The organism is Paraburkholderia sp. SEWSISQ10-3 4 (assembly GCF_030464785.1).
Classification (GTDB): Bacteria; Pseudomonadota; Gammaproteobacteria; order Burkholderiales; family Burkholderiaceae; genus Paraburkholderia; species Paraburkholderia aspalathi.
Window position 1 is genome coordinate 112,915 of record NZ_JALPRI010000013.1, and the last position, 83,048, is coordinate 195,962.

The 83,048-nt window shown below is 61.2% G+C and carries 76 protein-coding genes, 1 tRNA gene and 1 pseudogene; 35 read left to right on the top strand and 43 right to left on the bottom strand.

What is annotated here, in order from left to right; all coding sequences use genetic code 11:
* Window positions 1-198 precede the first annotated feature (198 nt).
* Window positions 199-1,182: pseudogene (locus M0D68_RS23000) on the bottom strand (2-isopropylmalate synthase); the annotation flags it as partial.
* Window positions 1,183-1,536: 354 nt separating this feature from the next.
* Window positions 1,537-2,508, bottom strand: coding sequence for a DNA-binding protein YbiB (gene ybiB / locus M0D68_RS23005; RefSeq protein WP_093643708.1), 972 nt, complete (start codon window positions 2,506-2,508; stop codon window positions 1,537-1,539).
* A 249-nt stretch (window positions 2,509-2,757) separates the two neighbouring features.
* On the opposite strand from ybiB, the gene M0D68_RS23010 reads away from it, so the two are divergent.
* Both M0D68_RS23010 and maiA read left to right on the top strand, forming a co-directional pair.
* Window positions 2,758-3,456 carry a fumarylacetoacetate hydrolase family protein gene (locus M0D68_RS23010; RefSeq protein ID WP_211702887.1) on the top strand — a complete coding sequence of 233 codons (699 nt, stop codon included), beginning with the start codon at window positions 2,758-2,760 and terminating at the stop codon, window positions 3,454-3,456.
* A gap of 25 nt (window positions 3,457-3,481) precedes the next feature.
* Window positions 3,482-4,126: a maleylacetoacetate isomerase gene (gene maiA / locus M0D68_RS23015; protein WP_175052015.1), complete on the top strand. Its 645-nt coding sequence runs from the start codon at window positions 3,482-3,484 to the stop codon at window positions 4,124-4,126.
* 76 nt (window positions 4,127-4,202) lie between these two features.
* On the opposite strand, the gene ftsY is transcribed toward maiA, so the two are convergent.
* Complete coding sequence (ftsY, locus tag M0D68_RS23020; RefSeq protein ID WP_266225429.1) at window positions 4,203-5,369, bottom strand: signal recognition particle-docking protein FtsY; 1,167 nt, start codon at window positions 5,367-5,369, stop codon at window positions 4,203-4,205.
* Between the two features lie 240 nt (window positions 5,370-5,609).
* Here ftsY and rsmD point away from each other — a divergent pair, with 240 nt between their 5' ends.
* From rsmD to M0D68_RS23035, 3 genes are all read left to right on the top strand, one after another.
* Window positions 5,610-6,224, top strand: a complete 615-nt coding sequence (gene rsmD / locus M0D68_RS23025) for a 16S rRNA (guanine(966)-N(2))-methyltransferase RsmD (protein ID WP_154564550.1) — start codon at window positions 5,610-5,612, stop codon at window positions 6,222-6,224.
* Window positions 6,225-6,335: 111 nt separating this feature from the next.
* Window positions 6,336-6,851 (top strand): pantetheine-phosphate adenylyltransferase, encoded by a 516-nt coding sequence (gene coaD, locus M0D68_RS23030; protein WP_028199075.1) that lies wholly within the window; start codon window positions 6,336-6,338, stop codon window positions 6,849-6,851.
* A 63-nt stretch (window positions 6,852-6,914) separates the two neighbouring features.
* Window positions 6,915-7,172: a YfhL family 4Fe-4S dicluster ferredoxin gene (locus M0D68_RS23035; RefSeq protein WP_093643699.1), complete on the top strand. Its 258-nt coding sequence runs from the start codon at window positions 6,915-6,917 to the stop codon at window positions 7,170-7,172.
* Window positions 7,173-7,280: 108 nt separating this feature from the next.
* Here the strand turns inward: M0D68_RS23035 and hisC are convergent, their stop codons facing one another.
* From hisC to M0D68_RS23075, 8 genes are all read right to left on the bottom strand, one after another.
* A complete protein-coding gene (gene hisC, locus M0D68_RS23040; RefSeq protein ID WP_211706570.1) occupies window positions 7,281-8,360 on the bottom strand; it encodes a histidinol-phosphate transaminase in 1,080 nt (359 codons plus the stop codon).
* 48 nt (window positions 8,361-8,408) lie between these two features.
* On the bottom strand, window positions 8,409-9,011 hold the full coding sequence (pth, locus tag M0D68_RS23045; protein ID WP_054035803.1) for an aminoacyl-tRNA hydrolase: 603 nt from the start codon (window positions 9,009-9,011) through the stop codon (window positions 8,409-8,411).
* A gap of 150 nt (window positions 9,012-9,161) precedes the next feature.
* A complete protein-coding gene (locus M0D68_RS23050; protein WP_093643696.1) occupies window positions 9,162-9,785 on the bottom strand; it encodes a 50S ribosomal protein L25/general stress protein Ctc in 624 nt (207 codons plus the stop codon).
* Window positions 9,786-9,949: 164 nt separating this feature from the next.
* The gene (locus M0D68_RS23055; protein WP_006048037.1) at window positions 9,950-10,906 is read right to left on the bottom strand and encodes a ribose-phosphate pyrophosphokinase; all 957 of its coding nucleotides are present in this window, start codon (window positions 10,904-10,906) and stop codon (window positions 9,950-9,952) included.
* A 45-nt stretch (window positions 10,907-10,951) separates the two neighbouring features.
* Window positions 10,952-11,028: transfer RNA gene (locus M0D68_RS23060), tRNA-Gln, on the bottom strand.
* 50 nt (window positions 11,029-11,078) lie between these two features.
* Window positions 11,079-11,960 carry a 4-(cytidine 5'-diphospho)-2-C-methyl-D-erythritol kinase gene (gene ispE, locus M0D68_RS23065; RefSeq protein WP_266225433.1) on the bottom strand — a complete coding sequence of 294 codons (882 nt, stop codon included), beginning with the start codon at window positions 11,958-11,960 and terminating at the stop codon, window positions 11,079-11,081.
* 73 nt (window positions 11,961-12,033) lie between these two features.
* Window positions 12,034-12,666 carry a lipoprotein insertase outer membrane protein LolB gene (lolB, locus tag M0D68_RS23070; RefSeq protein ID WP_093643692.1) on the bottom strand — a complete coding sequence of 211 codons (633 nt, stop codon included), beginning with the start codon at window positions 12,664-12,666 and terminating at the stop codon, window positions 12,034-12,036.
* The gene (locus M0D68_RS23075; protein ID WP_093643690.1) at window positions 12,666-14,507 is read right to left on the bottom strand and encodes a tetratricopeptide repeat protein; all 1,842 of its coding nucleotides are present in this window, start codon (window positions 14,505-14,507) and stop codon (window positions 12,666-12,668) included. The genes lolB and M0D68_RS23075 overlap by 1 nt, the downstream gene beginning before the upstream one ends.
* An 87-nt stretch (window positions 14,508-14,594) precedes the next feature.
* Between M0D68_RS23075 and mutM the strand changes: the two genes are divergently transcribed.
* Both mutM and mutY read left to right on the top strand, forming a co-directional pair.
* Window positions 14,595-15,425, top strand: a complete 831-nt coding sequence (mutM, locus tag M0D68_RS23080) for a bifunctional DNA-formamidopyrimidine glycosylase/DNA-(apurinic or apyrimidinic site) lyase (RefSeq protein WP_054035812.1) — start codon at window positions 14,595-14,597, stop codon at window positions 15,423-15,425.
* A 7-nt stretch (window positions 15,426-15,432) separates the two neighbouring features.
* Complete coding sequence (gene mutY, locus M0D68_RS23085) at window positions 15,433-16,548, top strand: A/G-specific adenine glycosylase (protein ID WP_266225436.1); 1,116 nt, start codon at window positions 15,433-15,435, stop codon at window positions 16,546-16,548.
* Window positions 16,549-16,584: 36 nt separating this feature from the next.
* Here mutY and M0D68_RS23090 read toward each other — a convergent pair whose 3' ends face one another.
* The 11 genes from M0D68_RS23090 to kdsD form a co-directional block, all read right to left on the bottom strand.
* A complete protein-coding gene (locus M0D68_RS23090) occupies window positions 16,585-17,217 on the bottom strand; it encodes an LON peptidase substrate-binding domain-containing protein (RefSeq protein ID WP_054035816.1) in 633 nt (210 codons plus the stop codon).
* A 39-nt stretch (window positions 17,218-17,256) separates the two neighbouring features.
* Window positions 17,257-18,150, bottom strand: a complete 894-nt coding sequence (rapZ, locus tag M0D68_RS23095; protein WP_093643686.1) for an RNase adapter RapZ — start codon at window positions 18,148-18,150, stop codon at window positions 17,257-17,259.
* 109 nt (window positions 18,151-18,259) lie between these two features.
* Entirely contained in the window at window positions 18,260-19,228 is a 969-nt protein-coding gene (gene hprK / locus M0D68_RS23100) for an HPr(Ser) kinase/phosphatase (RefSeq protein ID WP_012431656.1), read from the bottom strand.
* Between the two features lie 140 nt (window positions 19,229-19,368).
* The gene (locus tag M0D68_RS23105; protein ID WP_074285509.1) at window positions 19,369-19,884 is read right to left on the bottom strand and encodes a PTS sugar transporter subunit IIA; all 516 of its coding nucleotides are present in this window, start codon (window positions 19,882-19,884) and stop codon (window positions 19,369-19,371) included.
* Between the two features lie 317 nt (window positions 19,885-20,201).
* A complete protein-coding gene (gene raiA, locus M0D68_RS23110) occupies window positions 20,202-20,558 on the bottom strand; it encodes a ribosome-associated translation inhibitor RaiA (RefSeq protein ID WP_054035819.1) in 357 nt (118 codons plus the stop codon).
* Window positions 20,559-20,728: 170 nt separating this feature from the next.
* Window positions 20,729-22,246, bottom strand: a complete 1,518-nt coding sequence (locus tag M0D68_RS23115; protein WP_256455576.1) for an RNA polymerase factor sigma-54 — start codon at window positions 22,244-22,246, stop codon at window positions 20,729-20,731.
* A gap of 185 nt (window positions 22,247-22,431) precedes the next feature.
* Entirely contained in the window at window positions 22,432-23,217 is a 786-nt protein-coding gene (lptB, locus tag M0D68_RS23120) for an LPS export ABC transporter ATP-binding protein (protein WP_093643681.1), read from the bottom strand.
* Window positions 23,214-23,885: a lipopolysaccharide transport periplasmic protein LptA gene (gene lptA / locus M0D68_RS23125; protein ID WP_093643679.1), complete on the bottom strand. Its 672-nt coding sequence runs from the start codon at window positions 23,883-23,885 to the stop codon at window positions 23,214-23,216. Before lptA ends, lptB begins: the two co-directional genes overlap by 4 nt.
* A gap of 20 nt (window positions 23,886-23,905) precedes the next feature.
* Window positions 23,906-24,514: an LPS export ABC transporter periplasmic protein LptC gene (gene lptC, locus M0D68_RS23130; protein ID WP_266210998.1), complete on the bottom strand. Its 609-nt coding sequence runs from the start codon at window positions 24,512-24,514 to the stop codon at window positions 23,906-23,908.
* A complete protein-coding gene (locus tag M0D68_RS23135; RefSeq protein ID WP_093643675.1) occupies window positions 24,511-25,071 on the bottom strand; it encodes an HAD family hydrolase in 561 nt (186 codons plus the stop codon). Before M0D68_RS23135 ends, lptC begins: the two co-directional genes overlap by 4 nt.
* Complete coding sequence (gene kdsD, locus M0D68_RS23140) at window positions 25,071-26,054, bottom strand: arabinose 5-phosphate isomerase KdsD (RefSeq protein ID WP_054035827.1); 984 nt, start codon at window positions 26,052-26,054, stop codon at window positions 25,071-25,073. Before kdsD ends, M0D68_RS23135 begins: the two co-directional genes overlap by 1 nt.
* Window positions 26,055-26,215: 161 nt before the next feature.
* On the opposite strand from kdsD, the gene M0D68_RS23145 reads away from it, so the two are divergent.
* The 5 genes from M0D68_RS23145 (at window position 26,216) to purU (ending at window position 31,493) form a co-directional block, all read left to right on the top strand.
* On the top strand, window positions 26,216-28,219 hold the full coding sequence (locus M0D68_RS23145) for a monovalent cation:proton antiporter family protein (protein WP_093643673.1): 2,004 nt from the start codon (window positions 26,216-26,218) through the stop codon (window positions 28,217-28,219).
* Window positions 28,220-28,364: 145 nt separating this feature from the next.
* Window positions 28,365-28,931, top strand: a complete 567-nt coding sequence (locus M0D68_RS23150; protein ID WP_093643671.1) for an adenine phosphoribosyltransferase — start codon at window positions 28,365-28,367, stop codon at window positions 28,929-28,931.
* 46 nt (window positions 28,932-28,977) lie between these two features.
* Window positions 28,978-29,592: a LysE family translocator gene (locus M0D68_RS23155; RefSeq protein WP_171925180.1), complete on the top strand. Its 615-nt coding sequence runs from the start codon at window positions 28,978-28,980 to the stop codon at window positions 29,590-29,592.
* Window positions 29,593-29,658: 66 nt separating this feature from the next.
* Window positions 29,659-30,507, top strand: a complete 849-nt coding sequence (locus tag M0D68_RS23160) for a DUF4743 domain-containing protein (RefSeq protein WP_266225437.1) — start codon at window positions 29,659-29,661, stop codon at window positions 30,505-30,507.
* Window positions 30,508-30,623: 116 nt separating this feature from the next.
* Window positions 30,624-31,493, top strand: a complete 870-nt coding sequence (purU, locus tag M0D68_RS23165; RefSeq protein ID WP_054035832.1) for a formyltetrahydrofolate deformylase — start codon at window positions 30,624-30,626, stop codon at window positions 31,491-31,493.
* 94 nt (window positions 31,494-31,587) lie between these two features.
* On the opposite strand, the gene M0D68_RS23170 is transcribed toward purU, so the two are convergent.
* Window positions 31,588-32,823, bottom strand: a complete 1,236-nt coding sequence (locus M0D68_RS23170; RefSeq protein WP_266225438.1) for a PepSY domain-containing protein — start codon at window positions 32,821-32,823, stop codon at window positions 31,588-31,590.
* Window positions 32,824-33,150: 327 nt separating this feature from the next.
* Here M0D68_RS23170 and M0D68_RS23175 point away from each other — a divergent pair, with 327 nt between their 5' ends.
* The gene (locus tag M0D68_RS23175) at window positions 33,151-35,319 is read left to right on the top strand and encodes a TonB-dependent siderophore receptor (protein WP_266225440.1); all 2,169 of its coding nucleotides are present in this window, start codon (window positions 33,151-33,153) and stop codon (window positions 35,317-35,319) included.
* Window positions 35,320-35,374: 55 nt separating this feature from the next.
* Here the strand turns inward: M0D68_RS23175 and M0D68_RS23180 are convergent, their stop codons facing one another.
* Entirely contained in the window at window positions 35,375-36,460 is a 1,086-nt protein-coding gene (locus M0D68_RS23180) for an AI-2E family transporter (RefSeq protein WP_093643661.1), read from the bottom strand.
* A 34-nt stretch (window positions 36,461-36,494) separates the two neighbouring features.
* A complete protein-coding gene (gene uvrA / locus M0D68_RS23185; RefSeq protein ID WP_093643659.1) occupies window positions 36,495-39,368 on the bottom strand; it encodes an excinuclease ABC subunit UvrA in 2,874 nt (957 codons plus the stop codon).
* A 283-nt stretch (window positions 39,369-39,651) separates the two neighbouring features.
* Between uvrA and M0D68_RS23190 the strand changes: the two genes are divergently transcribed.
* Together M0D68_RS23190 and M0D68_RS23195 are read left to right on the top strand one after the other, a co-directional pair.
* Window positions 39,652-40,839 (top strand): MFS transporter, encoded by a 1,188-nt coding sequence (locus tag M0D68_RS23190; protein ID WP_211706581.1) that lies wholly within the window; start codon window positions 39,652-39,654, stop codon window positions 40,837-40,839.
* A gap of 123 nt (window positions 40,840-40,962) precedes the next feature.
* Window positions 40,963-41,496: a single-stranded DNA-binding protein gene (locus M0D68_RS23195; RefSeq protein ID WP_266225441.1), complete on the top strand. Its 534-nt coding sequence runs from the start codon at window positions 40,963-40,965 to the stop codon at window positions 41,494-41,496.
* A 391-nt stretch (window positions 41,497-41,887) separates the two neighbouring features.
* Here M0D68_RS23195 and M0D68_RS23200 read toward each other — a convergent pair whose 3' ends face one another.
* Genes M0D68_RS23200 through M0D68_RS23220 form a run of 5 tightly spaced genes read right to left on the bottom strand, consistent with a single transcriptional unit; the run spans window position 41,888 to window position 45,359 of the window.
* Entirely contained in the window at window positions 41,888-43,033 is a 1,146-nt protein-coding gene (locus M0D68_RS23200) for a PIN domain-containing protein (protein ID WP_266225442.1), read from the bottom strand.
* A gap of 60 nt (window positions 43,034-43,093) precedes the next feature.
* Window positions 43,094-43,987 carry an ImmA/IrrE family metallo-endopeptidase gene (locus M0D68_RS23205; RefSeq protein WP_266225444.1) on the bottom strand — a complete coding sequence of 298 codons (894 nt, stop codon included), beginning with the start codon at window positions 43,985-43,987 and terminating at the stop codon, window positions 43,094-43,096.
* An 8-nt stretch (window positions 43,988-43,995) separates the two neighbouring features.
* On the bottom strand, window positions 43,996-44,472 hold the full coding sequence (locus M0D68_RS23210) for a helix-turn-helix transcriptional regulator (protein ID WP_266225446.1): 477 nt from the start codon (window positions 44,470-44,472) through the stop codon (window positions 43,996-43,998).
* A 25-nt stretch (window positions 44,473-44,497) separates the two neighbouring features.
* Entirely contained in the window at window positions 44,498-45,115 is a 618-nt protein-coding gene (locus M0D68_RS23215; RefSeq protein WP_266225448.1) for a GNAT family N-acetyltransferase, read from the bottom strand.
* Between the two features lie 7 nt (window positions 45,116-45,122).
* Window positions 45,123-45,359, bottom strand: a complete 237-nt coding sequence (locus tag M0D68_RS23220) for a transcriptional regulator (protein ID WP_266225450.1) — start codon at window positions 45,357-45,359, stop codon at window positions 45,123-45,125.
* Between the two features lie 204 nt (window positions 45,360-45,563).
* On the opposite strand from M0D68_RS23220, the gene M0D68_RS23225 reads away from it, so the two are divergent.
* The 5 genes from M0D68_RS23225 to M0D68_RS23245 all read left to right on the top strand — a co-directional run bounded on the left by M0D68_RS23225 (window position 45,564) and on the right by M0D68_RS23245 (window position 50,642).
* Window positions 45,564-46,712 (top strand): multiubiquitin domain-containing protein, encoded by a 1,149-nt coding sequence (locus M0D68_RS23225; protein ID WP_266225451.1) that lies wholly within the window; start codon window positions 45,564-45,566, stop codon window positions 46,710-46,712.
* The gene (locus M0D68_RS23230) at window positions 46,709-48,091 is read left to right on the top strand and encodes a ThiF family adenylyltransferase (protein ID WP_266225452.1); all 1,383 of its coding nucleotides are present in this window, start codon (window positions 46,709-46,711) and stop codon (window positions 48,089-48,091) included. The genes M0D68_RS23225 and M0D68_RS23230 overlap by 4 nt, the downstream gene beginning before the upstream one ends.
* Window positions 48,091-48,426, top strand: coding sequence for a DUF6527 family protein (locus M0D68_RS23235; RefSeq protein WP_266225480.1), 336 nt, complete (start codon window positions 48,091-48,093; stop codon window positions 48,424-48,426). Before M0D68_RS23230 ends, M0D68_RS23235 begins: the two co-directional genes overlap by 1 nt.
* A gap of 50 nt (window positions 48,427-48,476) precedes the next feature.
* Window positions 48,477-49,151 carry a hypothetical protein gene (locus M0D68_RS23240; RefSeq protein WP_266225454.1) on the top strand — a complete coding sequence of 225 codons (675 nt, stop codon included), beginning with the start codon at window positions 48,477-48,479 and terminating at the stop codon, window positions 49,149-49,151.
* A gap of 570 nt (window positions 49,152-49,721) precedes the next feature.
* Window positions 49,722-50,642 carry a LysR family transcriptional regulator gene (locus M0D68_RS23245; RefSeq protein ID WP_266225456.1) on the top strand — a complete coding sequence of 307 codons (921 nt, stop codon included), beginning with the start codon at window positions 49,722-49,724 and terminating at the stop codon, window positions 50,640-50,642.
* Between the two features lie 78 nt (window positions 50,643-50,720).
* Here the strand turns inward: M0D68_RS23245 and M0D68_RS23250 are convergent, their stop codons facing one another.
* From M0D68_RS23250 to M0D68_RS23265, 4 genes are all read right to left on the bottom strand, one after another.
* Window positions 50,721-51,596 (bottom strand): MBL fold metallo-hydrolase, encoded by an 876-nt coding sequence (locus tag M0D68_RS23250; protein ID WP_093643631.1) that lies wholly within the window; start codon window positions 51,594-51,596, stop codon window positions 50,721-50,723.
* The gene (locus tag M0D68_RS23255) at window positions 51,589-52,911 is read right to left on the bottom strand and encodes an MFS transporter (RefSeq protein WP_266225457.1); all 1,323 of its coding nucleotides are present in this window, start codon (window positions 52,909-52,911) and stop codon (window positions 51,589-51,591) included. Before M0D68_RS23255 ends, M0D68_RS23250 begins: the two co-directional genes overlap by 8 nt.
* A gap of 14 nt (window positions 52,912-52,925) precedes the next feature.
* On the bottom strand, window positions 52,926-53,939 hold the full coding sequence (locus M0D68_RS23260; RefSeq protein WP_266225459.1) for a succinylglutamate desuccinylase/aspartoacylase family protein: 1,014 nt from the start codon (window positions 53,937-53,939) through the stop codon (window positions 52,926-52,928).
* Window positions 53,940-54,254: 315 nt separating this feature from the next.
* Entirely contained in the window at window positions 54,255-55,055 is an 801-nt protein-coding gene (locus M0D68_RS23265) for a hypothetical protein (protein WP_266225460.1), read from the bottom strand.
* 305 nt (window positions 55,056-55,360) lie between these two features.
* Here M0D68_RS23265 and M0D68_RS23270 point away from each other — a divergent pair, with 305 nt between their 5' ends.
* Both M0D68_RS23270 and M0D68_RS23275 read left to right on the top strand, forming a co-directional pair.
* Entirely contained in the window at window positions 55,361-57,001 is a 1,641-nt protein-coding gene (locus M0D68_RS23270) for a methyl-accepting chemotaxis protein (protein WP_266225462.1), read from the top strand.
* Between the two features lie 399 nt (window positions 57,002-57,400).
* Window positions 57,401-57,871, top strand: coding sequence for a hypothetical protein (locus M0D68_RS23275; protein WP_093643620.1), 471 nt, complete (start codon window positions 57,401-57,403; stop codon window positions 57,869-57,871).
* 147 nt (window positions 57,872-58,018) lie between these two features.
* On the opposite strand, the gene M0D68_RS23280 is transcribed toward M0D68_RS23275, so the two are convergent.
* From M0D68_RS23280 to M0D68_RS23310, 7 genes are all read right to left on the bottom strand, one after another.
* Window positions 58,019-58,828, bottom strand: a complete 810-nt coding sequence (locus tag M0D68_RS23280) for a c-type cytochrome (RefSeq protein ID WP_266225464.1) — start codon at window positions 58,826-58,828, stop codon at window positions 58,019-58,021.
* Complete coding sequence (locus M0D68_RS23285) at window positions 58,825-60,450, bottom strand: b(o/a)3-type cytochrome-c oxidase subunit 1 (protein WP_266225466.1); 1,626 nt, start codon at window positions 60,448-60,450, stop codon at window positions 58,825-58,827. Before M0D68_RS23285 ends, M0D68_RS23280 begins: the two co-directional genes overlap by 4 nt.
* On the bottom strand, window positions 60,437-61,009 hold the full coding sequence (locus M0D68_RS23290; RefSeq protein ID WP_266225467.1) for a cytochrome C oxidase subunit II: 573 nt from the start codon (window positions 61,007-61,009) through the stop codon (window positions 60,437-60,439). Before M0D68_RS23290 ends, M0D68_RS23285 begins: the two co-directional genes overlap by 14 nt.
* A 2-nt stretch (window positions 61,010-61,011) precedes the next feature.
* Window positions 61,012-61,188, bottom strand: a complete 177-nt coding sequence (locus M0D68_RS23295) for a hypothetical protein (RefSeq protein WP_167378501.1) — start codon at window positions 61,186-61,188, stop codon at window positions 61,012-61,014.
* A 30-nt stretch (window positions 61,189-61,218) separates the two neighbouring features.
* On the bottom strand, window positions 61,219-62,601 hold the full coding sequence (locus tag M0D68_RS23300; RefSeq protein WP_266225468.1) for a cytochrome c: 1,383 nt from the start codon (window positions 62,599-62,601) through the stop codon (window positions 61,219-61,221).
* Window positions 62,598-63,314, bottom strand: coding sequence for a c-type cytochrome (locus tag M0D68_RS23305; RefSeq protein ID WP_211702902.1), 717 nt, complete (start codon window positions 63,312-63,314; stop codon window positions 62,598-62,600). Before M0D68_RS23305 ends, M0D68_RS23300 begins: the two co-directional genes overlap by 4 nt.
* Window positions 63,315-63,802: 488 nt before the next feature.
* Window positions 63,803-64,690: a LysR family transcriptional regulator gene (locus M0D68_RS23310; RefSeq protein WP_266225470.1), complete on the bottom strand. Its 888-nt coding sequence runs from the start codon at window positions 64,688-64,690 to the stop codon at window positions 63,803-63,805.
* Between the two features lie 98 nt (window positions 64,691-64,788).
* Here M0D68_RS23310 and M0D68_RS23315 point away from each other — a divergent pair, with 98 nt between their 5' ends.
* The 8 genes from M0D68_RS23315 to M0D68_RS23350 all read left to right on the top strand — a co-directional run bounded on the left by M0D68_RS23315 (window position 64,789) and on the right by M0D68_RS23350 (window position 75,470).
* Window positions 64,789-66,111: an MFS transporter gene (locus M0D68_RS23315; protein ID WP_266225472.1), complete on the top strand. Its 1,323-nt coding sequence runs from the start codon at window positions 64,789-64,791 to the stop codon at window positions 66,109-66,111.
* Window positions 66,112-66,466: 355 nt separating this feature from the next.
* On the top strand, window positions 66,467-67,114 hold the full coding sequence (locus M0D68_RS23320) for a response regulator transcription factor (RefSeq protein WP_266225473.1): 648 nt from the start codon (window positions 66,467-66,469) through the stop codon (window positions 67,112-67,114).
* A 159-nt stretch (window positions 67,115-67,273) separates the two neighbouring features.
* Entirely contained in the window at window positions 67,274-67,966 is a 693-nt protein-coding gene (locus M0D68_RS23325; protein WP_093643604.1) for a response regulator transcription factor, read from the top strand.
* 111 nt (window positions 67,967-68,077) lie between these two features.
* On the top strand, window positions 68,078-68,722 hold the full coding sequence (locus M0D68_RS23330; protein ID WP_093643602.1) for a response regulator transcription factor: 645 nt from the start codon (window positions 68,078-68,080) through the stop codon (window positions 68,720-68,722).
* A gap of 245 nt (window positions 68,723-68,967) precedes the next feature.
* Entirely contained in the window at window positions 68,968-69,714 is a 747-nt protein-coding gene (gene aqpZ, locus M0D68_RS23335; protein WP_266225474.1) for an aquaporin Z, read from the top strand.
* Window positions 69,715-69,836: 122 nt separating this feature from the next.
* Complete coding sequence (locus tag M0D68_RS23340; RefSeq protein ID WP_234488016.1) at window positions 69,837-73,547, top strand: ATP-binding protein; 3,711 nt, start codon at window positions 69,837-69,839, stop codon at window positions 73,545-73,547.
* 382 nt (window positions 73,548-73,929) lie between these two features.
* A complete protein-coding gene (locus tag M0D68_RS23345; protein WP_093643597.1) occupies window positions 73,930-74,364 on the top strand; it encodes a CHRD domain-containing protein in 435 nt (144 codons plus the stop codon).
* Between the two features lie 128 nt (window positions 74,365-74,492).
* Window positions 74,493-75,470, top strand: coding sequence for an alpha/beta hydrolase (locus M0D68_RS23350; protein WP_200653943.1), 978 nt, complete (start codon window positions 74,493-74,495; stop codon window positions 75,468-75,470).
* Here M0D68_RS23350 and M0D68_RS23355 read toward each other — a convergent pair.
* The gene (locus tag M0D68_RS23355) at window positions 75,440-76,282 is read right to left on the bottom strand and encodes an EcsC family protein (RefSeq protein ID WP_200653944.1); all 843 of its coding nucleotides are present in this window, start codon (window positions 76,280-76,282) and stop codon (window positions 75,440-75,442) included. The genes M0D68_RS23350 and M0D68_RS23355 overlap by 31 nt on opposite strands.
* A gap of 140 nt (window positions 76,283-76,422) precedes the next feature.
* Here M0D68_RS23355 and M0D68_RS23360 point away from each other — a divergent pair, with 140 nt between their 5' ends.
* A complete protein-coding gene (locus tag M0D68_RS23360; protein WP_093643591.1) occupies window positions 76,423-78,018 on the top strand; it encodes an MDR family MFS transporter in 1,596 nt (531 codons plus the stop codon).
* Window positions 78,019-78,049: 31 nt separating this feature from the next.
* Complete coding sequence (locus tag M0D68_RS23365) at window positions 78,050-78,547, top strand: MarR family winged helix-turn-helix transcriptional regulator (RefSeq protein ID WP_200653945.1); 498 nt, start codon at window positions 78,050-78,052, stop codon at window positions 78,545-78,547.
* A gap of 89 nt (window positions 78,548-78,636) precedes the next feature.
* Here the strand turns inward: M0D68_RS23365 and M0D68_RS23370 are convergent, their stop codons facing one another.
* On the bottom strand, window positions 78,637-79,914 hold the full coding sequence (locus tag M0D68_RS23370) for an amino acid deaminase (RefSeq protein WP_097391271.1): 1,278 nt from the start codon (window positions 79,912-79,914) through the stop codon (window positions 78,637-78,639).
* 146 nt (window positions 79,915-80,060) lie between these two features.
* On the opposite strand from M0D68_RS23370, the gene M0D68_RS23375 reads away from it, so the two are divergent.
* The 3 genes from M0D68_RS23375 (at window position 80,061) to M0D68_RS23385 (ending at window position 82,902) form a co-directional block, all read left to right on the top strand.
* Window positions 80,061-80,951: a MurR/RpiR family transcriptional regulator gene (locus M0D68_RS23375; RefSeq protein WP_200653946.1), complete on the top strand. Its 891-nt coding sequence runs from the start codon at window positions 80,061-80,063 to the stop codon at window positions 80,949-80,951.
* Window positions 80,952-80,954: 3 nt separating this feature from the next.
* The gene (locus M0D68_RS23380; RefSeq protein ID WP_211702910.1) at window positions 80,955-82,436 is read left to right on the top strand and encodes an amidohydrolase family protein; all 1,482 of its coding nucleotides are present in this window, start codon (window positions 80,955-80,957) and stop codon (window positions 82,434-82,436) included.
* 79 nt (window positions 82,437-82,515) lie between these two features.
* Entirely contained in the window at window positions 82,516-82,902 is a 387-nt protein-coding gene (locus M0D68_RS23385; RefSeq protein WP_266225483.1) for a RidA family protein, read from the top strand.
* Window positions 82,903-83,048: the final 146 nt, after the last annotated feature.

The following is an 83,048-nucleotide window of genomic DNA, read 5'->3' on the forward strand; positions in this document are numbered from 1 at the left end:
GCGCTCGAACGGCAAGAGCAGGCGGGTTGCACCGCTCATGCTGAATTGGCCGCCTGGTGGGTCGGTCAGGCGGGTTTTGATGCAGTTGCGCCGCCGCTAATGCGGTCCAAACGGGGAGGGCGGCTCCGCCCCGTCTCAAGTCACTCAGGCAGCTACGCGCTGCAGATCCTCATCGCTCCACACCGGCCGCTTTGCGGCATCACCCGCATACGGATGCCGCGGATGCACCGGAATCTGATTGCAGCGCTCGACCACGCGCCGCACCGCATCGATGTCTGAAAAATCGAGGCCCGGGTCGACGCCCTGCGCGTGAAGGTTCATCGCGAGCGTAACGAGGTCCATGTTGCCGGTGCGCTCGCCATTGCCGAACAGACACCCTTCGACGCGATCCGCGCCCGCCAGCAGCGCCAGTTCCGTAGCGGCCACGGCGGTGCCGCGATCGTTATGCGGATGCACCGACAGCACGATGCTGTCGCGATAGCTGAGATTGCGGTCCATCCATTCGATCTGATCGGCGAACACGTTCGGTGTCGCGGCCTCGACGCTCGCGGGCAGGTTGACGATCATCTTGTGGTCGCGCGTGGGCCGCCAGGTCTGCGCGACTGCGTCGCATACTTCGCGCGCGTAGGGGAGTTCGGTCGCGTTGAAGGTTTCGGGCGAATACTGGAACGTCCAGTGCGTGTCGGGCCGCGCCTGCGCATGTTCCTTGATGAGGCGTGTGCCTTCCACCGCCAGTGCCTTGATCTGCTCCTTCGACTGGTTGAAGACGATCTTGCGAAACGACGGGCAGATTGCGTTGTACAGGTGCACGATGGCGCGCGGCGCGCCCTCCAGCGATTCGAACGTGCGCGCAATCAGTTCGGCGCGTGAGGGCACGAACACTTCAATCGTCACGTCGTCGGGAATGCGTTTTTCTTCGATCAGCTTGCGCACGAAATCGAAGTCGGTTTGCGAGGCCGACGGGAAACCGACTTCGATCTCCTTGAAGCCGATCGCCACCAGCATCTCGAAGAATTCGAGCTTTTGCGCGGCATTCATCGGCTCGATGAGCGCCTGATTGCCGTCACGCAGATCGGTGCTCATCCAGATCGGCGCCTGGTTGATCGTGCGGCTCGGCCATTTGCGCCCGGTGAGGCGCACTGCGGGAAAGGGGCGGTATTTTTCAGCGGGATTGCGCAACATGAAATTGACCCTCGCGCCTCGTCCGAAGGGTAAACGGACGAACGCAAACGACTACAGGTTGTGAAGAACTACGGTCGGGGGTGAGACAGTAACTGCGGGGAGCTGCTTTGAAGACCGCGCTTTGGGCAACTAATCTGGATGATTCAGGCTGCCAACGCGCGGCGCTACGTCTGACTTACGCTAGACGTAGCGATAGGGGCCGCGCTAGGCGGCCGGAGGTAATTCGGAGGGTGTTCGGAAGGGAACGCATGCGTCTAATGTATGACGGCTCGCCGCGGCGTGTCAACCCGCGGCCGTCATCATGGCGCGTGCGGGCTATGCCGCAAGCACTTTGTTGCACTCACGCCGCGCACGTCACACGGGTATTTTCGCGACGTCGACGATCAGCTCCACTTGCCGTTCGATCGCGCTCGGGACAGGCGCTTCGCCGCGCAACACGGCGTCGATCCAGGCGGCTGTGGTCGCGGCGTCGCGAGCTTCGGGCAAGTCGACTTCAGGCGCGTCGGGCGACGAGCGCTCGTGCGGCACACGCGTTTCGCAGATGCCGTCGTGCAGCCAATCCACTTGCACCTGGCGGCGCGTGTCGGCCACCGCTTCGCCTTCGGTGCCGCGCGCGAGCAGGGCGCCGCCCTCCGCGGCGGCCGGGTGCGTGTTGAACAGTTGGGTGAGACTGTCGCGATATGGCGGATGCGTATAGTTCACGAGCCGCAGCCCGGCGGGCGCGAACGGCTGCAGAATTTTCACGAGCGTGTGCGTTGAATTGCGTACGCCCATCCGCCGGCGCAGCGAGAGAAGGTGCGCGAGCTTCGGCGCGAGTACCTCGATCGGTGCGAATGCGAGACGGCGCTCGGCGAGACCGTCTTCGATGTCGGCGTGCGATCGCGCGTGCGGAATCTGCAGATGTGTGAAGATTTCAGCGCTCGTCACGCGGCCCGGATCTTCCGTGACGCCATGCACCAGCACCGGCACACCTTCGCGCGCCAGCAGCAGCGCGAGCAGCGGCACCAGGTTGGGCTGCTTGCGCGCGCCGTTGTACGTGGGTATCGACACGGGCCGGAATGCCGCGTGCGGCAGATGAAGCGGTTCGAACGACGCCTGCGCGCCGGCCAGCATGGCGGCGAGTTCGTCGGCCGTTTCGCCTTTCACGCGATACGCTAGCAGCACGGCGCCGAGTTCGAGATCGGCCACGCGGCCGTCGAGCATCGCGGTGTAAAGCGTGCGCGTATCTTCGGCAGTCAGCGCGCGGGCGCCGTTCGGGCCGCGGCCGATTTCCTTGATATAGCGGGCGCAGGGAAAAAAATTGGCGGTGTCGGCGGAGTCGGTCATCGGGCGCAGTGGGACGAGGGCGTGCCGCCTTGGGCGGTCGGCCAGGGAATTCAAAGGACGCTATCCAGTGTGAGTATCGCATCTATAGCGACGAGGCGGTCCGGCGGGCCGGCGATCCCGTGAGACGATGCGGCGGAATCGCCGGTCCGCGCGTGCCGGTGCCGATCCGCTGCGCGGCGCTTTGCCGCGCGTTACACTCGATGTTTTATCGCCGCGCGGGCGCGGCACAATCCAGAAACGGAGAACGGGATGAGTTACGTATTTGCACCCGCACCGGTCGTTGCGGTGCCGGTCGTGGGGTCCAGCGAGCAGTTCGCGGTGCGTCGCATCTACTGTGTGGGCCGCAACTACGAGGCGCACGCGCGCGAGATGGGGCACGATCCTGACCGCGAACCGCCGTTCTTCTTTGCCAAACCGGCCGATGCCGTGCTGTATGTCGCGCCGGGTGCGACCGGCGAATTCCCCTATCCCTCACAATCGAAGAACGTCCACTTCGAGATGGAACTGGTGGCGGCGATCGGCAAAGGCGGCAAGAACATTCCGGCCGAAAGCGCGCTCGACCACGTGTACGGTTATGCGCTCGGTCTCGACATGACACGCCGCGATCTGCAGGCCGAAGCGAAGAAGCTGGGCCGTCCCTGGGATACCGCGAAGGGCTTCGATCACTCGGCGCCGCTCGGTCCAGTCCATCCAGTCACGACAGTCGGCCATGTCGGCAAGGGCGCGATCTGGTTGTCGGTGAACGGCGAGGAAAAACAGAATTCGGATGTGTCGCAACTGATCTGGTCGGTGGCCGAGACGATTGCCTATCTGTCGACGCTGTTCGAACTGCAACCGGGCGATCTGATTTTCACCGGCACGCCCGAAGGCGTCGGCGCGGTGGTGCAGGGCGACCTCATGAAGGGCGGTGTGGACGGGCTCGGCGAGCTCAGCGTACGCGTCGTCTGAAGCGCGGTGGGAGGAGACACATAACATGAAGCTCTACAGCTATTTCCGAAGCTCGGCGTCCTATCGCGTGCGCATCGCGCTGAACCTGAAGGGCCTGCCGTACGACTATGTGCCGGTGCACCTCGTGCGCGACGGCGGCGAGCAGCTGAAGCCGGAGTATCGCAAGGTGAATGCGGACGGCATCGTACCCACGTTCGTCGATGGCAACGAAGTGATGCCGCAATCGCTCGCGATCATCGAGTATCTGGAGGAAACGCATCCGGAGCCGCCGCTGTTGCCCGGCACGCCGGCCGAGCGCGCCTATGTGCGTTCGGTGGCGCTGCAGGTGGCGTGCGAGATCCATCCGCTGAACAATCTGCGCGTTTTGAAATACCTGAAACACACGCTGTGTGTCGACGACGACGCGAAAGACGCGTGGTACAAGCATTGGGTCGAAGCAGGCTTTGCGACGCTCGATGCACATCTGGCGGGCGATTCGCGCACCGGCAAGCTGTGTTTCGGCGACACGCCGACACTGGCTGACGCCTGTCTGATTCCCCAGGTGTTCAACGCTCAGCGCTTCAAGGTGGATACGGCGAAGTTTCCGACGATTCAGCGAATCTACGAACACGCGATGCAGATCGACGCGTTCGCTCGCGCAGCGCCTGGTGTTCAGCCCGACGCGGAATGATGCTGTGGCTTGAATGAAAAAAAGGGCGCTCGGAAGAGCGCCCTTTTTGCTTGTTTTGCGACGAACGTCGCTGTGTTCAACCGCCCAGTAACGCGTCCGAAAACTCTTCCGCGCTGAACGGCTGCAAGTCCTCTACCTTTTCACCGACGCCGATAAAGTACACCGGAATCGGACGCTGACGCGCAATCGCGGCGAGAATGCCGCCCTTCGCGGTGCCGTCGAGCTTGGTGACGATCAGGCCGGTGAGGCCGAGCGCGTCGTCGAAGGCTTTTACTTGCGCGAGGGCGTTCTGGCCGGTGTTCGCATCGATTACCAGCAACACTTCATGCGGCGCGCCGTCTTGCGCCTTGCCGATCACGCGCTTCACCTTGCGCAGTTCTTCCATCAGATGAAGTTGCGTCGGCAGACGGCCGGCCGTGTCCGCCATCATGACGTCGATCTTGCGCGCACGCGCGGCGCCAACCGCGTCGAAAATCACGGCGGCCGGATCGCCGCTTTCCTGCGACACGACCGTCACGTTGTTGCGCTGGCCCCAGATTGCGAGCTGCTCGCGCGCGGCGGCGCGAAAGGTGTCGCCGGCAGCCAGCAGCACCGACTGCTCGAAGCTTTGCAGATGCTTGGCGAGCTTGCCGATGCTGGTGGTCTTGCCCGCACCGTTGACGCCCGCGATCATCATGACCAGCGGTTGCGCGCGGCCGAGCATCAACGATTTTTCCAGCGGCTTGAGCAGGTCGATCAGCAGCGTGCGCAGCGCTGTTTTCACCTGCTGAGGATCGGTGAGGCGTTCGGCGCGCACTTTTTCGCGCAACGATTCGAGCAGAAATTCGGTGGCTTCGACGCCCGCATCCGACATCAGCAGCGCGGTTTCGAGCTCTTCGTACAGATCCTCGTCGATCTTCGTGCCGACGAAAATACCGGTCAGGCTCGAACTCGTTTTCGACAGACCGGTCTTCAGACGCGTGAGCCACGAGCGCTTTGCGTTCGCGTCCTGCATAGGCGGCGGGACGATTTCGACGGTTTCGAGCGCGGGTGCTTCGGCTTCGGGCTCATTGGCGGACGTCGCGGCAGCCGGCTGCGTATCGACGCGAACCGGAGCCACCGGCTGCGGCGCTGACGGCGCGACGGGCGCTTGCGGCGCCTCTACGGCGGGTTCGGGCGCTAGGGCTTCCGGCGCTGTCTGCGATTCTTCTGGCGCGTTATCGGACTCTTTCGAACCCTTGAATCGTTTGAAAAAGCTGAACATGATCTGGCGTGGTGAGAGCGCGCGCCGATGCGCGCAGCCGGGACGGGCCCGTGGGAGCGGCAGGCAGCGTTGCGATGCGGGATGCAAGGCGCTGGAAGCCGCACATTTTATCAGGCGCGCCGCCACCCGTCGTATTGGCCGAACGGCCAGGCTGGACGCCAGGCGCCCCTGTGGTAACGTTGGCGCTCCAGTCCGCACGCATCGGCGTCGCGGGCGCCCTAATAACGTAATCGAAACTGCATGCCCCGTTCTGCTCCTTCACGCGCCCACGGCGCTTCGTCCAAAGGCGGCAAGCCGCACGCCATCCGTATCATCGGCGGCGACTGGAAGCGCACACCGCTGCCCGTGCTCGACCTCGACGGCCTGCGCCCCACGCCCGACCGCGTACGCGAGACGCTCTTCAACTGGCTCGGCCAACGGCTGGACGGCCAGCGTTGCCTCGATCTGTTTGCCGGCAGCGGTGCGCTTGGCTTCGAAGCTGCCTCGCGCGGCGCCGCGCGGGTGTTGATGGTCGAGCGCAATGCGCGGGCCGCAAGCCAGCTGCGCGCGAACCAGGAGCGCCTCGCGGCGCGTACGATCGAAATCGCGGAAGCCGACGGCTTGCGCCTCGCGGCGAGTCTCGCCCCCGGATCGTTCGACGTGGTTTTCCTCGATCCGCCGTTCGACGGCGATCTGCTCGATAAGGCGCTCGCGCTGGCCGTGCCGCTGCTGAGCCCGGAAGGTTTTCTGTACGTGGAAGCCGGCGACGCGCTCGAACTCGATGGGAACGAGACGCTCGCCGGTTGGGAAATCGTGCGGCAAGGCAAAGCGGGCGCTGTCCACTTTCATTTGCTGCAGCGCGAAAATAAGGAATAATGCGCGTTCCAAAACAAGCCGCGGACGGTTACCGTCACGCGTGCGGTCGGTGCCAAATGCGTCACGCGGACGCTTTGACGTGCCCATTTGTCTGAAGAGAGGAGAAGTCTCATGGTAGTCGCCGTGTACCCGGGCACATTTGACCCGCTGACGCGCGGTCACGAAGACCTCGTTCGGCGCGCGTCGAGCATTTTCGACACGCTGGTGGTGGGCGTTGCCGACAGCCGCAACAAGAAGCCGTTCTTCACGTTGAAAGAGCGTCTCGACATCGCTCACGAAGTGCTCGGGCACTACCCGAACGTTCAGGTGATGAGCTTTAAAGGGCTATTGAAGGACTTTGTCCGCAGCAATAACGCCCGGGTGATCGTGCGTGGCCTGCGAGCCGTCTCGGACTTCGAATATGAGTTCCAGATGGCCGGCATGAACCGCTATCTGCTGCCGGACGTCGAAACCATGTTCATGACGCCGTCCGATCAGTACCAGTTCATCTCCGGCACCATCGTGCGTGAAATCGCGCAACTGGGCGGCGACGTCAGCAAGTTCGTGTTCCCGTCGGTCGAAAAATGGCTGAAGGAAAAGGTTGCCGCGCTGGATCCGAATGACGGCGTCTCGGCGGGACAACCGTAACCGGCGTAAACTGTCGGATTGACGGATCAAAGCTGGCTTCGGCCGGCGCGAAGTGAGAGAAGTATGGCCTTGATGATTACCGACGAGTGCATCAATTGCGACGTGTGCGAGCCCGAGTGCCCGAACGACGCAATTTCGATGGGCCCGGAAATCTACGTGATCGACCCGAAGAAATGCACCGAGTGTGTCGGCCATTTCGACGAACCCCAGTGTATTCAGGTGTGCCCAGTCGAGTGCATTCCGCGCGACCCCGAGCATCTGGAATCGGCGGAAGGTCTGATGGCGAAGTACCACGCGCTGCAGGCAGCGAAGGGCGCGTGAGCATTGGATGATGGAGAACGGCGAGGCGGCTGCCTCGCCGTTTTCTTTTGTGGCAACGCTCTATGTCTGTCGCTCGCGAGCTTGTCCCGATCGCTCGCTATCCCATCGTTACCCGACGTAAGCGCTGAAAATGTCGCGCAGTGCGTCCAGCAGAATGTCGCATTCGGCGTCAGTGCCGACCGAGATTCGCAGATGTTGGTCGATTCGTGCCGCCTTGAAATGGCGCACGAAAATTTCCTTTTCCCTTAGCCGTGCCACGAGCGTCGCTGCGTCGTAGCCTTCGTGACGCGCGAACAGCAGATTCGCCGCCGACGGCACCACCTCGAAGCCCAGTGCCGTCAAGCCTGCCGCCAACCGCTCACGGCTCGCAATCACTTTGGCGCAGGTGTCTCGGAACCATGCATCGTCCTCGTATGCAGCGATGGCCGCGACTTGCGCCAGGCGGTCGAGCGGATACGAGTTGAAGCTATCCTTCACGCGGTTCAGTGCGTCGATCAGTTCCGGATTGCCGAACGCGAAGCCGACTCGCATGCCAGCGAGCGAACGCGACTTCGATACCGTCTGTATCACCAGCAGGTTGGGATAGCGGTCGATCAGCGTGATGGCCGATTCAGCGCCGAAATCGACATAGGCCTCGTCGATCACCACGACCGATTCGGTATTTCTCGCCACCAGACGCTCGATATCGGCGAGCGGCAGCGGTCGTCCGGTCGGCGCGTTCGGGTTCGGGAACAGGATGCCGCCGTTAGGCGTCGTGTAGTCGTCGACATTAATGGCGAAGCTGTCGTCGAGTGCAATGGTCCGATAGTCGACTTCAAAGAGCCGCGCGTAGGTCGGATAGAAGCTGTATGTGATATCCGGAAACAGCAGCGGTTTGTCGTGCTTCAGCAAGGCCTGAAAGGTGAGCGCGAGCACTTCATCCGAGCCGTTGCCTGCGAACACCTGTTCCGGGCGAATGCCGTGGTATGCGGCCACCGTTTCGCGCAACTTGCGCGCGGTCGGGTCGGGATAGCGCCGCAGCGACTCGCCCGCGTCGCCCAGTTCCTGCTGGATCGCTTCAAGCACGCGCGGCGACGGCGGATAGGGATTCTCGTTGGTGTTCAGCTTCACCGGATGCGCAACCACGGGCTGCTCGCCCGGCACATACGGCGTCAGACGGTGGACGATGTCACTCCAGTAGCGGCTCAAGCGATTTCTCCTGTCGATGGCGATACGGGTGATACGGGCAGGGTCCGCTCAGGGATTGCGGTGCAACTGCATCATCGCGCGCTCGAGTTCGCCTTTGATGATCTGCGGCATCACGGCCAACGCACGTTCGATCGACGCATCGATCACGTCCTGCTCTTCCCGCCGCGGCGGCTTCAGTACGTAATTGGCGACGTCCGGTTTGGCGCCGGCTCGCGCGCTTTCGGGAATCAGGTCACGCGGATGGCCGATGCCGATCCGCAGCCGCCAGTACTGTTGCGATGACAGATGCGCGGTGATGTCCTTCAGCCCGTTATGACCGCCGCTGCCACCACCGAGCTTCAGCTTGACGCTGCCCGGCGGCATGTCGAGCTCGTCATGCGCGACCAGAATTTCGTCCGGAAGAATCTTGAAGAACTGCGCGAGCGCCACGACCGACTGCCCCGAGCGGTTCATATATGTTTGCGGTTGCAGCAGATGCACTTCTTCGCCGTGAAGCCGGGCCTTCGCATAGAAACCGTGAAAGCGCCGCTCGTCGCGTAGTGTTGTGCCTGCTTCGCGCGCCAGTTGATCGACCAGCCAGAAGCCGGCATTGTGGCGCGTCGCGGTGTATTCAGCGCCCGGATTGCCGAGCCCGACGATCAGCTTGATCATGATTGCATAGGTCCATCTGGCCTCGGCGCCGAACGCGACCGAGCCGAAAAAAACCGAAAAAAAACCCGCCGGGGCGAACCTCGGCGGGTCACATCGACCGTTTCATTGAAACGGATCGAGAGGATTGCTTGCTCAGCGCCAAAAAGGCACTTAGGCAGCCGGCGTTTCGCCTTCGCCTTCAGCAGCAGCGGCGTCGCCTTCGGCGATTGCGCCAGCCGGGATCGTTGCCGATGCGACGACCGGGTTTTCTGCGTCAACGTGAGCAACCAGTGCCACACCTGCCGGCAGGACGATGTCCTTGGCGTGCAGCGAGTGACCAGCTTCGATCGTCGCCAGGTCAACTTCGAGGAATTCCGGCAGTGCCGACGGCAGGCACTCGATTTCGATTTCGTTGAGGACGTGCGAGATCACCGCGCTCGACAGCTTCACTGCCGGGTTGGTTTCCTGGTTCATGAAGTGCAGCGGCACCTTGGTGTGCAGCTTCTTCTTCGCGTCGACACGTTGGAAGTCCACGTGCAGCACGAGCTGACGGAACGGGTGGTATTGCACGTCGCGCAGCAGAACCTGTTGCGACTTGCCTGCCACTTCCAGTTCGAGGATCGACGAGTGGAAAACTTCTTTCTTCAGCGCGTGCCAGAGTGCGTTGTGGTCCAGTTCGACCAATTGCGTTTCAGCACCAGCGCCATATACGATGCCCGGGGTCTTACCCGAGATACGCAGGCGGCGGCTCGCACCCGTACCTTGCAAGGAACGCTCGAAAGCGACTACTTTCATGTTGAATCTCCAATGCACTGCCCGCGACCAGGCAGTAAAAACGGGGCCTCCAAGCCATTACGGCTGAGGCCCCAGAGCGATGGCACGAACCTTCGTTCGTTCATGCCAATTGTGCAAAAGTGCAGCGTGCGGTACTGCTATGCGCGCCGCGCCTTCGCAAATACTTAACTTTCAGCGAACAGCGACATCACCGAATCGCCGCGGCGAATCCGCGAGAACGTTTCGGCGAGCAGGCCGGCGCTGGTCAGCGAACGGATCTTGGCGCACGAGCGGGCTTCTTCGCCGAGCGGGATCGTATCGGTAACAACGAGTTCGTCGAGTGCCGAAGCTGCAATTCGCTCGCCTGCACCGCCCGACAGAACCGGGTGGGTAGCGTAAGCGAACACCTGCTTCGCACCGCGTTCCTTCAAAACCTGAGCTGCCTTGCAGAGCGTGCCTGCGGTGTCGACCATGTCGTCCATGATCACGCAGGTGCGGCCTTCGACTTCACCGATGATGTTCATCACTTCGGCAACGTTCGCCTTCGGGCGGCGTTTGTCGATGATCGCGAGATCGCAATTCAGTTGCTTGGCCAATGCACGGGCACGCACCACGCCGCCGACGTCCGGCGAAACGACCAGCAGGTTCTCGTAGTTCTGCTTGCGCAGATCGCCGAGCAGCACGGGCGTAGCGTAGATATTGTCGACCGGGATGTCGAAGAAGCCTTGAATCTGGTCGGCGTGCAGATCCATCGTAATGATCCGCTCGACGCCGGCGATTTCCAGCATATTCGCCACGATCTTCGCCGAGATGGCGACGCGCGCCGAACGCGGGCGTCGATCTTGACGGGCATAACCGAAGTAGGGGATGGCTGCGGTGATCCGGCCTGCGGATGCGCGCTTGAGCGCATCGACCATGATCATCAGTTCCATCAGATTGTCATTCGCCGGCGCGCACGTGGATTGCAGGACGAAGACATCCTTGCCACGCACGTTTTCCTGAATCTCGACCTGGATTTCGCCGTCCGAGAAACGGCTGACCATTGCTTTGCCGAGGGGAATACCGAGGATTTTGACGACTTCCTGTGCAAGCGCGGGATTTGCGTTGCCAGTAAAAACCATCAGGCCGTCATGGCTGCTCATCGTGCACCTACTTCAGGCTGGGGGCGAGGGAAATGCGAGAATTTTTGGCAGGGGAGGAAGGAGTCGAACCTTCGAATGCCGGAATCAAAATCCGGTGCCTTAACCAACTTGGCGACTCCCCTACACTAACTTTGAGCTTCACCGAACGAGGGAACGTTCGACGATGCAAAACTTATGACGCGAAAGTAAAGAGTGGATGCTGATCGAGACTTGCAGTTACTGCGCTGTTCCATTCGCGAGGCAGTTTGGCTTGCGCCGCTTCTGCTTCAGCTTTGCTACGGAACGCTGCAAATACACTTGCACCTGATCCAGACATCCGCGCTGGTGCGATGTCTTCAAACCATCGCAGCACTTGCGCTACTTCCGCGTATTTTCCCACGACAACCTGCTGCATGTCATTGCGGCCAAAACTTTCTGGCCAGTCAGTGTTGCAGCTAAGTTCTGCAGGAAAGTCCGTAATTATGAGGGGTTTCGAATCTCTTGTCAACGCTTTTTCGGAAAAAATCGCTGCAGTTGGAACGTGAACCCTCGGTGTCACCACCAGGAAATGGCGCGGCGGCAATTGTACAACGTCTAAAGCCTCTCCGACACCCTGTGCGAACGCATTTTTCCCAAAAACAAAAAATGGCACGTCCGCACCGAGCTTCAACGCCAGCGCTTGCAACTCCAGTCGCGGCAAATCGAGTTTCCAGAGGCGGTTCAGCGCGAGTAACGTGGTGGCCGCATCGGAGCTGCCGCCGCCCAGACCCGCGCCCATTGGCAGGCGCTTGTCGATTTCGATATCGACACCTGCGGGCGAGCCGGTATGCGCTTTCAGGAGCGTTGCTGCGCGCACGGTGAGATCGTGTTCCGGCGGCACGTCGGCGATCTCAGTGCTGCGCGTGATGAGGCCGTCGTCGCGCCGCGTGAAGTGCAGGATGTCGCCCCAGTCGAGCAACTGGAAGACGGTTTGCAGCGTGTGATAGCCGTCCGGCCGGCGGCCGGTGATGTGCAGGAAGAGGTTCAGTTTCGCTGGCGCGAGGCAATCGCGCAGCGAGTCGGTCGTTTCAATCATGAGTCAGGGCTACATGCGCCATAGCGGCGCGGAAGAAGCGGCAAAGTTTGCGCGAACGGGCGCGGCTACTGAACTACTGATCCAGCACGAGCTTGATGTCGAGCGGCGGTTCCGAGCGGCTCAGATTCACGCGCTTCACGCCGGTGGCCGGCGCGTCGGCATACGCCAGGTAATCGATCGTCCAGCCGTCCTGCGTGATCTGCTTCAGACGCGAAGGCTGCTCAGGATCCTTCTCGGTTTTCGCGCGCGACGTCGGCGCAGGCGACGGTTGCAGCCAGTAGCGCAGCCCTTCGACCGGTAGCGCGAAGCCGAGCGCGTTCTGCATCAGCGTGGAGACGTTGTCGGCGGTGAGCGGTTGGCGATTCGGCAGTTCGAGCGTCGCCGAAGCCGGCGACGAAGTCACGATGGCGAGCGTCTGCCCAAGCGGATTGCGCAATTGCAGGGTGACCGTATCGCCAGTTTCCTGCCAGGTGAAATTGCCATAGGCATTGCGCTGCTGGCCGTTCTGATCGTTGTACTGGACCGCGAAACGGCCTTGATAAGCACGCGAGGTCTGGGCCGTGACGGACGTTGCCGCATTCGACGTGGACGGCCCCTGCGGCTTAACCGATGCACAACCAGCCAACGCGACAACCGCTGCCGCTACGAATCCGAGCGCCGCGCCACGCGGCGCCCGGGGATAGGAGATCAAGCGGGAAAGACGCATCAAAGATCGTTCACCTGAAGACGTTGAAGCGTTTTGACCAGGGTGTCGTTGTCCGGTTCGAGCTTGCGTGCGTCGCGGAAAGCGGCACGAGCCTGATCCTGCGCGCCGGTTTTCCACAGCACTTCGCCGAGATGCGCGCCGATTTCGGCGTTCGGCTGGAGGTCGTACGCTTTGCGCAGCAGCTTGATGGCATCCGACGTATCGCCCATCCGGTACTTGACCCAGCCGACGCTGTCCATGATGAACGCGTCGTTCGGCGCCAGCGCCGAGGCCCTCTCGACCAGCTTGTCCGCTTCCGGCAGCCGCTGATTGCGATCGGCCAGCGAATAGCCGAGCGCGTTATAAGCCTGCGGATTGTCCGGCTGCGTCTGGATCAGCTTGCGCAACTGCGCTTCCATGACGTCGTAATGGCCGGTTTTTTCGGCGGCCATCGCGTAGTCGTAGGTCAGATCGGGGTCGTCCGGGAAATTCGCGGTGGCCTGCTGCAGGCGTGTTTCCGCTTCCGGGTAGCGCTTCGCGTCGAACAGAATGGCCGCGTCGGTGCGGGCAATCAACGCCTGGTCGCGCGGATCGGGTGCCTGCAGGTTGGCCAGCAGCTTGCGCGCGTCTTCAGTCTTGCCCTGCTTGGCGAGCAATTGCGCCCGCGTGATCTGCGCCGGCACGAACTGCTGGCTCGCTGGCGAAACCTTGTTCAGCCAGTCGCTCGCCGCTGCTTCGTTCTTCTGTTCGAGTGACAGTTGCGCAAGATAGATATACGCCTGGCCCGGATCGGCGCCTGGCGTTTTCTCGGCTTGCTGCGCGTACTGGGTCAGATAGGTCTGCGCCTCGGTGAAATTCTTCTGCTGGATCTTGATCAGCGCGAGCGCCATCAGCGGCGTGAGGTCGGTCGCGTTGTTCTTGTGCATGATCTCGAACTGCTTCTGCGCGTCGTCCAGACGGTCGCTCGCGAGATACATCTGCGCGAGCGCGAGACGCGCGTCATGCGATTTCGGGTTCTGCTGCACGTACTTTTCGAGCGACGCGATGCCTTCCTTGCGCTCCTCCGGGCCCATCTGCGACAGCATCAGCGCGGCCGGCAAATAGTCCGGCTTGAGCGTGAGCGCCTGCTCGAGCGACTTGCGCGCGCCCGGTGCGTCGTCGGAAACGAGCTGCTGGCGCGCGATGGCCAACTGCGCCTCGGGCCGGTTCAGGTCGTTCTTCAGCAGATCCTGCAGCACATGCAAGCCGCCGATCCGGTTCGGGCCGCGCGAGAGCAGCAACTGCAGCGCCAGAATCGCGCTGCCGCGATTGTCGGCCGGCACTCTCGCGAGTTCACGGGCGAGGATCGGCGCGGCGTCGTCAGGCTTGCCGGACAGCACGAGTAGCGATGCATCGAGTTGCGCGGCGCGTTCCGAATCCGGCGCATACTGCTGCCACAGTTGCGCGGCGGCCAACGCGTCCGACGGGCTTTGCGCGGCCAGCGCGATTTCCGTGGCGCGTTGCGCCATGCGCGGATCGTGCGTGTCGCGCGCGAGCGCGAGGTAGGTCTGGTAGGCGGGCGCGGGCTGATCGCGTTGCAGTGCGACTTCAGCGGCGAGCACCTGGAATACGATCTGGCTGGACAGCGGCACACCCGGCAGAGACTTCTGGTCTTCTGCCGTTGCCGGGCCGAGTGGGTCTGGCAGGGTGACGGACGTGTCATCCGAGTCTGGCGACGGGTCCTGCGCGTGCGCGGGCACGGCAGCCAGCGCCCAGACGGCGAGCGCGGCGGCACCGAGCATGCGGCGAGCGGACACGGCGTGCGGCACGCGGGATGCGCTAGCCGGGCGCTTCGAAAACAGCTTCACGAAGGACAAGTTCATGGAAATCCGTTCAATGTTTCGGACGATTGTAACGCGCTCGCTACAATAAGCGCACAACCACTCACGCAAGTTGCAGACCAGTTAGACATGCCAGAGTTGCCAGAAGTTGAGGTTACCCGAAGGGGAATCGAACCGTATGTGTCCGGGCGCAAGGTTGAACGCGTCGATGTGCGTACGCCCGCGCTGCGTTGGCCGATTCCGGCGGACCTTGCGAAAACCTTGCGTGGCAGCGTGGTGCGCAAGGTCGAACGGCGCGGCAAGTATCTGCTATTCGAGATCGACGCCGGCTGGTTCATTGTGCATCTCGGCATGACAGGCACGCTGCGCGTGCTGCGCCATGTGCCGCGTCCACCCGCTGCGGCGAAACACGATCACATCGACTGGATTTTCGACGAATTCATTTTGCGCTATCGCGATCCGCGGCGCTTCGGCGCGGTGTTGTGGCACCCGCGCGAAGCCGGTGGCGTGCTCGAGCATCCGCTGCTCGCGAGCCTCGGTGTCGAGCCGTTTTCGCCGGCGTTCTCCGGCGCGTTGATGCACCGGCTCACGCGCGGGCGCAAGGTGTCGGTGAAGCAGGCCTTGCTGGCAGGGGAAATCGTGGTCGGCGTGGGTAATATCTACGCGTCCGAAAGTCTCTTTCGCGCCGGTATCCGGCCTACCACCGCGGCGGGCCGCGTCTCGCTCGTGCGCTACGATCTGCTGGCCGACGCGGTGCGCGTCACGCTCGCCGCAGCGATCGAGAAGGGTGGCAGCACGCTGCGCGATTTCGTCGGCAGCGATGGCGAAAGCGGTTACTTCCAGCTCGACTATTTCGTCTATGATCGCGCGGGGCTGCCATGCCGCGTGTGTGGAACGCCGATCAAACAGATCGTGCAGGGGCAGCGTTCTACGTATTTCTGTCCCACCTGCCAGCGCTAAATTTTCGATGCCTTCTCGTATAAGCCCGTCCGCCGCGTCCGCTACGCCCGCTTTTCCTGTCATGTCTGATTTTTCCGCGCGGCTGATTGCGTGGCAGCGCAAGCATGGCCGCCATGACCTGCCCTGGCAGAACACGCGCGATCCGTATCGCATCTGGCTGTCGGAAATCATGCTGCAGCAGACGCAGGTATCGACGGTGATTCCGTACTACACCAAGTTTCTTGCGCGTTGTCCGGATGTCGCCTCGCTCGCCGCCGCGCCGGCAGATGATGTGATGGCGCTGTGGGCCGGCCTTGGTTATTACTCGCGTGCACGCAATCTGCATCGCTGCGCTCAGGTGGTCGTCGAGCAGCATGGCGGTGCGTTTCCCGAGTCGGCCGACGAGCTCGCGGAATTGCCGGGCATTGGCCGCTCGACGGCAGCGGCGATCGCCTCTTTCGCGTTTGGCGCGCGTGCCACGATTCTCGACGGCAACGTGAAGCGCGTGCTGGCGCGGGTATTTGGCGTCGAAGGTTTTCCCGGCGAAAAGAAAGTCGAGAACGCGATGTGGACGCTGGCGGAATCGCTTCTGCCGTCCAACGCATCGGACGACGATGTCAGTGCCTATACGCAAGGCCTGATGGACCTCGGGGCAACCTTGTGCGTACGCGGCAAGCCGGACTGCCTGCGCTGCCCGTTTGCCTCCGACTGCGTGGCCAACGTGACCGGACGTCAGCGTGAACTGCCCACAGCACGACCGAAGAAAGCCGTGCCGACGCGCCGCACATGGATGCTGGTGCTGCGCGACGGTAACGCTGTGATGCTGGAAAAGCGCCCGCCTTCGGGCATCTGGGGTGGCTTGTGGAGCCTGCCCGAAGCTGCTGACGAAGCCACGCTTGCCGAGCGTGCACGTGCCTTTGGTGGCGACGGAGCGGTCTCACCGCTCGCGCCGCTCACGCACGTCTTCACGCATTTCAAGCTGGATATCGAGCCGCGGCTCGCTGAACTGGATCGTGGTGTGGGCGCATTGGCTGCGCTTAACGACGCGGACACCGCATGGGTCGCGTTAAGCGATCTCGATTCGTTCGGTGTACCCGCGCCGGTGCGCAAACTACTGGATAGTTTGCACGGCTCGCTGATCTAGCCAGCCGCGAGCCGAAAAAGCCGAAAGCACATCAAATCAAAGCAGCTGATGCTGCTGCATATAGTGATGAACCACGTCGATTCGCGCGCCGGCGTCCTGCAGTTCCATCAACTTTTGCCTTGCGCGAAGAGCGATCGGCAACACTTCCGCAAGCCGGTTCGACACCCATGACGGATCTTCCAGCCTGAACGGTTCCGCGAACGGCAAGCTGTCCGGGTCGCGTTCGCGGATCGTGGCGATGATCCGTTCGAGCACTTCCGCGCACGCACCGAACTTGGCCAGTTGCTCATTGCCCTCGAGCGGTATGTCTTCGCCAAGCGGCTCCGCCATGCCGACCAGCAAGCCGCTGCTCTCCACACGATGCGACAGCAGGCGAAACCGCCGGGTGCCACGTGCCCGAATCAGCAGCATGCCGAAGGCTTCGACATCGCACTCTTCGATCTCGGCGAGACAGCCAATTGCTTCGGGCACCGAAGGCTCTTCTTCGCGCGCCACTTCCGCGCCGCTTTTCAGCAGACACACACCGAACGGCGTTTTTTCACGCAGACACTCGCGCGCCATATCGAGGTAGCGCGCTTCGAAGATTTTCAGCGGCAGCAGTCCATCGGGAAACAGCACCGTATGCAGCGGAAACAGCGGCACATCGGCAAGCACAGTAGAAGAAGACATGGCGCAACGCTTCGAGTTAAGGCCGCGCGATGCGGCCGGTTAAGCCACTAACTTCGATGATTCGCCGGCATGAACCGGCGCATCGCGGTGCCGCACAATGACATTCGCTGACGTTGCGAGACGCGCGGCGAGCGTCTCAGCAATGAATACCGAGCGGTGCTGGCCGCCCGTGCAACCGATCGCGACCGTCAGATAACTGCGGTTGTCGTCACGGAAATGCGGCAACCATTTGGCGAGAAATTTTTCGATGTCGTCGATCATTTCATGCACGACCGGCAGCGCATCGAGAAAATCCCGCACCGGTTGGTCGAGGCCCGTGAGCGGCCGCAATTCATGATCGTAGTACGGGTTCGGCAGCGTGCGTACGTCGAAAACATAATCGGCGTCGAGCGGCACGCCGCGTTTGAAACCGAAGGACTCGAACATCAGCACGAGCCCCGCATCTTCCTGCTCGATGAAGCGTTTGACCCATGCACGCAGCACGTTTGCGCGCAGATTGCTGGTGTCGATCTGATGGCCGAATTCGGCGAGGCCCGCCACGAGTTCGCGTTCGCGTTCGATCGCTTCGGCGAGCGACGTCAGCAAGCCGACGTCTGCATCATGCGCCGTGGAACCGGACAGCGGGTGGCGGCGGCGTGTTTCGGAAAAGCGTTGAATCAGCGACTGCGTGCTTGCGTTCAGGAAGAGTACACGCACATCGTGGGCGCGCGACAGGTCGCGGATCATCGCGGGCATTTCGTCGAGCGAAGCGCTCGAGCGCGCGTCGATGGCGACCGCGAGGCGTTCCTGGCCGTCGTCGGCGAGATAGTTGGCCAGTTGCGGCAAAAAACGCGGCGGCAGGTTGTCGACGCAGTAATAGCCTGCGTCTTCAAGCGCGTTCAGGGCAACTGATTTGCCGGAGCCGGAAATACCGGTGATCAGGATTATGCGCATGGAGTCGTGAAATCCGTACAGTTCATCATAGCATCTGGTCCCAGTGCGCGCGCCGTCGCAGGCTGCCGTTGGCCGCGGACGTCACACGGTGACGCGGGGCCGCGCGGATTCAGATTAATTTGCCGGGAAACTGGCTGTCCGGGTCCTGCATGGCCAGACGCTGACGATCCATGAAGTCGCGCAGCGTATCGATGCCGCGCAGTTGCAGGATCGTGTTGCGCACGGCCGCTTCGACCAGAACCGCGAGGTTGCGGCCGGCCGCCACCTGAATCGTGACTTTGCTGATCGGCAAGCCGAGTACGTCGACGGTTTGGCTTTCCAGCGGCAGCCGCTGGAATTCACCGTCCGGACGGCGCACCAGTTGCACGATCAGTTTCAGCTTCATTTTGCGGCGCACCGCGGTTTCCCCGAAGATCGTCTTGATGTCGAGCAGGCCCAGACCGCGCACTTCGAGCAGGTTTTGCAGCAGCGGCGGGCAGCGCCCTTCGACGAAATCCGGCCCGAGGCGCACGAAATCCACGGCGTCGTCGGCAACGAGGCCGTGGCCGCGGCTGATCAGTTCCAGCCCGAGTTCGCTCTTGCCGAGGCCGGAATCGCCGGTGAGCAGCACGCCCATACCGAGAATGTCGAGAAACACGCCATGCAACGTGGCGCGCGGCGCCAGAATGCGCGACATGTAGAGGCGCAGGCTGTCGATCACCGCGGCGGCGGACATTGGGGTGGTGAAAAGCGGCGTGGACGAGCGCGTGCAGCGCAGCACCAGTTCCGGCGGCGCGGCGACGCCGCCCGCCACCACCAGAAACGGCGGTTCCAACGCGATCAGCTCGGCCATGTGGCGCGAGCGGTCTTCGTCGGTTTGGCGCTTGTAGTAGTCGATTTCGGCGTCGCCGAGCACCTGGATCCGGTTCGGGTGGATCAGGTTCAAGTGGCCGACAAGGTCGGCGCTCGACGTGGCATTGGCGACTGATTCCGAAGAAAAGCCGCGTTCCCAGCCTTCATGCCCCGTCAGCCAGCTCAACTTCAGCATGGCGGCGTTGTCGTCGAAAATGCTCTGGGCGTTGATGCTGGACGTATCCATGAGTCGGTGACTCCCGTGTGGACCGCTTGCTTGGGAAAGGATGCGGCCTCGTTAACGCGGACCGCGCACCTCGCCTGGCTGTACCCGCCTGCAGGCGGGAAGCCGGGTGAATAGGCGACGTGCGGATAACCGCCGCTGCATCAAGGTTGCCACTGAGTGAGCAGGCGATGCAACGATTCGCGGTCTTCTTCCGTGTGCAGGCGCTCGCGGGCTTCGCGATCGGACAGCAACTGGGCGATTTCCGAGAGAATTTCGAGGTGCTGCTGGGTGGCCTGCTCAGGCACGAGCAGGAAGATCAGCAGCGAGACCGGCTGACCGTCGGGCGATTCGAAGGGGATGGGTTCGGCAAGGCGGACGAATGCGGCGAGCGGCTGCTTCAAGCCTTTGATCCGGCCATGCGGAATCGCGACGCCTTCACCAAGCCCCGTCGATCCGAGGCGCTCGCGCGCAAACAGATTGTCAGTGACCGTGCTACGGGCGATGCCGTTCTGGTTCTCGAAGATCAGGCCCGCTTGCTCGAACACGCGCTTCTTGCTGGTGACCGATAGTCCGACGACGACGTTCTCGAGGGGAAGAAATTTGGCTAAACGATTCATGTTGACAGGCGAAAACGTGGCCTGGGTTCTCCTCGCTGGGGCGTTTGAGTGATGTTCCATTCGTTTGATGCTCACGGCGACGTGCGTTGAAGTCCGAAAGCGCAGGACTCCGGCCGACCGATTTCCGTTTGAGCTAACTTGACCCCGATGGTAACCGGAACATTATAGAACAGGGTAGCCACGGATGGTGCGGCGCGCCATCCATGCATCATGGGTTTCTTCGCAGGATTGATCTGGTCTGCCCGGCGGCCTGAAAAAGGTGCCCTGAAACGAAAAACCGCCCGGTCTCGGGCGGTTTGGCTGGGGATACGCAAATGCGAGCAAATGCGGGCGAATGAGGAAAACGAAGGAAAGTAAAGCAGGCCTTCTAATCTTCCTTATTGCGGCGGCACGTCCAGGATTGGTGCCGGCTGGTACTTGATCGCATCGTGCTGATGGCCTTGCAGGCGATCTTTATGGCGTATCACTTGCCGGTCGAGCTTGTCGATCATCAGATCGATCGCAGCGTAAAGATCGCTGTCACAGCTCTCGACGAAGATATCTTTGCCCTTCAGATGCAGGTTAATTTCAACCTTTTGACGCTTTTCCTTTTCCTTGTGGTTGTCGACCGAGAGGACCACACTGCCGTCGATGACCTGATCAAAATGTCTTAGCACCCTATCCAGTTTGGTGATCACGTATTCGCGCAACGCAGGCGTTACTTCGAGGTGGTGTCCACTGATCTGCAGATTCATAGTGCTTCTCCAAGCTAGAGGCCGCTTGTTCCGCACGATGACGAAGGTCCGGTCGATCTGTCGGCTTGCCTGAGTCGCCCCCCGGTGACTGACTTCTGGCAGGTCGCATCGGCCGGCCTGTCCGCCAACTGCGGAGCGGCCGGTAAATGCCCGTCGCGGGAGGCGGCGGGCTACAGAGACTTGCGCAGGTTGACTGCCGGAATCTTGAGGGCCTCGCGATACTTCGCAACGGTACGCCGTGCGACCACGAAGCCCTGTTCCGCCAGCAGTTCGGCTATGCGGCTGTCTGAAAGAGGAGATTTCGGGTTTTCCGCTCCTATCAGTTGCTTGATGAGCGCGCGAATCGCCGTGGAAGACGCCGCGCCGCCCGTGTCAGTCGAAACGTGTGATCCGAAGAAGTACTTAAATTCAAGCGTCCCGAATGGGGTCAGCATGTATTTACCGGTTGTCACACGGGAGACAGTTGACTCGTGTAGGCCCAGCGTATCAGCAATTTCTCGCAAAACCAAGGGGCGCATGGCAATTTCGCCGTGGACAAAAAAGCTCTTTTGACGCTCGACAATGGCTTGCGCGACCCTGAGGATCGTTTCGAAACGCTGCTGGATATTTTTGATCAGCCAGCGTGCTTCCTGCAGTTGCTGGCGCAACGATCCGCTGCCCGGATCGCCCCGGTTATTGCGCAGAATATTCGCGTACAGATGGTTGATGCGCAGCTTCGGTACCACTTCCGGATTGAGTTCCGCCTGCCAGCCCTGTGCCGTTTTGCGCACCATGATGTCCGGCACGACATAGTCCGCTTCCGCCTTGCCGTAAGCGGCGCCGGGAAACGGCTCGAGCGAGCGGATCAAAACATGCGCATCGCGTAGATCGTCGTCGTTCGCCTTCAGGTGTTTGCGCAGGCGCGTGAAATCGCGCGCCGCGAGCAGTTCCAGATGATGGGCGACGATGTCGAGCGCAAGCGTGCGTGTAGACGAGTGGTCGAGCCGCAGCAATTGCAGCTTGAGGCACTCGGACGCGGAGCGCGCGCCGACGCCTGCCGGGTCGAAGCTATGCAGCAGCGCAAGCGCGGCGTTCATTTCGTCGAGATCGACCTCGAGCTCTTCGGGCAGATCGGTCAGCACTTCCTCGAGCGTGGCGGCAAGATAGCCGTCGTCGTCGAGCGATTCGATCAGGAAGGTGATCAGCGCACGGTCGCGCTGGCTCGCCTGGGTGACGCGAAGTTGCGCCATCAGGTGATCGCGCAGCGAGGTGCTCGATTCATGGATTTGCAGCGGCGGCAGATCGTCGTCGTCCGAGGCATTGCCGGAGCGGCCGTAGTCGCCGAGATCCCATTGCGACGCGTCGCCGTTGTTGTCGCTCGCGAGGCCGTTGTATTCGTCGACACCTTGCGGCTCGCCGTTCTCGGCGCGCTCGCTGCTGCTGGTGGACGAAGACGATGTATTGCCGCCCATCTGATCGGACGGTGGGGAGGAATTGGGCGACTGGGCGATCAGTGAGCCGTCGGCCGCCACGCGCAGGGGACTCGCAATCCAGTCGTCCTCATTCTCGAGGAGCGGATTCTGCGAGATCGCCATTGCGACTTCCTGCTGCAGTTCGAGCGTGGACAGCTGAAGCAGCCGGATGGACTGCTGCAGTTGCGGGGTCAGCGCAAGATGCTGCGATAGGCGGAGTTGGAGGCTGGCTTTCATGGCAAGTTGAGATTCATTGTAGAGAGTTTGCCACGACCGCGATACATTGCGACATTCGCAATTACGCGTGCGCCCGTTTTCGGCGGCGCTGGGCGCGGGACGGCCCAGGTCAAAAATGCTGATGTGCGGATGCCGCAAAGGGGTCGGCGGATGCACGCTCGCACCGCCGGCAATCCTTTGTGCACTTACATGCGGAAGTGCTCGCCCAGATAGACGCGCCGCACGCTTTCGTTCTCGATGATGTCGCTCGGCGCACCGGCGGCCAGCACGCTGCCGTCGCTGATGATGTAGGCGTGGTCACAGATGCCGAGGGTTTCGCGCACATTGTGGTCGGTGATCAGCACGCCGATATTGCGCTGCTTCAGAAATTTAACGATCTTCTGGATTTCCAGCACCGCGATCGGATCGACACCCGCGAACGGTTCGTCGAGCAGAATAAAGCTCGGATTGGTGGCCAATGCACGAGCAATTTCAACCCGCCGACGCTCGCCGCCCGACAGCGACAGCGCCGGATTCTCACGCAGGTGAGCGATCTGCAGTTCGTCGAGCAAGGCCTCGGTGCGGTTCGTAATGGTTTCCTTGCTGAGCCGCTTGCCGTTGTCTTCGACCTGCAATTCCAGCACCGCGCGAATGTTTTCCTCGACGCTGAGCTTGCGGAACACCGAGGCTTCCTGCGGCAGATACGACAAGCCCAATGATGCGCGCTTGTGAATCGGCAGCAAGCTGATCGACTTGCCGTCCAGGTCGATTTCACCTGCATCGAGCGGCACGAGGCCGACGATCATATAGAACGAGGTGGTCTTGCCAGCGCCATTGGGACCGAGCAGGCCGACCACTTCGCCGCTTTTCACGTCGAGCGAGACGTCTTTGACGACCGTACGTGAGCCGTAGCGTTTCTTCAGGTTGCGGACTACCAGCGAACTGCTGGTGCCGGCCGGTTTGCGATTGGGGAGGGACGCGGAGGAACTCACTGGTTCGGTGCTCCCTGGATCGTGGTGGACGGCGCGAGCGTGGCCGACGCGCCGTTCAAGGGCGCTGCGCCGCCATTGCGCGGCGCCAGCATGGCGCGCACGCGGCCGGTCGGGTTGCCCGGGCCGGCGACGTCCTTACCCGCCTTAGCGGTGTAGAAGTCGCTCTGGCCGTCATAGGTAATGACGCTGCCGTGCACCTGGTCCATGACCGTTGAGAGGCCTTGCAGGCGCTTGACGGTGGCGTTGGTGGTGAGCGTGGTCAGATCCTGCTTGCCGTCGTAGTCGATCCGGATGGCCGTGCCTTCGATGTATTCATCGAGGCCTTCGCGCTTCTGGCGGAAATACGACAGATTGCCGCCGCTCGACGTGCCGGTGGCGTACTGATAGCCCTGTGGGTCTTGCGTCACTTCGACCCGATCGGCCCTGATCACGATCGTGCCTTTGGTGGCGACCACGTGGCCGGTGAAGATGTTGACCTGTTTGAGGTCGTCGTAAGTCATGTTGTCCGCTTCGACGTTCAGCGGCTTGTCCTTATCGGCGCGGTCGGCGTGCGCAAGCGGCGCGAAGCCGGCAAGCGGCAGCGCGACGAGCAGCGCAGCGAGTCCGGCGCGGCACGCGGACAGGGTGCGCGAGCGGCCGGTATCAAAACGGGGGAACGATTCGTTCATGCAGTCACGCCTGGAATGGATTACCCGGGTTGCTTGGGCGAGCTGACGGAGCCTTCGGACGCGGCAATCGCGCCCTTTACATTGCCGAACAGCTGCATCACCCGGGTGACGTTGTTGTAGTTCATGCCGCTGGCAGTCATCACAGACATGCCGCGCTGAAGTTTAACCGGCTTTTCGGTCTCGATCACATCGTCGTTGACCAGCACCCTAAAATGCTGCGAATCTGCCTGCATCTGCGGATCGCCGCTCCCGGCCGCCCGTACGATGCGCGCGTTGTCGTACAGATTGACGATCGAGGCGTCGCCGTTCACCGTGCCGGTGTCTCCGGTCGCGGTGACGATCGGCTTGCCGGGCTGAAAGGCGCGCATGGCCGGCTTGACCAGGTCGCTCAGCTCGTCATCCTCGTAGTGAATCAGGGACTGGGCGGTCAGACGGTATTGCGTCGAGCCCGACTGATCGAGTTCGGAAACCGAGAAGTTGTCCGCGAAGTAGTCGGGCGTGTGCTCCTTGGGGCGCAGCACGCCTTCGTTCTGCCGCGGCAGCGTGGCTTGCAGCAGCCACCATGTAATGCCGGCGAGCGCGGCCATCGCGACGAGCGGAATCAGTGAGGTCCAGCGAAACCGATTCATCCGACGAGGCCTCGCTGTTCGCCGCTGCAGGCTGCCGCGAGCAGCGCCTCGTATTTGTGTTGCGCGCGCAGCAGGGTGTCGCAGACTTCGCGCGCCGCACCGTGGCCGCCGCGCGCCTCGCTGACCCAATGGGCGCGCGCGATCACTTCAGGATGCGAATTGGCCGGCGCCGCCGCGAAGCCGACCTTCAGCATTACGCCGAGATCGACCCAGTCGTCGCCCATATAGCCGCATTGTTCCGCAGTCATGCCGGTTTGCTCGAGCAGGTCGGCGAACGCCTGGGGTTTGTCTTGCACGCCCTGATAGACGTGGGCGATGTTCATTTCCTTCGCCCGCACCGCGACGATGCCCGACTTGCGCCCGGTGATGATCGCCGTTTCGATGCCGGCCTGGCGCAGCAGCTTCATGCCGTGGCCGTCCATCGAGTTGAAGCCCTTCATCGTGTCGCCTTCCGCCGTAAACAGCAGGCCGCCGTCGGTCAGCACGCCGTCGACGTCGAAAATCATCAGCTTGACGCGGCTTGCGCGTTCAGTGGCGGTAAGGGGGGCGACGGGCATCAGATCACCTTCTTCGAGAACAGGTCGTGCATGTTGAGTGCGCCGATCAGCTTGCCTGCTTCGTCGACGACCAGCATCTGATTGATGCGGTGGCGCTCCATCAGTTCCACGGCTTCGACAGCAAGTTGATCCGGACCGATGGTGCGCGGGCCGGCGGTCATGACCGAGGCAATCGACAGTTCGCGGAAATCGCCGTCGCGTTCGAGCACGCGGCGCAAGTCGCCGTCGGTGAAGATGCCGGTCACGTGATCGTTGTGATCGACGATCGCCGTCATGCCCATGCGCTTGGCGGTCAGTTGGAACAACGCGTCGCGCACGGTCGCGTCAGGCGTCACCTTCGGCACCTGGTCGTCGGTGCGCATCACGTCGCGCACATAAGTCAGCAGGCGGCGGCCGAGGGCGCCGCCCGGATGCGAACGGGCGAAGTCGTCCCGGCCAAAGCCGCGCGCGTCCAGCACCGCGACCGCGAGCGCATCGCCGAGCGCGAGCGCGGCGGTGGTGCTGGCGGTGGGCGCAAGATTCATCGGACAGGCTTCTTTTGACACGCCAGAATTCAGATGCACGTCGGCCAGTTGTGCGAGACTCGACGACGGACGGCCCGTCATTGCAATCAGCTTCGCGCCGAGCCGCTTGATGAGCGGCAGGATCGCCACGAGTTCTTCAGTTTCACCGGAATTGGACAGCGCGAGGAACACGTCGTCTGCCGTCACCATGCCGAGGTCGCCATGACTCGCTTCCGCCGGGTGAACGAAGAACGCCGGTGTGCCGGTGCTGGCGAGCGTGGCCGCGAGCTTGCGGGCCACATGGCCGGATTTGCCGATGCCGGAAACGACAACGCGTCCACGGCAACCCAGGATGAAGTCGACCGCCCCGACGAAACCATCGTCGAGTTGATCGCGAAGCGCGCGCACGGCGTCCGCTTCGATGTCGAGCACGTCGCGAGCGAGCGCGAGTGCCCGGTCGCCATTGATTTTCGCTATCATTCGCGGAGTATAGCAAAGGCGCTTGTTCGCCGCGCCGGGCCTGCTGTGCCAAGCCGCTGTCTTTATTGCTGCCTTTACCGGCCCCTCAACCTTGTCGCACGGCCTTTCTCGTGCGCGGTTCCGCTGACGAACGAGGACGCTTTACCGATGCGTTTTAGCCGATGATTTCCCCCCTCGAAATGACGCTATTCCTGCTGCTGGCATCAGTGGCCGGAGTGGTGACTTTTCGCTTTCTGAATCTTCCACCGATGCTGGGCTATCTGACGGTCGGCATCGTCGTCGGGCCGCACGCGTTCGGTTTGATTCCCGATTCGGTGGGCGCACAGAACCTGGCCGAGTTCGGCGTTGTGTTCCTGATGTTTTCGATCGGACTGGAGTTTTCGCTTTCCAAACTGCGCTCGATGCGCCGGCTCGTGTTCGGCTTGGGCCTGTTGCAGGTGATCGGCACGATTGCCGTGGCGGTCACGCTCGGCTTCGTGCTGGAACGCTGGGTGCACATTACGTGGCAGGCGAGCGTGGCGCTGGGCGGCGCGTTGGCGATGTCGTCGACGGCGATCGTCAGCAAGATGCTCGCTGAGCGGCTCGAGATCGAAACCGAGCACGGCCGCAACATCTTCGGTGTGCTGCTGTTCCAGGATCTGGCGGTGGTGCCACTGTTGATCGTGATCGCGGCGCTGGGCGGCGATTCGAAAGATCTCGTCAGCGCGCTTGGCGTGGCCGCGATCAAGATCGTCGTGGCGTTGGCGCTATTGTTAATAGTGGGTCAGCGCTTCATGACTCGCTGGTTCAACGTGGTCGCGCGCCGCCGTTCGCAGGAACTGTTCATTCTCAACCTGCTGCTGGTGACGCTCGGCGCGGCGTTCATCACGGATAAGTTCGGCCTGTCGCTCGCGCTCGGTGCGTTTATCGCCGGCATGTTGATCGCCGAAACGCCGTACCGCCATCAGGTGGAAGAGGACATCAAGCCGTTTCGCGACGTGCTGCTGGGCCTCTTCTTCGTCACGACCGGCATGCTGCTGAATCCGCGCGTGATCTGGGAGCATCCGTTCATCGTGCTCGGCTTCCTGGTCGGCCCGATCCTGCTGAAGGCGGTGATGGTGACCGGGCTCTCGCGCCTGTTCGGTGCGTCGCCGGGTGTTGCGATGCGCACCGGTATCGGCCTCGCGCAAGCCGGTGAGTTTGGCTTCGTGCTGCTGAACCTGATTCTCGACAAGCATCTCGTCGACGCCACCCTGTTGCAGGCGATTCTCGCTGCGATGCTGCTGTCGATGCTGGCCGCGCCCTTCATGATCCAGAACGCCGATCGAATCGTGCTACGGTTGTCGTCGACTGAATGGATGATGCAGTCCTTGCAGATGACGCGTATTGCAACGCAGAGCCTGAAGCAAAGCGGTCACGTGATCATTTGCGGCTACGGCCGGGCCGGGCAGAATCTGGCGCGCATGCTGGAGCACGAAGGTTTGTCGTATGTCGCGTTGGACCTGGACCCCGATCGCGTGCAGGCCGCTGCGGCGGCGGGTGAGTCCGTGGTGTTCGGCGATGCGGGGCGGCGCGAATCGCTGCTTGCCGCCGGTATCCATCGCGCCGCGGCGATCGCGATTACCTACGCGAACACGCCGTCGGCATTGCGCGTGCTACACAATATTCACGAGCTTGAGCCGACGCTGCCAGTGATCGTTCGTACCGTCGACGATGCCGATCTGGAAAAGCTGCTGGCCGCCGGTGCGACCGAAGTGATTCCGGAAATCGTTGAGGGCAGCCTGATGCTGGCCTCGCACACGCTAGTGCTGATGGGTGTGCCGATGCGGCGCGTGGTGCGGCGGGTCGAGGAAATGCGCGACGAGCGTTACGCGCTGCTGCGCGGCTATTTCCACGGCGCGGACGACATGGAAGACGACGACGGCCACGAACAGGTGCGGCTACAATCGGTGCCGGTCGACGAAAACTCGGACGCAGTAGGCCGAACGCTGGCGGAATTGGGCCTGTTCGATCTGGGCGTCGAGGTGACGGCCATTCGGCGGCACGGCATTCGCGGCGTCGAGCCGGACCCGTCCACCAAGCTGCGCGCGAGCGACATCGTGGTGTTGCGCGGTCTGCCCGAACAGTTGGCCGAAGCCGAAGAACTGCTTTCGAAGCATCGCCGCGCGGGCGCCGCTGCGGCCTAGCAACAACGGTGCGACCGGCGTGGCGTTGCCTGGGTGTGGTTTCGGCGAGGCCGGCGTTGCCGGCCACGGCTGAGCCGCTTGCGCCTCGCCGGCCGAACCTGATTTAGCCTTTCATCGGACCCGCCGAGGTCCATCCGGAGACATCATGTCCAACGCGCTCGCGAGCGCGCCGCTCGATGCGGCCGACTACATCAAAAGCCATATCCGCACGGTGCCCGACTGGCCGCAGCCGGGTGTGCAGTTCCGCGACATCACGCCGCTCCTGCAGGAGCCGAAGTCGCTGCGCGTGCTAATCGATCTGTTCGTCCAGCGCTATATCGACGCGAAGCTCGACTACGTCGCCGGGCTGGATGCGCGCGGCTTCATCATCGGGCCGATTCTGGCTTACGAGCTGAACCTCGGCTTCATTCCGATCCGCAAGCAGGGCAAGCTGCCGTACAAGCGGGTCGCGCAATCCTATGAGCTGGAATACGGCACCGCGACCGTCGAGATTCACGAGGACGCCTGCAAGCCGGGCGACCGCGTCGTGATCATGGACGATCTGATCGCCACCGGCGGCACAATGATGGCCGGCAAGATTCTGCTCGAGCGGCTCGGCGCAGTGGTGATCGAAGGGGCGGCGATTATCGATCTGCCTGACCTCGGCGGCTCGGCCTTGCTGCGCAAAGCGGGCCTGCCGCTCTATACGGTGACTGAATTCGGCGGCCATTGAACGCTGGATGCCAACTTCTTCCTGCATACAACGAAGGTAAGAAAAGATGCCCAACTTCCTGTTGTTCCTCGCGACCTCGATCGCTATCACGATGGCGCCTGGCCCCGACAATCTGCAAGTGCTAGCGCGTGGCATCTCGCAAGGCCGCGCGGCGGGTCTAGTCGCCGCGCTCGGCTTTGCCGCCGGCATCACATTCCACACCACGTTGGCCGCGCTTGGCGTGGCCGCGTTGCTGCGTTCGTCGCCGGTTGCGTTTGAAGTGATCAAGCTGGCGGGCGCTGCCTATCTGATCTGGATCGGCATCAAGGCGCTGCGCAGCCAGGGCCTCGCCACCGCGCACGAGCGCGCGCCGCAACCGTTGAAGGCAGTGTTTCGCCAGAGCGTGCTCGGCAATCTACTGAACCCGAAGGTGACGCTGTTCTTCGTCGTGTTCCTGCCGCAATTCGTGCAGCCGCACGGCACGCAAAGCGTCACGGTGCAGATGCTCGAACTCGGCGTGTTGTTCATGTTGCAGACCGTGGTGGTGTTTTCGCTGTTCGGCGTATGCGCGGGGATGATCGGCGGCTGGTTGAAGCGCCGGCCGCGCGTGGGCGTGTGGCTTGATCGGCTTGCTGGCGCGACGTTCATCGCGATTGGAATTCGCGTCGCCTTGCGTGATTGAAGCTATTGACGTTGCTGCCCGGCTGACACCAACCGAACGCAGCTGAAGACCAGTTTGGAGTTTTGAATGACTTTGCCTTGCATCACCGCCGCGCGTCGCTTCGACATAGACGCGCATCTGCCGTTCTGGATCGACGCCGAGCAGGTCGGCTGGATTCGCTCGACTGATGTGCCCTTGCTCGCGCGCTGGCCCGATGTGTTTGAAATCGACAATACGCGCGTCACGCTCGCGCCCGCGTTCAACACCGTCGATCTGCGCAGCGCGGCGCTCGGTTCCGTGATCGGCGCACTTGCCGCCGAGGGCCGCATTCCCGGCTGGCGCAACGAGACTTACGCGATCCGCAATGCGTTCGATGCACCGCCGCTCGCCTACATCGAACGCGCGGCGTCGCGCTTCTTCGGCACGATGACCTACGCGGTGCATCTGAACGGCGTCGTAGAATACGCGGATGGCGCGCCGCAATTGTGGATCGCGCGCCGCAGCGACGCCAAGGCCACCGACCCGGGCATGCTCGACAATGTCGTCGCAGGCGGGATTGGCTGGGGCTTCAGCATCGAGGCGACGATCATCAAGGAGTGCTGGGAAGAAGCCGGTATTCCCGAGGAGATCGCCGCGCGTGCCACGGCTGGACGCACTGCGCATGTGCTGCAATCGTTGCCGGAAGGCACGCAGGCCGAACAGATTTTTATCTACGACCTCGCGCTGCCGGCCGATTTCGCGCCGCGCAATCAGGACGGCGAAGTGGGTGAACACCGGCTCGCGCGCATCGACGAAGTGGCGCGCTGGATTGAAGAAGGCGCGATGACTGTGGATGCGAGTCTGGCTACGCTGGATTGCCTGCTGCGCCGCCGCTGGATCGACGAAGACGCGTGTCCGGGCATCGAGACGCTGTTCGCGCCACCGGTGCTTGCATAAGCGCTAGTCAGGCGCGGGTGCAGGTTCGGCGGACAAGCCAGATCACGCTGTAGCACGCTGCATCGAATAAGACACACCGAACAAACTACGCACTGAAGAAGGGAGTCACCCAGGTCATGTCGACCGATCACAGCTTTATCCTCAAACTGTCGTGCGCCGACCGGCCCGGCATCGTCCACGCGGTTTCGGGCTTTCTGTTCGAGCGTGGCAGCAATATTCTCGACTCGGCGCAGTTCGGCGATAGCCGCACCGGCGAGTTCTTCATGCGCGTGCATTTTCAGCAGGTCGGCGGCGATCCGGGCCAGGACGTGTTGCGTACGTCGTTCGCCACGCTCGCTGAGCAGTTCGGTATGCGCTGGGAATTGCACGATGCGTCGGTGAAGCCGCGCGTCGTCATCATGGTGTCGAAGATCGGCCATTGTCTGAACGACCTGCTGTTCCGCTATCGCACCGGTCAATTGGGTATCGAGATTCCGGCGATCATCTCGAACCACAAGGAGTTCTATCAGCTCGCGGCCAGCTATGACATTCCGTTCCATCACTTCCCGCTGATGGGCGGCACGCCCGACGCGAAGGCCGCGCAGGAAGCGCGCGTGCTCGAAGTGATCGACGAGCATCAAGCCGATCTGGTGGTGCTCGCGCGCTACATGCAGATTCTTTCGCCGCAACTGTGCGAATCGCTCGCCGGCCGCGCGATCAATATTCACCACTCGTTCCTGCCGAGCTTCAAGGGCGCGAAGCCGTATTACCAGGCATTCGACCGAGGTGTGAAGCTGATCGGCGCAACGGCCCACTACGTAACGACAGATCTCGACGAAGGTCCGATCATCGAGCAAGGTGTGGAACGGGTCGACCACAGCATGACGCCGGAGCAACTGACGGCGATCGGCCGCGACGTCGAATGCGTGACGCTTGCGCGTGCAGTGAAGTGGCACGTCGAGCATCGCGTCGTGTTGAACGGCAGCAAGACGGTGGTGTTTCGTTAAACGTAGTTGATGCGCTTGCAGTGGGGCGGCCAAACCGCGGCCGCATCACTCCGCTGCAAGCTTGCGCCGAATGAGTCGGCGCTCCCTCGTCAGATCAGGACCGCATTGCGGAGCTACCCGCATTCCGCGCGTCCGGCGCGAGCCGTGCGTTTTGTGCGGAACGGCGGCGCGCATTCAGTTTCTTCAGCCAGATCAGTAGTCCCGTTGCGCTCAACACGGCGACTGCAATCCCCATCGCGCTAATCAGAATCCGTCCACCGATACCGAGGATGCGTCCCGAATGCAGGGGGAATTGCACCTGCATGAAGATGTCGCCCGCTGTGCCCTTGCCGGGAATCTGCGCGCCGAGTTGCTTGCCGGTGGCCGCGTCCCAATACATCCACGGATTGCCGAGGCCGAGATCACCGTGATCGTTGCCGGTTGCGTAGAAGCCGACGCCGTAGGCGTGCAGGAATTCCGCGTAGTAGACGCCGCCTGGCGGCACTTTCAGGTTCTGCGCCTTACCGGCTTGCTCGGCTAGCTGCACGATGCGCTCGCGGCTCAGTACCTGATCGCCGGGCTGCGGCGCACGCAGAATTTCGGGGTTGTTGATCGGATCAGGCGTGAGCTTCGAGACTAGCGACACGACTGGCCGAACGACCGGCCCGGAGAGATTCATCGATACCGACGTTAGCGCGACGATCACCAGCAGGCCCCAGATCCACACGCCGCCCGAACGATGCAGATCGAAGGTGAGCGCATAGCCGCCGCGTCCGATGCGGAATGCAAACGACTTGCGCCATGCCTTGAGGCTCGGAAACGACAGCCATAGGGCGACCACGCTATCGAACAGCCACACGATTCCAACGATGCCCATCAGCCACGTGCCGGTATCGACGCCGCCGGTGAACGGCAAATGCAACGTGTAGTGCAGCTTGTAGATGAACGGAATCAGATTGAGCCGCGCGAGTGAAACGGCGCCCCATTCGCGCCGGCCCTGGATGTCGCCGGTGGCGGGGTCGACGGCAATCTGGTTGAAGTCGAGCGGGTAGGGCTGCTTCGTCGCGGGGTTGGTGCGCGGCAGCACCATCATCTGCAGCGTGTGGCCGGGTTCGGCGTCGAGCGGCAGATACGTCACCTGCAGGCGCGGATCGGCGGCTTCTACGCGGCGCGCCAGTTCGAGTCCGGACAGCGCCGGACCGGCGGTGCGCGCTTTGAAGAACGACGGGTTCAGCGCCGCATCGAGTTCGTGATCCCACGCGATGATCGCGCCGGTCAGGCCGGCGACGAACAGAAACAACGCAATGGCGACACCGAACCAGCGGTGCAGGCGGACGAGTTGCCGCCTCATGGGCGAGCCGGCGAAATGCGGCGGGAATTCTGACGGGGTGTCACGGCAAAGGCTAGCTGCAAATGGGAATTGTTCTCATCTTATGGAATCGTGCCATCGGCTGCAAGTTTCTCGTAAGCATGGCGCGGGGCCGCTCAGGCAAGTCGCTTGCGCGCATCGCGTAGACCCTTATCTGGCACGGCTTTCAGGCGGTGTGGATTCGCCATGTGCGACAAAATGTCGCATATCAAACCTTACAATTAGCATAATTTCTTCGGCATCATCGCGACCTGTGTGAATGGGAATTATTCTCATTTGATATGGGTGTCGAAGAAAACGGAATCAGCGATGAGCGTAAAAAACGGGGTAAAGCAGCCGAAGAAGCGGCTGACGGTGCGGCCACTGCACGTGGCGGCGTGTCTGGCATTCGCGGCAAGTCATGGGGCGTGGGCGCAAGAGGCGTCCATCGCGCAGGCGACGCCGGACGCAAGCGAAAAAGCGCTGCCGACAGTCAAGGTCACGGCGACGCAAGACACGCCACAGCATCTGAAAGAAGACGTCAGCAGCGGGGCGCTCGGCGCGCGCTCGCAACTCGACACACCGTTCTCCACCACGGTGGTCACCAGCGAAGAATTGCAGGATCGCCAGCCGTCCAAGCTCGGCGACGTGTTCGCCACCGACGCCTCCGTATCCGACAACGGCAACGCTTACAACGCATGGGCCACCTACGTGACGGTGCGCGGCATGCAACTCGACTGGCAGTCCGGCTTCAAGATTGACGGCATGCCCTTCAATAGCTATGGGATCACGATGCCGTACGAGCAGCTCGAAAAAGTGGAATTGCTGAAGGGGCTGACCGGTTTCATGTACGGCTTCGGCGCGCCGGGCGGCGTGGTCAACTACGTGACGAAAAAGCCGCCGGTGTCGAGCACGCCGATACGTAGCGTCGACATCGGCTATCAGACCGACGGCGTATGGAGCGAGCATGCCGACCTCGGCGGACGTGTCGGCCCGAACGACATGTTCGGCTACCGCCTGAACGCGACGCACGAAGAAGGCAAGACCTACAACGAAGGTAACGTGCGGCGCGATGCTGTTTCGCTGGCGCTCGACGCCCGCATCACCCGCGACCTCAAGGCGACCTTCGGCGCGCTGTATCAGCAGCGTCGTTCGAGCGGTATCACCGGGGCGATCTCGACGGCGCAATATTCCGGCACGAGCTTGCCGCATACGCTGAGCGGTGGCACAGGCGACCTCTCCGGCCCCGATCAGCATCTGAATACGAACGTCCAGCTCTACACCGCAGGCGTGCAATACAACCTCGGCCAGGACTGGACGCTCAACGCAAACTACAGCTACAGCAAAAGCTCGCGCGATCGCAACGAAAGCACGTACTACCTGCAAAACAGCGCAGGCGATTACACGGATACCCGCTTCGCCGGCAAGGAAGGGCATCAGCTGAGCTTGTGGCAGGTGTCGGCGGAAGGCAATGTCAAGACCGGGCCGTTCCAGCATCAGCTCGTGTTCGGCGCAGCCTATCAGCGGCAAACCAACGACTACGGCGCGAACAGTTTCTTCGGTCAGATCGGCACCGGCAACATCTATCAGCCGAACACCAATACTTTCAACAGCGCGTCGAATTACTACACGTACCGCGACAGCGACGTCACGCAAAAGGCACTGTTTGCGAGCGATACGATCCAGTTGACGCAGCGCTGGTCGGTACTCGGCGGCGTGCGTTACACGAACTACGAACAGCACGGCTATTCGACCACTGGCGCGACGCTCTCGACGTATCGTCAGAACGGTGTCGTGACGCCTTCCGTCGCGCTGATGTTCAAGCTGGCGCCGACCACCACGCTGTACACCAGTTACGTCGAATCGCTGGAGGCGGGTACCGTCGTGGGCGACACGTACGCGAACCGGGGCGAGTTGCTCAAGCCGCTGCGCAGCAAGCAGTACGAAGTCGGGATCAAGAGCGAGCATGCGCGCTGGAGCGCGACGGCCGCGCTGTTCCGGATCGAACGCGGCTCGGCATATGCAAACAGTTCCAACGTCTTTACGCAAGACGGTGAGTCGATCTTTCAGGGCGTGGAGTTCGGCGGCGATGTACGTCTGGGCTCGAGCTGGAATGTCGGCGGCGACCTCATGTGGATCAACACAAAGTACGAGAAGGGCGCGGCCAACAACGGCAATCGCGTGGCCGGCGCGCCGCAGTTCGTCGTGGCGGGCCATGCGACGTACTCCGTGCCGTATGTGCCGGGGCTGCGTATCGGCGCCGACGCGAAGTTCACCGGCAATACCAACGTGCGTCCCAGCGCCGATCTGAACGCGCCGGGCTACATGCTGGTCAACCTCGGTGCGAGCTACGCCACGCGCATCGGCGGCTACGACGTGACGTTCCGCGCGGCGATCGACAACCTGCTCAATCGCCGTTACTGGGAATATCAGTACGCGGACTACGTGACGCCGGGCGATCCGCGCACGCTGTCATTGAACGCACGCATCGACTTCTGATGCATGAAAAAAACGGCACCCAGGTGCCGTTTTTTTTCCGCTTGCTGCTACCCGCTCACACCAGCCGCAGATAAATCAATTCCCGCTTGATATACGCATAGAAGATCGGCGCCGCCACCACGCCAGGAATGCCGAACGCGGCTTCCATCACGAGCATCGCGATCAGCAGTTCCCAGGCGCGCGCCTCGATCTGCCCTCCGACAATGCGCGCGTTCAGGAAGTACTCCAGCTTGTGAATCAGGATCAGGAATACCAACGACATGATCGCAGCAGGAAAACTCACCGAGAGCGCCACCGCGACGATGATCGTGTTCGAGATCAGATTGCCGATCACCGGCAGCAAGCCGACGATAAACGTCACCAGCACCAGCGTTTTGGAGAGCGGCAGCGTGTCGTGAAAGATCGGCAGGACCACCAGCAGGAAGATGCCGGTGAAGACCGCATTGATCGCGGAAATCTTCACCTGAGCGAACACGATGCGGCGGAAGGCGTCGGCGAAACGTGTCACGCGCGTGACAAACGCCGTGGAGAGCGGCAGCCGCTGCATATGCTTCTGCGCTCCGACCGCGATGATCGCGCCGATGATCATGCCGATCAGAATGTGCGTGAAGCCGCGCGCCGCGGTCTTGCCGCTTTGCTGCAGCATGTTCGCGTGCGTCTGCATCAGCTCGGCCGCCTTGGCCTTCATCTGGTCGGTATCGACCGGCAGATAGTTGGCGACGAATTGCGGAATCCGGCCGCGCGCCTGGTCGATTAGCTGCATCGCCTGGTCGAGCAGTTTCTGCACGCTCGGCACGTCGTTCTCGAAATGTTCGATGATGCCGAGCGTCAGCCCCGTCAATGCACCGACTATCACGGCCGAGAGGATTACCACCGCGAGCCAGCGCGCGCGCTGACTCGACATATGCCGTTCGATGCGCGGCGCGATGGTGTGCACGAGTTGAAACACGAGCAGCCCGGCGAGCAAGGCGCCGAGCAGCTTCAGTTCGATGACCGCCCACATTCCGATCAGCATCAGCACGTAACTGCCGATTTCGACCGCCGACAGCTTCGGCAGGCTCATGTCGCTAGTCAGCCTGACCGGGCGTGGGCGTAGGTCCCGCACTTGCCCGTCGTCGCTCGCCTGATTCCGCTTGGCCATGGCTTATTCAGTCTCCAACCCGTGTTGTGCAGCGTTACTTTCTACTGGCAATGCGTTTCAGCAGAGGCGCCAGATACTTACCGGTAAAACTTGCCTTCGACTTGGCAACCTGCTCCGGCGTGCCTTGCGCAATGATCTGACCGCCGCCGGCTCCGCCTTCGGGGCCGAGATCGATGACCCAGTCGGCGGTCTTTATTACATCGAGATTATGCTCGATGATCACGACGGTATTACCCTGGTCTCGCAAACGATGAATGACTTCCAGCAGCAATGCGATGTCGTGAAAGTGCAGACCGGTGGTCGGCTCGTCCAGGATGTATAGCGTGCGACCCGTGTCGCGCTTGCTCAGTTCCAACGAAAGTTTGACGCGCTGTGCCTCGCCGCCCGACAGAGTGGTGGCCGACTGGCCCAGCCGGATATAGCCGAGACCCACGTCCAGCAAGGTTTTCAGCTTGCGCGCGACGACCGGCACCGGCTTGAAGAACTCGTAGGCATTCTCCACCGTCATGTCGAGCACTTCGCTGATGTTCTTGCCTTTGTACTGGACGTCCAGCGTTTCGCGGTTGTAGCGCTTGCCGTGACAGACGTCGCAGGGAACGTAGACGTCCGGCAAAAAGTGCATTTCCACCTTCAGCACGCCGTCGCCCTGGCAGGATTCGCAGCGGCCGCCCTTCACGTTGAACGAGAAGCGGCCTGCTTCGTAGCCGCGTTCTTTCGCCGCGGGCACGCCCGCGAACAGTTCGCGGATCGGCGTGAACAAGCCCGTGTACGTGGCCGGATTCGAGCGCGGCGTGCGGCCGATCGGCGACTGGTCGACGTTGATGACCTTGTCGAAGTGCTCCAGACCTTCGATCGATTCGTACGGCGCCGGCTCGGTGGACGAGCCATACAGGTGATGCGCGACAGCGTGGTACAGCGTGTCGTTGATCAGCGTGGACTTGCCCGAACCGGACACGCCGGTCACACAGGTCAGCAAACCGACCGGCAGATCGAGCGAGACGTGCTGCAGATTGTTGCCGTATGCCTCGACGATGCGCAGACGGCGCTCGTCCGGTTCCTTGCGCTCGTCCGGGAATTCGATGTTGCGGGCGCCGGACATGTACTGCCCGGTCATCGATGCCGCGTTCGCCTCGACCTGCTTGGGCGTGCCTTCGGCGATCACCATGCCGCCGTGTTCGCCCGCGCCCGGCCCCATGTCGACCACATAGTCGGCCATGCGAATCATGTCTTCATCGTGCTCGACGACGATCACCGAGTTGCCCAGGTCGCGCAAATGCTTGAGCGTGGCGATCAGGCGATCGTTGTCGCGCTGATGCAGACCGATCGACGGCTCGTCCAGCACGTACATCACACCCGTCAAACCCGAACCGATCTGCGAGGCGAGGCGAATCCGCTGCGCTTCACCGCCCGACAGCGTTTCCGCGCTGCGCTCGAGCGACAGGTAGTCGAGCCCGACGTTATTCAGGAACATGAGTCGCGCGACGATTTCCTTGACGACCTTGTCGGCGATTTCGCGTTTCGAACCCTCGAGCCGCAAGGTCTGGAAATAGCCGAGCGCGTCGCGCAACGGCCAGCCGCTGATTTCGAAGATGCCGCGCGCGTCGCTGTTCGAGCCGATCCGCACGAAACGCGCTTCCCGACGCAGCCGCGTGCCGGCGCAAGCGGGGCAGGGCTGGTTGTTCTGATACTTGGCGAGCTCTTCACGTACCGCAACCGAATCGGTCTCGCGATAACGCCGCTCCAGGTTCGGGATGATCCCTTCGAACACATGCTCGCGCACGGAAGTGCGGCCGCGCTCGTTGATGTATGAGAACGGAATCTCCTGCTTGCCCGAACCGAACAGCAGAATCTTGCGGACTTTCTCGGGCAGGTCTTCGACGGCCGTGTCGATGTCGAACTCGTAGAACGCCGCGAGACTCTGCAGCATCTGGAAGTAAAACTGATTACGCCGGTCCCAGCCCTTCACCGCGCCCGCTGCCAGCGACAGCGACGGATGCGCGACAACCCGCTTCGGATCGAAGAAGGTGATCTGGCCGAGGCCGTCGCACTCCGGGCACGCGCCCATCGGGTTGTTGAACGAGAAGAGGCGCGGCTCCAGTTCCTGCAGCGAATACGAGCAGATCGGGCAGGCGAACTTCGAGCTGAACAGATGCTCCTTGTCCGTATCCATTTCGAGCGCGATCGCGCGGCCGTCGGCGAGACGCAGTGCCGTTTCGAACGATTCGGCGAGGCGCTGCTTCATATCGCCGCGCACTTTCAACCGATCTACGACGACGTCGATCGTGTGCTTGTCGTTTTTCTTGAGCTTGGGCAGCGAGTCGACTTCATAGATCTTCGCGACGCCTTCGTTGGCCGTGCCGCCGCCCGAACGCACGCGAAAACGGATGAAGCCCTGCGCCTGCATCTCTTCGAAAAGCTCGACGTGTTCGCCTTTGCGGTTCGCCACCACCGGCGCGAGGATCATCAGCTTGGTCTCTTCCGGCAGCGCGAGCGCCGCGTCGACCATCTGCGAGACGCTTTGCGCTTCCAGCGGAATTTCGTGGTCCGGACAGTACGGCGTGCCGACCCGGGCGAACAATAGCCGCAGATAGTCGTGAATTTCGGTGACGGTGCCGACCGTGGAACGCGGATTGTGCGAGGTCGCCTTCTGTTCGATCGAGATCGCCGGCGAGAGGCCTTCGATCAGGTCGACGTCCGGCTTTTCCATCAATTGCAGGAACTGGCGGGCGTAAGCGGAGAGACTTTCGACGTAGCGGCGCTGTCCTTCCGCATAGAGCGTGTCGAACGCCAGCGACGATTTACCCGAGCCGGATAGGCCCGTAATCACGACGAGCTTGTGACGTGGGAGGTCGAGATTGACGTTCTTCAGGTTGTGGGTGCGAGCCCCACGGATACGGATTTGTTCCACGCGTTATTCCAAGACTTGGCCCGTGACCTGGCGGAAAGAGGAGGAGGCTAAACCTGCTACTATAACGACTTTTCAAGACCGCCGTTACGGCTTCCTGACAGCCCGAAGAAGGTGCAAGGCAAGCTGTAAGGCTGCGGTCCAGCGCCGCGGGAAAGAGGCCTAACTGGGGCCATTTTTCGCGAGTACAAGGCGCCGCGAGGCGCCGGACGAGCGTCTGGCAAGGCCGCCGGCCCGAATGCCGCGCCGTATGTTTGCCGCCCCGCTCATTCAAAGAACGTTCCCGATGTCCAATCCGTCCGCCACATCCTCACGCATGAGCGCGCCTGAAATGCGCGCGACCGTGTCGCTTGCCGCCATCTTCGCGCTGCGCATGCTCGGTCTCTTCATGATCATGCCGGTGTTCTCGATCTACGCGAAGACCATCCCCGGCGGCGACAACGTGCTGCTGGTGGGGATCGCGCTGGGTGCGTACGGCGTGACGCAGTCGATGCTGTACATCTTCTATGGCTGGATCTCCGACAAAGTCGGCCGCAAACCGGTCATTGCGACCGGTCTCCTGATTTTCGCGCTTGGCAGCTTCGTCGCGGCGGGCGCGCACGACATGACGTGGATCATTGTCGGGCGGGTGATTCAGGGTATGGGCGCGGTGTCGTCCGCGGTGATCGCGTTTATCGCCGACCTGACCTCCGAAGAGCATCGCACCAAGGCGATGGCGATGGTTGGCGGCAGTATTGGCGTTTCGTTCGCGGTGGCGATTGTCGGTGCGCCGATCGTGTTCCAGTGGGTCGGCATGAGCGGCCTGTTCACGCTGGTCGGCATTTTCTCGATTCTGGCGATTGGTCTCGTGCTGTGGGTCGTCCCGGATGCGCCCAAACCCGTGCACGTGCGTGCGCCGTTCGCCGAGGTGCTGCATAACGTCGAGCTGCTGCGCCTGAATTTTGGCGTGCTCGTGCTGCACGCCACGCAAACCGCGTTGTTTCTCGTCGTGCCGCGTATTCTCGAAGCCGGCGGCCTGCCGGTCGCGTCGCACTGGAAGGTGTATTTGCCGGTGATGGGCCTATCTTTCGTGATGATGGTCCCGGCGATCATCGCCGCGGAAAAGCGCGGAAAAATGAAAATCGTGCTCCTTTCCGCAATCGGTCTTATCCTGATCGGACAGTTGTTGTTGGGCGTCGCACCGCATACGATTCTGACTGTGGCGGCCATCCTCTTTGTTTACTTTTTGGGCTTCAATATTCTTGAAGCGTCGCAGCCTTCGCTGGTGTCGAAACTGGCCCCGGGAACCCGCAAGGGGGCGGCGGCGGGCGTGTACAACACCACGCAGTCGATTGGTCTTGCGCTGGGCGGGGTGGTCGGCGGCTGGCTGCTGAAAGTGGATGGTCAGAGCGCTGTGTTCTTTACCTGCTCGGGCTTGGTCTTTTGCTGGCTTATAATCGCCGCACAGATGAAACAGCCGCCGCGCAAGGCGTAAAAAGGCTTACTCAGAACTCACCCGGCGGCGGGCTGAGGCGCAGTTCCGGTCTCTGGCCCGCTGGCTTGAGACGTGAATCGTGTGTTGCCGCGCCGCCCGTAACAGAATCAACAGGAGAAACTCATGGCATCCGTGAACAAGGTCATTCTCGTCGGCAATCTCGGAGCCGATCCGGAAGTTCGTTATCTTCCGAGCGGCGACGCACTGGCGAACATCCGCCTTGCGACAACGGATCGGTACAAGGACAAGACGTCCGGCGAAATGAAGGAAGCAACTGAATGGCACCGTGTGGTGTTCTTCGGCCGGCTTGCTGAAATCGTGAACGAATATCTGAAGAAGGGTTCGTCGGTGTACCTGGAAGGGCGCATCCGCACCCGCAAGTGGCAGGCTCAGGACGGCACCGACCGTTACTCGACCGAAATCGTCGCCGAGCAGATGCAAATGCTGGGTGGCCGTGGCGGTTCGTCGGGCGGTGGTGGTGGCGATGAAGGCGGTTATAGCCGCGGTGAGCCGTCGGAGCGTAGCGGCGGTGGCGGTGGTCGCGCGGTTTCGGGTGGTGGCGCTTCGCGTGGTGGTAGCGGTGGCGGCGGTTCGAGCCGTCCGAGCGCGCCGGCCGGCGGTGGGTTTGATGAGATGGATGACGATATTCCGTTCTGACCTCCCGTAATCCCGAAATGTAAAGATCAGCCCCGCCTTATGGCGGGGTTTTCTTTTTATATTTGGGATTTAGGGCGTTCCCTGACCCGCAACATTTGCGGAAGGGATGCCGCGGCTGCCGGCGATCTTTTGTTCCTCACTTATCGTCAAGGTTGTAGGCTGACGGCCCGAACGGGTAGCCTTCGCCGGAGGCTGCCACGAAAAAGTCGTAAACATTGCCTACGTTGAATCGGAAGCATCAGGGAGAAGCCGATGCATACCGGATTTCACGTGGTCACGGTCTTGCATCGGGCGGCGATCGCATGCAACCTTCGTTCGCCGTGCCACTAGGACGTGGCGAAGGCGCTTCGGTCCTGCCGAGAGGATAAAACCGGCGAGCACTATTGATGCATCAGAGAATTTCCGCCGACGAGATCTCCAGCTCCAATGAATCAGCACGGAAGGCGAGCTGAGGTAGGAGTTCGCCCAGCTTGTCGACGGCCGAAAGATCCAGTTCTAGTTCAATAGTCCCTGTCAGAGACACTCGCCGAATCTCCGTCAGATCGCAGATACCATCTCCGTTCATGCTCCAGTCTTCCACTGTTTCGCTACGGGGCGGCTTGAGTTGAATGTAATCGCTGTACGATGCGCAAAAGTGGATGCTGGCCGTCGTATTAAACGTTGTGGGCAACGAGAACTTCCCGTCCTTGAGATAAACGGGATCTCCGTATGCAATTTCCCCGATGTCGACAGGGCTTGGCGTATTCACATTTGCCCCAAAGCTGTTCATCTCAAGCCGGGATGCTCCTGTTACGCCGTCGTCTTCGAGATACACATGTTCAAGTGCGTCGTTCGCAAGGCGGAGTTGGGCGGACACAGTCGACAGAAAGCGGTCGGATCTCATGAATGCCTTGCCGAGTTCGACGTTTGTCAACTCCGCATCGATTCGGTTGACACTTTGCTGAACCTCAGCCGACGCAAGGAATGTCGCGAGGTCGTCTTTTGAGATTACGTTCTCGATCGTACTGAGGTGTTCCTGCAGCACGCTGTCTCTGACAACGACATAAAGACCTGGGTGTAGCGCGGCTAACCTTTCGATGACCGTGCTTATGACGGCGTCCGGGATGTCCTCGCGACACTTGGCTTTACGGTATGGGCCTGATCCCGTGAAGTATCCGTCAAAGACTGCCGTGATCGAAGCCGGATCAAACGGCGGTAGATCTGAACGTGTGGCGTCTACCCACGACTGGAAGTCATCTTCAAGCACGGTCACAATGCGGGCCTCGAGCGCTGCGACTGCGTCGAGTGCTTCGGCAACCTGCTGCCCAAATTCCGCTCTGTTGCCGACTCTCTTGCCAAGAGCCGCAAGCGCCCTCGAGGCTGCTTCGGCATGTTCGAGTGCCTGCTCTTCCTTCTTTGTAAGGAATTCCCGTTTGACGAATTCTGGTATATGGATCTGAACCTCGCCAGACTCCGCAAGCCGTTGGAGCAGGCGCATGTTCGTTGAATAAAGACCTTCTTGGTGGAGGATGTTGGTATCAAGAACTACATGCAGCATGAAAGCCTCAAAGTTACAGTAGCAGCGATTTGATCTTGAGTTGCATTTCGCGTCAGCAAATCAGACACAACGTCCGTACGTGAGGACCTGATACGAATTACAAAAACCGTCGAGAACGAACCTGACGGGCGCGCCTGTAGCGTCCGTCAAAGTATCGATTCCGTCAACGACAGGTCCTTTCCGGCTCCAGGACGCGTTGCGCGCGACGAGGGTATAGACATCCAGCGGCTTGATGTCTGGAAATCGTGCGTGAAATGCGGTGGAAGCAACGAATCGATGTACAGGATCACCGGAAGAACTGGAGCCGATGTCAGCGTAATGCGGATGCCGGCTGATCAGGCCGAACGCGGGGACTTCCGCGTCGCGGTCCTCCACAAACCGCCAGAACGTTGACGTCAACGTGTTTCCGTAATGGCCTTGCAGACGCTTGATGCTTTTGAAGGTCGGATCGCAGTCGCGCGCATCGCCAGCAAACTTGTTCCCGAAAAAGATCAGTCGGCCCGCGCCGAAATTGGCCTCGGCCTCGATCACCGCGTGACACGCAGGATCTAGCGTCAATTCGTCGTCGCCAAGCAGGAACTCGCGGTGCCACGGAACAAAGCTATGCGTGATCTCATGCGCTTCGATCCAGCGATGCTTTGGCGGAGGCAATTCACTGTCAATGAAGATGCGCCGATCGTCCGGTAACCAGAGGCCGCTCAGCTTTGCTTTCTTGACTACGTCCAGGAGAAGCCCGGGGCGCTCCACGAGTTGTTTGCCTGCAACTTTCAACCTGTGGGAGATTTCCGCCAACGGGCCGACGTCGGTCGTCGAATAGTATTTGAGATCAAGCGAGAGCAGATCTCTCACCTGGCCAAGATGTAAGGGAGGCTCCGGATTGCCGAGGTCTCGTAATATTTTCGCGACGAGTTGTTCTATGTCGCGCTGTTCTCGTGCCCCCACCAACTCCTTCACGATGCCTCCTAGCTGTTTTCTCTCAAATACTCGACAAACTTCTTGAGCAATTGCTTTTCTTCTTTGGTCAGGCTGCCAAGGTCGTCCGAATGCGCCGCGAAACGCATGGCTTTCTCGACAAATCCGTCGTCATTCGAAGCTGCTGCGCCCGCGAGTTTCATCACTGTCTTGGGCGGCAGATCAAAATGCTCTGCTATGCTAAGTATAGTGCGCGGTCGTGCACGGTAGTTGGGGTCATGTTCAATGCTCCGGATTTCCGCCTCGTCCACGTCGATAGCCCTCGCAAGTTCCGCAACAGTCAACTGACGGCCGCGACGTTCCAGTCGCAGAAGCGAGCCGAACGCCAGTACAGGGTTTGCACTGTCTTCGTGCGGTTGCGCCTCAATTTCCGGATCAAAGGCGGGACCAATGAGATAGTCGCCATCTTCCATCGAAAGGACCTTTCGACGGTACCAGTCCGTGCTAGGACGAATTCTGTTTGCCATATCAATCTCCGGTTCAGTTGGCCCGTCAAGGGCGTAGGAACTCGGTGGCGCGCTCCGTGGTCAGCTCGTAGTAGGGCAGGCTGCTGTATTGGGGATCTGGCCCGAGGCATACCATCTTCCACTGGTCGCGATAGAAGCTCTCGGCTCGGGGGAGCGCGTGCAGACCAATGCGTCCGCCAAATCCTTCATCTACGCTGTGCAAGATTGCCTCAGTGACAAGAACATTCCCTACTCCGCGATAAACAGGGTGCGCAGTGAGTCCTGGTCGGTTCCACGGCGCAGTAGACACAAGGTCGATGTAAACCATGTGCATGTTCTGCTGCGACGGCAGCCTGCAGAGGCGGAGCATGTCAACAAACATCAGTCCTTGCGTCTTGCCGCCACAACGAAGTGCGTGCGAGTTCCACTGCAACTGTCTGGCCCGATCCTGGACCTTCTCCGCCCACAACCAGTGGGCATCTTCGACGTTGCGTCGTGCCACGCCTTGCCGTGTGTACTGTCCTGTGCGTTTAAGGTTATCGATCTCTGCATCCAAAACCGGTTTCCAGTCCGCCAGATAGCAGTTCACGTCGAATTGCTCGATTGGTGTGACGACCTGTGCCAGCTCTTCCTTGCCGGTCAGACGGTTCTGAAGGATGACCATAAAAAACTCACAGAAGCATTAGTTCAGCTTTTTCTTTGCTTTTCTCATTTTCGAAGAAAAGCTTCTCCCCTCGCTGCTGACGCACATCTACGGTCTGATACAGGCGCAACGCCTGACGTAGTACCGCGACCTTGCTCAGCGAGCGGGCGTTGGACAGAGATTCAAGCACTTCCATCTCCGTATCGTTCAACACCAACGTCAGTGTCTTTTTGGTGCCAGAAGCGGCTCGTGCCGGCGAGTTCATGTGATTTCCTTTTTTGGTGGGAGGTGGGAGGTGGGTGAGTGGAGGGGGCAAAACACCCCCTCATTGCCTGAAATGTAGGTTTTCCACAACTAAAAGTCAATACTTTTACCTCAAAAAATACGTCCACACCCCATCTTTGCGCACCAAAAAATAAGGTGTTATAGTTCATTAACACATCAATTACGGCTTATAAAGGAGCCAAAAATGACTGAAAATTTCCATGGTGAGCTTCCTGGAAACCCCGTCACGCTAGCTGCCGTGCAACTGCATGGCCTCGTCGAGGAGGGGTTTATCCAGGTATCGGGGCTGGACTTCGTGTTTCGACGAGTCAATGCTGGGGACAAAACACCCACTGGCGCCCAGATTGCGGCGGCGGCAGGCTTCAAGCCGTCGGAGGGTGCCGCGGTGCTTCTCCTGCTGAGCAACGGGGAGTTGGAGGACGTACGTCCCGATGAAGTCGTTGATCTTCGCCGCGACGGGCGTCAATTCATCGTCGTCGTGAGCGACCGGCTGTATTTCCTGACGATTGACGGAGTTCGTTATGAATGGCCGAGTCCGGTAATCTCGGGAGCGCAGGTGCGCAAGCTCGGCGGAATCGCGCCCGAGAAGACTGTGCACTTCGAGCGGGCGGACGGTCCGGATCGAGAGCTGGGCAATACGGAGCTGGTGGACTTGGGCGCCGCTGGGATCGAGGCATTCGTGGGGCGACTCGCGACCTGGATCCTGAACGTACAGGGGGTGCGACTCGACCTCCACGTGCCAGAGATCACGGTTCGCGATGCGATGGAAAAGGCCGGCTTTGACATCAAGCAAGCCTGGCACATCTACCTCAAGGTAGTCGGCCAGCCGAAGGAAGAGGTTCAACTCGATACTGTAATTGATCTCCGGCGACCGGGAATCGAAAAGCTCCGATTGACGCCGCGGGACGTGAGCAATGGAGATTCGTCCATCAACCCGCGGTTCGACTTTGCGCTGCTCGAATCGGACGAGGAGTTTCTCAACCGGCACTACGCGTCTTGGGAGACCCGGCTCGATGATCAGCGCCGGTGGCTACTGATTCATAATTTCGCGGTACCGTCGGGATATACGACGCAACGGATCACTCTCGCACTGGAGGTGCCGTCGAATTATCCACAGGCGCAAATTGATATGTTTTACGCGCACCCGGCGATCGCGCTCGTCTCGAGACAGGTGATCGCGGCAACCGAGGCGACCGTGCAAATCGACGGCAAGACGTATCAGCGCTGGTCCCGGCACCGCGGCGGCGCAGCACCCTGGCGTCCCGAAACCGACAACGTTGTGACGCACCTTGCTCTGGTCGAATCAGCCCTCGCAAAAGAGGTGGCGCAGTGACGGCGCCCGCGAGCCTGACCTTTACGGCCGAAACCCACGCGGAGGTACAGCGGCATCTGTTTCCGGGCGACGGGCTGGAGGCTGCGGCAATTCTCGTTTGCTCCAGAACGCCGGGACCTCGCATGCGCCTGCTGGTGCGTGAAGTGTTGCTGGTACCCCACGCGGCCTGCAAACGGGAGGCAGACCGGCTAGTCTGGCCGGGGAAGTCGATTGAGGATGCGATCGATCGAGCCGACGCTGACGGAGACTCCTTGCTTCTGATTCACTCGCATCCCGCCGGATTGTATGAATTTTCATCCGCAGACGACGCGAGTGATGCTGTCACAATGCGGGGCCTGTTCGCGGCGTTGGACGGCCCACACGGCAGCGCGATCATGGTGCCCAGTGGGGCCGTGCTCGCGAGGACCTACGACGCCGATCTGGCAATGCAGGACATTGAGCTGGTTGCCGTCCCTGGTCACGACCTTCGCTACTGGTGGAGCAATGGCTTACCCTCAAGCCGACCGCTCGCTTTCACCACGGCAATGACGCACGAGTTGGGGCGCCTCTCCGCTTGTGTCGTTGGCGTTTCCGGCACGGGCTCCATCGTCGCTGAGCAGGTGGCGCGGCTTGGGTTTCACGAGATCGTGCTAATCGATTTCGACAGGCTGGAACCGCACAACCTGAACCGCATCCTGAACTCGACCCTTGCTGGAGCCACATCCGGGGAACTGAAGGTATTCGCATTCGCCGACGCAATCGCAACATATCGTGGCCCGGGGGTGGCCCGTAGCGTACCGGAGCGGATTTCGGCCCGAGGAGCGGTAGTAGCCGCGAGTCAGTGCGACGTGATCTTTTCGTGCGTTGATACGCTCGAAGCGCGGAATATAGCCGACCTTGTCAGCTCCGCATTTCTGATTCCGTTGCTTGATGTTGGCGTGTCGATACCGACTCGACGAACGCCGGGCGGCGCAGCAATCGCCGATGCCTGTGGACGCATCGACTATGTCCGTCCGGGCGGACCAACGCTGGCGGACCGTAAGGTCTATACGCCCGAATCGCTCAGGGCAGAGTATCTCCGGACCGTGGCTCCCGATGACCATGGCGAAGAACTTCGGGCTGGCTACCTCAAGGGCGTGGCAGAAGAGGCGCCGGCGGTCATCAGCCTGAACATGCGCGCTGCGTCGGCTTGTGTTTTGGAATTCCTCGCGCGAGCATTTCCGTTCCGACACGACAGCAACGAAAATTTCGCGCGCACCGAATTCAGCATTGCCGCGGGTGAGGAGGATTTCCTCCGGGAATCCGCATTCAGCCACAATCTGAATGGCACGCTTGCGCGTGGTGCTAAAGAGCCTCTTCTCGGACTGCCCGCTCTGCGGACGCAAACGATAGGAACATGATGATAAAGCTCAGCGAACTTCGCCGACGCGCGCTTGCCTTTTTTATCCGGCGTCGGCGCGTGCGCATTACTGAGGGCGACAGCTTGCCGCGAAAGCTACCCCTGTTTGACCTAGTGTTGGCACGCGAAGACGACGAAGACTGGTGTGTTGGGTTCCGTTGCCCGTGCGGGTGCAACGAGAGGGTGGAGCTGCTTCTTATCAAGGAAGCGAAACCGAGATGGGATATTGCAGTTACTCGTGACATGCGGCCCACGCTTATCCCATCTGTCTGGCTGAACAAGGGCTGCAGGTCACACTTTTATGTCCGGGACGGGCGTATCGTGTGGTGTAGGTAACGCAATCACGCTTTCAGCACCTGCGTGGCTCTATTTCGATGAACTAGAACATGGATTGGAACGTTTCGATACGCAATGAGGAAGTTGCGCCTGCCTACAGCACCTATAGGGACTTTGTTTTGGGCGTAGCAACTCATTATGCAGGCTCTAGACTGCTTGAGGCACTGGATCTCGAAGGACTTGGGTCCGATATCGAGATTGGACTATCGAACGATTTTGACGGCTACTTCACGACCATCCGGAACGTGGGCGACCTGGATCAAAGCGTTAGGACAGGCTACTACGGTCAGCTATCTCTGAGGTTTGCGACGATTCAGCTTTGTACTGCATTCGAAGTCCTGTTCGATTCAGTGTCCCGGACATACGGAGTTTCCGTACACAACGAGCCCGAAGTGGAGGCAACCTACCCGACGCTATCAAATGCGCCGATCTTAATGGGCAACAAGACAATCAAGCAGATACGCAAGCTACATCGCATGTTAGGCCTCGACTCCGTGTTGAATTACGACGAAGTCTTGGTGAAACTTACCTCGATCATTGAAGTTCGGAATTGCTTCGTCCATTCGGCTGGAAAGGTGCCAAATGAGAGGGTACGGACGCGACTGATAGCCTATGCGATTCGATATGATGTGGGCGAGCCGATCAGACTTACCGTCAATCACTTTGACGACTTCCTCCACTACATGCTCATACATGTTCAGGCATTTATGAGGGCTATTCCGTGACACGGACGAACGCTCCTCAACCCCATCATCGGTTACAAGAGTCACGGTGCAGCGAATGCGTGCCAGTTGACGACTGTACAAGAAGTGAAACAGGAAATCGGAAGGATGTCCCAGTGACAGGGCTGTCCTCTGCTGCTTCGAGGCAGCTGAATGCCACATCTCGATACCTACGTCGAACTGGTCCGCCTACCGGTAGAACTTTACATTTCTCCAGCGACGGTGCCACCAAATGTTTGCTAGCAGCCACTGGTCCCGAAATCTTTACGTGATTACGGAAAAGAACCGTACCAGGAGGAACATCAATCACTGATGAAACGTAGGCTCCGACTTCTCCTTACGATGAAAGATTTGGAGAAAGAGATCGGGGCTATTTTTTTGCCCTGCGCGTTGTTTGTGTGCAAATGCAGACTGGCCAAAGGCACGCAGGCCAGATGTGACGACCAGCCTGGGACAGGTGGAAGGTGGGAGCGACAGTAAAATCCCCGCGACTTGCCGCACAAACATATAGCCGTCTGCCCCCAAACTGCGCGATGAAAATAGCGGACCATCACGGCTACAGAGGAGACAAGCATGGAACTACGACACCTCAGGTATTTCGCGGCGGTCGCCGAAAATCAGAGCTTCCGCTTGGCCGCCGAGCGCATCAACGTCACGCAGCCAGCGATTACTCGCCAGATCCATGACCTTGAACAGATGCTGGGGGCGCGGCTTTTCGACCGAACCCCGCAGGGCGTCAAGCTCACCGTCGCGGGCGAACTGTTTCTGCGTGAAGTTCGCAAGTCGCTCAATATCCTCGAGTCCGCCACGCGCGCCGTCAAGCTCGTTGCATCGGGACTCCAGGGCACCTTACGCCTGGGAGCGGTCGAGAATGCAAGTTGGGACGGCCTTGTGCCTGATGCATTCAACAACTTCCAGCGTGAAGCACCTGGGGTGAGCATTCATCTGGCGCCGATGAATACGCCCGAACAGATTGCCGAGATCCTGAACGGAACACTCGACGGCGGTTTTATCTACACCTACGGTGAGCTTCCGCGAACGTTGCGTGTGCTGCCTCTCGCCATTAGCGACGTGGTGGCAGCGGTGCCGCGAAGCTGGGGCCTTCCGGAAGACCAGCCGATTTCCGCGCGCGACCTGAATGGCCGACCCGTAGTCTGCTTCCCGCGGCAAACCTACCCGGCTTACTACGACATGCTGGTCAGCGCGTGCAGCGAAGCCGGGTTGACCCTCAATGTTGTGCAGGAAGTGCGTACCGAGGCCGCGATCCTGTCGCTCGTTTCGGCCGGCATCGGCGCTGCAATCGTCAATGCGGCGAATCTCGGGCGGCCGCCGGCGCGCGCGCAATTCCTGGGCTTCACCGACCTGTCGGTCCAGATGCCGCTGGCGTTCGCCTACCTTGAGAGCAATCCCAACGCAGCGCTGCAGCGATTGCTTCGTGTTCTCGATGCGATGCTGCACCCCGGTGCGAGCGACGCTGAGCGTGATGGCCGTTAAACGACGATAGGCGCAGCCCACGTCATGCGAAAAGATCTGCATGCCACCGGTACGGTCCTACCGGAATGAATCACCGGTTCACAAGAAACGCCACGTGAAGCCGCCGTTGTCTTGCGCGACAACACCCGCCGATGTCCCGGCAAAATGCGGCGTGAACACCGTCGCATCCGTTTCGACCGCCCGGTCGAGTACCCACCGTCGCGAGACATTTGCGTAAGTCTTATCCGCGCAGAACACGGAACTCCACGCCGGACGATAGACCTGGATCGGGTGATGCCACACATCGCCGCTAAAGAGTGCGTGTGCGCCGGCGGACTCGATTTCGATCGACATGTGCCCGGCGCTGTGCCCCGCTGTCGGATGAAAGCGGATGCCCGGCAGATATTCGCCGCCTTGCGGACCGATTTCGTCGGCGAGTCCGGCTTCGATCACCGGCAGCAAGCTGTCATCGAAAACCATGCGCCGGCTTTCGCCGGCCGGCGTGTCGAAGAACTGCCGCTCGGCGCCTGAGAACACATAGCGCGCGTTGGGAAACGTCGGCACCCAGCGGCCGTTGTCGAGCCGGGTATTCCAGCCCACGTGGTCCACGTGCAGGTGCGTGAGCAGCACGAAATCGACCTCTTCGGGTGTAACCCCTGCACGCGCCAGCCGCTCGATGTACGGGGTATTCAGCTGGTGGAAGAGCGCGCTAAATGGCCGGTCCTTATGGTTGCCGCTTGCCGTGTCGATCAGAATGACTTTGCCGCCGACTCGCACCACCCAGGTGTTGACGTTCAGGAGCAAGTTTTCCGCGGCTGCATCGATTTGCCCGTCAGCGAGCCACGCACGATGTTCCTGAATCACGGCGGCGTCGAAATCGGCGAACAGCGTGGCGGCCTTCAACTGAAAATGTTGCTCGGTCACACGAGTGATCGATGCGTCGCCAACGCTGTAGGTCGTCGATTGTTCAAGCATGATGTGTCTCCGCTGATGATTCGATTGGATTCAGGAGCATCGCGAGCGCACCGGCGAGTGCGATCGTGACGATCGTCAACATGCCCGCCTGCATGCCGCCGGTCAATGTCTTGACGTAACCGATGATGATCGGACTGGCAAAGCCGCCGAGTGCGCCGCAAATGTTGATGAACGCAATCCCACCGGCTGCGGCTTTCGTGCCCAGGTACCCCGCAGGCAGTGCCCATAGAACCGTGTAGGAACCCCAAAGCATGGCAGTGGCAAGCGTGATTGCCGGCAGCGCGATACCGAGCCTGTTCGAATACAGTCCTGCGATTGCAAGCGCGATGGCTCCCACGATACTGGCGAATGCGCTATGGCGGCGGCGTTCGGCGTGACGGTCGGAGCTGAGGCAGAGCCAACCCATCGCGGCAATCGCTGCGACGTAGGGAATCGACGACCACAGTCCAATCGCCATCGTACCCGCGACCCCCGCGGTCTTCAGAATCGTGGGCAGCCAGAAACTCACCGTATAGATCCCCGCGATCACGCAAAAATTGCTGAACGCAAGCGTGAGCACGCGTGGGTCGGAGACAGTCGCTCGCAATGAGTGATGCCGCGCGTCGCTCGCCGCACGGTCGACGCCTTGCGCGTCGAGATCAGCGCGAAGCAACGCGTTCTCCTCATCGGAAAGCCACTTTGCCTGCTGCGGACGATCATCAAGGTAGAAAAACGCGATCACGCCGAGCACACAGCACGGCAGTCCCTCGACGATGAACATCCACTGCCAGCCTTCGAGGCCGTGCGCGCCTGCGAGTGTCGTCATTGCCCAGCTCGACAACGGTCCGCCGAGAACGCCGCCGATCGGTCCAGCCCACATTACGACCGCCATCGCGCGGGCGGTGCGGGATGGCGCGTACCAGTAAGTCAGGTACAGCACCATTCCCGGTGCGAAGCCCGCCTCGAAAACGCCGAGTAGAAAGCGCAGTGCATAGAACGTGTGAACGTCCCGGACGAACAGCATCGACGCGGAGGTGAGGCCCCAGAGAATCATGATGCGCGAAAAGGTCTTGCGTGCGCCGATTTTCGGCAGCAGCAGATTGCTGGGAATCTCGAACAGCACATAGCCAATAAAGAAGATGCCCGCGGCGACGCCATAAGCCGCGTCAGAGAACGCGAGCTGGTTCTGCATCTGCAGCTTCGCAAAGCCGATGTTGATGCGGTCGAGGTACGCGAGCATGTAGCACAACGTCAGGAACGGCAGTAAGCGCCACGTGATCTTGCGGTATAGCGCATCGCGCGCGTCGACGCTTTCCGTCAGGGGGATTGCGGACATGACCTTCTCCTGGTTCATAGCGCTTTGGCGTCGGTTGCCACGAGTGCGACGCAGTCGCCCGGCTCGACACTCGCGAACGAACGCACGACGACCACCACGCCCGCGCTGCGAAACCTCAGTTGGACGGGCGCCGCCCACGGCGCGTGCGGATCGAAGACACGCCCGGCAAGGTCACCGGCGCTCACACGGTCGCCGAGCTTGAATGCCGGTTCGAAGATTCCTCGTGTGGATGCAAAGACGTAATGCCGTTCACCGTCGACCTGCAGCCAGTGCGTGTCGTAGCGCGGTGTCGGTAGCGGCGCGTTGACGCAGATGCCGAGTGCCGCGAGCACGCGCTGCAAACCTTCCTCCACGATCGCCAGGCCTTGCGGATTGCAGGTCGCGTAACCGCCGAATTCGCCGCACAGAAACAGCTTTCCATGCCGCTCGATGGCTGCGCCATACGTGCGGTCCTCACCGAGCAGATCCATCACCATCGCGTTGGGCGCGGCAAAGGCGTCGACGATCCGCCGATATTCGCTGCGTCGTTCCGGGTCGGCCGGTGGTGCCACCAGCAGCGTCGGCAAATGGTCGAAGGACGCACCGCCAGCGTGAATGTCGAAGACGAAATCAGCGCGTGGAAACAGCTCGGTGTCCACGTAGTGCGCAATCATCTCCGTGATGGACCCATCGCGACGACCCGGGAAAATCCGGTTCATGTTCGCGGCGTCTATTGGCGAAGTCCGGCGCCCGGCGAGGAACGCGGGGAAGTTCAGACCCGGCACAACAATTAGGCGGCCGTTGATGTTCATCGACGGCATGCGTTGCAGCAGTTTCATCAGCGCGATCGGGCCTTCGTATTCATCGCCATGATTGCCGCCGGTGAGGAGCGCCGTTGGGCCGTCACCACGCTTCAGCACGGCGATCGGGATCGGGATGTGCCCATAGGCAGAGCGGTCCACCGAATGCGGTACGCGCAACGTACCGGTCTGAAAACCTTCCTGCTCGAAATCGATATCCGTCGAAATGCGCGAACGGTCGGTTGCCATCAATCGTCTCCTTGCTGTTGGCATATTGCGCGGCGGCGGATGCGCACGACGCTGCGATGTCCGTACTATCGGAAATCGGTACGATTTACGCCAATGCCGATTGATGGCCGCCGCGATGCCTCAAAGGCATCGCCCTGCAGTGCGCGGGGCGCATGCGGTTCGACGACTTAGATGGTGGGTGTCCGCACGGCGGACACCTTACCGTGGAAGGTGTCGCGCGATACCGGATGCCGTGGAGGGATTGTGATTTAGGGTCATTCAGGACAGCGCCGGCATGCGGGAGAAGGAAAGGCTGGCGTCAAAGCCAAATACCCCTCAACGCCTGAGATGCTCCAACGCATCTCTCATCGGCGAACTGGAAACGACAATCGGCCCGGAAAACGGCGTATCCAGATCGACGATCACGTAGATAGCGGAAGCAATAGAAACTGCCCCAAGCGAGATCGTGACCAAAGCCAACGCATTGCGCGGCGCGATCAATCCGAAGCTAAGAAAAATCACGCACAACCAGAACGTCAGCGTCATCAAAAAAGGCATAGAAATCGAGCTGTGCGCTTCCTCGATGATTTTCCAGCGGGCATCCACCGTTCGCCGATATTGCGTCAAGGCATCATTGAGCGCGCGCTGTTGCAACGGGTCGTGCGCTCGCAGTTGCCGCAACTGCCTTCCCACCGCGGTCAGCATGTCGCCGAGCCTCACGTTCTCCAGTTTCTGCGAGTTGTCCTGTGTGCCGATGTTCCTCGGATAGTCGCCGGCTGGAGCCGGCTCGCCAGGCCATGTCGATGCAATCGCCGCTGCGGTGTACACCCGCAGCAGGTTGCGGGCCTCATCGGTATCGCTGCCGTATTCCCGCAAGGTGGTGTCGAACTCGATCAGGTCGGCCGCATAGGTGCGCAAATCATTCGATTCGGTATCGAAACTGGATTTCGCGGACGCCGTCATCAACCCGAGCACTAAAGCGGCAAACGTCACCAGCATGCCGATAACCAGCTGGATGAGTTGCACGGTTTCGTGAGCCTTGTGCTCTTCTGGCAGCAACGGTCGCACCCAGACGCCTAGGCCGGTTCCGACAAGCAATAAAGCGAAAACCAGCAGGGCCGAGCCTATTTCTGACATAGAAATGCTCCGGAGACGCGTGCCTCGTCACTTTCTACCAACCACCGCCTGCCGGCCACCCGGGTAGTCCCGCAAATGCCCCTGCCCAAACAGCGGCCGACTTCCGCTCGTATGTTGATGTATCGCAACTGTATGCGCCATCAACCATAAAGTTTTTTGTAATCCCGCCGTAGACCATCTATGTGGCATTCGCTTAAATTTTGATCAAAGGTTGCGGACCTGGCCGGATGGGCTTGGGCGCAGCACGCGTGGCCGAGGGGAGTTTTCTGAACATTCGGTCAGGCAGCCCAATGGAGACCAGCCCGATGTTGAAAAATTTGTCGATTCGAACCTGCCTTACCCTGATGATCGTGTTCTTCGGCCTGGTGCTGCTGTTCGGCGCCGCCGCCGGACTGCTGTCGTTGCGTTCGAGCAACGCGTCGCTGCAGCAGATGTACACCGTAGACACGCCTGCAGTCGCCGACCTCGAAGGTAGCGCTGGACAGTTGCTACGCCTGCGTCTGGCGCTGGCGACTTACGCGTCGTTGGTCGACCTGAACGATCAGGACGGCGCCAACGCGGTGCTCAAGCGCTTTGATCAGTATCAGAAAGCCTCGAATGATCGCCTCGCCCATTATGTGAGCCGCGCGAGCACGGATGCCGACGAACAGCGCCTGATCAAGGACATGCAGGATAAGCGCGATACCTTCCTGCACGACGGTGTCGAGCCGGCGCTGGCCGCGCTCAAGGCGGGTGACAAAAACGCATTCGAGCAGTTGCAGGCGCACAAGCTGCCGTCGCTCTACAGCGCGTACGAGAAGGCGATGCTCACGCTCGAGCAATTGCAAATCGATCACGGTGCGCAGCGTTATCAGGACGCACAGGATCTGTTCTACGCAATCTGCATTGCTGTGGCGGTCGGCATGGGGCTGTCGCTGCTGGGTGCCTTGATTGGGCGGGCGGTGATGGTGCGGGCGATTGTTAGCCCGGTCGATGCGACCATCGCGCAGTTCCAGCGGATTGCCAATGGCGATCTGACCAGCCAGATCGACGTGACGAGCAATAACGAAATGGGCCGTCTCGCCGCGGCGTTGCGCAAGATGCAGGACTCGCTGATCGAGACGGTGAATGCCGTGCGTCACGGCACGGAATCGATCGATACGGGCGTGAGCGAGATTGCCGCGGGCAATACCGACCTGTCGCAGCGTACCGAAGAGCAGGCCGCATCGCTCGAAGAAACGGCGGCGAGCATCGAAGAGCTGACCTCGACGGTCAAACAGACCGCGGACAACGCGAAGCAGGCGAGCTCGCTGGCGCAGGGTGCGTCGAGTCTCGCTGCACAGGGTGGCGATCTGACGGAGCAGGTGGTGGGCACGATGCATGGCATCGTCGACGACTCGCGGCGGATTGCCGATATTGTCGGCGTGATCGAAGGCATTGCTTTCCAGACCAATATTCTCGCGTTGAATGCGGCGGTCGAGGCGGCGCGTGCAGGCGAACAAGGACGTGGGTTTGCGGTGGTGGCGAGCGAAGTGCGGTCGTTGGCACAGCGAAGCGCGGCGGCGGCGAAGGAGATCAAGGGGTTGATCGATGCTTCGACGGCGCGAGTGCAGGCAGGGTCGCAGTTGGTCGAACGCTCGGGGTCGACGATGACCGAGATCGTCAATTCGATTTCGCGTGTGAGTTCGATCATGGGTGAGATCGCGGCGGCGGCGCTTGAGCAGAGCACCGGGATCGATCAGGTTAACCTGGCTGTTGCGCAGATGGATGAGGTGACGCAGCAGAATGCCGCGCTGGTTGAGCAGGCTGCTGCGGCTGCTAGTTCGCTGGAGGACCAGGCTCGCAGGTTGACTTCGGCGGTGGCTGTGTTTCAGACGGGGAGCGGGGATTCTTCTCTTGCAGGTAGGCGAGGTGGGGCTGCGGCTACGCAGCGGAGGGTTAGCGCGGGTGAGTTTGTAGTGGCTTGATACGGCAGACCGCGTAGCGTGTTGAAGGATGATCGAGCGCTTGAGTGCGCTGCATGAAAATCAGTACAGGGTACGCGGCAGGCCAAATGTAAAGATTAGTTATAATTCGCGCGTTTAGCCTGTTTGGTTGATCGTCTTAAAAAATAGGTGCGTTAGATTGTTCCTGCCGTTAGACAAAACGGCGCGGGTTTGACAGCCCGTCGTAACGAAACGCACTACCTGCGAAAGTGGGTAGTGCCCTTCAACACGCGCGCCTTTTCTATGGGCGGGTCGTGGTGAGGGGGCCGCAAGGCCCGCTGGTTTCGTTTCGTTACCCAGTCTGTCAACCTCGCCACGTGCCCGCTCACCCCATCTTTCAGCGAGTGTCGGGCGATTCAGGAACGAACCGGAAATCGCACCATGAGCAAATCTACCAAGACCCCTCAAGCACCCTCACGCGCGCCCGTTGATGCGCTTCAGTACGAGAAACTCGCGCTCTCAGCTTTCGATTTATGCAACCGGCAATTGGATCAGCTTAAGCGGCTGGTTACGCTTGCGGCCTCAATACGCAGGACTCCCTGCATGACAAGAGAGGAACGGCAAAGCCAACAGGCGTTGCTGGAACTGCTTGTCGAAACTGGCGAGGGGTACGAGCGCGAGATTGAATGCGACCGTGAACTGTACCAGGTGATCGCGCTTGATGCGAAGGACGTGCCCCATAGCCGCATCACCGCCAAACGTGCCGCGAGTCTTCTGTCTGAGGCGGTGCGGAAGAAATCAGATGACAGGCTGAGCGCGAAACCCGCGGATGCCGCGCGGCCCAAGCCGGTGCGCACAAAGGTCGCGTCGCGAGCAGAAGCGGGCGCACAGGTTTCTGGTGCTGCACATTAACCGGCACCAGCGGCCACCACGCAGAAGCAACGGAAAAGGCCCGAGCTGCGCGTAAGACATTGGGCAAGAAAATGGCCCGCTGAGTGCGGGCCTTCCGACACCTCATTCGCGGTTAAGCGCCGCGAAGGCTAAACCAAACTCAAACGATTACTGCATAGCCGCGTAATACTTAGCCACGCTATCAATCTCCGCCGAAGTCATCTGGCGGGCGACATTCCGCATCTGCTCATTAATATCGTTATGCCGCGCACCGGAAGCAAACGCCCGCATCTGCGTAGCGAGATAAATGGACGACTGCCCACCAAGCCAGGGTGCCGCCCCCTTACGATCCAGCTGTCCATGACAGGCCGCACAAGGCGCAATATTCCGCTGCGGATCACCCTGCATCGCAAGCTTCACAGCATTCGCATCCGGCCCAACGCCTGTAGGCAAAACCTCGGCCGCCGGCGCGCGAGACAGCGAAGCATAGTAAGCCGCCAGGTCATGCAAATCCTGATCACTGCGAGCCGCGATAATCGGCTGCATCACCGCGTTTTGCCGCACGCCGTTCTGATAGTCGCGCAACTCTTTGTAGACCACGTCAGCATACTGCCCGGCCAATGCAGGCGCCGTCACCTGCACGGTGCCCAGCACGCCATGACACATCGAGCAATTCTGCGTCGCAATCGTCGCGCCGCGGCCAATCGAATTCGCATCTGCGCGCACCCATCGCAATGGCGGCAAGACCACCACCTCGCTCGGCGCCGGGCCGGCAATATTGGCGCCGCCGTACCAGCTCGACGGCGCACCCGCGGCGCTGCAAATCGTCGCCCATAAGCCGCGCTCGCTGAATCCGCTATTCGCCGATGGCAACCAGACGAAGCCGATCAGTATCGCGACCACGGCAATCGCAATCGTGCCGCCCAGGCTCACCGTGAACCACGGATTGCGCAAGCTGAAGACGCGTTCCTGACTCATCGCTGCGCTCCAACGACAACTGCCGGCACCGACGTCTGCGGCAATTTGAGCAACTGAACGATCGGCACACTGTAGTTGACGACCGTCAGCCCGATCATCAACGCCACCCACAAGCCGAAACTATTGAGCGCGGCGGACACGTGCTCGACCGGCTGAACCGCGCTCGCGAAGCGGAAACTCTGTTGCTGTACCTCCGGTCCGAATTGCGACTTCGCGAGGATGTAGATGAACAGCACGCCGGACACCACCAGGATCAGTCCGCCCACCGCCGACATCCCTACCCAGAACGCCTGTGATTCCATCCCCGGCATGTTGTAGTCGTAGTAGGCCATGCGGCGTGGCGCACCGAGCAGACCGACGTAATGCCACGGCAGCGTCACCACCATCATGCCGATGAACCACAGCCACAGTTGCGTACGCACCAGCTTCACCGACGTAATCGCACGGCCGGTCAGTTGCGGCCACAGTTCGTACGCGATCGCGAAGTACATGATGACGATCGCCCCGCCGAAAATCAGATGGAAGTGTCCAGTCACCCACTGCGTGTTGTGCACGGTCGAGTTCAACTGATAGCTCATGTTGATCAGGCCGCCCGCACCGCCGAGCCCCAGCATCACGAACGAAAACGCGATCACCAGCATCATCGGGTTTTGCCACGGCAATGCGGTCAGCCAGCCGAATGCGCCTTTGCCGCCGCGCAGTCTGCCGGCGATTTCCACCGAAGCGCAGATGGTGAACACCGTCAGCAACGTCGGCACCGACACCATGCCGGTGAACACCGCATGCAGGAACTTGAAGCCCGAACCGACTTGCGGATCGGCGAACAGGTGGTGAATGCCGATCGGCATCGCGAACACAAGGAACAGAATGAACGACACGCGCGCCATCGAATCGCTATAGAGCCGTCCGCCGATCGCACGCGGCACCAGCGTGTAGTACGCGATGTAAGCTGGGATCAGCCAGAAGTAGACGATCGCATGCAGCGTCCACGAGAACAGGATGCGCGAGAGGCCGGCATCGATCGTGTTGGTGAGACCGAAAGCGACGGGCAAGATCTGGAACAGGATTTCGAGCGCCGCGCCGATTGCGGTCCAGGCCCACAGATACGCGCCTGCGACGTTGGCGAACATCGCGAGCGGTATCGGCTTGCCGGGATTAGCACGCTTCCAGATGCGCAGATTCACGTGCATCAGCGCGACCCAGATCCACGAACCGACCACCACCAGCACCACACCGAGGTAGTAGAACGGACTGCCGATCATCGGCGGATAGAAGGTGTAGAGCACTGATGCCTTGCCTAGCGCGACAGGCACCATCGCCATCACCGCGCCAACTGCCAGCATGATGAATGCGGCCCAGGCCCATTTCAAACCGACAAGCCGCTGCGCGAGCGCGAGTTCGACGATCGCGTAACCGAAGCCCATCGACACCAACGTGGGCAGCACGTAAGCCATCACCGAGCCATGCGCGGTCACCGATCGATAGTAGAGCTCGGGGTCGCCGACCCACGGCAGCAGCGGGCTGCGTACCAGCATCTGCCACGCGCCGAGCAGCAGCGCGATCAGAAACGCGATGAAGGCCAGCCAGAAATGCGCGAGAACGAGTCGCTTAGCGTGAAACACAGCTGAGCCTCCGTGATTGTCGGGCCTGCTCGAAGAACGTGGCTTTGTCGATGACCTTGACGTGCGCCCACATGGTCTGATGGCCGAAGCCGCAGAACTCATGACACGGCATGGTGTGATCGGCGGGTTTGTCGAAGCGCGTGTTCAGCGTGGCGACATAGCCGGGCACGACCATCGTGTTGATGTTGGTGTCGGTCACGAGCAAGCCGTGCACGACATCGGCGCTGGTGGTGCGGATTGTGATCGGCGTATCGGCAGGCACCAGCAGACATTGCGGTGTGAACGAATACTGCTGCGCGACGAAGCGCACGACCACCGAACCATCCGGCTCGACTGCGCTGCCAAGGTTGTCTTCGACGAATTCGCCCGACAGTTGCAGGCGCGAGGGATCGATCGTCTCGACCCGCGACGGCGGCATCATCGCCCAATGCAGCCCCGAGTACACAATGACGACGAGCATCAGCACGATCAGCGCCGTGGCGAAAGTCGCCCAGCGGCGCTCGGCGCGTAAAGCGACTTCGTGACCGCTGCCCGGTTGGTGATTGGAATCAGTCGACATAGTCAATGGATGACGCCGCGCGGCAGGAAGACAAGAAAGTAGAAGCCGAACCAGATCGCCATGACGATCAGCGTGGCGACGCCGGCTACGGCGATGGCGCCATGCGGGCCGGCCGCGACGACGCGTTCCACTTCTTCATCCGTCGGTGGGGCCGCGCTGCGGGTATCGTTCGCTTCCATCTGGAGATTCTCCGGTGCAGCAGTTCAGGTTCAGTGCAGCGGTGCTTTGCGCAATTCGTTGACCTCGCGGGACGTCACCGGCTGGCCGTGGTTGCCCCACGCAGTGCGGATATAGGTGACGACGGCGGCGGCGTCGGTATCGTTCAACTCCTGACCGAACGGAGGCATGCCGTACGGTTCGGGATTGCGCGCCGTGCCGGGCGGGAAACCGCCGTTGAGCACGATGCGGATCGGGTTCACGGCGGAGTCCATTTCAATCGACTGGTTACGTGCGAGCGGCGGATAGTGCTGCAACTGACCCTCGCCGTTCGCGCCGTGACACAGGGCGCATTTGTCGGCGTAGATCTTTTCGCCGAGCGCAAACACGTTGGTATTGGTCGGTGCGGACGGGCCCGACTTGCGGCCGCGATTGTCCGGTAAGGTCTTGAGATAGACGGCCATCGCCTTGACGTCATCTTCCGTCATGTACTGAAGGCTGTGATAGGTGACTTCGGCCATCGGTCCGTACACAGCGCCGCGATCGGAAATGCCCGCTTGCAGCAGATCGACGATGTCCTTGATGCTCCAGTCGCCGAGACCGCCGTCTTTGTCGGATGTGAGCGAGGGCGCGTACCAGTTCTGCACCGGAATCAGACCGCCCGCGAACTGCTCGCTTTGCGACGAACCGCCGAGCATGTTGATCTTGGTGTGGCACATCGTGCAGTGCCCGAGCCCATCGACGAGATAAGCGCCGCGATTCCATTCGACCGATTTGGTCGGGTCGGGCTGGAACTCGCCTTCACGGAAATACAACGTGCGCCAGCCATATAGCAGCTTGCGCTGGTTGAACGGGAAGCGCAGCGTGTGCTTGTGATTCGGCTCGCGTACTGGCGCTACGGATTTCAGGTACGCGAAGATCGCGTTCGAGTCTTCACGTGTGACCTTGGTGTACTGGGCGATCGGCATCGCAGGGTAGAGCAGGGTGCCGTCCGGCGTGCGGCCGGTGCGCATCATCTTGAAGAACGCGTCCTCGCTCCATGTGCCGATGCCGTACTGCGCGTCCGGTGTGATGTTCGGCGAATACAGCGTACCGAACGGCGTATCCATGGCGAGCCCGCCGGCGAAAAGCTTGCCGCGCGGAGCGGTATGGCAGGCGACGCAGTCGCCGGCGCGCGCCAGATACTCGCCGCGTTTGACGATGTCGGGACGGGTGTCGGCTTTGTCGCCAGTGGTAGTTGCGGTAGTTACGGTTGTGGCGGCAGGCACGGCTTCAGCCGCGCTCGCTTCAGCGATCAACAGCGCTCGCGGTGCGCTGAAGAGCGCGGCGCCGCCGGCGACGATCAAGGCGGCAACCAGCAAGCTGAATACAGTGATGCGACGGCGCTTCGTCATGGCATGCGCAGCAGGGCGGCTCAAGCGGAAGGTCGTCTTCATTGCGGTTGGCTCCCGCATGCAAGCGGCAACCGCTCAGCGGACGCCGGCGCGGGCCGTGGATCGGCAGGGCGCGGCTGGCGCGCGAGCCAACTCGATACCGCGGTGATGTCCTTGTCGGTCAGCTTGACGGCGATCGAATGCATGCAGTCCGGCGCAAGCGCGTGACGTGTGCCCGAGCGCCACGTACCCATCTGCCCGGCGATGTAGCTCGCATGCAGGCCGAGCAGGCCCGGGATGCCAGGCTGCGTGCCCGTCATGCGTGCTCCATGACACGCGATGCACGCCGGGATCTTGCGTGCCGGGTCGCCTTGGGTGACGAGTCGTTGTCCGGCTGCGAGCACGGCCGGTGCCACGTCGGTGTGATCGGCATTCGGATAGGGCGGTTGCAGGTCCGCGAAGTACTGGCTGATCTTGCGCAGATAGTCGTCGGGAAGGAAGGCGAGCAGATAACCCATTGGCGGATAAGTGCGACCGCCGTCACGAAACGCGCTCAGCTGATTGAACAGATAGTCGGCCGGTTTGCCGGCGATACGCGGGAAGTAATCGTTGTTCAGGCCCTGGCCTTGCACGCCATGACACGAGGTGCAGGCGCGCACGCGCTCGTCCATGGCCGAGGGCATCGCGGCTGACGCGTCTGTGGCTGCGAACGCCGCACCACGCCACATGACGTAAAGCACCACCAGAATCGAAAATCCGATAGATCTACGATGCACGCCAGGCCTCGTCGGGGAACGGTTATTTTCGCTATTTATTTCTCATGCATTCGCTCGTGAATTCACTCATCGAAATCGATGAACGATGCATGACAAGCCTGCCAATTCTTTTTCATCACGACTGCATGAACAGCAAATCGAAACGGACTTATTAAGGAGGCACAGTATTGAAGCGATGCGGCAATGCAACTTCTTTATGAAGCAACGATCTGCCTGAGTGCGCCAATGGGTGGCGGCTTTCGGGCTGCAGTAATAACGCCTGATGCGTCTCGCAGACGTGTAGCAGGTTGCAGGAATTTATCCGATGCGTCAATAAAATTTGCTGGACCAATCAGTGATGTATTTGATCAGCATAGGCGTCGATTAGAGCGCCTTCAATATTTATTCTTTGCTTGGTTCGAGTGCGGACTGCATCGCCGAATGCAATTGATGCACTGCGTTTCTGTCGTGTTCCTTGAGTCGCAGTGCGTGCATCGACGCGGAGCGCGTCAACTGAAGAGATGCATCAACGCCGTGCGTGCATTACTGACGCGTTCGCTTTCGCCGATTCGCCCCGGCAACAGATGAAACTCGACAGCGGGCAATGCGGGCAACCCGACGCTCGGTGGACAAGCCACCAGGCCTGCGCCGATCGACGATTCGTTCAGGCAGGAAATGCCCAGCCCGGCCTTCAACGCCAGTTGCAAGCCAGCCACCCCGGAGGCCGAATGCGATACCAGATACGGCACCTTGTGCTCATCGAGGAGTTTCACGACAAAGCGCTGCAACTGACAGCTCGACGGAAGCAATACCAACGAATAAGGCGTGGCCGGCCGCGGACTGGCATCGGCCGCGCAGACCCATAGCAGTTTCTCGCGCCGAACAACGGTGCTTTGTGCACCACCGCGCCGGTTGGTGGAGCGTGTGCTCCCGGTGACGAGCCGCAACGAGAGGCCGATGTCGTACGACGCATCGTCGCCGGCACTGCTATCGATCACGGCGCTCGGTTGCACGGTGACGTGCAGTTTCAGGCGCGGATGCTGTTCCGAAAACGTCTTGAGAATGCGCGCGATGTCGAGCGGACGGTAGTAGTCCGTGATGGCGATGCGCAATTCGCCGTCGAGCGAGCGGCCTTGCAGGTCTTCGAAAGCTGCTTCGCTCATGGCGATGATGCGGCGCGCGTGATCGAGCAGGCGGCTGCCGGCCGGCGTGGCGGTCACACCCTGCTTGCTGCGCACGAAGAGCGGCTGGCCGGCGCGCTCCTCAAGTTTCTTCAACTGCTCGCTCACCGATGACTGCGACAGGAACACGCGCTCCGCGCCCGCCGAGACGCTGCCCGATTCGGCGACGGCGACGAAGGTGCGCAGTTGAGTCAGGTCAAATCCGCGTTGACTCATGATTCGGTATATCCGATGGAAGTCATCTGATTTTCCGGCTTTTCCGATGGTTTGCCCAGCCGTAGGATACCTCCAATTCATTCATTGCAGAGGCTGTCATGGGAAACGATTCGATTGCCGCCGTGCGGGTACCAGGCGCGCGTACGGCGAGCCATCGGTGGAAAGTGCTGGGAGTGGGCTTTGCGGCGAACGCGAGTTTCTCGGCTGCTTTTTCTGGGATCCCGACTACGGCCGTGTTTTTGCGTTCGGGTTATCACCTCGGCAATGACGGGCTCGGACTGGTGCTCGGCATGCTCGGTTTGGGCATTGCGGTTAGCGAGTTGCCGTGGGGTTTGTTGACCGACCGTTGGGGCGATCGCCGCGTGCTGTTGCTTGGACTTCTTTCGACTGCCGCGGCGCTAGCCGGGATGGCATTGTTCGTGGTGCCGTCCGGCGCGCATGTGCCGGGCGTGGCGACGCTCGCGCTCGGCCTGCTGCTCGTCGGGCTGCTCGGCGGTAGCGTCAACGGCTCGAGTGGCCGTGCGGTGATGGCCTGGTTTCGCGAAGGTGAGCGCGGCCTCGCGATGAGCATTCGACAGACCGCGGTGCCGGCCGGCGGAGGGCTGGGCGCGCTGATCTTGCCGGCGCTCGCTTCGAAGTTCGGCTTTGCCAGTGCGTATACCGTGCTGGCCCTTGCGTGTGCGATAACTGCAGCGTTCGCATGGTGGTGGCTGCATGAGCCTTCGCATATCGAAGGGAACGGTACGGCTCGCAACGCTGCGGTTGCCGGAGCAGGTGCAGGTGCGGCGCCCGCGAAGGTCTCGCCGTTACGCGACATCGGCATCTGGCGTGTGGCGCTCGGCGCCGGCACGTTGTGTGTGCCGCAGATTGCCATCGTGACATTCGGGACCGTCTTCCTTCACGACTTCGGCCGCGCCGGTGTGCTGGCGATCAGTTTGACGATGGCAGCCGTGCAAACGGGCGCTGCGATTGCGCGGGTCTGGAGCGGTGCGTGGACCGACCGGCGCGGCAATCGACGCGCTTACATGCGCGCCTGCAGCGTGCTGACCGCGGTGCTGTTCGCCTCGCTTGCGCTGGTGACGAGCCTGGCCGGCATGCACCATACGGCCATGACGGCTGTGGTCGCACTGATGATCGTGCTGGGCGGCATAAGCGCATCTGCCTGGCACGGCGTTGCCTTCACGGAACTCGCGACCCTCGCGGGGACGAGCCGTGCAGGCACCGCACTCGCGATCGGCAATACCTGTATCTTTCTCACGCTGTTCCTGACGCCGCTCGCGATTCCGGTGTTGTTGTCGGTGGGTTCGTGGCCGATGGTGTGGGCGGTAGCCAGTCTGTGCGCATTGATCGCGCTGCCGGTATTTCCACGCGTGGCTCGCGTTAGCAAGCTGACGGCGGCACGCGCTTGTGATGCCACGTGATGGAGTAATAGCGACCGGTGGCGTTATGTTGCCGGTCAAATTCGTTATTTTTCATGCGACGAGAGCGGCGGTGCGCTCTCGTCGCTATGTTGCTTTTCAGAAGAAAAAATAGCGACGAAAAAACTCTCGCATATTCGATTTGCATAATTGCGCATTCCTGCTTTGATAGTTTCGCAATGGGCTATCAAATTGTCAGCGGGTTTCAGAGTGCTCCGATTTTCTCCGGTTTGTCGCAGTGGTTTTATGGCCGCCCTTGGTGCGGTGTCCTACGCCACTGGGCCATTAGAGCGCGCATGAAGCGGACGGTATTTCCCTATACGTTTGCTGAGTATGCCTACAACAGCAGAGACAAATCATGACGAAACTTCGAGTCATTCTTGCGGACGATCATCCATTCGTTCTGCTTGGCGTTCGGGCCGCGCTGGAAATGCACGCCGGTGTCACCATTGTCGGCGAAGCGACTACTCCCACTTCATTGATCACGCTGTTGGAGAGCACGCTATGCGATGTGCTCGTTACCGATCTGACGATGCCTGAGGTATCCGGCACGGTCGAAGATGGGTTGGACCTTGTCAGGCGAATCCGATCCTCATGGCCGTCGTTGCGCATCGTTGTGATGACGGCTCTGACGAACACTGCGATTCTGCGCGCCATCGTGTCAGATGGTGTAGTCAGCGTGCTCAGCAAAATGGAAACGTTGGACGAGCTTTGGCAAGCGATGGAGACGAGCAGGAAGGGTGACATGTACGTCGGCCGCTCCATCATTCAGGCGCTTGGTTTGCCTCGGGACGACGCGAGCGAACTGCCTCCTGTATCGCGATTGTCCTCCAGACAGGCAGAAGTTATAAGAATGTTCGTGCGTGGCCAATCGATCTCCGAGATCGCCGCGACGCTCGGATGCCATCGTCGCACTATCAGTCGTCAGAAACGCGAAGCAATGGCTAAACTCGGCGTTGCCAACGATCCCGGTCTCTTTGCTTATATTCGTGCGCATGGCGTTTGATGGAGTTAAATCGTATATCTAATCAATTTTCAGAGTGCGGTCATTGCTCATTTAAGAGCGATCTTATGTCTATCGGCCAGGATTTGACTAATGATCGCGGCACGGCCAGTTGCTCCGGAGAGAGCGGCAGGGAATTCAGGTACGGGGGAGAAAAAGACGATGAGCGATAACGTTGAACCAAGTACACCTGTGCGTACCATCATCGCGGACGATCATCCACTGGTTCTGTTAGCGATCGAGAATCTGATGATGGGCTATCCGGATATGCAAGTCGTCGGTCGTGCTGCCGACGCCACGGAACTATTCAAAGAAGTTGATCGTGTTCCATGCGACCTCGTTTTCATGGACCTTTACATGTCAGGCGGCCTCTACGGCGACGGATTGGAGGCCGTCAGGCAGTTCAAGATGCGTTATCCCCAAGTCGCACTCGTAGTACTCACGATGGAAACCGAAGCGGCCGCGTTGAGAAAGGTTATCGCGCTCGGTGTCGATGGGCTGATCAGCAAGCGCGACCGGATCGATCTGATTCACGTGGCAGCCATCACGGCGCTGGCTCGGGAGTGCTACCTCGGGCCGGCGGTGCGATCGCTGATTGCCGATGCAACAGTCGCGCAGCGGCTCGACTTTGTCCGTCAAATGTTGTCGCGCCGCGAACTGGAGGTGTTCAGGCAGTACGCCTCCGGCCTTGGCGTAACGGAGATCGCCGCGCGCTTCGGTCGCAGTGTCAAGACGATCAGCGCTCAGAAATGTACTGCGATGCGCAAGCTCGATCTGCATAGCGACGCGGAGTTGTTCCGCTTCGCTGTCGAGCACGGCGTGATCTCTGAAGATTGTCTGCAGAACCGGCGCTAAGCCGACGAGATGTCATGCCGGTTTGGTGGCATGGCGAACAGAAGATGTACTTGGCACATCCCGGGGAGGCACGTTGCGTGCAGGGAGTGCCAGTCGATAAGACAAGAAAAAATGACACAAAGAATCCGCGTCATCGTGGCCGACGATCACGATTGCGTTCGTGTTGGTGTGATGCGTCTGCTTCAAGCAGCGCCCCACATCGAGATAATCGGTGAGGCGCCCGATACCGAAACGCTGGCCGAATTGCTCGACGTCCATGCGTGCGATGTCGTCGTATCGGATATCGGCATGCCGGGCATCCACGGTGCCAACAATGCCGTCTCGTTTCTCCGCCGTCTGTTGCGGGGGCGGCCGCGCCCTTGCGTCGTCGTGCTGACGATGATCTGCCATGTGCACATGCTTTCAGGATTGTTGCACCTCGGCGTGGCCGGAATCGTCGATAAGCGCGATACCGCCGCGGCGTTGATCGAAGCGATCGAGGCAGCGGTTGGCGGCCGTGTTTATCTATCGGACCAGGCGCGCATTGCGATGGACGCATGCGATGCGCCGCCACAGCCGCGCGCGGGTGTGCTGAGCGCGCGTGAGTGGGAGGTCTTCCAGCTTTATGTGCAAGGTTTGGCGGTCCACGAAATTGCAGCGCGACTGCAGCGCAGCGGCAAGACCATCAGCACGCAGAAGCGAAGCGCGATGCGCAAGCTCGGGCTCGAGACTGAAAACGACCTTATCGACTATGCGAGACAGATTGGGTTGACCTGATAGCTGCGTCAGAGAACTAGACTGCGACTCCTGTGATGATTCTTAGGATTTTAGGAGTCTTCTGATTGGTTGGGTGAAGTTGCCGCTTCATAGTTATGAATTAGCTGAGGCTCGACGTCCAACGCCGCCTGACGAAGGCAGTTATTTCGCCATGCTGAGCAATGCCGAGCCTGGAAAATTCAGGCAAATGTCTAGCGGCTGGAGTAGAGCACCGTCTGCCATTTGCGCAAATACTGGGAGGCGGAATGGTAGGGCTAGGCAAGCGGTTATGGGTCGAAGGAGTCGGGACGGCGTGGGTGGTGTTCATCGGCTGCGGCAGCATTGTATTGAACACCGGCGCGGTCCAGCAAGGTTACGGCGTCCTTGAAGTCTCACTCGCATTCGGTCTCGCGCTCGTCACAGCGAGCTATGCGTTCGGCGCCTACTCAGGCGCGCACTTCAATCCGGCTGTCACGATCGGCTTCACGGTCGCGCACCGTTTCCCGGTTCGGGATCTGCTGCCCTACATTGCTGCCCAGATTCTCGGGGCCATCGCAGCCGCAGCGCTGCTCGTTTACGTGGCGAGCGGCCGCCCCGGCTTCGAACTGGGTGCGAGCGAATTCGCAGCGAACGGTTTCGGCGAACATTCTCCGGCCGATTATCAACTTCATTCCGCACTGGTCGTCGAGCTTGCACTGTCGTTCGCTTTCGTCTTGGTGAGTCTGATGGTGACCTGCCGGCGAAAGTTGCGACCGATCGCACCGCTGGTCGCCGGTGCGTCTCTGATGATCGTGTACATGGTGTCGATTCCCGTTACCAACGGTTCGATCAATCCCGCTCGCTCTACCGGTCAGGCGTTGTTCGTCGGCGACTGGGCACTCGACCAGCTCTGGCTGTTCTGGGCCGCGCCGTTGCTGGGCGGCGTCGCTGCAGGTGCGCTGTTTTCCTTCCTCCGGTGCAAGTCCTGCCGGCGTGCGGCGTCGCTCGCTCACGGGCAGGGCGAAGTCGCGTGAGCGCCGCCTCGTCTAATTTCATGGTGCTCGCGATGAGACGCCAACGCGGTGTCGCGGCGTGTCGGGTGGCCCGAAGTGTATTGCAGTGCCTGTTTGTAGTGTTCGCCTTTGTCGTCGCACAGATGCAGCCGGCGGCGGCCCAGCCTGTCGCTGATTCATCGCATCCGCAAGTCGGCGGCGCCTTTCCTGCCACGTTGACCATCGGCGTTCTAGCGAATGGATGGTTGCCTCTCGACGGACTTCAGGACGGTCAGCCAACCGGCTTGAGCGCCGACTATCTCCGCGCGCTCGTTGGGCCGAACGTCGTGATCGAGTCCAAAGTGTTCCCTGACATGCCGCAGCTACTGGCCGCAGCCTGCGCCGGCAATGTCGACCTGGTCATGAGTCTCGCGCGCACACCCGAGCGGGAGCGCTGCTTGAGCTTCAGCACGCCGTACTTTCGGGCGTCGGCATCGGTGGTGGTGCGTCGCGACGGCAATGCGTCGTACACGAGTGCCGCCCAGCTTGCCGGCGCGCGCCTCGCGGTGGAGAAAGGGTTTGCGCTGGAGCGTTCGTTGCGCGAGCGCTTTCCACGCGCCCAGCTGGCAACCTTCGCCAGTACGCACGCAGCGCTTCAGGCGGTCGCACAAGGCGATGCCGATGCCTATCTCGGCTTTACTCCGGTCGTTCAGTATGCGCTGGCCACCGGGGAATTCCGCGGCCTGCAAGTTGCTTTCGAGGAAGGCGGCAGAATCGCTGACTTGCGCTTTGCCGTCCCGCGCAGCCGGGTGGCGCTACGCGACCAGATCGATCGTGCGCTCGCTTCCATGAGTCCGGCCGACGACACGGCGATCCGTGCGCGCTGGCTATCCAGCAGCTTCGACGCGCAAGCTGCGTCCACTGCGCGGCGCCTCGCATTGACGGTCGAGAAGCAGCGCGTCCCGCAGAAGGGGCTGGCCGGCAACACGGCGGAGTCGGGAACGTGGAGCGTTACCGCCGTGCGCCTTTTGCCCTTGCTGATTGGTATCGGTCTCGTGCTGCTGGTTACGCTACGCGCGTATCTGCTGCTGCAACGCGAGGTCAGGCTGCGCAAGCAGACCGAACGCGAACTGGCGCTACAGCTTAACTTTCAGGAAACCATGATGGAGATGGTTCCTTATCCGCTCGTCGCCAAAGATCTGGATGGACGCTACATCGCGATTAACCGTGCGTATGAAGAAGTGTGTGGTTTGCGCCGCGAAGCGGTGATCGGACGTACGGCCGTCGAGGTCCAGGCATGGGGTGAAGCCAATAGCCACGTTCTGGATGACCTCACACGCAAGATGCTGAACGGCGGCGAGCCTGCGCAGGCGGAACTCGAGTTTGAACGCAGCACAGGTGACCTGCGGCACGGCCTGTTCTGGTCACGGATATGTCATAGCAGCGACGGCAGGGCCAGTTGTGTGCTCGGAACCATGGTCGATATCACCGATATCCGGCGTGCTGAAATGCTCGCGCGCGAAACCGAGCGGCGCCTTTTCGACGTCACGCGCTCATTGCCGGCTGTCGTATTTCAATTGCGACGCACCGTGGGCGGCGCGTATTCGTTTCCGTATATCGGCGGCGACACACGACATCTGCTGGGCGCCGCCCCTGCCTCGTCGATGAACCGCGAAGAAATCGATTTCAGACGTGTCTGCGAAGAGGACCGGCCTTTCGTGCTGGCCGAACTTGAGCGATCGGCGCGTTGCGAAACGCCGGTGAATATGGAGTTCCGCTTCGAAGTCGAGTGTGAGATCAAGTGGGCGCGCGCGGAGCTGGTGCCGCGTCGCGAGAGCGATGGCAGTGTTGTCTGGAGCGGCTATTGGGTGGACGCGAGCGTCGAGCACGCGCGGTCCGAGGAACTCGCGCGAGCGCGCGACGTGGCAGAAGCCGCCTCGCGTGCAAAAGATGACTTTGTCGCGATGATGAGTCACGAAATCCGTACGCCGATGAACGGCGTGCTCGGCCTCGTCGAAGTGCTGGAGCGCACGCCGCTCAATGCGGATCAGGGGGAAATGTTGAGCATGATCCACGAGTCGGCGGGGGCATTGCTGCAGATTCTGGACGACTTGCTCGACTATTCGAAGATCGAAGCGGGGCGGCTGACTATCGAAGCCGAACCGATCGACATGCGCGAGTTGGTCGACAACGCGGTCGGTTTACTCGCGGGCCGCGCCCACGAAAAGGGCTTGAAAGTACGCGTGGATATCGCGCCCGAAGTCGCGGCTACGCTCCGTGGAGACAGCGTGCGATTGCGGCAGATTCTGTTCAACCTTCTCGGCAACGCCATCAAGTTCACGCCGAAGGGCGAGGTCGACGTCCAGGTCGCGGTCGTCGATCAGGCCGGCGACGTTCAGACGATCGAGATGACTGTCGAGGACACTGGCATCGGCATTGCGCCGGAGCTGCAGGCGCAGTTGTTCGAGCCGTTCGTGCAGGCGGAGACCTCTACTACCCGCCGCTTCGGCGGTACCGGCCTTGGTCTGACGATATGCCGCAAGTTGATCGATCTGATGAACGGAACCCTTGAATTGCATAGCGAACCTGATGTCGGTACACGCATGACGGTGCGCCTCACCATGCCAGTGGCATCGCAGCACTACTCAGTGAACGGCTTGCGCGGCAAGCGCGGCGTTGTGGCGACGGACGACGCGCGGGTCGCACAGGCGCTGATGCATTTCGGCCAGGCCCTTGGACTAGAACTGAGTCGCGTATCGCCGCATGTGGCCGAACTATGCGATTCCGCCGGCCTGGAAGGCGTGGATATGATTTTCGTGAGTGAAGATGCGGCGCTGCCGACGAACGCCAGGCCCGGGTCGCGGATCATCTGCCTGACCGAGAAACCCAAGCCGACGGGCTATCGCATCCTCGACAACAACGTGCGCGTCAGTATCAACCCAATCTCGTGGCGCGGTCTCGGTGCCGCATGCGCGGCGGCGATGACGGGGCTGCCTTCCGTGGCGCCGCGTTCTACCGGCATGCCGCGCAAGGCCGAAGGCGCTGCCGTCCCGCCGGACCGCGAACGGGCAATTGCCAGCGGACGGCTGATCCTGGTTGCGGAAGACCATCCGGTCAATCAGGAGTTGATTCGTCATCAACTGGCCTTGCTCGGTTTTGCCTGCGACGTGGCGAACGACGGCGTCGAGGCACTGGCCGCGCTCGAGCAAACCAGCTATGGATGCCTGATCACGGACTGCCACATGCCGAACCTGTCCGGCTACGAATTGGCCCGGCGTATCCGGGAACGGGAGCAGGATGGCATGCACCATTTGCCGATCCTCGGGATTACCGCGAACACCGCGCCGGAAGACCTGAAGCTATGTCGCGACGCCGGCATGGACGACTGTCTCGTCAAGCCGACGCGGCTTGCTACGCTACGCGAATACCTGAGCCGTTGGTTCGGCACTGACAGCGCATGGCAAGCGGCTCCCGGTGAAACGCTCAGCGCACCGCCGGTTTTCGGGCAGGATGCGCATGGCGGCGCCGAGCCATTTGTCCCTGTCGACCTGAGTCATATGACGCAGTTGTGGGGAAGCGAATCGACCGTCAAGGCATTGCTCGATTCATTCGTTTCATCTGTGCGCGAAGACGTGCAGGCATTGTCGCCGCTACTCGAACACGCCGAGGTCGAGCGTCTGCGCGAGTGGCATCATCGCGTGGCGGGAGCTGCGAGCGTATTGCAATACCCGCCGCTGCTCAACGCGTTGGAGGACTACCGCCAGGGTATCACCGTCAAGACGCCGGAGCGCTTGCGCAGCGACGGGTTGGCTTTGGTGCGCAAGTGCAATGCGATGCTGGATGGAATCGAGGAACAGGCTGCGTTACTTGCATGACGCTACTTCACGCCGCATCGCACCGAGGCGCGGCTGTAGCGCCTCGCTTGCGCGACCGCATTGACGCGCGTTCGTGACTAAATCCACGCAGCGAATCGAGAGGACGAAAAAAAACGCGGCCGAAGCCGCGTTAAAGATTTGGAGACATCCCTCGATGAAGGAGTCACTTCTCGCAGTCGGAAGCATAATCCGGATGGCGCAAAAGATTCAGTACGAATTGCGCAATTAACTGTTTGTAAATATCGAAGAAGGCGTCGCGCAGATCGCCGCAATGTCATTTGACCCCGACGCAAACAGCTGTAACGGATTTGCACTAGTATGTGGTGGCTCCGCGCGTGACCGAAATGTCGGTGCGGCGGTGCATCAAAGTCCGGAGAAGACCATGATTGCGCTTCGAAAATTAAATCTTGCTGTGGTGTTGTGGGCGTTGGCGTCGGGCGTCGCCTTTGCGGATACGGTGGCGTTGAAGGCCGATCTCGAACCGTCGAGCGAAGTGCCGCCGCGCGTGAGTCACGGGCACGGCATGTTGAACGCCACGTTCGATACGTCGACCAAGTCCCTGCAATGGACGGTCACCTATGAAGGCCTGAGTGGTCCGGCAACCGCCGCGCACTTCCACGGCCCGGCGCCGGTCGGGCAGAACGCCAAGGTCCAGGTGCCGATCGGCAAGGACGCGTTGGCGAGCCCGATCAAAGGATCGGCGGCGCTCACCGAACAGCAGGTGACGGACCTGATGGCGGGACAGTGGTACTTCAACGTCCATACCGAGCAGAATCCGACGGGCGAGATTCGCGGGCAGGTTTTGCCGGCGAACTAGGCAAGAGGACAACGAGAAAAGCCTTGCCCGGTGGCGCGGGCGCTTTTTCGAGATTAGAAGCCGCCGTCCACTGGCGCGGCGGCGAACGCACGTACCATGTTGGGACACTATCGAAGGAGCGTGTCCCAATGAGTTGGCAAAGTGCACTCGCCTGCTGGTATCTGCGTAAGCAGTTTCGACCGCAAACTCTCAAGCCGACTATCAATGTGGAGAAGGCGCGTGCGCTGACAGCCAAGCGCGCCTGGTCGCCGCGCGTGCCGGGGGGCTGGCGTCTGCGCGAGTCGTACGGGCCGAACGATTGGCCGCTGCAGGGTGAGTGGATCGAGCGCGCCGACGGCGTGTCCACTTCCGGGAATGGCCCGACCGTGCTGTATTGCCACGGTGGTGGCTACTACTTCTGTTCGCCGCGTACGCATCGCTCGCTCGTATTCGGACTCGCCACGCGTGCGAACGCACCGATCTTTTCCCTCGACTACCATCTCGCTCCCGAGCACCGTTTTCCGGCGGCGCTCGATGATGCAACAGCAGCCTACCGTCAGCTGATCGCGGACGGCACGCCGCCGGAGTCGATTGTAATCGCGGGGGATTCAGCGGGCGGCGGCCTTGCGCTCGCTACGGTAGTCGCCTTGCGCGACGCCGGCGATCCGTTGCCGGCAGGCTGCCTGCTGTTCTCGCCGTGGACCGATCTCGCCGCTGCCGGCGCCACCATTCGCACCAACGACGGTCTCGATCCCATGTTCAGCGGTCCCGCCATCGCGCGGGCCGCGCAGGTTTATCTCGGCGATACGCCCGCCACGCACCCCTACGCTTCGCCGGTCTATGCCGACATGCAAGGCTTGCCGCCGCTCTTCATCATGGCGGGCAGCACCGAGGTATTGCTCGATGATTCGCAACGCGTTGCCGACAAGGCGCGCGCGGCGGGCGTCGACTGCGAACTCGAAGTGTGGAAGAAGATGCCGCACGTCTGGCCCTTGTTCACGCCATTCATCCCGGAAGGCGGCCGCGCACTCGACCGCGCCGCGGCCTTCGTGCGGCGCGTGACGAGTGCAACAACGAGCGGGCGCGGCACGACCGCTCAGCCGTCCAAAGTGACGTCGATCGCCTGATAGGCGGCTTCGACCGTTTCCAGGCCGTATTGCCGCTCCAGCCGCCGCACGGTGAAGTGACCGTGCGCGACCTGCTGGAAGTGGTCGATGAATACCGTGTTGACCATCGCGCCAAGCACCGCGCCAATCGCCGGAATCGACTTGGCGGCGATTTGCTCGCTCACCTGCACCGAAAAGCGCGCGGCAATCGTGTTGAGCAGACGTAGCAAGGCCGCCGAGCCATGCGCGGTGAAGCCTTTCGTCGCGATTTCGGATGAAGCCTTCGATACCGCCTGCGCCAGCGCGCCGCGCATGATGAAGTAGCCGAAGTCGGCGTCGTCGTCGGCCTTCGAGGTGCCGCCCATGCCGAGCACCGTCAGGCATTGCAGCTGCGTGTCGATCGACGACAGATCCTCGCCTTCGCTACGCGCGATGTCGCAGATCGAGCGAAACATCAACGTGGTCGTGACCGGTAACTCGACGGGCAGCGCGAACAGACCGAATGCGCCGCCAGCCGCGCCGGTGGTCGCCACAGCGAACTTGTGCAGCAGATTGCTCGGTTTGTCGGGCACCACAAGGGGCGAGGCGCCGGCCTGCCGCCCCAACGTGCGCAGCGCGATCGAGAGGCATTTGCGCAACGCCAGTTCCGTCGCATCCGTGACCTTTTCGTTGGCAAAAGCCGGCATGCGCGCGAGCAACTTCTCGAGCGGCGCGCCGACGATGCTCGCCAGTTTCATCGCCAGCGCGGGGCTCTCCAGTTCGTGTTTCGCGCGTCGCAACGCGCTCAGATCGTCGTCCGATAAGGATTGTGCTGCGAGCGAACTCGGCTCCATGTGCCTCCCTGGCGTCATGTATTGTCCATTCTTCAGTCGATTGCCGATGCGGCGAGCCGCACCGGCGCGTTCCAGCTTAGAGCATCACCTCATGGTATGATTCCCGATCGTTTGACGAGTCAACTGTTGCTCCATCAAAAATGGCTGTCCATACCGCGGCCCACCACTCGAGTGGGCAAGTTTTACCTTTCCGTGAGTCGCTGCTGGCGATGCTCGGCGTTTCCTTCGTTTCGATGCTGGTCGCACTGGACCAGACCGTGGTCGGCACCGCGCTGCCCACGATCGTCGCGGAACTGAAGGGTTTCGAGCTCTACGCGTGGGTCGGCACGTTGTATTTGCTGACCTCGGTGATCACCGTGCCGATCTTCGGCCGCCTCGGCGATTACTACGGGCGCAAGCCATTTGTGATCGCATCGATCGTCGTGTTCACTGCGGCTTCGGTACTCTGCGGCGCTGCCAACAACATGCTGTTCCTCGTGCTCGCGCGCGGCTTGCAGGGCATCGGCGGCGGCATGCTGGTCGGCACCGCCTTCGCGTGCATTCCTGATCTGTTTCCCGACTCGGTCGTGCGACTGCGCTGGCAGGTGCTGATGAGTTCGGCGTTCGGGATTGCGAACGCGGTGGGGCCGTCGCTCGGCGGTTTTCTCACGCAGTATTACGGCTGGCGCTCGGTTTTCTATGTGAATCTGCCGGTCGGTTTGCTGTCGCTATTTTTCGTCTGGCGCTTTCTGCCGCATCTGCGGCACATCGAGCACGAAGGCAAGATGCGGCTCGATTGGCCGGGTGCGTTGTTGATCGCGGTGGCGCTCGGTTCGCTGCAATTGTTCGTCGAGTTGTTGCCGAAGCATGGCGTCACCTTGGCCGCCTTCGCGCTGCTCGCATTGAGCGTCGCCTCGGCATATGGCTTGTGGCAGTGGGAAAAGCGCTGCCCGACGGCGATTCTGCCGGTGGATATGTTTCGCAATCGCAGTCTGGCCGCGCTCTTTACGCTCGCCGTGCTGGGCGGCTTCACGATGTTCTCGTTGTTGTTCTACGCGCCGTTGCTGTTTCAGGGCGGCTTCGGGATGTCGCCGAAAGAGGCGGGGCTTGTCATTACGCCGCTCGTCGTATTCATCACGATCGGCAGTATCGCCAATGGCCGCATCGTCTCACGTGTACGCAATCCGAATCTGATGCTGTACGTCGGCTTCGCGCTGGTGGCGCTGTCGTGCCTCGGCGTGGTCGTCGCGACGCGTGCCATGCCGCAATGGCTGCTGATGTCGTTCATGGTGCTCGGCGGCCTCGGTCTCGGCTTTGTGATGCCGAATCTGACGATCTTCGCGCAGCAGACCGCGGGCCGCGAACACCTCGGTATCGCCACCGCGCTGCTGCAGTCGCTGCGGATGATCGGCGGGATGATCGGCACGGCGCTGACCGGCACGCTGATCAGCCATATGTACGCGAGCGGCGTACGTAGTGCGCTCGAAAACGATCACGCGTCGCAGTGGTTCGCCGATCTCGGCGACCCGCAAATCCTCATCAATCATGATGCGCAAACCACCTTGCTCGGCCAGCTGACGCATGCGGGCCACAACGGCGCGATGCTGCTCGAGAGCGCGCGCGAATCGCTCGTTTCAGCCATTCATCTGGGTCTTGCGCTGGCGGCGATCATTGCCGTGGTGTCCGTGTGGCAAAGCCGGCGTGTGCCGCCGGTCAAGCTCCAGCGCAAGCTCGAGCCGGTGATCCACGCGGATTGATTTTTTAGCCTTACCGTTTTACTGACAGATCATGGAAGAACAGGACCGCGTCGCCGTCATGCAGCAATTCGGCCGCACTTATCGGGCGTTCATGTCGGCATTCGAAGCTCACGTGGGCCATCCGTTGCCGCGCTGGCGCATTCTGCTCGCGCTGCACGAACAGGCCGGCGAATCGTCGCAGAAGCGGCTGGTCGAGCGCTTGCGCGTCGATCCGGGCGCGCTGACGCGGCAGTTGAAAACGCTGGAGGGTTTAGGCTGGATTGCTCGCAGCATGGATACGCGCGACAACCGCGTGACCAATGTGCGTTTGACCGAAGCGGGACGGTCGGCGACCGAAGCCAGCTTGCCGCGTCGCAACGCTTTTTTGCACGACACGATGGCGGCGTTACCGGACGACGCACTGAGCGCGTTGTCGGGGGCGTTGAAGATGCTGGAAGTGCGGATTGGGGAAGTGGCGGCTGCGACTGGTGCTGCGGCTGCGTCGGCTGCCCAGGTGTCTGACACGGCGGACGCCGACCCGGCTCGCTGAGCCAGCGAGACCTGAACCTGCCGATTGAGCGGCAAGGCTACAACAAACGGCGCGCCACCTTGCGGTGAAACGCGCCGCTTCTATCACGATCAGAAGAACGTTTCGATCACTTCCGTGACGCGATACGACGGATCGACCACCAGCACCTGACGCCACTTGTCGAACGTCAGGCAGGGATGCGAGATGTCGAACGCGATCATGTCGCCGACCTTCAGATCGGCGCCCGCGGGAATCCGCAGATACGCGTGCTGATCCATCAAGCCGAAAATCTCCCAACCTTCGCTCGCCGCGATATCGCGTGGCGCTTCGGTGCCCGGACGATAGTGGCGCGACGGCTCCGGCATGCCTGCGTCGAAAGCGGAATCGCGTTTGCCGAGGCCGATGATCGCGCGATCCGGTTCCGGAATCGACTGCACATACGCCCACAATTGCAGCGCCGGCAGCAAGCCTTCGCCCATTTTCTTCGCGACCGGATTGCGCGCGAAGATGTCCGTCTGCGCCTTGCGGTACACGCCGACGTCATGCGTCAGATAGCAGCCGGGCCGCAGCACGACTTCGACCTTGCCGGTCTCCGAGGCCTTCACGAATTCTTCTGCGACCACGTCGTACCAGGCCGAGCCGGCGCCTGACAGAACAGCCGGCGTGCGGGCAAAACGCCCTTCGTCGACGAGCGCGCGCGTCACAGCGACGGCGCTCTGCAGGAACTCGCGCACTTCGTGTTCTTCTTTGAGCACGCCTTCATACAATTCGACGCCCGCCAGCTTCAACACATCCGGATAGCGCGCAATCGCCTCGAGCACCGCGTTGCGCTGCGCTTCATCGCGCACACCGGTGCGGCCGCCCGGCACGCCGAGCTCGAGCAACACCTGCAGCGGCTTGCGTACCGACGTGAAAAACTGACCCAGTTGTTCGACGCCTTCGACCGAATCGACGAGGCAGAAGAACTCGAAATCCGGGTCGCTCAACAACTCGGCGATCATCATCATGTTGCGGCGGCCAACTAGCTGGTTGGCCATCAGGATCCGCGACACACCGCCGTGATACGCCGCGCGCACCTGATGCGCGGTGGCAAGCGTAATGCCCCATGCGCCGGTTTCGAGCTGACGGCGAAACAGTTGCGGCGCCATGGTGGTCTTGCCGTGCGGCGCGAGCTTGACGCCGTATTCCGCGACGAACGCCTGCATCCACTTCAGGTTGTGTTCCACACGATCCGCGTACAGCACGGCGGCGGGCAGGCTCACGTCTTCGTTCAGCAGGTTCCACTCGAGGCGCGCGGCATCCGTGAGTTGGATGCTGGTGCCCGGAACCATGCCCAAGCCCTTGCTATAAGGATCAATCGTTGCGCCCTGATAGTTTGTAACTTTCATGTCTCCCTGCTCCATCGTCCAGTTAAATCGAATCAAAGTTGACTTTATCATGTTACCGAAAGTACGATGGTTGGAGGAATGTTATTTAGTACCACGGTTTTCCGGAAGCGCTTTGTAAGCGTTCGCGAGACACCCCACAGCCTGCAATGAACCTGACCGCCGAACCGCTGGCCTTCGATATCGTCGCGCGCATCGCCGAATGCGCGCCGGAACTGCGTTCGGCCGAACGGAAGGTCGCCGCGCTGATTCTCGACGACCTGACCGGGGCATCGCGTGCCAGCATCGGCGCGCTCGCCCAGCAGGCGGAGGTGAGCGTCGCGACCGTGACGCGCTTTGCCAAGGCGGTGGGTTGCCGCGACGTGCGGGAGTTAAAGCTGCGGCTCGCGCAGGCGGCCGCTGTCGGTCAGCGCTTCCTGCAGGCGGGCGGACCCACCGACGCGCCCGAGCCGATTGCCACCCGCGTGTTCGACGAACTGCAGACCGCGCTGGCACATAACCACCAACTTCTTCGTCAGGCGCCTTTAGCCGAAGCCGCAGCCACGCTGCGCGCCGCGCGGATGATCTACGTGTTCGGCATGGGCGGCGGCTCGACCGCGCTTGCCGACGAAATGCGGTTCAGGCTCGTGCGCCTCGGCCGGCCGGTTGCAACCTATCAGGACGGCCTGTTGCAGCGCATGGTGGCGAGCACCGTGTCGCGCGAGTGTGTGGTGATCGCGTTGTCCACCACCGGGCGCGTGCCCGAGATGGTCGAGAACTGCAAGATCGCGCGCAGCTACGGGGCGACCGTGATCGCTCTGACCGCGCCGGCTTCGCCGTTGGCCAAACTGGCCGATTGGGTGATCCCGATCGTCGCCTTCGAAACCGATTTCATTTACAAGCCGTCGTCGTCGCGTTACGCGATGATGATGGCGCTCGATGTGCTCGTCACTGAACTTGCCGTGAGTCAGGGTGACGAGAGCCGCGAATTGCTGCGCCGCATGAAGCACGCGCTCGACGCGCACCGCGGCGGCGGCGACCGACAACCGTTAGGAGACTGATCCATGCATTCGCATCCCGAAGCCGCCGATACGCTGATCGTCGGCGCGCAACTGTACGACGGCACGGGCGCGCCGCCGGTCGAACGCGACGTTGCGATCCGCGACGGCCGCATCGCCGCGATCGGCAATCTGTCGAACTGGCTCGCTGAAGAGGTGATCGAGGCGAACGGCCGCGCGCTGGCGCCAGGCTTCATCGACGTTCATACGCATGACGACACGCACGTGATCCGTTCGCCGCAAATGCTGCCGAAGATCACGCAGGGCGTGACGACGGTGATCGTCGGCAATTGCGGGATCAGCGCGTCGCCGGTGTCGCTGAAGGGCGATCCGCCTGATCCGATGAATCTGCTTGGCGAGCGCGATGCGTTCCAGTACCCGACTTTCGCTGCGTACGTCGAAGCGGTGAACGCCGCGCGCCCGGCAGTGAATGTCGGCGCGCTGATTGGGCACACGGCGTTGCGCAGCAATCAGATGGACCGGCTCGATCGCGCGGCGACCGCGGCGGAAATCGACGGCATGCGCGCGCAACTCGAAGAGGCGTTGTCGAACGGGGCGTTGGGTTTGAGTTCAGGGCTCGCCTACGGCTCCGCCTTCTCCGCGCCGACCGAAGAAGTGATGGCGCTGGCCGAACCGCTTGCCGCCGCAGGCGCGCTTTACACCACGCACATGCGCACCGAGTTCGACGCGATTCTCGACGCGATGGACGAAGCGTATCGGGTGGGCCGTCACGCGCACGTGCCGGTGGTGATTTCCCATCTGAAGTGCGCGGGGCCGTCGAACTGGGGGCGTAGCGTTGAGGTGCTGAAGTCGCTGGAGGGCGCGCGTCGGTTGCAGCCGATCGGTTGCGATTGCTATCCGTACAACCGCAGTTCGTCGACGCTTGACGTGAAGCAGGTGACGGGTGACATCGACATCACGATCACGTGGTCGGAGCCGCATCCCGAGATGGCGGGCAAGCTGATCAGCGAGATTGCTGCCGAATGGGGCGTCACGCAGCAGGAGGCCGGCAAGCGCTTGCAGCCGGCGGGCGCGGTGTATCACAACATGTCCGAGGACGACGTGCGGCGCATTCTGTCGCATCCCGCGACGATGGTGGGCTCGGATGGATTGCCGAACGATCCGTTGCCGCATCCGCGGTTGTGGGGCGCGTTTCCCCGCGTGCTTGGGCACTACGTACGTGACGCCGGTTTGCTGCCGCTTGAAGAGGCGGTGCGCAAGATGACCAGCTTGTCGGCGCGCCGGTTTGGCTTGGCGCAGCGTGGCGAGGTGCACATCGGTTATCACGCGGATCTGGTGTTGTTCGACCCGGCCAAGGTGCGCGACGCGGCGACGTTCGAGAAGCCGCAACAGGCGGCCGATGGAATCGACGCGGTGTGGGTGAATGGCGTGTTGGCTTACCGCGATGGCGCGGTGACTGGCGAACGGGCAGGGCATTTTGTGGCGCGTGGTGCGGCGTCGAAGGGCGATGCGCACGGCGCGTTTTGATTTTTTGTTTTCTGATTGATATGGCACGCGGTTGTGGCGTTGCTCGCGCTGCGTGCCGGACTTTTTAAGGAGCTGGATGATGAAGCGATATGGCGTTGAAGGTGGCAAGGGTACGGGTGGTCAACATATGCCCTTTGCTCGGGCGGTCGAAGCGGATGGCTGGTTGTTCGTTTCCGGGCAGACGCCGATGGAAAATGGCGAGGTGATCAATGGCGGGATTGTTGAGCAATCGCACAAGGCGATTCAGAATGTTTTCGCGATTCTGAAGGAAGCTAGGTATGGGGCGGAGCATGTTGTCCGCTGTGGTGTGTGGCTGGATGATCCGCGGGATTTTGCTTCGTTTAATAAGGTGTTTCGGGAGTATTTTGGGGAGAATCCGCCGGCGCGGGCGTGTGTGGTTTCTTCGATGGTGATTGATTGTCGGGTGGAGGTTGACTGCGTCGCTTATAAGAAGCCTTCGGCTTAAGGTTTTTTGGTCGTCGTAGGCGCTGATTGGGGGTTTTTGCCTGCTTGGCGCTTGTTTGTCACTGTTCCTGGGGCTTTGGCCTTTCCTTGAATTGCTAGTGGTCTATTAGCGTTGCCCCTGTGCGGGGCGGCACTTACTTTCTTTGC

What these genes read in the sequence shown, in the direction of transcription:
- lptA (WP_093643679.1), bottom strand. Translation starts at nt 23,885, where the DNA reads ATGAACGAATCGTTCCCCCGTTTTGATACCGGCCGCTCGCGCACCCTG.
- M0D68_RS23325 (WP_093643604.1), top strand. Translation starts at nt 67,274, where the DNA reads ATGAGCGATAACGTTGAACCAAGTACACCTGTGCGTACCATCATCGCG.
- M0D68_RS23050 (WP_093643696.1), bottom strand. Translation starts at nt 9,785, where the DNA reads ATGAAAGTAGTCGCTTTCGAGCGTTCCTTGCAAGGTACGGGTGCGAGC.
- ybiB (WP_093643708.1), bottom strand. Translation starts at nt 2,508, where the DNA reads ATGACCGACTCCGCCGACACCGCCAATTTTTTTCCCTGCGCCCGCTAT.
- M0D68_RS23355 (WP_200653944.1), bottom strand. Translation starts at nt 76,282, where the DNA reads ATGGAGCCGAGTTCGCTCGCAGCACAATCCTTATCGGACGACGATCTG.
- M0D68_RS23275 (WP_093643620.1), top strand. Translation starts at nt 57,401, where the DNA reads ATGAGCAAATCTACCAAGACCCCTCAAGCACCCTCACGCGCGCCCGTT.
- M0D68_RS23315 (WP_266225472.1), top strand. Translation starts at nt 64,789, where the DNA reads ATGGGAAACGATTCGATTGCCGCCGTGCGGGTACCAGGCGCGCGTACG.
- M0D68_RS23245 (WP_266225456.1), top strand. Translation starts at nt 49,722, where the DNA reads ATGGAACTACGACACCTCAGGTATTTCGCGGCGGTCGCCGAAAATCAG.
- M0D68_RS23380 (WP_211702910.1), top strand. Translation starts at nt 80,955, where the DNA reads ATGCATTCGCATCCCGAAGCCGCCGATACGCTGATCGTCGGCGCGCAA.
- M0D68_RS23150 (WP_093643671.1), top strand. Translation starts at nt 28,365, where the DNA reads ATGTCCAACGCGCTCGCGAGCGCGCCGCTCGATGCGGCCGACTACATC.
- ispE (WP_266225433.1), bottom strand. Translation starts at nt 11,960, where the DNA reads ATGATTGAAACGACCGACTCGCTGCGCGATTGCCTCGCGCCAGCGAAA.
- M0D68_RS23225 (WP_266225451.1), top strand. Translation starts at nt 45,564, where the DNA reads ATGACTGAAAATTTCCATGGTGAGCTTCCTGGAAACCCCGTCACGCTA.
- M0D68_RS23340 (WP_234488016.1), top strand. Translation starts at nt 69,837, where the DNA reads ATGCAGCCGGCGGCGGCCCAGCCTGTCGCTGATTCATCGCATCCGCAA.
- lptC (WP_266210998.1), bottom strand. Translation starts at nt 24,514, where the DNA reads ATGAATCGGTTTCGCTGGACCTCACTGATTCCGCTCGTCGCGATGGCC.
- M0D68_RS23145 (WP_093643673.1), top strand. Translation starts at nt 26,216, where the DNA reads ATGATTTCCCCCCTCGAAATGACGCTATTCCTGCTGCTGGCATCAGTG.
- M0D68_RS23290 (WP_266225467.1), bottom strand. Translation starts at nt 61,009, where the DNA reads ATGTCGACTGATTCCAATCACCAACCGGGCAGCGGTCACGAAGTCGCT.
- M0D68_RS23250 (WP_093643631.1), bottom strand. Translation starts at nt 51,596, where the DNA reads ATGCTTGAACAATCGACGACCTACAGCGTTGGCGACGCATCGATCACT.
- M0D68_RS23320 (WP_266225473.1), top strand. Translation starts at nt 66,467, where the DNA reads ATGACGAAACTTCGAGTCATTCTTGCGGACGATCATCCATTCGTTCTG.
- rapZ (WP_093643686.1), bottom strand. Translation starts at nt 18,150, where the DNA reads ATGCGCATAATCCTGATCACCGGTATTTCCGGCTCCGGCAAATCAGTT.
- M0D68_RS23295 (WP_167378501.1), bottom strand. Translation starts at nt 61,188, where the DNA reads ATGGAAGCGAACGATACCCGCAGCGCGGCCCCACCGACGGATGAAGAA.
- M0D68_RS23010 (WP_211702887.1), top strand. Translation starts at nt 2,758, where the DNA reads ATGAGTTACGTATTTGCACCCGCACCGGTCGTTGCGGTGCCGGTCGTG.
- M0D68_RS23375 (WP_200653946.1), top strand. Translation starts at nt 80,061, where the DNA reads ATGAACCTGACCGCCGAACCGCTGGCCTTCGATATCGTCGCGCGCATC.
- M0D68_RS23265 (WP_266225460.1), bottom strand. Translation starts at nt 55,055, where the DNA reads ATGTCAGAAATAGGCTCGGCCCTGCTGGTTTTCGCTTTATTGCTTGTC.
- M0D68_RS23105 (WP_074285509.1), bottom strand. Translation starts at nt 19,884, where the DNA reads ATGGAACATCACTCAAACGCCCCAGCGAGGAGAACCCAGGCCACGTTT.
- lolB (WP_093643692.1), bottom strand. Translation starts at nt 12,666, where the DNA reads ATGCGTCTTTCCCGCTTGATCTCCTATCCCCGGGCGCCGCGTGGCGCG.
- M0D68_RS23260 (WP_266225459.1), bottom strand. Translation starts at nt 53,939, where the DNA reads ATGGCAACCGACCGTTCGCGCATTTCGACGGATATCGATTTCGAGCAG.
- mutY (WP_266225436.1), top strand. Translation starts at nt 15,433, where the DNA reads ATGCCTTCTCGTATAAGCCCGTCCGCCGCGTCCGCTACGCCCGCTTTT.
- rsmD (WP_154564550.1), top strand. Translation starts at nt 5,610, where the DNA reads ATGCCCCGTTCTGCTCCTTCACGCGCCCACGGCGCTTCGTCCAAAGGC.
- M0D68_RS23180 (WP_093643661.1), bottom strand. Translation starts at nt 36,460, where the DNA reads ATGGCCAAGCGGAATCAGGCGAGCGACGACGGGCAAGTGCGGGACCTA.
- M0D68_RS23255 (WP_266225457.1), bottom strand. Translation starts at nt 52,911, where the DNA reads ATGTCCGCAATCCCCCTGACGGAAAGCGTCGACGCGCGCGATGCGCTA.
- pth (WP_054035803.1), bottom strand. Translation starts at nt 9,011, where the DNA reads ATGATCAAGCTGATCGTCGGGCTCGGCAATCCGGGCGCTGAATACACC.
- M0D68_RS23330 (WP_093643602.1), top strand. Translation starts at nt 68,078, where the DNA reads ATGACACAAAGAATCCGCGTCATCGTGGCCGACGATCACGATTGCGTT.
- hprK (WP_012431656.1), bottom strand. Translation starts at nt 19,228, where the DNA reads ATGGATACGTCCAGCATCAACGCCCAGAGCATTTTCGACGACAACGCC.
- M0D68_RS23195 (WP_266225441.1), top strand. Translation starts at nt 40,963, where the DNA reads ATGGCATCCGTGAACAAGGTCATTCTCGTCGGCAATCTCGGAGCCGAT.
- M0D68_RS23300 (WP_266225468.1), bottom strand. Translation starts at nt 62,601, where the DNA reads ATGAAGACGACCTTCCGCTTGAGCCGCCCTGCTGCGCATGCCATGACG.
- M0D68_RS23155 (WP_171925180.1), top strand. Translation starts at nt 28,978, where the DNA reads ATGCCCAACTTCCTGTTGTTCCTCGCGACCTCGATCGCTATCACGATG.
- M0D68_RS23115 (WP_256455576.1), bottom strand. Translation starts at nt 22,246, where the DNA reads ATGAAAGCCAGCCTCCAACTCCGCCTATCGCAGCATCTTGCGCTGACC.
- M0D68_RS23360 (WP_093643591.1), top strand. Translation starts at nt 76,423, where the DNA reads ATGGCTGTCCATACCGCGGCCCACCACTCGAGTGGGCAAGTTTTACCT.
- M0D68_RS23210 (WP_266225446.1), bottom strand. Translation starts at nt 44,472, where the DNA reads ATGGCAAACAGAATTCGTCCTAGCACGGACTGGTACCGTCGAAAGGTC.
- M0D68_RS23135 (WP_093643675.1), bottom strand. Translation starts at nt 25,071, where the DNA reads ATGCCCGTCGCCCCCCTTACCGCCACTGAACGCGCAAGCCGCGTCAAG.
- ftsY (WP_266225429.1), bottom strand. Translation starts at nt 5,369, where the DNA reads ATGTTCAGCTTTTTCAAACGATTCAAGGGTTCGAAAGAGTCCGATAAC.
- M0D68_RS23365 (WP_200653945.1), top strand. Translation starts at nt 78,050, where the DNA reads ATGGAAGAACAGGACCGCGTCGCCGTCATGCAGCAATTCGGCCGCACT.
- M0D68_RS23345 (WP_093643597.1), top strand. Translation starts at nt 73,930, where the DNA reads ATGATTGCGCTTCGAAAATTAAATCTTGCTGTGGTGTTGTGGGCGTTG.
- M0D68_RS23385 (WP_266225483.1), top strand. Translation starts at nt 82,516, where the DNA reads ATGAAGCGATATGGCGTTGAAGGTGGCAAGGGTACGGGTGGTCAACAT.
- maiA (WP_175052015.1), top strand. Translation starts at nt 3,482, where the DNA reads ATGAAGCTCTACAGCTATTTCCGAAGCTCGGCGTCCTATCGCGTGCGC.
- raiA (WP_054035819.1), bottom strand. Translation starts at nt 20,558, where the DNA reads ATGAATCTGCAGATCAGTGGACACCACCTCGAAGTAACGCCTGCGTTG.
- M0D68_RS23350 (WP_200653943.1), top strand. Translation starts at nt 74,493, where the DNA reads ATGAGTTGGCAAAGTGCACTCGCCTGCTGGTATCTGCGTAAGCAGTTT.
- M0D68_RS23280 (WP_266225464.1), bottom strand. Translation starts at nt 58,828, where the DNA reads ATGAGTCAGGAACGCGTCTTCAGCTTGCGCAATCCGTGGTTCACGGTG.
- M0D68_RS23090 (WP_054035816.1), bottom strand. Translation starts at nt 17,217, where the DNA reads ATGTCTTCTTCTACTGTGCTTGCCGATGTGCCGCTGTTTCCGCTGCAT.
- M0D68_RS23270 (WP_266225462.1), top strand. Translation starts at nt 55,361, where the DNA reads ATGTTGAAAAATTTGTCGATTCGAACCTGCCTTACCCTGATGATCGTG.
- kdsD (WP_054035827.1), bottom strand. Translation starts at nt 26,054, where the DNA reads ATGATAGCGAAAATCAATGGCGACCGGGCACTCGCGCTCGCTCGCGAC.
- M0D68_RS23220 (WP_266225450.1), bottom strand. Translation starts at nt 45,359, where the DNA reads ATGAACTCGCCGGCACGAGCCGCTTCTGGCACCAAAAAGACACTGACG.
- mutM (WP_054035812.1), top strand. Translation starts at nt 14,595, where the DNA reads ATGCCAGAGTTGCCAGAAGTTGAGGTTACCCGAAGGGGAATCGAACCG.
- M0D68_RS23190 (WP_211706581.1), top strand. Translation starts at nt 39,652, where the DNA reads ATGTCCAATCCGTCCGCCACATCCTCACGCATGAGCGCGCCTGAAATG.
- M0D68_RS23175 (WP_266225440.1), top strand. Translation starts at nt 33,151, where the DNA reads ATGAGCGTAAAAAACGGGGTAAAGCAGCCGAAGAAGCGGCTGACGGTG.
- M0D68_RS23200 (WP_266225442.1), bottom strand. Translation starts at nt 43,033, where the DNA reads ATGCTGCATGTAGTTCTTGATACCAACATCCTCCACCAAGAAGGTCTT.
- M0D68_RS23310 (WP_266225470.1), bottom strand. Translation starts at nt 64,690, where the DNA reads ATGAGTCAACGCGGATTTGACCTGACTCAACTGCGCACCTTCGTCGCC.
- purU (WP_054035832.1), top strand. Translation starts at nt 30,624, where the DNA reads ATGTCGACCGATCACAGCTTTATCCTCAAACTGTCGTGCGCCGACCGG.
- M0D68_RS23370 (WP_097391271.1), bottom strand. Translation starts at nt 79,914, where the DNA reads ATGAAAGTTACAAACTATCAGGGCGCAACGATTGATCCTTATAGCAAG.
- M0D68_RS23235 (WP_266225480.1), top strand. Translation starts at nt 48,091, where the DNA reads ATGATAAAGCTCAGCGAACTTCGCCGACGCGCGCTTGCCTTTTTTATC.
- M0D68_RS23035 (WP_093643699.1), top strand. Translation starts at nt 6,915, where the DNA reads ATGGCCTTGATGATTACCGACGAGTGCATCAATTGCGACGTGTGCGAG.
- M0D68_RS23160 (WP_266225437.1), top strand. Translation starts at nt 29,659, where the DNA reads ATGACTTTGCCTTGCATCACCGCCGCGCGTCGCTTCGACATAGACGCG.
- M0D68_RS23240 (WP_266225454.1), top strand. Translation starts at nt 48,477, where the DNA reads ATGGATTGGAACGTTTCGATACGCAATGAGGAAGTTGCGCCTGCCTAC.
- coaD (WP_028199075.1), top strand. Translation starts at nt 6,336, where the DNA reads ATGGTAGTCGCCGTGTACCCGGGCACATTTGACCCGCTGACGCGCGGT.
- M0D68_RS23075 (WP_093643690.1), bottom strand. Translation starts at nt 14,507, where the DNA reads ATGAACTTGTCCTTCGTGAAGCTGTTTTCGAAGCGCCCGGCTAGCGCA.
- M0D68_RS23215 (WP_266225448.1), bottom strand. Translation starts at nt 45,115, where the DNA reads ATGGTCATCCTTCAGAACCGTCTGACCGGCAAGGAAGAGCTGGCACAG.
- M0D68_RS23170 (WP_266225438.1), bottom strand. Translation starts at nt 32,823, where the DNA reads ATGAGGCGGCAACTCGTCCGCCTGCACCGCTGGTTCGGTGTCGCCATT.
- M0D68_RS23055 (WP_006048037.1), bottom strand. Translation starts at nt 10,906, where the DNA reads ATGAGCAGCCATGACGGCCTGATGGTTTTTACTGGCAACGCAAATCCC.
- aqpZ (WP_266225474.1), top strand. Translation starts at nt 68,968, where the DNA reads ATGGTAGGGCTAGGCAAGCGGTTATGGGTCGAAGGAGTCGGGACGGCG.